Origin of the sequence: Tamlana flava (assembly GCF_041287255.1) — a bacterium.
Taxonomy (GTDB): domain Bacteria; phylum Bacteroidota; class Bacteroidia; order Flavobacteriales; family Flavobacteriaceae; genus Tamlana; species Tamlana flava.
In genome coordinates this window covers 173,014-288,356 of record NZ_JBGGTX010000002.1, presented here as the reverse complement: position 1 = coordinate 288,356, position 115,343 = coordinate 173,014, and the positions used below count along the sequence as shown (strand labels likewise).

Annotated in this window: 92 protein-coding genes, 2 tRNA genes and 1 pseudogene (2 of these 95 only partly in view); 38 read left to right on the top strand and 57 right to left on the bottom strand. The window is 36.3% G+C overall.

The features are described 5' to 3' along the window. A protein-coding gene (gene dusB / locus ACB104_RS05825; RefSeq protein WP_370477344.1) for a tRNA dihydrouridine synthase DusB crosses the window boundary here: on the top strand, positions 1 to 944 show its 3' portion. The gene continues 52 nt to the left of window position 1, outside the view; the window shows 944 of its 996 coding nt (coding positions 53-996); the start codon falls outside the window, past its left edge; its stop codon occupies positions 942 to 944. Between the two features lie 78 nt (positions 945 to 1,022). Here the strand turns inward: dusB and ACB104_RS05820 are convergent, their stop codons facing one another. Both ACB104_RS05820 and rbfA read right to left on the bottom strand, forming a co-directional pair. Next, complete coding sequence (locus ACB104_RS05820; RefSeq protein WP_370477343.1) at positions 1,023 to 2,228, bottom strand: ABC transporter permease; 1,206 nt, start codon at positions 2,226 to 2,228, stop codon at positions 1,023 to 1,025. A gap of 1 nt (position 2,229) precedes the next feature. Beyond that, complete coding sequence (rbfA, locus tag ACB104_RS05815) at positions 2,230 to 2,625, bottom strand: 30S ribosome-binding factor RbfA (protein ID WP_370477342.1); 396 nt, start codon at positions 2,623 to 2,625, stop codon at positions 2,230 to 2,232. A 255-nt stretch (positions 2,626 to 2,880) separates the two neighbouring features. On the opposite strand from rbfA, the gene mce reads away from it, so the two are divergent. Together mce and ACB104_RS05805 are read left to right on the top strand one after the other, a co-directional pair. Next, entirely contained in the window at positions 2,881 to 3,285 is a 405-nt protein-coding gene (gene mce, locus ACB104_RS05810; protein ID WP_370477341.1) for a methylmalonyl-CoA epimerase, read from the top strand. Between the two features lie 49 nt (positions 3,286 to 3,334). After that, positions 3,335 to 3,408 (top strand) — tRNA-Ile (locus tag ACB104_RS05805). A 231-nt stretch (positions 3,409 to 3,639) separates the two neighbouring features. Here ACB104_RS05805 and ACB104_RS05800 read toward each other — a convergent pair. Both ACB104_RS05800 and ACB104_RS05795 read right to left on the bottom strand, forming a co-directional pair. Then, the gene (locus tag ACB104_RS05800; protein WP_370477340.1) at positions 3,640 to 4,407 is read right to left on the bottom strand and encodes a hypothetical protein; all 768 of its coding nucleotides are present in this window, start codon (positions 4,405 to 4,407) and stop codon (positions 3,640 to 3,642) included. 358 nt (positions 4,408 to 4,765) lie between these two features. Further along, positions 4,766 to 5,092, bottom strand: coding sequence for a hypothetical protein (locus ACB104_RS05795; RefSeq protein WP_370477339.1), 327 nt, complete (start codon positions 5,090 to 5,092; stop codon positions 4,766 to 4,768). Between the two features lie 52 nt (positions 5,093 to 5,144). Between ACB104_RS05795 and ACB104_RS05790 the strand changes: the two genes are divergently transcribed. Next, complete coding sequence (locus ACB104_RS05790) at positions 5,145 to 6,347, top strand: site-specific integrase (protein ID WP_370477338.1); 1,203 nt, start codon at positions 5,145 to 5,147, stop codon at positions 6,345 to 6,347. A gap of 127 nt (positions 6,348 to 6,474) precedes the next feature. Here the strand turns inward: ACB104_RS05790 and ACB104_RS05785 are convergent, their stop codons facing one another. The 12 genes from ACB104_RS05785 to ACB104_RS05730 all read right to left on the bottom strand — a co-directional run bounded on the left by ACB104_RS05785 (position 6,475) and on the right by ACB104_RS05730 (position 22,296). Further along, positions 6,475 to 6,897, bottom strand: coding sequence for a hypothetical protein (locus tag ACB104_RS05785; protein WP_370477337.1), 423 nt, complete (start codon positions 6,895 to 6,897; stop codon positions 6,475 to 6,477). A gap of 212 nt (positions 6,898 to 7,109) precedes the next feature. After that, the gene (locus ACB104_RS05780; protein WP_370477336.1) at positions 7,110 to 7,877 is read right to left on the bottom strand and encodes a dienelactone hydrolase family protein; all 768 of its coding nucleotides are present in this window, start codon (positions 7,875 to 7,877) and stop codon (positions 7,110 to 7,112) included. A gap of 38 nt (positions 7,878 to 7,915) precedes the next feature. Further along, complete coding sequence (locus ACB104_RS05775) at positions 7,916 to 9,118, bottom strand: MFS transporter (RefSeq protein ID WP_370477335.1); 1,203 nt, start codon at positions 9,116 to 9,118, stop codon at positions 7,916 to 7,918. Between the two features lie 140 nt (positions 9,119 to 9,258). Beyond that, entirely contained in the window at positions 9,259 to 10,944 is a 1,686-nt protein-coding gene (locus ACB104_RS05770; RefSeq protein ID WP_370477334.1) for a CehA/McbA family metallohydrolase, read from the bottom strand. A gap of 158 nt (positions 10,945 to 11,102) precedes the next feature. After that, positions 11,103 to 12,173 (bottom strand): SMP-30/gluconolactonase/LRE family protein, encoded by a 1,071-nt coding sequence (locus ACB104_RS05765; protein ID WP_370477333.1) that lies wholly within the window; start codon positions 12,171 to 12,173, stop codon positions 11,103 to 11,105. Positions 12,174 to 12,302: 129 nt separating this feature from the next. After that, complete coding sequence (locus tag ACB104_RS05760) at positions 12,303 to 13,052, bottom strand: trypsin-like peptidase domain-containing protein (RefSeq protein WP_370477332.1); 750 nt, start codon at positions 13,050 to 13,052, stop codon at positions 12,303 to 12,305. Positions 13,053 to 13,322: 270 nt separating this feature from the next. Then, on the bottom strand, positions 13,323 to 13,496 hold the full coding sequence (locus ACB104_RS05755; protein ID WP_370477331.1) for a hypothetical protein: 174 nt from the start codon (positions 13,494 to 13,496) through the stop codon (positions 13,323 to 13,325). 28 nt (positions 13,497 to 13,524) lie between these two features. Further along, entirely contained in the window at positions 13,525 to 14,358 is an 834-nt protein-coding gene (locus ACB104_RS05750) for a PKD domain-containing protein (RefSeq protein ID WP_370477330.1), read from the bottom strand. Positions 14,359 to 14,397: 39 nt separating this feature from the next. Then, complete coding sequence (locus ACB104_RS05745) at positions 14,398 to 16,497, bottom strand: beta-galactosidase (protein ID WP_370477329.1); 2,100 nt, start codon at positions 16,495 to 16,497, stop codon at positions 14,398 to 14,400. A gap of 75 nt (positions 16,498 to 16,572) precedes the next feature. After that, positions 16,573 to 18,354 (bottom strand): RagB/SusD family nutrient uptake outer membrane protein, encoded by a 1,782-nt coding sequence (locus ACB104_RS05740; protein ID WP_370477328.1) that lies wholly within the window; start codon positions 18,352 to 18,354, stop codon positions 16,573 to 16,575. A gap of 10 nt (positions 18,355 to 18,364) precedes the next feature. Further along, positions 18,365 to 21,475 carry a SusC/RagA family TonB-linked outer membrane protein gene (locus ACB104_RS05735; RefSeq protein WP_370477327.1) on the bottom strand — a complete coding sequence of 1,037 codons (3,111 nt, stop codon included), beginning with the start codon at positions 21,473 to 21,475 and terminating at the stop codon, positions 18,365 to 18,367. Between the two features lie 293 nt (positions 21,476 to 21,768). Then, positions 21,769 to 22,296 (bottom strand): sugar-binding domain-containing protein, encoded by a 528-nt coding sequence (locus tag ACB104_RS05730; protein WP_370477326.1) that lies wholly within the window; start codon positions 22,294 to 22,296, stop codon positions 21,769 to 21,771. Positions 22,297 to 22,571: 275 nt separating this feature from the next. Here ACB104_RS05730 and ACB104_RS05725 point away from each other — a divergent pair, with 275 nt between their 5' ends. Next, complete coding sequence (locus ACB104_RS05725; RefSeq protein WP_370477325.1) at positions 22,572 to 26,603, top strand: hybrid sensor histidine kinase/response regulator transcription factor; 4,032 nt, start codon at positions 22,572 to 22,574, stop codon at positions 26,601 to 26,603. Positions 26,604 to 26,812: 209 nt separating this feature from the next. Continuing rightward, positions 26,813 to 28,906, top strand: coding sequence for a beta-galactosidase (locus tag ACB104_RS05720; RefSeq protein WP_370477324.1), 2,094 nt, complete (start codon positions 26,813 to 26,815; stop codon positions 28,904 to 28,906). Between the two features lie 96 nt (positions 28,907 to 29,002). Here the strand turns inward: ACB104_RS05720 and ACB104_RS05715 are convergent, their stop codons facing one another. Further along, on the bottom strand, positions 29,003 to 32,665 hold the full coding sequence (locus ACB104_RS05715; RefSeq protein WP_370477323.1) for a LamG-like jellyroll fold domain-containing protein: 3,663 nt from the start codon (positions 32,663 to 32,665) through the stop codon (positions 29,003 to 29,005). A gap of 678 nt (positions 32,666 to 33,343) precedes the next feature. On the opposite strand from ACB104_RS05715, the gene ACB104_RS05710 reads away from it, so the two are divergent. Next, entirely contained in the window at positions 33,344 to 33,703 is a 360-nt protein-coding gene (locus ACB104_RS05710; RefSeq protein WP_370477322.1) for a hypothetical protein, read from the top strand. A gap of 128 nt (positions 33,704 to 33,831) precedes the next feature. Then, positions 33,832 to 34,701 carry a T9SS type A sorting domain-containing protein gene (locus ACB104_RS05705; RefSeq protein ID WP_370477321.1) on the top strand — a complete coding sequence of 290 codons (870 nt, stop codon included), beginning with the start codon at positions 33,832 to 33,834 and terminating at the stop codon, positions 34,699 to 34,701. 635 nt (positions 34,702 to 35,336) lie between these two features. On the opposite strand, the gene ACB104_RS05700 is transcribed toward ACB104_RS05705, so the two are convergent. The 4 genes from ACB104_RS05700 to dcm form a co-directional block, all read right to left on the bottom strand. Beyond that, complete coding sequence (locus ACB104_RS05700; RefSeq protein ID WP_370477320.1) at positions 35,337 to 35,723, bottom strand: hypothetical protein; 387 nt, start codon at positions 35,721 to 35,723, stop codon at positions 35,337 to 35,339. 337 nt (positions 35,724 to 36,060) lie between these two features. Beyond that, complete coding sequence (locus tag ACB104_RS05695; RefSeq protein ID WP_370477319.1) at positions 36,061 to 36,945, bottom strand: carbohydrate kinase family protein; 885 nt, start codon at positions 36,943 to 36,945, stop codon at positions 36,061 to 36,063. A 157-nt stretch (positions 36,946 to 37,102) separates the two neighbouring features. Then, positions 37,103 to 37,651, bottom strand: a complete 549-nt coding sequence (locus ACB104_RS05690) for a hypothetical protein (protein WP_370477318.1) — start codon at positions 37,649 to 37,651, stop codon at positions 37,103 to 37,105. A gap of 2 nt (positions 37,652 to 37,653) precedes the next feature. Then, on the bottom strand, positions 37,654 to 38,883 hold the full coding sequence (gene dcm / locus ACB104_RS05685; RefSeq protein WP_370477317.1) for a DNA (cytosine-5-)-methyltransferase: 1,230 nt from the start codon (positions 38,881 to 38,883) through the stop codon (positions 37,654 to 37,656). 396 nt (positions 38,884 to 39,279) lie between these two features. Here dcm and ACB104_RS05680 point away from each other — a divergent pair, with 396 nt between their 5' ends. After that, positions 39,280 to 39,489, top strand: coding sequence for an Fjoh_0651 family PID-CTERM protein (locus tag ACB104_RS05680; protein WP_502267020.1), 210 nt, complete (start codon positions 39,280 to 39,282; stop codon positions 39,487 to 39,489). Here the strand turns inward: ACB104_RS05680 and ACB104_RS05675 are convergent. Continuing rightward, complete coding sequence (locus ACB104_RS05675) at positions 39,482 to 40,081, bottom strand: riboflavin synthase (protein WP_370477315.1); 600 nt, start codon at positions 40,079 to 40,081, stop codon at positions 39,482 to 39,484. The two genes, ACB104_RS05680 and ACB104_RS05675, sit on opposite strands and share 8 nt — an antisense overlap. A gap of 75 nt (positions 40,082 to 40,156) precedes the next feature. Here ACB104_RS05675 and pdxA point away from each other — a divergent pair, with 75 nt between their 5' ends. The 9 genes from pdxA to ACB104_RS05630 all read left to right on the top strand — a co-directional run bounded on the left by pdxA (position 40,157) and on the right by ACB104_RS05630 (position 47,669). Next, on the top strand, positions 40,157 to 41,227 hold the full coding sequence (gene pdxA / locus ACB104_RS05670) for a 4-hydroxythreonine-4-phosphate dehydrogenase PdxA (RefSeq protein WP_370477314.1): 1,071 nt from the start codon (positions 40,157 to 40,159) through the stop codon (positions 41,225 to 41,227). Positions 41,228 to 41,334: 107 nt separating this feature from the next. Continuing rightward, the gene (locus ACB104_RS05665; protein ID WP_370477313.1) at positions 41,335 to 41,874 is read left to right on the top strand and encodes a YceD family protein; all 540 of its coding nucleotides are present in this window, start codon (positions 41,335 to 41,337) and stop codon (positions 41,872 to 41,874) included. A gap of 8 nt (positions 41,875 to 41,882) precedes the next feature. Further along, positions 41,883 to 42,086, top strand: coding sequence for a 50S ribosomal protein L32 (gene rpmF / locus ACB104_RS05660; RefSeq protein ID WP_370477312.1), 204 nt, complete (start codon positions 41,883 to 41,885; stop codon positions 42,084 to 42,086). Positions 42,087 to 42,268: 182 nt separating this feature from the next. After that, positions 42,269 to 43,270 carry a beta-ketoacyl-ACP synthase III gene (locus tag ACB104_RS05655; protein ID WP_370477311.1) on the top strand — a complete coding sequence of 334 codons (1,002 nt, stop codon included), beginning with the start codon at positions 42,269 to 42,271 and terminating at the stop codon, positions 43,268 to 43,270. Between the two features lie 23 nt (positions 43,271 to 43,293). Then, the gene (gene accB / locus ACB104_RS05650; protein ID WP_370477310.1) at positions 43,294 to 43,788 is read left to right on the top strand and encodes an acetyl-CoA carboxylase biotin carboxyl carrier protein; all 495 of its coding nucleotides are present in this window, start codon (positions 43,294 to 43,296) and stop codon (positions 43,786 to 43,788) included. Positions 43,789 to 43,884: 96 nt separating this feature from the next. After that, positions 43,885 to 45,240, top strand: a complete 1,356-nt coding sequence (gene accC / locus ACB104_RS05645) for an acetyl-CoA carboxylase biotin carboxylase subunit (RefSeq protein ID WP_370477309.1) — start codon at positions 43,885 to 43,887, stop codon at positions 45,238 to 45,240. A gap of 165 nt (positions 45,241 to 45,405) precedes the next feature. Further along, positions 45,406 to 46,518, top strand: coding sequence for an NAD(P)/FAD-dependent oxidoreductase (locus ACB104_RS05640; RefSeq protein ID WP_370477308.1), 1,113 nt, complete (start codon positions 45,406 to 45,408; stop codon positions 46,516 to 46,518). 1 nt (position 46,519) lies between these two features. Beyond that, the gene (gene mtgA, locus ACB104_RS05635) at positions 46,520 to 47,215 is read left to right on the top strand and encodes a monofunctional biosynthetic peptidoglycan transglycosylase (protein ID WP_370477307.1); all 696 of its coding nucleotides are present in this window, start codon (positions 46,520 to 46,522) and stop codon (positions 47,213 to 47,215) included. Next, a complete protein-coding gene (locus ACB104_RS05630; RefSeq protein ID WP_370477306.1) occupies positions 47,208 to 47,669 on the top strand; it encodes a 3-oxoacyl-ACP synthase in 462 nt (153 codons plus the stop codon). The genes mtgA and ACB104_RS05630 overlap by 8 nt, the downstream gene beginning before the upstream one ends. Here the strand turns inward: ACB104_RS05630 and ACB104_RS05625 are convergent. The 6 genes from ACB104_RS05625 to ACB104_RS05600 all read right to left on the bottom strand — a co-directional run bounded on the left by ACB104_RS05625 (position 47,653) and on the right by ACB104_RS05600 (position 54,166). Further along, the gene (locus ACB104_RS05625; protein ID WP_370477305.1) at positions 47,653 to 48,570 is read right to left on the bottom strand and encodes an ABC transporter ATP-binding protein; all 918 of its coding nucleotides are present in this window, start codon (positions 48,568 to 48,570) and stop codon (positions 47,653 to 47,655) included. The genes ACB104_RS05630 and ACB104_RS05625 overlap by 17 nt on opposite strands. A 36-nt stretch (positions 48,571 to 48,606) precedes the next feature. Continuing rightward, positions 48,607 to 50,709, bottom strand: a complete 2,103-nt coding sequence (locus tag ACB104_RS05620) for a prolyl oligopeptidase family serine peptidase (protein ID WP_370477304.1) — start codon at positions 50,707 to 50,709, stop codon at positions 48,607 to 48,609. A gap of 121 nt (positions 50,710 to 50,830) precedes the next feature. Next, complete coding sequence (locus tag ACB104_RS05615) at positions 50,831 to 51,820, bottom strand: aspartate-semialdehyde dehydrogenase (RefSeq protein ID WP_370477303.1); 990 nt, start codon at positions 51,818 to 51,820, stop codon at positions 50,831 to 50,833. Positions 51,821 to 51,955: 135 nt separating this feature from the next. Further along, positions 51,956 to 52,357, bottom strand: a complete 402-nt coding sequence (gene mscL, locus ACB104_RS05610) for a large conductance mechanosensitive channel protein MscL (protein ID WP_370477302.1) — start codon at positions 52,355 to 52,357, stop codon at positions 51,956 to 51,958. Positions 52,358 to 52,419: 62 nt separating this feature from the next. Beyond that, positions 52,420 to 53,526, bottom strand: a complete 1,107-nt coding sequence (alr, locus tag ACB104_RS05605) for an alanine racemase (protein WP_370477301.1) — start codon at positions 53,524 to 53,526, stop codon at positions 52,420 to 52,422. Continuing rightward, complete coding sequence (locus ACB104_RS05600) at positions 53,519 to 54,166, bottom strand: thymidine kinase (protein WP_370477300.1); 648 nt, start codon at positions 54,164 to 54,166, stop codon at positions 53,519 to 53,521. The genes alr and ACB104_RS05600 overlap by 8 nt, the downstream gene beginning before the upstream one ends. Before the next feature lie 107 nt (positions 54,167 to 54,273). Between ACB104_RS05600 and ACB104_RS05595 the strand changes: the two genes are divergently transcribed. From ACB104_RS05595 to ACB104_RS05585, 3 genes are read left to right on the top strand one after another with little or no spacing between them, the layout of a single operon-like run. Then, on the top strand, positions 54,274 to 55,017 hold the full coding sequence (locus ACB104_RS05595; RefSeq protein WP_370477299.1) for a DUF8457 domain-containing protein: 744 nt from the start codon (positions 54,274 to 54,276) through the stop codon (positions 55,015 to 55,017). 3 nt (positions 55,018 to 55,020) lie between these two features. Next, positions 55,021 to 55,695, top strand: a complete 675-nt coding sequence (gene rsmI, locus ACB104_RS05590) for a 16S rRNA (cytidine(1402)-2'-O)-methyltransferase (RefSeq protein ID WP_370477298.1) — start codon at positions 55,021 to 55,023, stop codon at positions 55,693 to 55,695. Positions 55,696 to 55,698: 3 nt separating this feature from the next. Next, positions 55,699 to 56,043, top strand: a complete 345-nt coding sequence (locus tag ACB104_RS05585; RefSeq protein ID WP_370477297.1) for a HopJ type III effector protein — start codon at positions 55,699 to 55,701, stop codon at positions 56,041 to 56,043. A gap of 30 nt (positions 56,044 to 56,073) precedes the next feature. Here the strand turns inward: ACB104_RS05585 and ACB104_RS05580 are convergent, their stop codons facing one another. Next, positions 56,074 to 56,664: a carboxymuconolactone decarboxylase family protein gene (locus ACB104_RS05580; protein ID WP_370477296.1), complete on the bottom strand. Its 591-nt coding sequence runs from the start codon at positions 56,662 to 56,664 to the stop codon at positions 56,074 to 56,076. A 59-nt stretch (positions 56,665 to 56,723) separates the two neighbouring features. On the opposite strand from ACB104_RS05580, the gene ACB104_RS05575 reads away from it, so the two are divergent. The 3 genes from ACB104_RS05575 to ACB104_RS05565 are packed head-to-tail and all read left to right on the top strand — an operon-like array spanning position 56,724 to position 60,138. Continuing rightward, positions 56,724 to 57,146 (top strand): OsmC family protein, encoded by a 423-nt coding sequence (locus ACB104_RS05575; protein WP_370477295.1) that lies wholly within the window; start codon positions 56,724 to 56,726, stop codon positions 57,144 to 57,146. Positions 57,147 to 57,174: 28 nt separating this feature from the next. Next, complete coding sequence (recJ, locus tag ACB104_RS05570; protein WP_370477294.1) at positions 57,175 to 58,869, top strand: single-stranded-DNA-specific exonuclease RecJ; 1,695 nt, start codon at positions 57,175 to 57,177, stop codon at positions 58,867 to 58,869. 3 nt (positions 58,870 to 58,872) lie between these two features. Further along, positions 58,873 to 60,138 (top strand): MFS transporter, encoded by a 1,266-nt coding sequence (locus ACB104_RS05565; protein ID WP_370477293.1) that lies wholly within the window; start codon positions 58,873 to 58,875, stop codon positions 60,136 to 60,138. Here the strand turns inward: ACB104_RS05565 and ACB104_RS05560 are convergent. Together ACB104_RS05560 and ACB104_RS05555 are read right to left on the bottom strand one after the other, a co-directional pair. Beyond that, a complete protein-coding gene (locus ACB104_RS05560; RefSeq protein ID WP_370477292.1) occupies positions 60,135 to 60,887 on the bottom strand; it encodes a UDP-2,3-diacylglucosamine diphosphatase in 753 nt (250 codons plus the stop codon). The genes ACB104_RS05565 and ACB104_RS05560 overlap by 4 nt on opposite strands. A 105-nt stretch (positions 60,888 to 60,992) precedes the next feature. Beyond that, positions 60,993 to 61,448 (bottom strand): 6-pyruvoyl trahydropterin synthase family protein, encoded by a 456-nt coding sequence (locus ACB104_RS05555; protein ID WP_370477291.1) that lies wholly within the window; start codon positions 61,446 to 61,448, stop codon positions 60,993 to 60,995. A 111-nt stretch (positions 61,449 to 61,559) separates the two neighbouring features. On the opposite strand from ACB104_RS05555, the gene ACB104_RS05550 reads away from it, so the two are divergent. Beyond that, the gene (locus tag ACB104_RS05550) at positions 61,560 to 62,201 is read left to right on the top strand and encodes a 2OG-Fe(II) oxygenase (protein WP_370477290.1); all 642 of its coding nucleotides are present in this window, start codon (positions 61,560 to 61,562) and stop codon (positions 62,199 to 62,201) included. Positions 62,202 to 62,296: 95 nt separating this feature from the next. Here the strand turns inward: ACB104_RS05550 and ACB104_RS05545 are convergent, their stop codons facing one another. The 3 genes from ACB104_RS05545 to ACB104_RS05535 form a co-directional block, all read right to left on the bottom strand. After that, entirely contained in the window at positions 62,297 to 62,467 is a 171-nt protein-coding gene (locus tag ACB104_RS05545) for a hypothetical protein (RefSeq protein ID WP_370477289.1), read from the bottom strand. Positions 62,468 to 62,490: 23 nt separating this feature from the next. Continuing rightward, positions 62,491 to 63,825 carry an MATE family efflux transporter gene (locus ACB104_RS05540; RefSeq protein ID WP_370477288.1) on the bottom strand — a complete coding sequence of 445 codons (1,335 nt, stop codon included), beginning with the start codon at positions 63,823 to 63,825 and terminating at the stop codon, positions 62,491 to 62,493. An 87-nt stretch (positions 63,826 to 63,912) separates the two neighbouring features. Further along, positions 63,913 to 64,413 carry a GNAT family N-acetyltransferase gene (locus tag ACB104_RS05535; protein WP_370477287.1) on the bottom strand — a complete coding sequence of 167 codons (501 nt, stop codon included), beginning with the start codon at positions 64,411 to 64,413 and terminating at the stop codon, positions 63,913 to 63,915. Positions 64,414 to 64,465: 52 nt separating this feature from the next. Here ACB104_RS05535 and ACB104_RS05530 point away from each other — a divergent pair, with 52 nt between their 5' ends. Together ACB104_RS05530 and ACB104_RS05525 are read left to right on the top strand one after the other, a co-directional pair. Next, positions 64,466 to 65,260 (top strand): universal stress protein, encoded by a 795-nt coding sequence (locus ACB104_RS05530; protein WP_370477286.1) that lies wholly within the window; start codon positions 64,466 to 64,468, stop codon positions 65,258 to 65,260. Between the two features lie 9 nt (positions 65,261 to 65,269). After that, positions 65,270 to 65,343, top strand: a tRNA-Ala gene (locus ACB104_RS05525). 58 nt (positions 65,344 to 65,401) lie between these two features. Here ACB104_RS05525 and ACB104_RS05520 read toward each other — a convergent pair. The 13 genes from ACB104_RS05520 to ACB104_RS05460 form a co-directional block, all read right to left on the bottom strand. Next, positions 65,402 to 66,511 (bottom strand): GNAT family N-acetyltransferase, encoded by a 1,110-nt coding sequence (locus tag ACB104_RS05520; protein WP_370477285.1) that lies wholly within the window; start codon positions 66,509 to 66,511, stop codon positions 65,402 to 65,404. 9 nt (positions 66,512 to 66,520) lie between these two features. Beyond that, positions 66,521 to 67,591 (bottom strand): DUF3419 family protein, encoded by a 1,071-nt coding sequence (locus ACB104_RS05515; protein WP_370477284.1) that lies wholly within the window; start codon positions 67,589 to 67,591, stop codon positions 66,521 to 66,523. A gap of 4 nt (positions 67,592 to 67,595) precedes the next feature. Then, positions 67,596 to 71,993 carry an aminotransferase class III-fold pyridoxal phosphate-dependent enzyme gene (locus tag ACB104_RS05510; RefSeq protein WP_370477283.1) on the bottom strand — a complete coding sequence of 1,466 codons (4,398 nt, stop codon included), beginning with the start codon at positions 71,991 to 71,993 and terminating at the stop codon, positions 67,596 to 67,598. Then, on the bottom strand, positions 71,983 to 73,902 hold the full coding sequence (locus tag ACB104_RS05505; protein WP_370477282.1) for an efflux RND transporter permease subunit: 1,920 nt from the start codon (positions 73,900 to 73,902) through the stop codon (positions 71,983 to 71,985). The genes ACB104_RS05510 and ACB104_RS05505 overlap by 11 nt, the downstream gene beginning before the upstream one ends. 271 nt (positions 73,903 to 74,173) lie before the next feature. Next, on the bottom strand, positions 74,174 to 74,719 hold the full coding sequence (locus tag ACB104_RS05500; protein ID WP_370477281.1) for a dihydrofolate reductase family protein: 546 nt from the start codon (positions 74,717 to 74,719) through the stop codon (positions 74,174 to 74,176). A gap of 15 nt (positions 74,720 to 74,734) precedes the next feature. Beyond that, entirely contained in the window at positions 74,735 to 75,667 is a 933-nt protein-coding gene (locus ACB104_RS05495; RefSeq protein WP_370477280.1) for an ester cyclase, read from the bottom strand. Positions 75,668 to 75,729: 62 nt separating this feature from the next. Next, positions 75,730 to 78,399 (bottom strand): alpha-L-arabinofuranosidase family protein, encoded by a 2,670-nt coding sequence (locus tag ACB104_RS05490; protein WP_370477279.1) that lies wholly within the window; start codon positions 78,397 to 78,399, stop codon positions 75,730 to 75,732. A 103-nt stretch (positions 78,400 to 78,502) separates the two neighbouring features. Further along, entirely contained in the window at positions 78,503 to 80,182 is a 1,680-nt protein-coding gene (locus ACB104_RS05485) for a glycerol-3-phosphate dehydrogenase/oxidase (protein WP_370477278.1), read from the bottom strand. Between the two features lie 36 nt (positions 80,183 to 80,218). Beyond that, positions 80,219 to 81,058: an alpha/beta hydrolase family protein gene (locus tag ACB104_RS05480; RefSeq protein ID WP_370477277.1), complete on the bottom strand. Its 840-nt coding sequence runs from the start codon at positions 81,056 to 81,058 to the stop codon at positions 80,219 to 80,221. Between the two features lie 3 nt (positions 81,059 to 81,061). Continuing rightward, on the bottom strand, positions 81,062 to 83,818 hold the full coding sequence (locus ACB104_RS05475; protein WP_370477276.1) for a PD-(D/E)XK nuclease family protein: 2,757 nt from the start codon (positions 83,816 to 83,818) through the stop codon (positions 81,062 to 81,064). A 74-nt stretch (positions 83,819 to 83,892) separates the two neighbouring features. Beyond that, the gene (locus ACB104_RS05470; RefSeq protein WP_370477275.1) at positions 83,893 to 85,284 is read right to left on the bottom strand and encodes an OmpA family protein; all 1,392 of its coding nucleotides are present in this window, start codon (positions 85,282 to 85,284) and stop codon (positions 83,893 to 83,895) included. 123 nt (positions 85,285 to 85,407) lie between these two features. Then, positions 85,408 to 86,601 carry a glycine C-acetyltransferase gene (gene kbl, locus ACB104_RS05465; RefSeq protein ID WP_370477274.1) on the bottom strand — a complete coding sequence of 398 codons (1,194 nt, stop codon included), beginning with the start codon at positions 86,599 to 86,601 and terminating at the stop codon, positions 85,408 to 85,410. Positions 86,602 to 86,622: 21 nt separating this feature from the next. Further along, the gene (locus ACB104_RS05460; protein WP_370477273.1) at positions 86,623 to 89,754 is read right to left on the bottom strand and encodes a UvrD-helicase domain-containing protein; all 3,132 of its coding nucleotides are present in this window, start codon (positions 89,752 to 89,754) and stop codon (positions 86,623 to 86,625) included. 124 nt (positions 89,755 to 89,878) lie between these two features. On the opposite strand from ACB104_RS05460, the gene ACB104_RS05455 reads away from it, so the two are divergent. Then, complete coding sequence (locus ACB104_RS05455) at positions 89,879 to 90,487, top strand: superoxide dismutase (protein WP_370477272.1); 609 nt, start codon at positions 89,879 to 89,881, stop codon at positions 90,485 to 90,487. 497 nt (positions 90,488 to 90,984) lie between these two features. Here ACB104_RS05455 and ACB104_RS05450 read toward each other — a convergent pair whose 3' ends face one another. The 6 genes from ACB104_RS05450 to purN form a co-directional block, all read right to left on the bottom strand. Then, entirely contained in the window at positions 90,985 to 92,883 is a 1,899-nt protein-coding gene (locus tag ACB104_RS05450) for an amidophosphoribosyltransferase (RefSeq protein WP_370477271.1), read from the bottom strand. A 102-nt stretch (positions 92,884 to 92,985) separates the two neighbouring features. Continuing rightward, positions 92,986 to 93,912 (bottom strand): PfkB family carbohydrate kinase, encoded by a 927-nt coding sequence (locus ACB104_RS05445; RefSeq protein WP_370477270.1) that lies wholly within the window; start codon positions 93,910 to 93,912, stop codon positions 92,986 to 92,988. 152 nt (positions 93,913 to 94,064) lie between these two features. Then, on the bottom strand, positions 94,065 to 94,628 hold the full coding sequence (locus ACB104_RS05440) for a threonine/serine exporter family protein (RefSeq protein WP_370477269.1): 564 nt from the start codon (positions 94,626 to 94,628) through the stop codon (positions 94,065 to 94,067). 2 nt (positions 94,629 to 94,630) lie between these two features. Then, positions 94,631 to 95,395: a threonine/serine exporter family protein gene (locus ACB104_RS05435; RefSeq protein WP_370477268.1), complete on the bottom strand. Its 765-nt coding sequence runs from the start codon at positions 95,393 to 95,395 to the stop codon at positions 94,631 to 94,633. Positions 95,396 to 95,471: 76 nt separating this feature from the next. Continuing rightward, on the bottom strand, positions 95,472 to 96,113 hold the full coding sequence (locus ACB104_RS05430) for a ribonuclease H1 domain-containing protein (protein WP_370477267.1): 642 nt from the start codon (positions 96,111 to 96,113) through the stop codon (positions 95,472 to 95,474). After that, positions 96,106 to 96,672: a phosphoribosylglycinamide formyltransferase gene (purN, locus tag ACB104_RS05425; RefSeq protein WP_370477266.1), complete on the bottom strand. Its 567-nt coding sequence runs from the start codon at positions 96,670 to 96,672 to the stop codon at positions 96,106 to 96,108. The genes ACB104_RS05430 and purN overlap by 8 nt, the downstream gene beginning before the upstream one ends. Before the next feature lie 275 nt (positions 96,673 to 96,947). Here purN and ACB104_RS05420 point away from each other — a divergent pair, with 275 nt between their 5' ends. The 7 genes from ACB104_RS05420 (at position 96,948) to ACB104_RS05390 (ending at position 106,216) form a co-directional block, all read left to right on the top strand. Beyond that, the gene (locus ACB104_RS05420; RefSeq protein WP_370477265.1) at positions 96,948 to 97,181 is read left to right on the top strand and encodes an acyl carrier protein; all 234 of its coding nucleotides are present in this window, start codon (positions 96,948 to 96,950) and stop codon (positions 97,179 to 97,181) included. Between the two features lie 13 nt (positions 97,182 to 97,194). Next, complete coding sequence (gene fabF, locus ACB104_RS05415; protein WP_370477264.1) at positions 97,195 to 98,445, top strand: beta-ketoacyl-ACP synthase II; 1,251 nt, start codon at positions 97,195 to 97,197, stop codon at positions 98,443 to 98,445. 7 nt (positions 98,446 to 98,452) lie between these two features. After that, positions 98,453 to 99,193 carry a ribonuclease III gene (gene rnc, locus ACB104_RS05410; protein ID WP_370477263.1) on the top strand — a complete coding sequence of 247 codons (741 nt, stop codon included), beginning with the start codon at positions 98,453 to 98,455 and terminating at the stop codon, positions 99,191 to 99,193. A gap of 150 nt (positions 99,194 to 99,343) precedes the next feature. Beyond that, positions 99,344 to 99,829, top strand: coding sequence for an IPExxxVDY family protein (locus ACB104_RS05405; RefSeq protein ID WP_370477262.1), 486 nt, complete (start codon positions 99,344 to 99,346; stop codon positions 99,827 to 99,829). After that, positions 99,829 to 101,277 (top strand): pyruvate kinase, encoded by a 1,449-nt coding sequence (gene pyk, locus ACB104_RS05400; RefSeq protein ID WP_370477261.1) that lies wholly within the window; start codon positions 99,829 to 99,831, stop codon positions 101,275 to 101,277. The genes ACB104_RS05405 and pyk overlap by 1 nt, the downstream gene beginning before the upstream one ends. Positions 101,278 to 101,490: 213 nt before the next feature. Next, positions 101,491 to 104,844, top strand: a complete 3,354-nt coding sequence (mfd, locus tag ACB104_RS05395) for a transcription-repair coupling factor (RefSeq protein ID WP_370477260.1) — start codon at positions 101,491 to 101,493, stop codon at positions 104,842 to 104,844. A gap of 34 nt (positions 104,845 to 104,878) precedes the next feature. Then, a complete protein-coding gene (locus tag ACB104_RS05390) occupies positions 104,879 to 106,216 on the top strand; it encodes a TlpA family protein disulfide reductase (RefSeq protein WP_370477259.1) in 1,338 nt (445 codons plus the stop codon). A 25-nt stretch (positions 106,217 to 106,241) separates the two neighbouring features. Here the strand turns inward: ACB104_RS05390 and ACB104_RS05385 are convergent, their stop codons facing one another. Beyond that, complete coding sequence (locus ACB104_RS05385) at positions 106,242 to 106,601, bottom strand: YraN family protein (protein WP_370477258.1); 360 nt, start codon at positions 106,599 to 106,601, stop codon at positions 106,242 to 106,244. A 147-nt stretch (positions 106,602 to 106,748) separates the two neighbouring features. Between ACB104_RS05385 and ACB104_RS05380 the strand changes: the two genes are divergently transcribed. From ACB104_RS05380 to feoB (ACB104_RS05370), 3 genes and pseudogenes are all read left to right on the top strand, one after another. Further along, positions 106,749 to 107,402 carry a metal-dependent transcriptional regulator gene (locus tag ACB104_RS05380; protein WP_370477257.1) on the top strand — a complete coding sequence of 218 codons (654 nt, stop codon included), beginning with the start codon at positions 106,749 to 106,751 and terminating at the stop codon, positions 107,400 to 107,402. Between the two features lies 1 nt (position 107,403). After that, on the top strand, positions 107,404 to 108,426 hold the full coding sequence (locus ACB104_RS05375; protein WP_370477256.1) for a metal-dependent transcriptional regulator: 1,023 nt from the start codon (positions 107,404 to 107,406) through the stop codon (positions 108,424 to 108,426). Between the two features lie 3 nt (positions 108,427 to 108,429). Next, positions 108,430 to 110,628: pseudogene (gene feoB, locus ACB104_RS05370) on the top strand (ferrous iron transport protein B). On the opposite strand, the gene ACB104_RS05365 reads toward feoB (ACB104_RS05370), so the two are convergent. The 3 genes from ACB104_RS05365 to feoB (ACB104_RS05355) all read right to left on the bottom strand — a co-directional run. Further along, complete coding sequence (locus ACB104_RS05365) at positions 110,625 to 112,871, bottom strand: TonB-dependent receptor (RefSeq protein ID WP_370477255.1); 2,247 nt, start codon at positions 112,869 to 112,871, stop codon at positions 110,625 to 110,627. The pseudogene feoB (ACB104_RS05370) and the gene ACB104_RS05365 overlap by 4 nt on opposite strands. Before the next feature lie 244 nt (positions 112,872 to 113,115). Continuing rightward, positions 113,116 to 113,253, bottom strand: coding sequence for a FeoB-associated Cys-rich membrane protein (locus tag ACB104_RS05360; protein WP_370477254.1), 138 nt, complete (start codon positions 113,251 to 113,253; stop codon positions 113,116 to 113,118). A 28-nt stretch (positions 113,254 to 113,281) separates the two neighbouring features. Next, positions 113,282 to 115,343: the 3' portion of a ferrous iron transport protein B gene (feoB, locus tag ACB104_RS05355; RefSeq protein ID WP_370477253.1), read on the bottom strand. The gene runs 38 nt beyond the window's last position; the window shows 2,062 of its 2,100 coding nt (coding positions 39-2,100); its start codon lies beyond the right edge, outside the window; the stop codon is at positions 113,282 to 113,284.

Genomic DNA, 115,343 nt, shown 5'->3' with positions numbered 1-115,343 from the left:
CTATGGAAGATGTTAGCGACCCGCCATTTCGTGCTTTGTGCAAGGAGCAGGGTGCCGATGTGGTATATACCGAATTTGTTTCCAGCGAAGGGTTAATCCGTAACGCCGCCAAAAGCGTTATGAAGTTGGACATTTATGAAAAGGAACGACCCGTTGGCATTCAAATATTTGGAGCCAATTTAGAAAGTATGCTGCAAACTATTGATATTGTGGCCGAGTCCAAGCCAGATATCATCGATATCAATTTCGGTTGTCCTGTAAAAAAAGTAGTGAGCAAAGGTGCCGGAGCAGGCATTTTGAAGGACGTTTGCCTTATGGAGCAACTTACCGCCGAAATGGTAAAACGCACCAACATACCCATAACTGTAAAAACCCGTTTAGGTTGGGACCACAATTCCATAAAAATTGTTGAAGTGGCCGAACGGTTACAAGATGTAGGTTGTAAGGCCATTGCTATTCACGGGCGTACGCGCGCCCAAATGTACAAGGGTAATGCCGATTGGAAGCCTATTGCACAGGTAAAAAATAATCCGCACATGCACATTCCCGTGTTTGGAAATGGAGATGTAGATGCGCCCGAGCGCGCCATGGAAATGCGGGACCAATATGGGTTGGACGGCTGCATGATTGGCCGTGCAAGTATTGGTAATCCTTGGTTTTTTAAACAGGTAAAACACTTTTTTAAAACGGGCAAACATTTAGAACCAATTTCTATTCAAGAACGTGTAGAGGCTGCTCGCCGACACTTACAGATGGCCATAGATTGGAAAGGTGAAACCCTGGGTGTTTTTGAAACTCGTCGCCATTATACCAACTATTTTAAAGGGATTCCGCATTTTAAGGAGTACAGAATGAAAATGGTAACCAGCGACCATTCAAAAGATGTTTTTGATGCATTTGATGAGGTTTTGGAGCATTTTGCGGATTACCAGTTTATGGAGTAGTTTTTAAGACACGAATTATCACAAAAAGTAATTGCGAGAGAGGCGCGACTATGGAAATCTGTTTTGAATTAATGGAGATTAAACATGCTGCACCAAAGACTTTGTTATTCTTGCCGAAGCAATTTTTGACGTAACAATGCCCAAAACGGAAATGGTTAAAAACACAATAAAAAAATTTTCAATCTTGATGTTTACTGGATAGGGCAACGAAGGAGTAATCATAACCAAACTGAAGGTTTTTTGAAGCATGGTCAAAATTAGGGCAACCACCAAGCCTATTAGGCCGCCAACAACACTCATCAAACTGCCTTGATAAAAGAAAATTTTACGGATGTCTTTCACGGTAGTTCCCATTTTGAAAAGTGTACCAAGGCTTTGCTTTTTGTCCAGAATCATCATAATCAAAGAACCAATAATGTTAAAAAAGGCAATGATTAAAACCAAAGTAAAGATGAGGTAAACGGCCAAGTTTTCGGTATTCAACATTTTATAGATGGCATCGTTAAGTTGGGCTCTGTTTTTTAAAATTACTTTATCTCCCAAAATAGTTTGAATATTAGCTTTTGCTTGTGCTTCATCAACACCTTCCTTCAACTTAAACTCTAAAGAAGTAAATTGATTAGATTCATAATTCAGTAGCTCTCTTGCCAAATCTATGGGCGCATAAATGTAGCTGTCATTCAAGGTTTCGTTAATAAAGAACACACCAACATTTACAGCTTTAACCGTGTTGAATGCATTTTTCGTTGACGTTATTTGCCCTTTTCCAGGTTTTGGAACATATACATTTATTGGGTTTGCAAAATCCAACACACCAAGCGATAAACTATTTGAAATACCCCAACCTACTACAATCTGATTCGATTTTTGTTCCAGCCAATCACCATAATCAATTACAGAATCAATGGATACAACGTTTTGAAAATGTTCGTCAACGCCTTTCAAAACGGCCAACGTGTTTTTGTTTTCAGAGGTTATAAAAACGCGTTCTTCAATAATTTTGGAATATTCGGCAATGTCATCCAGCCTATCTAGCTTATTGATTTCATCCTCAGTTAAAAGGAATGATTTTCCAATAGCTGTTTCAGCCTTTAAATCGGGGTCAACAATAGTGGAAAATTGTAGTGTGAAATCCTTCAGGCCAGCAAATCCGGAAAGCACAATAAACAAAGATGCAGCCCCCAAAATAACGCCAACAATAGCAATATAGGTAATAAAATTAATAGCATTGTTCGAGCTTTTACTGCGCAGGTAACGTTTTGCTATATAAAGGGGGAAATTCAATCTAGGATTTTTTTCTTTTATCTAAAATATTGGGGTCTTTTATTGGGTTTTCTTCCCCTTTGAGTGATTTTTCAATTTTGTCTATATATTCCAAAGAATCGTCAATAAAAAACTCCAAATTGGGCATGCGCCTTAATTGGTTTTTTGTGCGCTGTGCCAATTCATGTCTAATTAAAGGCGTGTTAGAGCGAATACCTTGAAGTAGTTCTTTGCCCTTGTCGTTCGGGAAAATGCTCAAGTAAACCTTTGCAATGGACAAATCTACCGTTACCTTAACCTTTGAAACAGAAATTATAACACCGCGCATCCCGCCTTGGGTAGCAGCACCTTGCAGCACTTCAACTAAATCTTGTTGTAAAACCGAACCTATTTTTTTTTGTCTTTGACTTTCTTCCAAAACATAAATTTTTAAAACCTATACTCGATAATCGAGATTTAAATGCTCTAAAGTTCTCTTCTATATCTTAAAATATTTTCTTCTATATGACTTCTGAGCTTGCTCTGAGGCTATTCACTTTAAAGGTTTGAAGTGCAAAATTACGGATATTTAAAGATTATGCGACATTTCAATGCGATTTTCGTATTTTGATGTTGATTTAGGTTAAACTGAAAAGATTCCCTTTTTCAAGGGAATGGTAAAAAGACCATTTAAATGAATAAAATTGAGCATATTGGCATTGCGGTTAAGAATCTTAAGGATTCCAACGCCTTATTTTCCAAACTCTTTGGAAAACCGCATTATAAAATAGAGGAAGTTAAAAGCGAAGGTGTAAACACCTCTTTTTTTAAGGTAGGAGAAAATAAAATTGAGCTTTTGGAAGCCACAAACAAAGACAGCCCCATTGCCAAGTTTATTGATAAAAAAGGAGAGGGCATCCACCATATTGGCTTTGATGTTGAAGACATAAAATCTGAGATTGAGCGCCTCAAAAAAGAAGGCTTTAAGGTTTTAAATGAAGAGCCAAAAAAGGGTGCCGATAACAAGCTGGTGGCCTTTTTGCACCCGAAATCTGCTAATGGCGTTTTAATTGAATTATGCCAAGAGATAAAGGAATAATTTTTCTTGTAGGGTTTTAAAATAAGTAGTAATATTGCACTCCAATTTCGGTCCTATAACTCAGTTGGTTAGAGTATCTGACTCATAATCAGAAAGTCCCTGGTTCGAGCCCAGGTGGGACCACCTAAAAGCCTAAATTACATTTGTAGTTTGGGCTTTTTTTATGCAGTAAAATGAAATACACTTTATAAATAATTGCATTTTATGAGATTAAGTTATAGCTAAGTTCGGTAAGTGCAAATGAAGATTAGTTTGGAGATTGATATATTGAAGAGGATTATGTCCTATAAAAAATAAGGCGAGCATTATACCCGCCTTATTCTCAACTTAGATTTAAATAGATTTATGACCTAATTAATCATCTAACAAGCTGACATATTCTTTTATTTTATTTCTTATGGCTTGAGCCATTTCATTATTACCATCGGGATCATCCGGGCTGATTTCAATTGTACCATCATTATTGCCATCTTGGGCTAAAGATAGGTCGACACCATTAACGCTGTCCAAAATTTGACTTAAATCAAAATCAATAACAATACCTTCTGTGATTTGTGTAACAGTAATATCAAATTGTGGATCCTCAAAATCAACTTCTAATTCGTCATCAAAATTGTGCCAGAAAACAAATGGCGTGCCGTCAACTGTTCCCTTAATAAGAACTGATTTGCCAAACAGATCACTTAAGGGATCCGTGCTCACATCAAATTTAAACTCCAATTCATCATAATTTCCAATAGGAACATTAATATTTAAGAAATTTATTTGACCTGACATGAGATCAAGTTCAAATGGTCCCATGAGTTCAATTTCATCATCATAGTCGTAATAGCCATCATCATCCCAATGCTCATCTTCGTCATCATGGTAATTATCATCCTCGAGGTCTACTTCAAGTTCAAATTTACTCAGGTTAATCAGGAAATCGTCAATAGTAATGTTTCCAGCCATTTCTTTGGCACTCGCGGTTTTTGTAGAGAAGTTGTCAAAGGTACTTTTTGCACTTAGGTTCAGTTTTCCAACATTGGAATCAATTTTATCATTGGAACAACTCAAACCAAGAAATAAGGTTAGAACCAACAAAATTGGAAAGTGCGTTTTAGCATTTAAATTCATTTTCATAATAGATTTGGTTTTAATATTATATGTATGTAACAATTTAATGTCCGTAATTCCTACCCATTATTAACAATTTTATTTAAATTTTATTGTGAAATGTAGGTAGCTCCCATGCTTTTTGTCGGCAAAACTGAACGGTTCACTTACCTTTGGCAAGAAGATTATCTTGCAGTAAACAGGAAGCCAAAGGCGGGACCACCTAAAAGCCTGAATTACATGTGCAGTTTGGGCTTTTTTTATGGAGTAAATTGAGCTACAATTTATAAATAACTGCATTGTATGCATTGATTGCATTTTCCTTCTAAATGTCAACTTGCCAAGTTTTTTTGAGAAAAAGGAGTGTTATTAGGTGTGCAAGATATTATTTTGGGTATGCATTCATATACATGAAATTTTTATCAATAGTTCTTCTAGTTTCCTTGAAATCTTTTAAAGCTTTTACAGTTTTGGAATTTCTAATGGAAAAATCCAATAGAAAAAAATTAAATAAATAGCCATCTTTAGGGTCTTTGGGTCTTTTGTGATAGTATTTCAGATTTACATATTTCTTTATTAGCTCAGTTATGAATTTAATTGTATAAACTTTTCTGCTCAAAAATTCATTATCATAATCTTGTAATTTTTTCTTTGGAACATAAGGTCTGAATCCTTCAAAAAGGAATGCAGATTCATTAGCAACTTTACCCATAATCAACTCTTCAAATAGTTTTATAATTCATTTTAAAAAAGTAATAATAATTATGATAAAACAAGTTATTAAGATTCTATTTCTATTAACAAAAAATAGATTAAACAAAAAAGGTGAAGCTGCTATTAAATGCAGAATAACCTATTATAAAGCGAGAAAGGAGTTCTCAACAGGGCTATTTATAAACCCAATAAACTGGAACTCCAAACAACAACTGGCCAAACCACCAGAACCTGATGCAGAACTAAAGAACACACAATTGAGCCTGATTAAGACCAAACTTAGTCAGGCTTTTTTGATGCTACAGGTCAAGGAAGAAACCTTTACCGTAGAAGACATATACCTCCTATATAAGGGAGAAAAAACCCAAAAGCAACAAGAAGTTCTTGAAACCTTTAAACATTATCTAGAATCTTTAAAAAAGCTTATTGGTATTGATGTTCAAAGAGGAACTTGGGTAAAATTTGACTATGCCTTTAAACATGTAAAAGCATTTATAAAGCATAAGTACAATCGCAATGATTATCCTTTAAAAAAGCTGAAATTACAATTTCTGGCTGATTTTGAGTACTATTTAAAGACAGAGAAAGGCTTGGGCCAAGCAACTATAAACAAGATGATACAGCGCTTTAGAAAGCCTATTAGGATTGCTGTAGCACAAGGGAATTTAGATAAAGACCCGTTTATGCTCTACAAGGCTAAAAGAACCAAGAACAGTATAGTATTCCTTTCTCCAGAAGAGCTTAAAAAGCTAGAAAATCATGAGTTTTCACAACCCAGGTTGAAGTTTGTAAAGGACCTGTTTGTGTTTTGTTGCTATACAGGATTACCCTATAGGGAACTTATGGATTTGGAGCCCAAACATATTGTAATTGGTTTTGATGGCAATAGATGGATTAAAATGCAAAGGCAGAAAACGTCAAAAGCTCTTTCTATACCGTTGTTGCCTGAGGCAGAAGCAGTATTGGATTTATATTTTGGTAATAGGGTATATATTTTCCCAAGAATAACTAACCAAAAGTATAATTCTTATTTAAAGGAGATTGGAGCTATTTTAGGTATTGATAAAAAGCTAACCACCCATATGGCTAGGAGGACTTTTGCAAGTACAGTATTGTTGTATAATGATGTTCCGATGGTGATTGTTAGTGAACTGTTGGGGCACAGCAATATGAAGATAACCCAGGATAGCTATGGGAAAGTGGTAGAGAAGAGGATTAGTATGGAGATAAACAGATTAAAGGGGAGTAGTTAGCTGCCCTTTTCTTAACTTTCAAATAATTATAAGATGCCTTAAACATTAGGTTCAACATGATTTAAGTGCTAAGGTAAGGGTAGATTTGAGACAAAAGGGTGGATTTAAAGTTTACATTTTTGTTTAATTAATTTATTAATCTAGACTCATGGTGATGTGCTTCCAACCACACCCCATCTTTCCAAACCCATACTGCTGTAACTCTGTATAAACCATGTTCCTCACCATAAGAACCATCCAAATAAAAAGTAGCAACTCCAACATTATTATATATTTGGGAACTAAAATGTTTCATAGTAACATTGGGCTTAGGTAATTTCATGGTAGCTCCCATGTTTTCAAATGTTTTTTGGAATCCAGGCTCTAATAGCGCTTTACCATCGGAGGGGAAAATAGTGAATTCATCCAAATGATGGGACCAAAGTGTATCACTGCCAGAATGAATAGCTTTGTAATGTTCTTGAATTCTTGCTTTTAAACTTTCGCTAGTTTGGGCGAATGACATTGTAACACTAAAAATAAGTGCAAGAGAAAATAATAATGTTTTCATAATAATAAATTTAAAAGCAGGTATGCTCTTAACAGTAGTAAGGTAATCTCAAATATAGGTATTTTTAAAGATAAATTTGCTTGCTTTTGCAGGTTATTAAATCCTTAGAAAGGATATTTTTAAAGTTATTGTAGCTAAATAGGTTAAAGGGGAGTGGTTAGCTCTTCTTTAATTTTTAAATTGGATTATAAAAATTGTTATTCTGTATTATCTTAATTGTTTTCAAGAAAATTAAAAATCTCATTCCATGCATTATCACCAGCTTTTTGATTTCTACCTATATTTAGATTTTTGCCAACTGGTAATACTGTCGGACCTTCGGTCAAATCAAATCCATGACGAGCGTTTGGATAGCTTCTCACAAAAACATTAGTTTTGTTTGGTAGTGATTGTACCAATGTATTACAAATATCTGGTAGTGCAATATCATCTGCCTCACCAAGAATCATTAGTACAGGAAGTGAGGTTTTCCAAGGTTTAATTGAACTGCATCCTGGGTAGACGGCAATGGCTGATTTAACACCCCTTGCTTCTTGTTCTAATTTGTCAAGCCACGCCAAGACTCCTTCACCTCCATGTGACCAACCAATTACATTAATTCTGGTTAAATCACTATTCGGAATCGTTCTCACAAATGATATGGCATCACTGACGTATTCACCAACTCGTTTTGGATGAATTTCCCAACCACATGTATTTGATATACTTTCTGAAGTTAAATAGTCAACCAATAAGACCATGTAGCTAGCTTCTTGTAGCCTTATAGCCATCCGTGAATAGTGTCTGCGGAAAAGTCTATCAGCCTCGTCGCCAGGTCGTCCTGCATCAGTTTCTTGACCATTCAATGAAACTCCGCTACAACCTGGAAAAGCGATAACAACTGGAAAGGGTCCTTTGCCTTCTGGGATATAAATTTTGTGATTTGCCTTAATTCTTTCATGAAGTTCTTGTGCATGAGTATTAAAACAATCAGCGAACAAAATGAATAAGAAAAGACTTGACGTAATTATTTTTAGCTTCATAATCTATGCAGTTTAGGTTTTGTTGGGTGCAGTTTTTTTCTTTCGAGTAATGCTATCAAACCTAAGATAGGTCCTATTGCTAACACCGTATATATGTACTTCGGATTCATTAAATCTTGTAATACATTCAGAAGTTGGATACTGATAATTGTAATTGAGAAGCCAACACAATTTACAATTGTAAGTGCTGTCCCTTTTATTTCGCCTGATGCATTTTGGGCCACTAAAGTTGAAAAAAGAGGCGAATCTGCTATCACAACCATTCCCCAAAAAATAAGAAAACCAATAAACAAAGTTTCAGATTGAGTCATAAAGAACAATGATGAAACGAGGCAACATCCACATGATAAGATTAATACTATGGATGCTATTCGTTTAGTCCCAGCTCTTTGTGCAAGATACCCGCCTAATATACAGGCTAATCCACCTATCCCAATAATCATGAAAGATAATAACGGAATATTGAATGTTACTTCGGGATGTTCTAAGCTATACGTCTTTAATATAATAGGCACAAAGGCCCAAAATGCATACAACTCCCACATGTGTCCAAAATAACCGAAGGCTGCAGAACGAAATTTACGATTCCGAAATACACCAAAAAAAGCTGATATGTTTAATTTATTTCCAGATTTTCGGTATGGCCCATCTGGAACCATTATCAGCATCAAGATACCGCCAATTATGGCAATAGTTGAAGTAAATAGGAACACAAATTTCCATGGAAATGCTTCGGTCATTACTTTTACTAAATGAGGAAATGCAGTACCAACAACTAATGCACCAACTAAAAAACCAAGTGACTTACCTAGTCCTTTTTCATAATAATCAGCGGCAATTTTCATCCCCACAGGGTATATGCCTGCTAAAAAGAAGCCAGTAATAAAACGAAGTGAAAGGATACTAGCCAAATTGTTTCCCTCCCATATTACTCCAACATTGAATATGGCCCCAAGTAAAGCACAGGACAAAAATACTTTTGAAGGTGAAAAACGGTCTGAAATAGTAAAAATTGCGAAAATTAGGGTGCCTAAAATAAATCCGAATTGCACGGCTGATGTTAAATGTCCTAAAGCACTGGCTTTAAGGTTGAAATTAACAATAAGTTCGCTCATCACTCCATTCCCTGCAAACCAAAGTGATGTACAACAAAACTGTGATGTTACGACTATTGGAAGTATTAATTTAGATTGTCTCACGTTTGGTTTTTTCAATTGCTCCCAACGCTCAACTAAAATGAGTATACGTCCCAGTTGCTATAAGCACAGAAGTTTCCAGTTCGCATTGTCATATCAAATAGCTCAGCTCGCATATTCATTTTAGTGTTTGTTATAATCATTTATTCTTTACCTTCAATCAACCCTCGAAAGAATTGCTCTGCATAGTCCAAATCTTCAATAAGTGTTTCTTTGCTGCTCAGTAAAACATCCTCTGTAACCCCGTGCCAAGGATTCATGATCTTTTCAGCCAGAAACTCCAGATTCTGAGGTTCCAGCATTCTTTTTAGGTCAAGAATACGTTGCAACCAACTACTTGCAGTTGCTGAGGTTTCGGGATTTTGTTTGCTCAAAATATCCAGGTAAATGGGGGCTGAATGAAAGTTAGTGGTAGCTTTTAGAATGTCCAGATGAGCGGGAAAAGGATATAAATTTTCTTGAATCTTATCACCATATCCACGCAGGGCCAACCAACCTGAGGATTTAACAGCATGCAAGAACTCGAAACCCAATGAGTCAGTAGTACTTACCCGTGAAATCTTTTTTATTGCTCGACCATTTTCAATAATTTCAATAAAGTTCAGATTGTCAGCTGAAGTATCAAATTTAACCCATCCTGAGACAGATATGCTATCGCCAACTTTCAATTCAAGCTCGCTACCCATTTCTTGTCCATTCACTTGAAAATCCAAGACAGGCCCGGTGGTCACAAAAGTCTTACCCTTTTCAATGCCTTTTAGCCAGTTTTCGAATGTGAAGTCTCCATCCACTTTTGTATAAAAACGTTCGTGACCGGGTATTGACTGATCAGCACAAGGATAATCTGTACCCGCAGTTGGAGTCACCTTAAACCCAAGGTTGAGGACGTCATACCAACTACGGTAATCGCTTCGATTGAATTGCAGTACTTCGATAAAGTGCATCAGGTCATGCGGAAGTACGATGGCCATGCCAACCTCGGGAGAGGGCCCGGCCGCTTCATCACTCCATGCGTGAGCAAATCCATTGAGACCTCCATACTCTACGGATTCTTCCCAAATCAACCGATAGACCATATACTTCTCTAAATTGAATAGTGCCTTTTCTGCACCTAATGAGATCGAATGACCTAAAATGTGAGTTCTAGGGTTTTCCTGACCACTTGCCAAAAGGTATCCATTCTCTTCATAAATGCTTTCCGATCCAAAGGCATATTGTTCGGCCATTTTAAAATTCTTGACTTTTCCTGACTGCAATAGATTTCCGACATGTATATCCTCCGCCTGCATCATTTTGGAAATGTGAGGGTTCATTTCAGGAATGGGACGCGGTATATGCAAATGGTCATCAGCACTGTACCAGTTTCGATTACGCATATTTGTCCATCGCGACAACTGGATAGTATGGGTAGTGATTGAATCTGGAATAAGTGTCACCGTATCTATCGATACAATGAACTCCGAACCTTTGAAGGCCATGATATAAACAGTCTCCGGTAATTGGGTAATGGAGGAAGATCCATCAGAATAGAACTGAGATGAGTTGAAATAAGGATTAGCAATTTTTTTGTTGAACAACTTTAATATAGATTCAATATCAGTTAACTGGGCTCCCTCATCGCTCATGTCGCAATCACCACCTGCAATCAACGCATCTTCTGCAATGTAGAAATTATTTTCATTGTCTTTAATCTGAACCCTGGCGGCTGTTTCTTTCCCCGTATCATCCAGAATCCTTAGACTCAGTCTTGCATTTTGCGCTTGAAGGGATATGCAACATAATTGGAGCACTACACACGAAACTAGTTTTGATAATTGAATGGTATTCATATTAAATGGTGCAAGGGAAATATTGACTATAGCGGTTTGTGTATGATTTGTTGCGTGGGTTTGGCACTAAGTTAGTAAATAAAACTGGCAATAATTCAGCGCGAGGATTTTCCGAAGGAAAATCAGAAGCAATGAATTATACACGTTGTTAGGCACAGTTATTTATAGTCTAATTTCAATAGGTCATTTCCTAAGTTTGCTATGTATAGAGTTTGACCATCATTTGAGTAGAACATTCCTGTTAGTAATCCCGGAAGTGGATTAAACAAATCTGGAGAAAGTAATTCAAGCCTCTCTATTCCTAAATGACTTCTTCTGTTCCATTCATTTGTAATCTTTAAATTATCTTTTGTGGAACCATCAAAAATTATATGTTGAGAATGATTTTTAAAATCGACTGCAACTACCTGATTATATAATGGAGATGCCACGATTAATCGCCCTTCTTTATCAATTAATAAATTATCAGGCGTTCCGACATTGGCTACCACACCAATATAATTTACTTCACCAGTTTTATTATCAACTTCTAATTTATGCACTCTATCCATCATGGTTTCAGCGACAAACAGATGTTTTTCGTCCTTATCCATAGTTATCCCATTCGCAAAATAAAGACTATCCAAAATTTTAACTGGAGCACTTTTTAAATCGGCCATTCTAAAAATAGCACCAGTTGGAACAGGCAAATTGGCAGCCTGAAACATTTCTCCTAAATTATTGCTCTCGGCGGATTGAGAAAACCATAATGCTCCCGTTTTATCTCTATAAATCGTATTCACGCCAAACGGATGGTCATAAATCATTTCTACTTTTTCTGTAGCTACATTTATTCGATAAATCTTTCCATCTGCAACATCAGACATTAAGATATGTTGTCCATCATGTTCTAAAATCATTCCATTCGGACCTGCTATTCGTTCAGGAGGAAGGTGAAGGAAGCCAGCTGCGGAAAAATCACCGAATGGCCGATTATTACCGTCTTTCTCAATTAATCGAAGACCTTTCGCTTGGTCAACTACGATAATTCGTCCATCTTCCAATGATACTCCATCTTCAGCTCTGAGTAAGCTACCATCACCAGGAAATAAATTTTCTTTTTGAAATGTTAAAAAAGTGGGTTGATTTTTTGATTCTTCTTTATTGTTAATTTCATCGTATGATTTTGGGGAATTACAGTTCATTAAAGTGAAAATGAAAAATAATAAAAAGTAAATGTAATTTCTCATAATGATGTTTTTAGATTATGTTAAAGATAGAAGAATTTATAATTGATTTATTCGTTGATCTCTAATTGTGCCTAACGGTTAGTATATTGAGTGTTAGATCTTGCAGGGTGTTATGCTCAAAATACAATGTTAGCTTCTATTTACTCCTTTAATAAACTCAAGCATATTTTTTACAGGTGTGGCTATTATGATTACCTCTTTTGTTTTTTCATTTTTCCCTCCTCCAGACACTAGTCCCACTAATTTCCCTTTCCCATCTAATATCGGAGACCCACTTAAGCCACTTAAACTAGTAGGACCATTTTTTTGTATTAGTTGATGATAATTTTTTTCCGTTTTTTTGTATGTGTACTCATATATACGTTGTGATCCTACGGTATCCGCATAAGACCAGCCAATTACATATAAATTCTCACCTTTTATGAGCTGGTTACTTCTAAATTTTAGAGGTTTATGGTTTGACTTGTTTTCTTTGACTGAGAAAATTAACCAATCTTCATAACTGTCTCGGTTATTAGACATATAACTCCAAGTAAGAGAATCTTTTCTGTTAGAGTTTAATAACTTGTCCATAACAATATATTTAGTGGTATCGTTTTTTGGATGCATTTTCCATTCCTTTAGCCCTCCTTCAAAATCAATGAATTCCATTTCATCTGTTTTTGCCACTATCAAAACATGTTTTGCTGTAATACCATAAGTCTTATTTTCATAGTTGACTAAAAAACCATTGGCGGCATTTGGGTTGTTAAACGATGAATTCAAATAAGTAACACTATTAATGAGTCCTATAGGTTTTTTATGCAGTTTTTCTACTGTAGAGCAACTTACTATTAAGGTCAATAGGAATAATGACAAAACTATGTTTCTAACTTTCATTGTATTCGGATTTAAACAACTTTTTCATTTATTGATGCTAACCGTGTTAGTGTAGGGATAGTTGTGTGGTTAAACAACTAATTTAGCAAAAAAATTACCGATAGAATATGCATAAGGAATGCACCTAAAGTCTGCAGTAACCAAATTGTATAAGAATAGTGGCGGTTTTAATACCGCAAACTTTTCAGTTTAGACCATAGTCTATTTTTGTTATTATCTATTGTTTTGGCAGAATTTCCGCCATTATTTTTATACGTTGTTGGCAACAGTTTATTCTTCTTTTAGACTATTAAAAATCTCTTCTATTACTACGTCCTCATTCTTTATAGGTTCTTCATCTCTTTCAAACCTACGTTCTTCTATATAGCTTTCAACTTGATGGTCAATATAATCTTCCATTTCTCTTTCTTTATAAAAAAAGCGAGGGTATAATACCCTCGCCATCTTCAAACAACTATAGCAACTAAACTAATTATTTAGCCATTAATTCAATATTGTCAAATCCTGTCCAACCATCGCCACCATCTCCAGATGCCGTGCTTATCTCAATTCCCAGTTTAGCACCCACTGATTCTGGTGTTGCAACAGCAACAAATGACAAAGAATTCCACTCTTCCCGAACAAGATCAAATGTTTCAGTTCCAATTACATTTCTCGATCCATCACCACTATCAAAATATAGTGTTGCAGTTACTTGTGGTCCGTTCCATATATCAAATGCTTGTAATTCTAATTTAAACTGTTTATACTCGGTAATCACATAATCAGTTAAATTATAAAAAGATGGGTCACTACTTAATTTATAACCTCTATAATTATCAATCTCGGCATCCCACCAATCGTTTGATACAACCCCTGAATCTGAAGATGTTGTATCACTGTTCCATCCTTCCACCATGTCCCAATTGGTGTGTTTTCCATCTCCTGGCAATTCAAAATTTCCATTTTGAAGTGCAACCGGTTCAAATACTGGTATTACAATAGTTACTGTTTCTTGAGCTGTAGCCGGTGTAGATCCATCTTCACCATATATTGTTAATTTTACTTGATAATCGCCATCTGCAGCATATGTATGTTGCGCTTTCTTAGCGATAGAATATGATCCATCTCCAAAATCCCATGATAAAGTTATACCATTGGTTGCCATAGCCTCAAAAGTTACCTTTGTAGGGTTAAGAGGGTCTATTTCAAAAGTAAAGTCTGCAGTTGGATTAGCAGGATTATCATCACTACAACCGGCAACAAATATTGACAATAGCAATACAAGTGCCAAATATCTTAAATTATGTTTTTTTAATTTTTTCATTTTAGTTAGTTTAATCGTTAAAATTTGATTTTTAATTTTTTATTCTTCAATAATAATAACACCCCAAGGTTCTAATTGCAAAGATTGACCTTGACTAACCTTTTGCCCTGTTAGTATTTCTGTTCCCTTGCTATGTGGGTAAACAAAATCTTTAGAATCAGATGAGTAGTTGTAATAGTATCTAATTAGCTTACCATCATCATTTGTGCCTGATTTGGTAATTAAAGGCCAAATTAAATCTTGGTCTGCTGTTTTAATATTTAAACTTTCCAATTCATTTAAAATAATCTTTCTTTGAATTTCATCTGAAACCATACAGCCTTCATAAAGCAAACTTCCTTTTCCAAAATCATTTTGAGTTATGGCTGGGTATTTTCCAAAATATTTATGATCGTAATAAGCCAATGGCTTCGCTGTTTCACAAATTAAGTACTCTGCCCAAGTGTTCACTTTATTTCCGGAATCGCCAACACTAAAGGGGTCATCTTTTAATTTTAGGGTGTTGAAATTTGTAAATTCTTGATAGTAGAATCCACAAGCTTCGCGTAACGGACCTGGCGCCAACATTGGACGCACCATAGAGTTTTCATCACTAAAACCACTTTTAAACTGCATGATGACATGCCCTCCATTCTTCACATAACTATTTATTTTTCCAAGCAAATCATCGCTTGCTACATACAAGGCTGGAATGATTATTAAATCATACTTTTCAAAATCAGGGTCTTCAGGTAAAACAAAATCCACACCAACATTATTTTCATACAGCACTTTGTGAAATTGATTAACCAGAGTGCTTCTGTAAAAGTTATTGTGGTGCGGCCCCCATGGACTTCCACCTTGATCAAATGGCATGAAATTTAAAGCCGAATTTGAATCGTGGCTGAACAGGATGGCTACCTTATTTTCCTTTTTTAGATTAACCAGTTTTTTACCTATTTTTTGAAGTTCATGCGCCGTTTTGGACATCTCAACATAGGCACGGTTTGGTTTTAAGTCATGTGACAAAATACCTTTCCAATAAATTTCCTGCCCATAATGAATGGAGTGCCAATGCCAATATTCTACCATGTTGGCACCAGAGCCTAAATGAGCGTAAACATTTTGTCTTAATTGCCCAGGATATGGTGGTTGCTGAATGCGAGAGTTCCAGCCAATGGTCTGTGCATTTGTTTCCGTAATCAAGTAGTTCTTATTCTTTACTGATCGGAAATAATCCCCTCCAAATGCAATTTCTTGTCCAGTTAACCCATCCTGCTGGTCATGGTAAATGTTAACCCCCATTACATCCATTTTTTCTGAGCTGGCTACCTGATCAACTTCTTCAAGGGATAGCATAAAGCATTGTGTAACAAATTGATCTTCACGTTTGTATTCACGAACAATGGAAGATTGCCATGTCAAGAAATCGGCAACAGCTTTTCGTTTGTAGCGATCCCATTCAAGTTTGTATCCCGTATTCGTTATACCATCACGAGGAGCCAATTCTTCCCAACTATCTATTGTCATGCCCCAGTAATTCAGGCCCCAAATTTTGTTTAAGTTTTCTGGTGTTTTAAACTTTTTCTTTAGATAGTTTACAAAACCGACTTGAAAATCCCGGTTATTAACACCTCTATCAGTGGTTTCGTTATCCACTTGATACCCTATTATCCCTGGATGGTTTGCATAGTGTTCCATCAATTTTCTAATGATGCGCTCGCAATAAAAAAGATAAGTTGGGTTTGTTAAGTTCATGTTTTGCCTGATGCCATAATAGGCTTCGCCCCCTCTCTCAAAATCGAGAAGAACTTCCGGATGTTTATGCCATAACCAAGCTGGAATTGAATATGTTGGTGTACCAAAAATAATCTTGATGCCTGCTTTGTGCATCCTATCTACAATCCGATCCATCCAAGCAAATTCGTACTCCCCTTCTCTTGGCTCAAACAAACTCCAGGTAGACTCTCCCAATCGCACTACTGAAATACCGGCTTCTTTCATTAATTTGATATCTTCATCTAATCGTTCAGAAGGCATGTATTCCTGATAGTAGGCAACACCATATAAAACATTGTCAAACTTATCTGGTTGTGCGTTTGTAGCACCGGAACTAAAAACCAAGCACATAATAGTAAAGAATTGCTTTAACCTAATCATTTTTTATGTCTTATAAAGTTCCAGCAAACCCGATTAAGCTTTGTAAAAAACCTTCCCGAATTTGCTGGATTTAAATTAATTATATCCAGGATTCTGAATAAGCTGATTATTTCTGTTTAACTCATTGGATAAAATTGGAAGGAAATAGGATTTGTTTTCCCATTTTCGTGGCTGAATATCTTCTTTTACAGAATAAGTTGGTGTACTGCTTCCAAAAGGGTATATAATAGTAACACCTTCAGCTGGAGTCAATACATCTTCTGCAATCATCCATCTTCTAATATCAAAATAGCGATGCTGCTCATAAGATAATTCTATGCGACGTTCATTTCTGTAACGCTCCATCAATACATCTCCAGTCTCTCCAGCAGGAACATCAGGCATTCCTGCTCGGTTACGTATCATATTAATGTATGTTTTTGCTTCCCCTTCTTCGCCCAGCTCTAAACAAGCTTCAGCATAGTTCAAAATGACTTCTGCATATCTCATTTGCCTCCAAGGATATTTTTGCATGGTTGTAGGACCATGGTCCACTGCTGGATCTATAAACTTACGTGTATAATACCCTGTATAAGTTCCGTTCCAATCTTGCACCGGTCCTTGACGTGTGTCTAAACCTGGCTTAGAAGAACCATCAGCTTGTATATACGAGCCTGTTTGTATTCTTCCTGTTGGATCGGCACCTGCTGTAGAGGAAGGACGTGGTTTCCAATAAGCACCATCATATAAAATGTTGGCATAAAACCTTGGGTCACGATTTTCATAGGGCGCAGCAGACTGCGATGGATTGCTCCAGCTAAATTTGCTTCCGTCTGCCATCTCGTAGGCATCAACCAATTGACCAATTGGCGTATTACCTCCCCATGTCTCCCAACCATTTGGGCCATTGAATAATCCAACATTAGGACTGTCCCAATTTGTGTTTTTTGCATGGTCATAAAAGCTTAAAAAAATATCTTCCTCATTTCCATAATTAATGAAAATATTGATATAATTATCTATGGCCACTTGCGTTGAGGCAGGACTGGTTCCTCCATATAAACTATATACACCCAAATCAATAACATCCTTGGCAGCATCTTTCGCTGCTTGCCAACGATCCGCTTGGCTTCCACTGGTATAGCTAATCAATTCAGGATTTTCATAACTTCCAGCCCATGAAGCAGAAGCAAATAAATCACTAGCTGCATATAAAAGGACCTTTGACTTTAATGTTAAGGCAGCTCCTTTGGTTGCCTTTGCCTTATCTCCAGATAATGGCAGTAAAGCTGCCGCTGCATCACAATCAGCCACAATGAAGTTAACCGTTTCAGCCAAAGTATTTCTGGGGATCAGGAAGTCGTCTGTAGGTGTGTAAGCCTCATCAATCAAAGGAACACCTCCATGAAAACTCATTAGCCAAGTATAGAAACTGGCACGAAGAAAATAGACGTCCCCTTTAAGTCTGTCAATTTCATCACCTTCTAAACCTGACTTTTCTATATTCTCGAAAAACAAGTTACATGATCTGATTTTTTGATAAAGACCATCCCATGAAATGTTATAATAATCCCCTGTCCAATGATTTGGAGCCAATACTCCAAGATAACTAGGACTAATTTCACTATTTACCACAGGCTTGGCTTCCCAATCCCATACATCCATAGACTCATCGCATACAGAGGATAACATTTCAGTTTGAAATCCGTGATGCTGGCCTAAATAAATACCATTTACAAATGATGTAATTAAAGCTGGGTCTTGCCACACAGCTACATCTGAAAACTGATCTAATGGTGCCACGTCAAGAAAATCATCATTACATCCTGTAGCAAGCAGGGCGAGAAAGATGACATAAATTTTTATAATCTGTTTCATAATATTTTTTTTAAAAAGTTACATTCAATCCAAGATTAACCGCTTTATTTAGAGGATAACTATATCCCGCATAACCTGTTTGAACCATTTCAGGATCAAAATCCTTCATATCAGGGCTGTGCGTCCATAGGTTGAAACCATTTACATAGATCCTTAAACCTTGAATATGTATTTTATCCGTTAACTCTGATGGCAATGAATACCCTAGTTCCACACTTTTTAGTCGAATATAATCTGTTTTGTGTAACCAATAAGTGTTAGGCTGATTAACCCAATACTCACCTGTACGATTATAAGTTCTTGGATGCTCAGTACTTGGGTTTAACTCAGTCCATCTATTATTATAAAAACTTTTTAAGTAGTTACCAAATTCTCCGGATTCGGTTCCTTGATAAAATACACCGCCTGCAGCTCCTTGAAACAACACATTTAAATCAAAGCCTTTATAACCAAAATTTAAGTTTAGACCACCAGTAAATAATGGTGTTCTACTTTTATCATATCTCACTAGGTCATTTCCATCAATAACACCATCGTCGTTGTAATCTTCAAAAATGATATCTCCAGGTCTTGCTCCTGCTAAGTGAGGATAAGCATCAATCTCTTCTTGAGTTTGGAATATTCCTATTGCATTATAATATAAGGATGCTCCTAATGGTCTTCCAGTTGATTTCTGATATGCAGGTGCTCCAGGTGATTCATCCCAAAAAAGGACTTTATTTTTAGCATAGACTCCATTAACAGCGACACTATAAGTGAATTCGGAGTCATTGTTGCTATACTGCATGTTGAAATCAAAACCTTTGTTTTCAAATTTTCCAATATTTTCATCAGGCAGACTTAAACCAGTTGAATTAGGAACTGATGCATTTCTTCTTGCCAAGATATCTGAACGCTTGTTCACAAAATAATCAGCAGTCAACGTAAGCTTTCCTTTTAAGAAATGTAAATCAAGACCAATATTCTTTTGAATAGCAGATTCCCAGGTAACTCCTGTATTTGGAACAATACCTTCATATAAAGGCTTATTCAACTGAGTACCTGCATTGGTAACGAATGCCACACCACTGTCTAAAGAATAAGAAGACAGGAATTGGAATGGAGAAATAAGGTCATTACCTGTTTCACCCCACGATGCCCTTATTTTCGCAAAGTCTATAAAAGGGATGCTATTTTGCCAAAAGTTCTCTTTAGATATCACATAACCCAAAGACACCCCAGGGAAAAATCCATATCTACTTGACTGCTCAAAGATGTATGACGCTTGATATCTCCAAAGAAATTCGGCCAAATATTTATCTGCATAATCGTAGTTAACCCTTCCAAAATAATTTAGTCTAGAGTCTCGGAAAGCAGAGCCTCCGTTATTAATATCTTCCTCACCTCCCGCAAACAACTGATCGATAGCAGTTGAAACAAAATATCTTCTAAAAGCATTAAAATCATCGCCTTTTCCTACTATTTTTTCAACACCAGCCATAAATTTCACAGTATGATCTTCTGCAAAATCATTCTCATAATCTACCATAGCCCTAGTTAGGATATTTTGATTGCTCGAAGCCGATTGATATAATCTAGGATCTGTAAGGCCTTGCTCTGAACCAATTAATAAAGGGTCTCCATTGGTATCTAAACTCGACCCATCCCAAGAGTATACCGTCCATGGCGTAGACCAATTTTTTACGAATTGGAACGATTTATCTAAAGATGCATCTAAACTAATATTTAAACCTTCAATACCTGGAATTTCAATATCCAATTGAAAATCTGAATTCAGTACATACCATTTATCTCTTGAATAACCAGTGTCATTGGTTACCAAAACAGCTGGGTTATCACCACCTTCCAATCCTGGGCCAGGTAATCCGTTTGGCCAGTAAACAGGAATAGTTGGTTTAGATCGCATCAATTTATTGAATATTTCCGGTGCTCCTCTTTGTGGAAATTTTCTGTTTTCCATTCTACCAGAAGTATTCATTTTAAAATTGATATAATCATTGATTTTTATGTCCAAATTTGACCGTATATCATGTTGGCTGAATGATGTGGCACTTTTTCTGTAAAATGCATCTTGGTATTTACTGGATAAACTCACAAAATACCTAACATTCTCATTTCCACCAGTTATTGAAAGATTTTGATAATGTTGAGCAGACCAAGGCTTCAACACTGCATCAATATAATCACTGTCTGGATAAGCCCAGGGATCTGACCCATCTCTATATTTTTGAATTTCATCTGGTGTATATCTTGGTGCTCTACCCGCATACAGGTCTATTTCGTTTAACAAAGTTGCATATTCGGAAGAATTTGTTAATTCAGGCATAACGGTAGGGCGTGTTACTCCATAGTTGGTTGTAAAATCAACTTTTGGTTTACCTGACTTACCTCTTTTGGTAGTGATTAAGATTACACCATTTGCAGCTTGCGCTCCATAGATTGCAGCTGAAGCGTCCTTTAAAACAGACATACTTTCAATGGTACTAGGGTCTATTCTTTCTAATGATCTTCCAGGCACACCATCAACAACTATTAAAGGTGATGTATTACCAAAAGTGTTAACCCCACGGATAAGTATAGAAACCCCATCATAACCAGGTTCACCTCCATTTGATATCGCAACAACACCTGGTAACCTTCCAGATATAGATTGGCTAACGTTGGTAACGGGCATATTTTTTAACTCTTCTCCTTGGACAGAAGAGACCGCACCAGTAAGTGTTGTTTTTTTCTGTGTTCCAAATCCTACAACCACAATTTCATCAAGTTGCGCTGTATCCTCTTGAAGAGTCACATTAATGATTGTTTGATTTAAAACTGCCGTTTCTTGTGTAGCAAATCCTAAATAGGAGAACACAAGAACATCTGATTCTGAAGCCGTTAAAACATAGTTGCCATCAAAATCAGTGGCAGCTCCTTTTGCGGTGCCCTTTACAATTACACTTACCCCAGGAAGAGGCTGTCCATTCGTATCAGTTACCGTTCCTGATATAGATTTTTGGGGCTCTGATGCAAATACCCATGAAAAGGACAAAAGCATTATTGCCACTGTAAGCAATTTTGCTTTAATAAATTTAGTCCAACACGGACCTAACCCGTGAAAGCATTGTTTTTTATTCATATTAGTTTAGTTTAAGTTTTTAAAATTTTAACGAAACGAAATGAGTTTGTCGAACCTCATTTCTTAATTCTTTAATCACTATTTCTTCATTGGCATCTAAGGTTTTATTTAAAATTAAGTTGGTTTTAGTCTGTGTATGTTTTTAATTCAGCTAATGTATCCACTAACTATTTTTATTGGAATCTCAAATCCGTCAAAAAGGGTCTCAAATTCAAAAACCACATATTTTATGCAGAAAAACAAATGTTCCATCTTGCCATGATATTACCCTTATATCAAGAAATTAAATTCCTTTAATCCTTATGGTTAGACGAATCTTTAATTTCCAGCCAAACATTGCTGTAAATCCCAAAATTGGTCTTACCCATTCTATTCATTTCCTTTGGCACACTTATTTTAATGGCAATTAGATTATCACCCTTGATGTTTATAAAGGAATCTATCGCCTTTTTAAAGGTGCTGGCTTCCACTACAGATTTCCCTAATCTCTTATTGTTTATATATATCTCATAACAGTTTGAAATACCATCAAAACAGATTGATATATTTTTATCATCCCATTTTTCTGGAATTTCGAAATGCTTTCTGTACCAACCATCCACTATCGAATCTTCAAATGGATTTTTATTTAAAGAATTCCCGGAATTAAAATCCTTACTCCAATCATGAGGTAAATCGATATTGTGCCACGTTGAATCTTCCAATTTAATTTCAAGTGCATCTTTCGGATCTCCATAAGAAAATTTCCAATTGAGGTCAAATAGATGTCTTTTCGTGATTTCATTGTTTTGAATATTGCAACCAGTATAACAGAGGGTCACAACGGAGAGGATCAATAGATATAGAATATTCTTTTTCAAAATGAGGAATCGACTGCTTTTACATTTTTTTATCTTGTTGTCAATCTGTTTAGCAGCTTCAAATGTTTATATTGATGTGGTTAAAACTACTAATACCCGTCCCTTATCAGTATCTGTAATTCAGCAATCACAAGCTGAAATTCGTTTTTTATGCTTCTGCCAAAATAATTAAAGAAAGGTCTTATGGATTTTAGTTAAATTTACATGTGCCCAAAACAAAAACTCAAACATTTAAAATGAAATTCGGCCAAACATTACCAGCTATTTTCTTGCTGTTATCAACCATTTTTATATCTGCTCAAACGATTAAAGTGGAAAAAATAGGAATAGGAGAAGGCCTGTCCAATACTAATATTACAAGTATAACTCAAGATAGGGATGGCTTCATTTGGGCAGGCACAAAAGATGGGTTAAACAGGTTTGATTCAAGCACTTTTATCGTATTTAAGAAGTCTGATTCTAAAGAAAACACCATCTGCAGTAACATTATAAATTTTATATATGCCGATAAATTTGATGATGTTATTTGGATAGGCTCAGAAAAAAATGGAGTTGATGCATACAATTATAAAACGCATACTTTTAAGCATTACGAACATGATTATGACAAACCTGATGCAAATAACCTTAGTGCTAACGGAATAACCCATATAGATGGAGATGACAAAGGTAACATCTGGTTCGCAACTTACGATGGGGGTATTGATGTTCTTAATAAAGAGAACAATGAATTTAGGCACTTCAACACAGAGAGCACAAAAGGATTAGGATCCAATTACAATTGGTGCATGTTTTATGACACAGAGGAAAGTGTATATGTCGGTCATGTTAATGAGGGTTTCAGTATATTAAATCCAAAAACGAATACTGCAGTAAATTATAGACATAATCCAAAAAATCCGCTATCACTTGTTAGCAATACGGTAACTAGCATTATTAAGGATTCTCATGGACGCGTTTGGATTGGCACACGTGATGGACTTACTTTGTTTGACCCTATTAGCGAGAAGATGATTAATTTTAAGCATGACGCTAAAAATCCGAACTCATTATCGCACGACTTCATCCAGCACATTATTGAATCAGAAGACCACAAACTTTACATCGGAACAGAAGGAGGAGGCTTAAACATTTTAGATTTGAAGGAATTGTCATTTAATTTTAAACTATCTGACATAAAATTTAAACGCATTTTATATTCTGTTACTTCAAATGGGCTTTCAAGTCTATCGGTTCAAACCTTAATCCAAGATTATTTCGGGAACATTTGGCTCGGAGGCCAAGGCAGTGGTATTAATTTCATATCTAACAATGCAAGCCCTTTTAACAAGATTGATTATCTACCCTACATTTCTAACCCTAATAGCTTGAATGAAAGTTGGGTACACCAACTTTGTAGAGATGAAAACGATAATATTTGGGTTGCCAATGGTTCTGGTGGATTAGCTGTTTTTAATAAAGGTAAGAAAATTAAGCAATTAAATTCTGTTGATGCAAATTATGAGAACCAAAATATCATAAGCATCTATTGTGGCAAAAATAATATTTGGATTGGAACCTCAGAAGGAGCTATTTATTATGGCAATAACAATCAAGAAAGTTTTAAGAAACTTGATTGTTTTGATGATATTGAACATACGCCTGTTTACTCGTTCTTCGAGGATTCTGAAAATAATATATGGATAGCCACAGATAAAGGTCTACATAAGTACAACAGTAAGTTAGGTAATTGTGAAATATTTACAACAGAAAACTCAGAACTTCCAGACAATTTAATTAGGGCTATTGCCGAAGACGGAAATGGAAATATATGGGTAGGCACATTAGTTGGTAATCTTAGCCTTTATGATCAAGATTTTAAACTCATAAAACAATATGGTAGCAATTACGATTTTTATGCCATTAATTGCATTTTTAAAGATTCCAAAAACAGAATGTGGATTGGAAGCCAAAATGACCTTTTCCTAATTAAAGACACCACTACAAATTCAATTATTCGCATTGGTAAAGTTTCTGGTTTGGCTGAATCTGATATTCGCGCAATTACAGAAGGTAAATCCGAAAATGAAATTTGGCTGAGCACTATTAATGGATTGAGTAAAATTCAATTAGGTACAATGAACGTTAGCAATTTTGATGTTAGCGATGGAATTACTTCTGGTGAATATCTTTATGGATCTGTTGCCAAAACCAACGATGGAAATTTATATTTTGGAACGCAGAATGGCATAACTTGGTTTGACCAAAATATAGAGACATTGTCCATTATATCTCCTAAGCCTAGTATTACAAATATTTTAGCAACTATTGATAAAAATAACCTCAACCAATTCATTGACATTCCCTTTGATGAGGACTTAGAGTTAAATCATAATCAAAATACCATACAGATTAAATTTAACCTTCTAGATTATTCACTGTCTGATAAAGCAGAGTTTGCATATCAAATGGAGGGCCTTAATGATGGTTGGTTTCTCATTAATAATGACCGAGAGGCTACCTTCAGAAACTTAAAACCTGGGAACTATGTTTTTAATTTAAAATCAAGAATAAGAAATAATGAATGGTCCGAACAATTCAATACATTAAATATAAAAATCAACCCGCCAATTTGGCTTTCTTGGTGGATGAAATTTATTTATTTGGTTCTAGCCTCAGTTATTCTAATTTTTGTAGCTCGATTCTATGAAAGAAAATTAAAGGTTGAAAATGCATTAATTTTAGAAAAAAACAGCCGTCAACAGGAGCACGATTTGAATGAAGAAAAACTTAAGTTCTTTACCAACATTACGCATGAATTAAGAAGCCCTATGACACTAATTTTAGGGCCTTTGGAAGACTTAATTGCAGAAAATTCATTAACCAAAGAACAATCTAAAAAATTGCAAATTGTTCAAAGAATTGCAAATAGATTGCTGCAGATAGTGAACCAAATTCTCGAATTTAGAAAATCTGAAAATAAGAGCAGGAAGCTCACCGTTATTAAAGACGATTTGACTCAATACATTTATGAGATTGGGGCTAAATACAAAGACCTGAACCAAAACAAATCAATCGACATTCAGATTTTTGAGCCAAAACAAAAAACTGAAATGTTTTTTGACCCCAATGTGGTTACAATAATTATGGACAACCTTTTGTCCAATGCACTCAAATACACGCAAAAAGGTTCAATTAGGCTTGAATTCAGAAATTACCAGGAAGACAACATTGATTACACCGAAATAAAAGTTTCGGATACAGGCTATGGAATTTCAGAAGCTGATTTACCATATATCTTTGACAGATACTATCAAGCTAAAAATGTTTCGCATCCTATAAAGGGCACTGGAATTGGCTTAGCGTTGGTAAAAAACATGGTAGAGCTGCATGAAGCAGATATAGAAGCTTCCAGTGAATTAAACAAAGGAACTACATTTAAAATCAAATTTTTAACCAACAACAGTTACCCCGATGCTGTACATTATTATCCTGAAGAACCAGACATTGAAGATGATGATAAAAACGTGGTGCTGGTTGTAGACGATGACCAGGATATTATTGAATATATTAAAGAGTCGCTCAGTGATACATACAATGTTATTGCCGCACAAAATGGCAAAACAGGATTGGAAGAGGCCAGCGAACAAATTCCGGATATTATAATTAGCGATGTTATGATGCCAATAATGGATGGAATTGAAATGTGCAGATTATTAAAACAAGATATAAGAACCAGCCACATCCCAGTTGTACTTTTAACAGCGAAGGTTTCGTTACATGATCAGAAAGTTGGATACGATGTTGGGGCAGACTCCTATTTAACTAAGCCCTTCAGCAGTAACTTATTAAAAAGTAGGCTTAAAAACATTATTGACACAAGAAAGCAATATTCACTCACTAGTGTTTCAAAATTTAAACAAAAACAACAATTACTAAATGAGTCTGTTGGTGAACTAGACAAAGAGTTTTTAAATAAACTCACTGAAGTTATTGAGGAGAATCTTGAAGATGAAAAGATGAACATTTCTTATGTAGCTGCTCAACTAAACATGAGTCATTCAACCTTGTACAGAAAAATTAAAGCGCTAACCGATTTAACGGCAAACGAATTTATACGAAAGGTAAGGGTGAATTATGCTGAGCAACTTTTAATAACGGGTCAATATAATATTTCAGAAATAATGTACCAAGTTGGAATTAATAGTAGCAGTTATTTTAGGCAATGTTTTAAAGAAGAATTTGGAATGAACCCAAGTGAATACCTTCAAAAAATAAAAGACAATTAAACCTAATTCCAGTCCTTAACCAAATATAAAAGTTGCACGATCTAATTCTATGTGACTTTTTCGTATAATATAATGCGTCTTCACCCCAAATTGATTGACCGATTTTTGATTCCTTCTTGGCGAATATGGGTCGAGCTTCTGTTTAATATATTATTACTATTGATAAATATCTGATCATTCATAACAACTAACTTTATAATATTTAACAAATGAAACAGTTTAAACTAATCATTATGCCTCTTTTTGTCTTTATAGTTCAATTCAGCCAAGGACAAAGCTATCAGCAGGACCACTTATATTACGGCGTTGCCTATTACGATGAATATATGCCATATGAGCGATTGCAAAAAGACATTGAGATGATGAAGGATGCGAATATTAATTTTGTTCGTATTGCCGAATCTACGTGGAGTACGGTAGAACCTCAAGATGGTATTTACAATTTTTCAAGCATAGATAGAGTTTTAGATGCCATGCATGAAAATGGTATTGATGTAATATTCGGCACACCATCTTATGCTATACCTGCATGGTTGGCCCATAAACACCCTGAAATTTTAGCAACTACCCCAGATGGTAAAACAAATGTATATGGTCCACGTCAGAACATGGATATTTCACACGAAACTTATAGATTTTATGTTGAAAGAGTCATTCGAAAAATGATGGAACATGTAAAAGACCATCCTGCAATTATTGGCTACCAAGTTGATAATGAGACGAAACACTTTAATACAGCCGGTGAGCCTGTACAGAAGAAATTTGTTACTCACATGAAAGAGAAGTTTAAATCATTGGATAGTATTAACAGCAAATATGGTTTGGATTATTGGAGTAACCGCATTAACTCTTGGGAAGAATTTCCTTCTGTGAATGGAACAATTAATGCTAGCTTCAGATCAGAGTTCGAACACTTTCAACGCCTCTTGGTAACCGATTTTCTTTCTTGGCAAGCAGATATCATTCGAGATTATTCAAAACCCAATCAATTTATTACCCACAATCATGATCTAGAGTGGAGGGGATATTCTTTTGGTATGCAACCGGACGCAGACCATTTTGAAATAGACCAAGCACTTGACGTTGTTGGCATCGACATATATCACCCAACGCAGGACCACCTCACAGGGATTGAAATTTCATTTGGCGGTGACATGGCACGCTCATTTAAAGATGGAAAAAATTACTTTATTATTGAAACCGAAGCCCAGGGATTTGCTAAATGGACCCCGTATCCAGGTCAGTTGCGCCTACAAGCATTTAGTCATTTGGCTTCTGGGGCTTCTATGGTCGGATACTGGCATTGGCATTCACTGCATAACGCCATTGAAACCTATTGGAAAGGGTTGTTAAGTCATGATTTTGAACCAAACCCTACATATAACGAAGCCAAAACGATTGGTGAAGATTTTAAACGTTTGAACGACCACCTTCTTGGGTTGAAAAAAAATAACGATGTTGCATTTTTCGTTAGTAATGAGGCCATGACTGCTTTTGATGACTTCAGTTTTGGTTGGTTCAGTTCAGAAAAATACAATGACATTGTTAGGCCATTCTACGATGCCCTCTATAAAATGAATGTCGGGGTAGATTTTTTAGACCCGTCAACTATTGACAAACTAAGTAATTACAAATTGATTGTTGTTCCTGTTTTATATGCCGCCTCCGATGACATTTTGGAAGCCTTAAACACATATGTTGAAAATGGTGGCCGAATTATCTATACATTCAAATCTGGGTTTTCTGATGAAAACGTAAAAGTACGCCACACGAAACAACCAGGAATTATAAGAAAGGCGACAGGCAACTATTACAGCCAATTTGCAAAACCCGAAAATGTATCAATCAAAGGAGATGCTTACGGGCTTGATGTTCAGGATGAAGAAGTTAAATATTTTATGGAACTTCTTACAACTGATAAAAACACCAATGTGCTTGCCTATTACGACCATCCTTTTTGGGGCAGATACGCTGCTATAACCGAAAACAAATATGGTAAGGGAATTGCCACATATATTGGGTTTATGCCTGGTGAAAAACTGATTAACAAAATTTTTGAAGACCAACTTAAAAAGACTAAACTATGGGGAAAAGACCAAAATCTAACTTACCCAATTATTGTAAAAACAGGAACCAACAAGAAAGGCAAAACAGTTAGATATTTCTTTAATTATTCTCAAGAAAAACAAACATTAAAATATCAATACGGTAGAGGTACAGAACTTTTAAACGGAGACAAAATTCAAAACGAACAACCTTTAACGCTTGAACCTTGGGGTTTGCAAATTGTTGAGGAGAATTAGTAGTAACCCTTTAGCATTTTTAAATTATAAAATATACTATTAATAAAGGGCTGCATGATTATCCATGCAGCCCTTTTCATATTCTTTTTTCAGTTATTATTTCTTGATAATTTTCTTTGTGATTTGAGCCTCAGCTGTAATTAGCGAAAGGAAATAAATTCCAGCATTAATGTCACCCATATCAATTTCGTATTCATTATTACCGGCTTTAACCGAATTTACAAAAATCAGTCTTCCGTTCATATCAACCATATTGACACTTATTGGCTCCTCCGTTAACTTAAATCTTACAAATCTTGTTGTAGGATTAGGGTACAAACTAAATTCAATAAACTCTGAATCAGAACTACTTAAAGCCGTATTAGCATCTCTTGCTGCCCCACTGGTACATGTAATTACATTTTGGGTATCATCATAAGCTAAGCTACCGTGGGATACATTATCCACACAGAAGTTAACCGCTACTCCTCCCTTCAAAGTGCTTGAAGTTTGTAAATAGGCCACTCCGTTAGACCCGGTTACCGCATTATGGCTTTCATTCCAGCTTCCGCTAAAGGATCCAAAAACCGTTGCACCTGAAACAGGATTACCGAGATTATCTAAGATAGTCACCTCAGCCGAACCATACTTATTGCCTTTTCCCGCACCAACTGTACCTGTAACAATTGACTGAACTGCCATATAAGAATTACCCGTTGGGATTACTGTAACATTATAGGTAATGCTGCTTACACCGCCACAATCATTGGTATATGTTGGAGTAGCTGAACACGAGCTGTTTAGTGTTACAAATTGCTCTCGAGAGGATCCTGAAGTACCACATCCACTCCAACTCCAAGAGCCACCAGTAATCGGTTGGGGGCCAAAACCAACCACATCTCCTTCGTTAATAGTGATTTCCGTTCCAATTACCCAAGCACCATAGTTGATTTGGTAATATGGAGTTATAGTGGTCCCTGCACAGTTACCTGTAACACCAACACCTATTGACGAGGTTACGGCTGACTGGTCATCTGTTGCTACAGCTGTCAACCCATAAGAGCCTGAACCAATGGTCCAGTTTACACTATATGGACTAGTGGTATCAACCCCAATCGATACGCCACTGGCAAAAAATTCAACTTGGGTTACTGACCCGTCTGTATCAGAAGCGTCAGCACTAATCGTCACCACTGTTCCCTCAGTAAAAACTTCTCCTTCTGTAGGGTTGGTTATAGTTACTGTTGGAGGCGTGTTTTCGGTAGAAATTCCTGCTAAAACAGCAATTTCTTGGGCAGACAACGGATAATTATATACCCTAAAATCATCAATGCTTCCATTTAGTAATGCATCTGGCCATTGGCTTCTACCTATGTAGTTAAGTACAGGTTTGATATCCAGCGGGTTGATGGACGGTGAGGTAGACTGCGCTACAGGTTGTCCGTTCAAATATAGTACCATTTCAGAAGCCCCAAAAGTTACAGCAAGATGCACCCATGTGTTTTGGGGAATTGACGGGCCTACCAATACATTATTTCCTGAAGCAGCATTATATATGTTAAATTCTATGTTACCAGACCAGTTATTGGTTGTCAAGTAAATGCTTTCTTCCTCACCATTACCAAAATCAAAGATTCTTTGCCATGCACCACCTCCATTCCAGTTTACCCATGTAGCCACAGTAATTTCTCCATGATTGCCAACATCGTAAGGCAATTGCACAAATGCGTCAGAACCATTTAATGATAAGGCGTTGGAACCTACTTGACCTGAAGCATAAGACGTACCTCCAGCTGTTGCAGGATTATTTAAATTGATAGTGGCATCTGATGTGCTGCCTTCGAATTCATAGTGTGCAACTATACTATCATTCCCAGTAGCCGTTGCCGAAACAGGATTGGAATAAGTTGAACTATTCAAAGATTCATCCATTGACTTTATTTTGTAGAAATACTGGGTTCCTGAAATAGCAGAATTATCCACAAATGATGTTGCATTTATATTTCTGGCAATCATGTTATATTCTCCATTGGAGGCCGTTGCTCGAACAACGGAATAACCAGCTAAATCAGCTTCAGAATTGGCTGTCCAATCTAATTTTATTGAAGTTGCTTGAGCGGTTGCAACCAAATTAGCTGGAGTATTTGGCGCATTAAACTCTATTGGAGAACCTACAGGTATAAGTCTCCATTGCTGCTCGAGGCCACCATTTTTCTCCCATTGAACCACATTATTTGACCCATCCACAATAACGCATTTAGAACTTTCCCTACTTCTAATATAAAACCAACCGTCTTCAGCGTAATCTAAATACCATTGCATGTTTCCACCATTAGCCATACTCCACTGGTCTATATTAGCGCCATCATTCAAATTGTACCCATTTAAATCCAACGATTTATTGTTGTTTGATGCTGGTTTGATTCGATAATAACTGAAATCCCCTCCTATTCGAGAATCGACAGGGAAAATATTCCAATGTTGAGAAGATGCACCCGTATAGCTTCCAGCAATAACATTAGAACCATCTTTTGCCGTATTACCCGATACTTGCATCGCTTGACTATTACCTCTATTAACAAGAATATATTGTCCATTAACAACAGGCTGTATATCGTCTCCCCAGGTAACATTCACTACTCTTTCTGCATTGGTCTGGCCATTCCCATAACCAGTTCCTCCTGGCATTTCAACAACAAACTCTCTTTGAGGCCCATGGCCATCATAGTAAACAGCACGGTCCTTAGATATATAATTAAAAAAGGTCGTTACAGCCTGTCTTTCAGAAGTACCACCAAATGCCTGTACTTTTCCATCTGGAGCTCTATAAACAGCTGCTGCTGTCCAATTAGGTCTGTGTTCCGCGTAACCCAATCGCTGCCCATCAAAGGCCTTTACCATTTCTCCACTTGCCAAATCAATATCTGCCCACCAAATACCTGTTTGCATGCCATATTCGTATCCTACAAGTGCTTCAACAATATTATGTAACTCATCCGCTGTGGCATGATGACCATTAGCCCTAACATTTTGGAAAAAACTGGCATACCCATCAAAACTTCCAGCTAATTGATGTGTATTACCTTCATTAACACCAGCAGGAATTAAATAATCGTACCATCCTTGGGCGGCATCACAATTCAATGTATTGCCACCTGAAAGTCGAACACCACTAAAATATGGGTTTGCATTCAATAAGGCTGTTATATCGTACATATCTTGATTAGAACCTTGCCCCCATCCGTAATCAGGTTCATTAAAAGCTCCAACAGTTATTACATTGTGACCAGCATCGTTAAAGGCCCTTGTCGATTCCTCGATTAATTGTTCCCATCTATCGGGAAATCCAACATACCAGGCATCGACCCAAGGATGGTCACAGTTCAAGGCGAGGTCGGTATTTGGACCCACGTAAGTATCAATTAAATAGAGTCTATAATTTAAATCGTTTATTTGTTCTTGGGTCAAGTCCGTACCATTAACCAAAGGGTAGGTTGGCTGAAAGGACGCCCTCACAATATCTATTTGATCTAAACCCATAAATAAAATATTTCGTCTAAAGGCTTGTTCATTGGCCCATGCCAAATCCGCACCAAATTCAACGGTTTTGGATATTCCAGAATCAGTTACATCAAAAGGCACACTTCTATCGGCAATTGGCTGTGCCACCAAATTGTCGCTGGTGCTGGCTGTTTGGCCCTGTAAACTGGTAATGCTACCAAAAAATAAAGCGAGAGTTAATAATAGTCCAATCCCCCAAGAGGCAATTCTGTTTGTCATAATTATTTAGTTTTAGTTAATAGTTATGTAAAAATTGAATGATATTATCAACATGCATAACTACAAAATGACAATAACACAATTTTTAGATTTTCAATTTTATCAATTTAATAATTAGAATTTAGACTGTAATCGTTCAAAATTGGACGTAAATTCTTCGTTAACATAAAAAAGCTCTTTATTGATTTATCTTAACCAAATGTTTTTCAATATTTTATGGCTTGAAAAATCACATCAATAATAGTTGAGGTTATGATTCAAACCCATACCGCCAAAATCAATACAACAAGTGCTTTCCATTAAACTTGAATAATTTTTATCTAAGTATAATTTCTATAATATTCATTCAAAATTCAATTGAATAGAAAATGATAAAATTGTTAAATAATAAACTTTGAGCTGTATCAACTTCTTGATAAGTTTTCCCCATACAAATAACCCTAAATGCCAATCTTTAATTTATTGCCATAAGCGCATAATCGTAGTCATTTTTCACAAAACCAAAGCTTAATTTTTAGCAGTCCTTATTGATGACTGATTTGTATATCCTTATTGATGAATTTGAGACTACTGTTTTTCATTCATTTAGCTAAAATTGCATATGGTTGTGTTCATTATTGTTTGACTCAAAATATTGCATTTTATTGTTTTCATTTTAATAAAACTAACTTTCAGATTATGGGAATTATAAAGCTCGAATGGGACAGTGCAAAAGACAAAAAACATAATGGCAAAAATTTAATTATTGGTCAGCATTTGCCTAAACAACAAACCGCTTGCGCATCCCATGTTGAGATTTATGGTATATCTATTGACGTAGTTGATAACTCTAACAATTATAGGCTTAAAAGACTTTCATGTTGCACGCAATACATTGATGGTCACATAAAAGAAATTTCTAAAAATGAAGCAAGAGAATTGCTTATCAAAGAAATAGATAATGCTTTGAACGTATTGTATGATAAAAATGAAATTAAAATGGTTGACCAAAACCTAAATGTTTATAGGGAAGAAGAAGAGGAAGACTATGGGTTCTAAATACCAATTGGCAGAAGGAATAACATTCAATTCAATATTCAGCATAACAAGTTCACCTTGTTCCATATTTAAAAAAATCTAATTAACAACTACATAAAAATCATTACTAACTCTTTAATTATTAAATTATGGAAAAACAATTACGCAAATTAGCTCTAAGAGCTACAAATTCATTAAAGGTGGCATCAGCAGCAAGCTTGATGCTTTTTGTTGCAGCTGCAAGTGCTCAAACATCAATTACCGTTACCAATGGAGATTTTGAATTACCTGGAGCAAATGAGGGCTCTTGGGCCAATGTGGATGGATGGAGTACTGACACAGACACCGGCGGGTCTGGCGTGGAAACAGCTGGCTGGTGGGCAAGCGGTTATCCAAGCTACTATGCGTATACGAATTCCGCTGAAGCAACTATTTTTAATCTTACCGATCATATTATTGATGCAAGTGAAGAATTCTCGGTGACTTTTGATGCAGTAAATGTTTGGCAAGGTCAATATTTTACTATTACACTTTTTTACGACACTGGGGATGGCACGAGAGTACCGTTAGGTACCCAAACATACGATTTAGGTACCGATCATGCCGGTGCCGGTTTGTGGCAATCATTGGAATTGACAGCGGCTGCAGTTCCAGCATCTGCCGGTGCTAAACTCGGTGTTGAATTTGATAACAGTGGAAACTTGAGTGGTGATAACTGGAACGCAATAGACAATGTTGCCATTGTAGAAACTACACCATTAAGTTCTAGGGATTTTGAATTAAACAAAAACACATTTAAAGTTTTCCCTAATCCGTCAAATGGAAGTTCTTTCAAAATTGTCTTGAATTCAATTGAAAGTTCTGTTAATGTGAAAGTTTACAGTGTTTTGGGTAAAGTAGTGCTTAATAAAGATTTTGCGCTAAGCTCAAAAACAATTGAGGTAAACCAAAATTTAAATTCTGGTATTTATATCGTAAAAGTTAACAATAAAGACTCATCAAAATTAATTGTAAAATAAGATTCTGATTAATAGCCAATAATAAATTACCTCAGGTAATTTATAGATATTGTTTTACAAGCTAGATTCCCCGATATTTTGAAATATCGGGGAATTATTTTTTAATAAAAAATAAAATCATCGGAGTATATAATGACATTAAGGATATAATATATAAGGAGGCCTTTATATCTATGTCTTTGGGATTTTTTTTCTTGTGTTCCTTTGGCCAATAATATTTTGAAACCTATATGCCAGATTTGGTACCTATAACATAATCTATATCATTATTTCTATAGAGTAGCCTTAAAACAAGTTCGGCAGTTTCTTTTTTGGAGCGATATAGGTAGTTAACTGAAGCCATAGAATTTAGTTACAGTACAAAACTAAAAAAATTGTACGGTGTAATTGTACCGCTTTATCCAATATTATCGAAAATTACCCAAATTTAAACAATATTATAAACCTCGTAAAATGCTTGTTATATTTGGCTTTAAAAGTATTTATCTAAGTTTTATAGTAAAATGCTTTATATGTAATTTTGAGTAAAAGTGGTTCAGGCGGGACCACAAAAAGCCTAAATTATAAATGTAGTTTGGGCTTTTTTGTGCTTTCATTTCGCAGCATGCATAGATTATGAAATGGCAAAATCAAGTTTAATCAATTGGAATCACTATGGTAATCCCAATATTTTTTGGAGCGCTAAAGTTGGTATTATTAAATGTACTCTGAGATGTACCCAATAAGAGATTGGCTTTTTTCTTATGTTCATCTGCTTTCATAAAAAAAGGGATACTTGCTAAGGAGGCACAGACACCTCCTATCATAAAGCCGTTAAATTTTAAACCTGCTTCGCCTTCACCATCCACAAAGGCATCTCCCATAGCATCCCAAAGCGCATCCTCAGTCGATATTACTAGACCTGTTATTAAACTGACTCCACCGGCTGCGGCAAGAATAAACCCGATTGTTCGAGTCTCTTTATATTTCTTAATGTGAAAATCATAGGATTCTATTATTTGAATTGATAGAAGAGGGATCAAGTTTTTGAGCGTGTGTGATACTACAAAACAGCAAAAGATTAATTATTGTTAACCGAATTGCTTTGAGAGTTAGCCTAAGTGATTGCGTTCTCATGACTTTTACTATTAAAGAATTATTCAAATTTAGTATGGAATAGGAGAATCTATATCCTGAATAATCGTTTGTAGATGAATCAGGGCATTTACTTGGTATTACAATATACAATTTGTCTTTAAGTTAAGTGCATTAACTTCTGAAAACAGCAACCTGCTAAAGGCAGGAAGCCTATCCCTCTTGGATCAGGAAGCAACAGGTGGGGCCACAAAAAGCCTTTCAGAATTCTGAGAGGCTTTCGTTTTATTTCGGGTTTATAAAACGTTCTATTTCAACAGCAGAAATCTTAGGATTAGCTCCTTCACTCTCAGCAACCAAAGCACCAACCGCACAAGCAAAGTCAATGGCTTTTTGTGGTTCAGTATTACTTAATAATTGGCTAATAAGAGACCCCAAAAAGGAATCGCCTGCCCCAACCGTGTCCACTACTTTTACTAAGTAGCCGCTGTTGTAAAATAGTTTGCCATTGTATAATAAAACTGCGCCATGAGACCCTTTGGTAACACAAATATGTTTAGTGTTGGTTTTTTCGGCAATGTGTTTGAGGTTTTGCTCCAATGAGTTGAATTTAGAGCCCAATAACTTGCTGACTTCATAAAGTTCGTCATCATTAAATTTTATAAAATCAGCTTCGTTCATTAAATGAAAAAGTACCTCTTTAGTGTAGTGGGGTGGTCTTAAATTCAGGTCGAAAATTTTATATTTAGCCGATTCGACAAGGCTATAAAGCGTGTTTTTTGATGTTTCGTCCCTTGCTGCCAAGCTTCCAAAAACAAGGGCATCGGTATCTTTAATTAATTCGAGGGCTTCATCTGTTAAGAGAATTTTGTCCCACGCACGAGGTTGTTTAATATTGTAGGTTGCTGAGCCTTTTGCGTCTAGACTCACTTTAACCTTTCCGGTTTTGTATTTGTGCAATATTTGTACATGGGCAGTGCTTATTTTGTTTTCATTAAGGTAGTGCAATAGCTTTTCACCCCATTCGTCCGCGCCAATAGCGCTTATCATAGACACCTCATTTCCAAACGAACTTAACCTACTGGCAACGTTTAAGGGCGCCCCGCCTATCTTTTTTTCCTTTGGAAACACATCCCACAGCACTTCTCCAAAACATACTATTCTGCTCATAAAATCAAACTTTAGATTTAATTCGTAACCGTCCTTTTAGGAGTTTGGTCTCTCAAAAATAGTAAACGAAAAACGGTATGGGCAATCAACCATAGAATTTTTTGGCAACATGCCAATCAATCAGGTGCTTCAATCGCAACTGTAAATTGACCGGCTTTTAAGGGAGATGTTCGGTATAGTAAATTAAACCGCTTTTTTTTCCATCTAATTTTGGAATTATATTTTTCCCGAAACTATTGGAGGTTCTTATATCGAAATCGTACTCCTCAAGTTTTGTTCTTGGTAGACCATTTGTTGCAAGATGGTTTATTAGTTTTTTTCGATTAACGCTGGTTATTTTTACAGTTTCAATATCATCAATATTTTGCAATTTGGTTTTCTTGTTTTTTAGAAAAATTCCGGTTACCAAAAAGTAATATTGTGTTTGTTTGCTACTATCGAACAGCCAACCCTCCTTCAACTCATTGTTCTTGTTTAAATATGAAAGTTCAAAAGTAAACGTAGGCAAATCTTTATTGATGTAGTGCAGTTGTGCCTTTTCATCGATATTATGTTTTTCTGAATTATGATTAATGATTACGTCAATACCTCGGTGTTGTTGCTCAAGATTGGCAATATTTTCAAACTTCAGTTTTTTTGATTGGTAGATCAGGGCTAAATACCTATGAAGTATTTGCTCTTGATTCAAATCAAACTGAAAGCCCAACACTATATTTGATTTATTTGGTTGTAAAGTGCTTCACCAATTTTTTTAACAACACCAACAACAAGGGCGTTGCCCATAAAAAAGGCACGTTTGGTATCGGAAATCCCATCTAGTTTTGTATGGTTGTCCGGAAACATGTTGAGCCGTTCCAACTCAATAGGCGTTAAATGCCTTAAGCCTCTATTTGAAGTTACAACATGTTTAAATCGTGAAGGTGATTTTCCGCCTTCCCCTGTTATTATTGTACGCGACGCATTGTTCAAGGCATCTGGGTAAACCATTGCGCCCTCGCTATAGTTATATTCAAAACCCCCTTTGGTTTTCCGTTTTTCTTTTTTTGCCCCTTTAAGATATTCCCATTTTGGCTGGTCTTTTTCGTTTATAAAAAACTCAGGAGTTACTTCGCCATTTTGTAAAACATCACCCAAGAACGTACGTTTCCCATTGTATTTTGACTTTGCTTTAGTGGTGTAAACTTTACCATTGAAAAGAAGACCAGTATTTAGGAATGGTGATAGTTTTCCTTTTTTGTTGAAGGTTTTGGTTATTTCAACTAGGCTTCCCTGAAGTTCAATTTCTTCCAACAGCTCGGTAGCTTTAACAGGAAATGCCTTGGCAATCGTTCCGTCTTGTAGCAGCCAATTAAGTTTGTTTGATTTTTCTATTTTATTGTAAATCAACGATGTTCTATGATAGCCTATGAAAAATATACGGCGTCTTCGTTGGGGCATTCCGTAATCTGCTGCATTGAAAACACGCCATTCTACGGCATAACCCAACTCATTTAAACTTTGCAGCATGACTGCGAAATCCCGTCCGCGCTGTGTTGAGGGTGATTTTAAAAGACGGTCTACATTTTCCAAAAAGAGGTATTTGGGCTTGTTTTTCTTTTCCTCCAAAATCCTATGGATGGACCACCAAAGCACACCTTTTTTTCCTTTTAAACCTTTGGAGTTTTGCAATGTTGTGGCTACAGAATAATCTTGACATGGAAATCCACCAACCAGTAAATCGTGATCGGGAATATTGGTTGTTGGCACCGTTGCAATGTCTTCATTACTGTGGTTTTCATTTCCGAAGCGGGCTTCATAAACCATCGAAGCATGTTGTATTTTTGTTGAAGGTTCCCATTGGTTGCTCCAAACGATGTCGTAACTGGGCCCTTCCAAGCCCAACCTAAAACCACCTACCCCTGCAAATAATTCCGCTACTTTTAATTTTTTCTTTGGCATCTAAAAATGCTATAACCACTAAAAACAAAAATAAGTAATGATTGTTCTTCTGTATTTCAATAAAATAATCTTTTATCAAATTATTATTAACGTCGCTTTTCTTGATGAGAATGACGGGAAGCGAGAGAATGAATTTTCTGTTAACAACAAAATATAGTATCCTTAAATTCGTTTTTAAAATTAAATCAAAATATGTATATATTTGTTTTGTAGACAGAAAACAAGAGGGGTTGTTTTTAGAGGTGTTTTTTTTGAGAATAGCAACGGTTTGTGAAAAATCTTTAAAACCGAACACTGCATTTCATCGATTATTTTTGCGTTTAATAGATGGTTTTTTGTGCAATAAAATTCAAAAAATTTTACGCCCTCGCTTTTTTTCATACATTTGTGACCCAGATGACAATACAATACAAAAGAATACTTGCCTCAATCTTATTTGTATTAATAAGTTTTATATGTTCCGCTCAGGGAGGGCCAATTCTACCTCCGCCTGGAACTCCGCCACCACCACCTGGACTTCCTATAGATGGGGGTGTATTTTTGGGTATGGTATTTGCCTTATTTTATGGGGTAAAAAAATTGGTTTTAAAAAGAGAAATTAGTTAGATATTTTATCCAGCTCTACCAATTTAGCAACGTATTTTCCCAAAACATCAAATTCCAAGTTAACAACGGCTCCAATCTTAAATGTATTGAAATTAGTGTGCTCAAAAGTGTAAGGAATAATGGCCACACTAAAAGCGTCTTTTTTAGAGTTTACAACGGTTAAACTTGTTCCGTTCACGGTTATAGAACCCTTTTCAATAGTAATGTTGTTTAAAGAAGTATCATAATTAAAAGTAAAAACCCAACTACCTTTTTCTTCTTTTATTTCAGTGCAAACAGCAGTTTGGTCCACATGCCCTTGTACAATATGCCCATCAAGCCTGTCGCCGAGCTTCATGGCGCGTTCTAAATTTACGTGATCATTAATTTGCAACTTACCAAGGTTGGTTTTATCTAAAGTTTCTTTTATTGCTGTTACCGTGTATTGGTCATTGTTTATGTCAACAACAGTCAAGCAAACGCCATTGTGGGCCACACTTTGGTCTATTTTTAATTCAGAGGTTATATTGCTCTTAATGGAGATGTGAAGATTGCCAAACTCCTTTTTTAGGCTAGAAACCACTCCAATATCTTCAATAATTCCAGTAAACATATTATTGTCTGTTTATTTAGTTAAATTTGCCAATTAAAAAGATTTTCAAAATTACGAACAATAGTTGTCATTTTAATGAAGCAACAAGAAAATATAATAGTAGGAATATCAATAGGCGACTTAAATGGTATTGGGGGAGAGATTGTTTTAAAGACTTTTGAAGACACCAGAATGCTGGATTTTTGCACCCCAGTAATTTTTGCTTCCATAAAAGCAATGACTTTCTACAAAACACATTTCAACTCCGAAATAAATTTCAATAGCATTAATAACTTAAACCAGTTGGTTCATGGTAGGGTAAATGTTTTTAATTGTTGGAACGAACCCGTTGAAATTGAATTTGGGAAAGAAGATGTTAAAATAGGGGGCTATGCCATAAAGTCTTTGGTTGCTGCTACCAAGGCCCTAAAAAATGAGGAAATAGATGTTTTGGTTACGGCACCAATAAATAAGCACAATATTCAATCTGAGGGCTTTAAATTTCCAGGGCACACCGATTATTTGGCACAAGAGCTTGAAGGCGAAAGCTTAATGTTTATGATTACCGATACCTTAAGGGTTGGATTGCTTACAGACCATGTTCCGGTTAAGGATATTTCAAGCCATATAACCCCGAAGCTAATTGAACAAAAAATAAACACAGTTTATGATTCCCTTAAAAAGGATTTTAAAATAGAAAAACCCAAAATTGCTGTTTTGGGCATTAATCCGCACACTGGGGATAATGGAGTAATAGGAAGAGAGGATGACGATGTTTTAAGACCAACCTTGCACAAAATACGGGAAAACGGAAAACTTGTTTTTGGCCCCTATGCTGCTGATAGTTTTTTTGGCTCCAATAACTATAAAAACTTTGATGCCATAATCGCGGCTTATCACGACCAGGGCTTGGTGCCCTTTAAAACGCTATCCTTTGGGCAAGGTGTTAATTTTACGGCTGGACTAAACAAGGTAAGAACATCGCCAGATCATGGCACGGCTTTTGAAATTGCGGGAAAGGGTGTTGCAGACGAAAATTCATTTAAGGAAGCGGTTTTTAGTGCCATTCAAATTTTAAGAAACAGGACGAGCTACGAAGAATTGACTGCAAATCCTTTGAAAAAATCATCCAAAACCGAACGTAGAAAAGAGCGGGATAGAGGGTAAAATTGATTCAGTTTTTGCTAGCTGAAGATATAAACAAAAAAATGTTTATAAGTCATGCTGCTTAAATAAAAATTTTTATATTTGCAGGCTCAAAATAGATGTTGATAATGAAGCGATTAAAAGAGTTTAATATTCCATTTGTTGGACTAAAACTAGGGAAGCATCATTTTGAGTACAAAATTGAACAAGCGTTCTTTGAACATTTTGAGTATGACGATTTTAACGATGTAGATGTTTCGGTTGATGTTGAGCTTGAAAAGAAAACAACATTACTCGAGTTGCATTTTAAAATTTCTGGATGGGTAAACGTTAATTGCGATCTTACTAACGAGCCTTACAACCAAGACATAAACAGTACGTTTAGTTTGGTGGTAAAGTTTGGAGAAGAGTATAATGACGAGCATATAGATATATTGATTGTTCCCCATGGGACTTATGAAATCAACATTCAGCAATATATATATGAGTTGATTATTTTGGCTGTTCCTGCAAAAAGAGTCCATCCAGGTATTAAAGATGGTTCTCTAAATTCAGACATACTTAAAAAATTAGAAGAATTAAGCCCTAAGCTTAAAGAAACGAAAGAAAAGGAAGAGGATATAGACCCTCGATGGAATACATTAAAGAAATTATTAACGGATAAATAACATATAAAATGGCACATCCTAAAAGAAAAATCTCAAAAACAAGAAGAGATAAAAGAAGAACCCATTACAAAGCAACTGCGCCACAGATTGCTACATGCGCAACAACAGGTGAGGCACACTTATACCACAGAGCCCACTGGCATGAAGGAAAATTATACTACAGAGGTCAAGTTTTAATTGACAATTCAGAGGAAGTAGAAAACGTTGCGTAAATTATAATTATGCGCTCATTATAAAACGCTCATTTATGAGCGTTTTTTTTATGAAATACTTTTTCAAAATAACAAAAACACGTAATTTGCGTAATATTACGTCAAAATTTAGTAGTTTTCGTAAAGTTTTGAGCATTTTCCCCCATTTTTAAAGGTTTTTTAATCGAAAATAACTTAAAGGTATGAGTAAAATCTCAGCGGCAATTACAGCAGTAGGTGCATATGTGCCGGAATATGTATTGACCAATCAAATTCTTGAAACGATGGTTGATACCAATGATGAATGGATTACTACGAGAACAGGAATTAAGGAACGCCGTATTCTAAAGGATGACGGGAAAGGTACGTCTTATCTTGCCATTAAAGCAGCCCAAGACCTTATTAAAAAGAAGGGTATAGACCCAAAAGAAATCGAGCTTGTTATTGTAGCGACAGCTACACCGGACATGAAAGCGGCTTCAACTGCTTCTTTTACTGCTTCTGAAATTGGAGCCACCAATGCTTTTTCATTTGATATGGATGCAGCATGCTCTAGTTTTCTTTATGGCATGTCGGTTGCTGCCAGTTATATTGAATCTGGAAGATATAAAAACGTATTACTGATTGGCGCCGATAAAATGTCTTCAATCATCAATTATAAAGATCGTGCTACATGTATCATATTTGGTGATGGAGCGGGAGCCGTTTTGTTTGAACCCAATGAAGAAGGATTAGGTTTAAAAGATGAGTACCTAAGAAGTGACGGTACTGGTCGTGAATTTTTACAAGCCACTTATGGCGGATCTTCATTTCCACTTACCGAGGAGTCTATGGCTGCTGGTGGGCAATATGCTTTTCAAGAAGGACGAACAGTTTTTAAAAATGCCGTGTTCAATATGGCAGATGCTACAGTAAAAATACTTGAACGCAATAACTTGACCAAGGAAGATGTAGATTGGCTAGCGGCGCATCAAGCTAATAAGCGTATTATTGATGCTACGGCACAGCGCATAGATTTGGAGGAGGAGAAAGTGATGGTAAACATCCACAAATACGGAAATACAACATCTGCTACTTTGCCACTTCTTTTAAACGATTACGAATCACAACTTAAAAAAGGAGATAATATCATATTCGCGGCGTTTGGCGGCGGATTTAATTGGGGTTCTATTTACTTAAAATGGGCCTATAATTCAAAAGACTAACCAAATAACTAATTAGTAAAATTATGGATATAAAAGAGATTCAAAACTTAATCAAGTTTGTGGCTAAATCAGGTGCAAGTGAGGTTAAATTAGAGATGGATGACGTAAAAATCACCATTAGAACGGGGTCGGATTCATCAGGTAGTCCAGCGGTACAATACGCACCGGTTCCAGCTCAAATACCGCAACAGGTAGTTGCAGCTCCACAAGCAGAGGCAGCAGCTCCAGCTAAAGCGACAGAATCTGCGGCACCTTCAGCAGCATCAGATGATTCAAAATATATTACGATAAAGTCTCCGATAATTGGAACATTCTACAGAAAGCCAGCTCCAGACAAACCTTTATTTGTTGAGGTTGGACAAACAATTGCAGAAGGCGATGTGCTTTGTATTATTGAAGCTATGAAACTTTTCAACGAAATAGAATCAGAAGTCTCTGGAAAGATTGTTAAAATATTAGTTGATGATTCATCCCCAGTTGAATTTGATCAACCATTATTTTTAGTAGACCCATCTTAATTTTAGATTATTAGATCGCTCGGTTATTAGGTCTTTACCCATCTAATAATCCAATAGTCGAATAATCCAAATGTCTAATTATCTAATACAAGAAAGATGTTTAAAAAAATATTAATTGCCAATAGAGGGGAAATTGCACTTCGTGTTATTAGAACCTGTAAGGAAATGGGCATTAAAACCGTTGCCGTTTACTCAACTGTAGATGCAGAAAGCTTACACGTTAAGTTTGCAGATGAAGCGGTTTGTATCGGGCCTCCGCCAAGTAGTGAGTCTTATTTAAAAATGTCCAATATCATATCTGCTGCCGAAATTACTAATGCAGATGCCATCCACCCAGGATATGGGTTCTTGTCTGAAAACGCCAAATTTTCAAAAATCTGCGAAGAACACGGTATTAAATTCATAGGTGCCGACCCAGAAATGATTGATAAAATGGGTGACAAGGCCAATGCAAAAGCAACCATGAAAGCTGCTGGTGTGCCATGTGTACCGGGTAGCGACGGTGTTATAAAAGATTTTAAGGAATGTGAAAAAATCGCCAAGGAAACAGGTTACCCTGTTATGCTAAAGGCTTCAGCTGGAGGCGGTGGAAAAGGAATGCGTGGCGTTTTTAAACCCGAAGATTTAAAGGCTGCTTGGGATTCAGCAAGACAAGAAAGCAAGGCTGCATTCGGCAATGATGATATGTACATGGAAAAACTTATAGAAGAGCCAAGGCATATCGAAATCCAAGTTGTTGGTGATTCTAGAGGAAAAGCTTGTCACCTTTCAGAGCGTGATTGTTCCATTCAGCGTCGTCATCAAAAATTAACTGAGGAAGTGCCATCTCCATTTATGACGGCTGCATTGCGTAAAAAAATGGGAGAAGCTGCTGTAAAAGCTGCTGAATATATAAAATATGAAGGTGCCGGAACTATTGAGTTTTTGGTAGATAAACACCGTAATTTCTACTTCATGGAAATGAATACTCGTATTCAGGTTGAGCATCCAATTACCGAACAGGTAATTGATTTCGATTTAATTCGCGAGCAAATTTTGGTGGCAGCGGGCGTTCCTATTTCTGGAAAAAACTATGAGCCAAAACTACATTCTATTGAATGTAGAATCAATGCCGAAGACCCTTTTAACGGCTTTAGGCCATCACCAGGTGTTATTACCACCTTGCATGCGCCTGGAGGCCATGGTGTTCGATTGGATACCCATGTTTATGCCGGTTATGCCATTCCACCAAACTACGATTCTATGATTGCCAAGTTAATTACTACGGCACAAACTAGAGAAGAGGCCATTAATAAAATGAAGCGTGCTTTAGATGAGTTTGTTATTGAAGGTATAAAAACTACCATTCCATTCCATAGACAGCTTATGGATCATCCAGACTACATTGCTGGAAATTACACTACCAAGTTTATGGAAGACTTTAAAATGCAAAAACAAGTAGAAGAAGAATAAAAAATAAAACTCCGAAAGCAATTTCGGAGTTTTTTTATGGTGTTACCACACCCTAAAGCGCGGTCAGACTATTTGTTATATCTTTTTGTGAAGCATGAAAAAAAGGATGAACTTCTATCCCTAACACGGTTAAAATCATCAAAAGGAAAATAGTAAATTAGCAATATGAACTTTTCGTATTGGGAAATTAAATCGTGGTTAGCCAACATAGATTTCACTGTTGTGGGTAGCGGTATTGTTGGATTAAACTGTGCATTACAATTAAAAAGCAAATTTCCTAAGGCCAATATTTTTATTCTTGAAAAAGGCATACTGCCACAAGGAGCAAGTACGAAAAATGCTGGTTTTGCATGTTTTGGAAGCTTAAGTGAAATTTTAGAGGATTTAAAAAATCATACGGAAGAAGAAGTTTTTGGGTTGGTAAAAAAACGCGTAGAAGGCTTAAAGTTATTAAGACAAACTTTGGGTGATGGTAAATTGGATTACCAACAATTGGGCGGCTATGAGTTATTTACACAACATGATGATTTGTTAGAGTTGTGTTTGTCAAAAAAGGATGAAATAAACAACCTGTTGGCACCCATTTTCAAAAGCGAGGTCTTTACACTAAAAGAAAATATTTTCAAATTTAAAAACATCAAAAAACATTACATTTTTAATGCTTTTGAAGGTCAGTTGGATACAGGAAAGATGATGGAAGCCTTATTAAATAAAGCACAAAAAAAAGGCATCAAGGTTTTAAATAATATAAATGTTGAAGACTTTTCAGAAGACAATGGTTCAATAAAAATAAGAACCAATCAATTTGAATTTTCAACTTCTAAGCTATTTGTTGCAACCAATGGGTTTGCGTCACAACTAAATATTCCAAATGTTAAACCGGCCAGAGCCCAAGTTTTAATAACAAAACCCATTAAGAACTTGCATATAAAAGGCACATTTCATTTAGATCGAGGTTATTATTATTTCAGAAATATTGACAATCGGATTTTGTTTGGTGGTGGCCGAAACCTTGATTTTAAAACCGAAGAAACTACAAAATTCGCACAAACAGATTTAGTTCAAAATAAATTGGAAGAGCTGTTAAGAACAACCATTCTGCCAAATATAGGTTTTGAAATAGACCACCGCTGGAGTGGCATTATGGGGGTTGGTAACCAAAAAAAGGCTGTTGTAAAGCAACTGTCCGACAATGTGTTTTGTGGTGTAAGACTTGGCGGAATGGGCGTAGCCATTGGCAGTTTAGTTGGTAGGGAGTTAGCGGATTTATTACATTAACATGATAAAAAGAATTTTTAGATTTTTTTGGAAAATCCTTCGATGGTTTTTGGTTGTTTCCATTGGGTTAGTGATTGTATTTAAATGGGTGCCTATTCCCATAACTCCACTAATGGTCATTAGGGCTGTTCAGCAAAAAATGGATGGCGAAAAGGTTGTTTTAAAACACGACTGGAAATCTATGGACAATATATCAATGAATTTGCAATTGGCCGTGATATGTAGTGAAGACCAAAGTTTTTTAACTCATAATGGATTTGATTTTAAGGCCATTGAAAAAGCAATCGAACACAATAAAAAGGAAAAACGCATTAGAGGTGCTAGTACAATCAGCCAACAAACAGCCAAAAATGTATTTCTTTGGCCACATCGTAGCTGGCTGCGAAAGGGTTTAGAAGCCTATTTCACATTTTTAATTGAGTTAATATGGAGCAAGGAACGTATTTTGGAAGTGTATTTAAACAGTGTTGAAATGGGCGATGGTATTTATGGTGCTGAAGCAGCTTCTCAGTATTGGTTTAAAAAACCGGCGTCTAAATTGTCTAAGCAAGAAGCGGCTGCTATTGCAGCAATTTTACCAAATCCTTTGCGTTATAAAGCAAACCCCGCAACCAATTATATACAAGGAAGAAAAAACTGGATTATGAGGCAAATGGGATTTTTTGGACCTTTGGATTACAACAAAAAGGATGGATAATATCAAGGCGCTTAAAGAAAATCTATTTTTTCAATGTGAAGCATTTCTAAACATTCGATTAGAGGCTGTAAAACATACCATTGACCAAATTCAAGAAGCATTAAATTCAGAAACTAAAAGTAGCGCAGGCGATAAACACGAAACAGGTCGTGCCATGCTGCAGCTGGAACGAGAAAAAGCAGGTAATCAACTTGCCGAAATTGAAAGGACCAAACAAATCCTTTCCAAAATTACTATTGAAAGTATTTCAAGAACTATCGGTTTAGGCAGCGTGGTATTTACTACTCAAACTAATTATTTTATAGCCATAAGCGCGGGAGAATTAATGATTGAAAAACAAAAATTTTACGCTATTTCTGCAAGTACACCAATGGGTCAATTATTGATTGGAAAAACAGTTAATGATGAAATAGTTTTTAGAAATCAACACTTTAAAATCACCCGGACATTGTGATTGATAAGTAAACTTCAATACCATTTTTTAAAGAGTGCTCATGCTCAAAAAAAACTTTTTCACCGTTTAAATCAGCTTCAATAAGGTAATAATGACCTTGGAAATAGCTTTCAATAACTGTAGCTTTCAAGTTAGATTTTTCAACCACTTTTAGTTGATGCGCGTAAACAATTTGACCATCAATGAGATTAAACTCTCCAAAAAAAGAAGAAATTAAAGGTGATTTAGGGTTTTTGAACAACGTTTCTGTTGTATTGTGGGCTACAATTTTCTTTTGGTCAAGAACAATTATATTGTCCGCAAAACCCAGAACATCTTCCTTGTCGTGCGAGGCCACTATACAGGTGATGTTTTTTTCTTTTAAATACTTAAAAAGACTTCGTCTTAAACTTTGTTTTTTAAAATTGTCGATGTGACTAAAGGGTTCATCCAAAAGTATAATTTCGGGTTCTTTAGCCAAAGCTCTGGCCAATGCAACGCGCTGTTTTTGTCCGCCAGATAGCGTTTTTACCTTAGTGTTTGCAAAATCTTCAAGTTCTACAACTTTTAAAAGTTCTGCGGTACGTTCCTTTTTTCCTTCAGGATAAAAATTAGAAAGGAATTTGCCGATATTTTCTTCAACGGAAATAAAAGGCATCAAGTCAAACTCTTGGGCTACATACTTCATAAAATCATAGCCAACAACAAGGTTGTATTTAGGCCCAAGAATTTCGTTTTCTTTCCAAAAAATCTGACCTTCATTCAAATCATATTCACCGTATAGCACCTTTAAAAGTGTACTTTTTCCAGAGCCACTTTCGCCTATAATGGCAAGATTTTCACCAAGCTTGGCCTCAAACGAAACACCTTTTAAAATAGGTGTTTTTTGATATGAAAATGTAAGATTTTGTACGTTAAGCATAGGACACAAAAATAGAATAAAAACTTGACCTTAAGACTAATTCAATGTTCTGAATCCCATATTATAAAGCGTAAATGCAAAAACATCAGCATTATAGTCAATGACTTTACGCACTGGTGTTCCAGCGCCATGTCCGGCATTTGTTTCAATTCTTATCAGTGTGGGATTGTCCCCCCTTTGTTTGCTCTGTAATTCGGCGGCAAATTTAAAGCTATGCGCCGGAACCACCCTATCATCATGATCACCGGTAGTGACTAGCGTTGCGGGGTATTGTACCCCCTTTTTTATATTGTGCAAAGGCGAATAACCTTTTAAATACGCAAACATTTCCTTACTGTCTTCGGCAGTGCCATAATCGTATGCCCATCCTGCACCTGCAGTGAATGTATGATAGCGAAGCATGTCCAAAACACCTACAGCAGGTAACACCACTTTAGCCAAATCTGGCTTTTGGTTCATTACAGCACTAACCAATAACCCACCGTTAGAGCCACCACGCAGCGCTAAATAGGGAGATGAAGTATATCTGTTTTCAATAAGGTATTCAGCGGCAGCAATAAAATCGGCAAACACATTTTGCTTAAGCATTTTGGTTCCTGTAAGATGCCATTTTTTACCATATTCGCCACCTCCACGTAAATTTGGAACGGCCAAAACTCCGCCAAGTCCCATCCAAACGGCATTAGTAACACTAAAATTTGGCGTTAAACTGATATTAAATCCGCCGTAACCATATAAAATAGTTGGATTTTTTCCGTTTAAATCAAGCCCTTTTTTATGAGTAATTATCATGGGTACTTTGGTTCCATCCTTAGAAGTGTAAAACACTTGATTACTTTCGTAATCTGAACTGTTGAAATTGATATTAGGTTTCCAATAAAGCTTGGTTTCCGCGGCATCCAAATCCATTTCATAAATGCTATAAGGGGTATTGTAGTTGGTAAAGTAAAAGTAATTTGTTTTCCCCTCTTTTTTACAACTAAAACCAGAAGCAGTGCCCAACCCGGGGAGTTCAACGTCTTTTACTAAGGAGCCATCGTACCGGTATTGTTTTACTTTTGAAATAGCATCAACCATATAATGGGCAAACAAATATCCGCCGCCTTTTGAAACCGTTAATACGTTATTTGTTTCAGGAACAACATCAACCCAATTTTCTGGTGAAGGATTTGAAGCATCAACTGAAACAATTTTCTTGTTTGGGGCATTTAAATTGGTAACCAAAAGCAAAGTGTTCCCATCATTATCGATAACGTTCGTATCTGTTTCGGTATGGTTTAAAACCGTTTTAAATGCACTGCTTGGTTTTGAAAGGTCTTTAATAAAAAGTTTATTTCCTGAGGTTGCCACACGAGGCGTAATGATTAAAAATCGATTGTCCTCAGTAACTTTTGAATAAATGTAACGGTGTTTTTCTTCAGGTGTTCCTCCAAAAATTAGGTGGTCTTCATTTTGGGTTGTTCCCATTTTATGATAATAGACTTTATGCTGGTCTGTTTTAGCCGAAAGTTCACTACCCTTGGGTTTGTCGTAACTTGAATAGTAAAACCCTTCATTTTTGAACCATGATATTTGGGTGAATTTTATATCCGATAGCGTATCTTCAAGAATCTCTTTGCTTTCGGTATCCATGACGAGTATTTTTCTCCAATCACTTCCTCCTTCAGAGATGGAGTATGCCAATAATTTGCCGTTTTTTGAAAAACTAAGACCATCCAATGACGTTGTTCCATCTTTTGAGAATGTATTGGGGTCTAAAAATACTTCGGGCTCACCATTATCCTTATGTCTGTAAATGACGCTCTGGTTTTGCAAACCATCATTTTTGGAAAAATAGAAGTAATCACCCTCCTTATGGGGTGCACCCCGTTTTTCGTAATTCCATAAACTTGAAAGGCGGTTTTTCAATTCTTCTCTAAAAGGAATCTCATTTAAATATTTATGGGTTACTACATTTTGTGCCTTTATCCATGCTTTTGTGTCTTCACTTCTATCATCTTCAAGCCAGCGGTATGGGTCTTTTACATGTGTTCCAAAATAATTGGTTACTGTGTCAACGGTTTTGGTCTTTGGGTAATTCACGGTAATGCTGTTAGTACTTTCAGTTTCTTTTTTGCAAGCAATTATACTTATTAGCATAAGAGTGCTAATGAGAAATTTATTCACAATTGATGAATTTTGGATTTTTCAAAAGTAAATAAAAAAAGCTTCTCCAAATTTAATGAAGAAGCTTTTGCTTATTGGTTTAGTTGATAAAGTGCTATACTAATCCTTTTTCAATTAAATATTCTGCAATTTGAATTGTATTTGTTGCAGCTCCTTTGCGTAAATTATCGGCAACAATCCACATGTTTAATGTATTTGGCTGCGTTTCATCCCTTCTAATGCGCCCTACAAAAACTTCATCCTTTTCATGGGCAAAAATTGGCATAGGGTAGGTGTTGGTTGCTGTATTGTCTTGAACCACAACACCAGGAGTTTCACTCAATAATTTGCGAACTTCAGCTAAATCAAAATCGTTCTCAAACTCAACGTTTACGGATTCTGAATGTCCTCCAGAAGTTGGAATTCTAACTGCTGTAGCAGATACTGAAAAACTTCGATCACCCATAATTTTTTGCGGTTCGCGAGCCAATTTCATTTCTTCTTTAGTATATCCGTTCTCCTCAAAAACATCGCAGTGAGGCAATGCATTTCTTCCAATAGGGTAAGGATATGCCATTTCGCCTTCAACACCGGCAATTTCGTTTTCTAACTGACGTACTGCTTTAACACCTGTACCAGAAACCGATTGGTATGTTGAAACCACAACACGTTTCATTTTGTATTTTTTGTGCAATGGATTCAATGCCATTACTAATTGAATAGTTGAGCAGTTTGGATTGGCAATAATTTTATCGTCTTTTGTTAATACGCTCGCATTAATTTCTGGAACCACTAATTTTTTTGTTGGGTCCATTCTCCAAGCGGAAGAATTGTCTACTACTGTTGTGCCAACTTCTGCAAATTTTGGTGCCCACTCTAAAGAGGTTCCACCGCCTGCTGAAAATAAAGCGATATCTGGACGCATAGAAACAGCCGTTTCAAGTCCAACAACTTTATAATCGGTGCCCTTGTAGGTTATTGTTTTCCCTACAGAGCGCTCTGAAGCAACGGGAATTAATTCGGAAATAGGAAAATTACGTTCTGCAAGAACTTTTAGCATCACTTCGCCAACCATACCAGTGGCACCAACAACAGCTACTTTCATTTTTTTAATTTTTAAAATTTTGTGAGGACAAAACTAAGTATTAATTCCATTTTAGAATCTAAAAAAAGCCCCCATTTTTAAAAAACAGGGGCTTTTTAACAACAAATAACAGATTGTTATATTATTGACGTTTTGTTATTTTTTTAACAAATCTCTAATTTCAGCTAGTAACTCTTCTTGTGAAGGGCCTTTTGGTGCTGCAGGTGCTGGCTCTTCTTTCTTCTTCGTTTTGTTGATGCCTTTTATAATCATGAACATTACAAATGCTACAATAATAAAGTCAATTACATTAGTTAAAAAGTCTCCCCACAATACGGCAACTTCACCTACGGTTTCTCCGGCATCATTTAAGGTGCCTTCGGTTATAATCCATTTTTGGTCTTTGAAGTCGGATTTGAAGATTAATCCAATTAATGGCGACACAATGCCACCGGTAAACGAGCTAACAACTTTATTAAAAGCTGCACCCATTACAAATGCAACGGCTATATCAACCAAGTTGCCTTTCATTGCAAAATCCTTAAACTCTTTTAACATAATAACATAATTTATAGTTAGTGATACTCAAAAATAGTTAAAAAATTAACATTTGATAAGTTCTACCTTAAGAAAATTCTCTTAACCCTTTGGGAAATAGACGTAATAAGTTCGTAAGAAATAGTGTTTGCACTTTCCGCTAGTTTTTCGGCTGTTGGGCTTTGTCCAAAAACGATGACTTCGTCTCCTTCTTTACAGTCTATATTCGAAATATTGACCATAATCATATCCATGCAAACATTGCCAATGATGGGTGCTTTTTGGTTGTTAATAGTAACGTAGCCTTTACCCTTGCCATAAATCCTACCAATACCGTCAGCATGGCCGATGGGCAATGTTGCTGTTTTTATAACTGAGTTACTTTTAAAAGCACGATTGTAGCCTACGGATTCTCCTTTTTTAATATGGTGGATTTGAGAAACAACGGTTTTTAAAGTACCTATGGGTTTTAACTGCTTGCTTTCTTTTTCAGAATTGCCAAATCCGTACAGGCCAATGCCACTCCTTACCATGTTGAAATGGGCTTCAGGATAATTTAAAATACCCGATGTATTACACATATGCAGTATGGGCTCGTATCCAACAGCTTTTGTAAAATTGTGGGCAATAGCTTTGAAATCATCTATTTGCTGTATGGTGAATGGTTTTTCGTTTAGGTCCTCACTGGCGGCTAAATGTGAAAAAATAGATTTCACCTTTACCGTTTTGGTAGTTTCTAATCTTGAAACAATTTGGTCAACAGCGCTTCCGTCAAAACCCAATCTATTTAAACCAGTATTAAACTTAATATGAATCGGGTAGTCTTCAAGGTTTTTTGTTGAGGCGATATCGATAAATTCGTTAAGAATCTTCGCGTTATACAAACTCGGTTCTAGACAGTTTTCAATAAGCTCTTCAAAATTCACGGTTTGCGGATGCAAAACCAAAATGGGTTTGGTAATACCTGTTTTGCGCAAAGTAACCCCTTCATTGCTATAGGCAACTGCAAAATAATCAACATTCTGTTCTTGTAAATATTTGGCAATTTCACAAGAATCGCTTCCGTAAGCATAGGCTTTAACCACCGCCAAAAACTTGGTGCCTGGTTGTAATTTTGATTTAAGATGGATAAAATTATGTTGAAGTGCCTTTAAGTCAATTTCTAGCACCGTTTCTTGTGCTTTAGGCATCGGGGTCTTTAGGTTTATTGATTATTTCTTCGGCATCGGTAACCTTCATGTTCCGCACTTTATCGCGCAACATCGCTTTAAAATAAGCAGCTCGGCTTAAAGGTTCGTATTCTTCAACCTCTCCCAAAAGCACTAGATTATCGCTTTTCGCTTTTCGGTAGCTATACTGTGCCAAATTTCCGGTACGCGTACAAACCGCATGCACTTTGGTAACATATTCGGCAGTAGCCATCAAATGCGGCATTGGGCCAAAGGGATTTCCTTTAAAATCCATATCCAACCCAGCAACAATTACTCGAACGCCTTTATTGGCCAAATCGTTACAGATGCGAACAATTTCGTCATCAAAAAACTGAGCTTCATCAATGCCAACAACATCGCAGCCATCCGCCAATATTGGAATGTTTGCAGCCGCAGGAACAGGTGTTGAACGTATTTCGTTGGCATCGTGGGAAACAACCATATCCTCATCGTAACGCACATCAATGGCGGGTTTAAAAATCTCGACTTTTTGTCGGGCAAACTGTGCACGCTTTAACCTCCTAATGAGTTCTTCGGTTTTTCCAGAAAACATCGAGCCGCAGATAACTTCTATCCAGCCAAATTGTTCTTTATGATTTACCGTATTTTCGAGAAACATTTCGTAATTTTAACACTAAATCAGTGCCATTTTTCGTTTGCATAAAGGTGGCGTAAATTTATCAAAAAACAAAAGCCTATTGTGCATTAATTTTAAAATTATAAACTATGAAGAAGAAGATAGAAGCTGAACTTATAAGCATTGCACACCGAATACTAAAATTAAAGGGCAAGGAAGATGTGCTTAAAATGCATGCCGAAGTATCGGAGCTTTACGAAAAGCTGTCGGTGTTAAAATTTGCCCACGATAATTTTGAAGGCGATTTGCCAACCATTGGAAACGATTCCTCATTTTTTGGAATGTTGGATACGGCTTTCAACAACAAGATAAGCGACAATATTGAAGTTGAAGATAAAATTTACATCAATCTTGACGAAGTTGAAGATGATGCAATTATGGAACCCGTTATGAACAAGATTAAAGATATGGTCGCGCAAATGCCAGAAGATACCGAAGAAATCGAAACTGTTTTTGAAGAAGCCATACCCAAACAACAAGTGAAGCGATATAATTTAGACGATATTACTGCTGGCTTTGACGAAACGCCTATTTTTGAACCCATATCAAAAGTGCAAAATGGCACTTCCGCTGATAAAAAATCGCTGAACGATAAGTTGAAAAATCGCGGGTTAAACATTGGGCTGAACGACAAAATAGCTTTTATTAAACATTTATTTGGTGGTGAGGCTGAGGACTATAACCGTGTGGTATCTCAGTTAAACACTTTTGTTTCTTTCGAAAACGCGAAAAACTTTATTGAAGGTGTAGTGAAGCCAGATTATAACAATTGGGTTGGCAAAGAAGAGTTTGAAGAGCGTTTTATGCAAGTTTTGGAGGCCAAGTTTAATTAGCATATGAGTAGACTCTATATTGTCCCGACACCCATTGGGAATTTAAAGGACATCACATTAAGGGCCTTAGATGTTTTAAGGGAAGTTGATTTAATACTTGCCGAAGACACCCGGACCTCAGGAAAACTTTTAAAGCATTTTGAAATCTCAACCCATATGCAATCGCACCACATGCACAACGAGCATAAAACGGTTGAAACCATTATCCAAAAATTAAAAGCAGGAACAACGGTAGCACTTATTAGCGATGCTGGAACACCGGCTATTTCAGACCCTGGGTTTTTACTTTCACGAGCTTGTATTGAAAATGGCATTGAAATAGAATGTTTGCCCGGAGCAACAGCTTTTGTACCTGCTTTGGTGAATAGCGGCCTGCCCAACGATAAGTTTGTTTTTGAAGGTTTTTTGCCGGTTAAAAAAGGAAGACAAACTCGACTTTTACTTTTAGCAGAAGAAACCCGAACCATGATTTTTTATGAAAGCCCACATAAGCTGATTAAAACCCTTGGGCATTTTTGTGAGTATTTAGGTGAAGATAGACAAGTGTCGGTATCTAGAGAACTAACCAAGCTATATGAAGAAACCATTCGAGGAACAGCAAAGGAAGTTTTGGAATATTACATCAATAAACCACCGAAAGGGGAAATTGTAGTGGTTGTGGCAGGAAAAAACAATTAAAAAATGACCATAGTGGCATTTAAAAATAAACTAAAGGAATCGCCAAAAGACATTGAGTTTTCTGAAACCATAGCGATTATTGAAGCCAACTATAATTTTATACCAACGGCCTTTAAAAATGGTGAGTTATATAATGAGGCGGGACAAAATTCAGGGTCTTGCAAACTGTTTTCTTTTGCAAAACAGCAAGAATTTACAAAAGATGAAACCTTAGCATGTTTTGGCAAATTTTATTTTGATGAAGTGTTGAAAGACCCAAATGGAATAGGGCACCAAAATATTAGAAATTTTATAAAAACAGGGTTTGAAGGGTTGGTTTTTGAAGGTGAAGCATTGAGCGAAAGCTAAGCGATCAAAAAATCTAACAATTTAAAAATATTAAACATGTTTCCCTTTTCCCCAACCATGTTTTCCTAAATATTTTGTGCCACTTTCAATGGCACCGCTTTCAATGGTTGTGGCCATGCTGTCGTTCCATCTATTTAAATAACCAAACAGTGAAATCACCCCAAGCATTTCTACTATTTCACCTTCGTTCCAATATTTGTAAAGGCGTTTTTTAATGGTTTCGTCAACGGCATTTGGTGTTTTCGAAGCAGCCAGACTAAAGTCTAGTGCGGCCCGTTCGGCTTTGCTAAAAGCAGGGTGCGTTTTGTAGTCCCAAATATTATCCAATTGTTCTTGTTCGGCACCATAACGTTCCGCTGCCCTAATGGCATGTGCTTGACAGTATCTGCAGCCGGAAGCATTGCTGCTTACCCAGGCAATCATGCGCTTTAATGCTGAAGTAACCCTACCTTTATTGGCCATTACCGCTTTGTTCAAATTAATGAATGCTTTACTTATTTCAGGGCGATGTTGCATGGTCAGTACCGAATTTGGACAAAACCCCAAGGTTTCATTAAAAAACTGAGCTAATTTTTTGGTTTCCAAATCATGATCCGGAGATAATGGCGTTACTAAAGGCATAATTTTATTTTTTAGTAGTATTTTTGACAACAACAATTAACGAAAAATAGTTTAAAAAAATGGCAGTTCAAGTTACCACAACCTGGTTAGGAGAGATGAGGTTTGAGAGCACAAATCCATCGGGGCATAATTTGTTTATCGATGCAGGTGAAGACAATGGAGGAAAAGGTGAAGGCTACAGACCAAAGGCTTTAATGTTATCCGCTTTGGCTGGCTGTTCAGGTTTGGATGTATCGTCCTTAATAAAGAAAATGAAGTTGGAGGTTGACGATTTTAAAATAGAAATTGAAGCCAATTTAACTGAAGAACACCCCAAGTATTATGACAAAGTAGCCATGCATTTCCATTTTTATGGTGGCAATTTGAATGAAAAAAAACTTCAACGTACAGTTGATTTGTCCATAGAAAAGTATTGTGGAGTAATGGAAATGTTCCGCCAGTTTTCAGAGTTGGATGTTCAAACGCATTTTCACAGCAAATAAGTTTCCTTAAAGGAAGTAAAAGAGGGATATGCGCTGGACCATCAAACCACAACCGAAGCCCGAAAAAGTTAAGGCTTTACAAAAAGCACTTCAGGTAGATGCCAATATAGCAACCTTGCTATTGCAACGTGGCATTGAAACCTACGAAGAAGCCAAACAGTTTTTTAGGCCCAAACTCAAGCATTTGCACGATCCGTTCTTAATGAAGGACATGGATAAAGCTGTGGCCCGCATTGAAAAAGCCATTATCAACAAAGAAAATATATTGATTTACGGCGATTACGATGTAGACGGAACAACCTCTGTGGCACTAATGTCATCGTACTTAAAAACAAGACACAATTTAATCTATACCTATATCCCGAATCGTTACGATGAAGGTTATGGCATTTCATATAAGGGTATCAATTTTGCTTTGGAGAATGATTTTACCTTGGTTATTGCATTGGATTGCGGCATTAAATCTGTCGACAAAGTAGCGCATGCCAAATCATTGGGCATCGATTTTATTATTTGTGACCATCACCGTCCTGATGCTGAAATACCCGATGCAGCTGCTGTTTTAGATCCCAAACGTGAAGATTGTAATTACCCTTATAAAGAATTATGTGGCTGCGGTGTGGGCTTTAAATTGGTTCAGGCTTTGGCTTCAAAAGAGGGAAAAACGGCGTCCGATTTAACCGAATACCTCGATTTGGTTGCAACCGCGATAGGTGCAGACATTGTTCCCATTGATGGTGAAAATCGGGTTTTAGCTTATTTTGGATTGATGGTAATCAATACAAACCCAAGGCCAGGTATCAAGGCTATTTTAGATAAAGTCAATAAAACCGAACTCACCATACACGATGTTGTTTTTGTATTGGCGCCCAGAATTAACGCCGCGGGTAGGATGGAGCATGGTAATTATGCGGTAACATTGCTATCAGAAGAGGAAGATGAACTTGCCGAAAAATATGCTGAGGAAATCAACAATTATAATTTAGAAAGACGTGAAACCGATAAGCAAATTACTGAAGCGGCTCTGCTACAAATTGAAGAACTAGGCGAACAGAATAGATTAACAACGGTTGTCTATCATAAAGAATGGCACAAAGGGGTAATTGGCATTGTGGCGTCCAGATTAACAGAAACCTATTACAGGCCAACTTTGGTGTTTACCAAAAGTGGAAATAAATTAGCGGCTTCTGCGCGTTCGGTTAGGGACTTCGATATTTACAATGCTTTGGAAGCTTGCAAAGAACACATCGAGCAATTCGGTGGTCATAAATATGCTGCGGGTTTAACACTTGAAGAAGAAAATTATGAAGCCTTCAAAAAGGCTTTTGAAACCGTGGTTTCCAAAACTATTGATAGAAACTTGTTGACACCCGAAATAAAGATTGATGCTAAAATAGATTTAGCCGATATTACACCTAAATTTTACAGAATATTAAAACAGTTTGCTCCTTATGGCCCAAGCAATATGACACCCGTTTTTATGACAGATAGCTTGATTGACACGGGGTACGGGAAATGTGTGGGAGATGACAAAACACATTTAAGGCTCACAGCAACACAATCTAATTCTTCAAGTAGGTTTGTTGGGATAGGTTTTGGTATGGGGGACAAATTCGATATTATTTCAGAGGGGAAACCGTTCAAGGCAGTTTATTCAATTGATGAAAACGAATGGCGTGGCAATGTAAGTTTGCAGCTTAAGTTAAGAGATATTAAACCTTAATTCATGGCAAAAAACGATCCATATGCTGCTCTAAGAATAAAAGAGTTCAATATTTTTTTATTGGTTCGTTTTGTTTTGGTTTTTGGGTGGTCCATGCAATTTATTGTCATTGAATGGGAAGTTTACACTTTGACCAAAGACCCGCTTTATCTTGGTTTAATTGGTCTAATGGAAATTATTCCGGCGTTTACCATGGCGCTTTTTGCCGGCCATATTGTAGACCAAAGGGAAAAGCGAAACTTGTTGGCTATATGTATTGCTGCATTTTCTCTAATAAGCTTGGGTTTGTTTCTGTTAACTTGGGATAAAGTCATCGTCAACTGGAGCACCGATTCCATTTTATATGCGGTTTATGCCTTGGTGTTTTTTGGAGGGTTTTTGCGGTCCTTTTTTGGGCCAACTATTTTTTCATTGGTCGCATTAATTGTTCCCAAAAAAATATACCCAAATGCAGCAACTTGGAGCACGAGTACATGGAAAGCCGCTACGGTTTTAGGGGCGCTTTTGGGCGGATTTTCTATTCATTGGATCGGCGTTCCCTATACGCTGTGTGTTATATTTATCATGGTGGCCATCTCTTTTGTGCTGACTTTTTTAATCAAGAAAAAACCTATTTTAAACCCCAATATTGGCGAACCAGTAAAGGAAAGTTTAAAGGTAGGCGTTCGTTTTGTTTTTAGTGATAAGGCTATTTTAGGCGCATTGACATTAGATATGATTGCCGTGTTATTCGGCGGAACGGTTGCCCTATTATCTGTTTTTGCTCAAGATATTTTAGAGGTAGGCTCGCAGGGTTTTGGTATTTTAAATGCATCAATATCATTGGGTAGCATTTTTAGCATGTTTATGACCACTTATATGCCGATAAGCAAAAATGCTGGAAAGAAATTATTGACCACAATTTTTGGTTTTGGTCTCTGTATCATTGCTTTTGGGTTGTCCAATATATTTTGGATTAGTGTGTTGGCTTTGTTTTTGAGTGGCGCAACGGATGGAATTTCAATGGTGATTAGACAAACCATTTTACAACTTAAAACTCCTGATAATATGCGCGGACGGGTTTCGGCAGTAAACTCAATGTTTGTAGGCTCTTCTAACGAACTTGGTGCTTTTGAAAGTGGTTTGGCGGCAAAATTAATTGGTCCAGTTGCGGCAGTGGTTTTTGGCGGCATCATGACCTTAGTGACGGTGGCTACAATAGGAGTAAAAAATCCTGTGCTTCGGAATTTGGATTTAACCCATGATTTGGAGGAAAACGAAAAAAGTTAATAAGATTTGAGCTCCATGGTTTCTCCATCAAAAACGCCGTAAGTATAGTGCGTTATCCAATCGCCTAAATTAATATATTTTGAGTGTTCGTTGAGGTTGATATTTAATGGTAAGTGCCTGTGGCCAAACACAAAATAATCGCGGTGTTTGTCTTCTAGTTTTCGCTTGCAATATTGCACAAGCCACTCGTTATCTTCACCAAGAAATTTGATATCTTCCTCACCCGAAATCATTTTGTTTTTAACTGAAAGATATTGTGCCATACGCACACCCAAATCGGGGTGCAGCCAACGGAATAGCCATTTACAAAAGGGGTTTGTAAACACCTTTTTCATACGTTTATAGCCCTTATCTCCAGGGCCTAAACCGTCACCATGACCTATAAAAAATGTTTTGTCATTAAAAGTGAATTCTTTTGGTTTGTGGTAAACAGGAATGTTTAGTTCTTCTTCAAAATAACCGTTCATCCAAAGGTCGTGATTGCCCACAAAGTAATAGATTGGAATGCCCGAATCACTAATCTCGGCAAGTTTCCCTAGAGTTCGTGTAAATCCACGAGGAACCACGGTTTTAAATTCCATCCAAAAATCAAACAAATCACCAAGAAGAAAAATGGCAGCTGCATCATTTTTTATCTCGTCCAACCAAGCCACGAACTTTTTCTCGCGCGGACGGGAAGCTTCAGTCGTTGGTGCGCCCAAATGGTTATCGGAAGCAAAGTATATTTTTTTTCCTTTTGGAATTTGCATGCCGTAAATATAGCATATTCCTGTAAACGCAGGAATCTCTTTTTTGTGTTAGGGATTGTAGCAAGCTACCCTGTAGCGCGAAAGCCGGACCCAGAGGGTAATGCCCTAAATATTATCATACTCAAACCATTCGGCAAAAGAGCTATCGGTTTCCTGAAGTTTTAGGGAATGTAAATGTATGTGCTGTGGCAGCCGTTTACTTATTTTTTTGGCAAAATCAATAACCATCATTTCGCTGGTTGGCTGATAATCAACTAGCAGCACATTGTGACCTCTGCTTTCCAATTCTTTGGCCAGTTCTACATGGGGCGTGTTTTTATTGAACACGGTGGCGTGGTCAAAAACGTTAACAATTTCTTCTTTTACAATTTTCTTTAAATCGCCAAAATCTATCACCATACCATATTTTACATTGTTGGTGTCTCTTATGGGTTTTCCAATTACCGTTACGTACAGCTTATAACTGTGGCCATGGACGTTTTTACATTTTCCATCGTATCCGTAAAGGGCATGTCCCGTTTCAAAATCAAATTTTTTAGTGATGCGAATATTGTTTCCCATTTGGAAAGAAGAATTTTGATATACAAAGATATTGATTTTGTTTTATCAATTGGTTTTTAGATTACATTTGCGCGTTTTATTTAATAACAGCTAAAAGCTTTATTCGAAACAATGAGTCATCTTTTTGAAGCCATAGATTTTGAGGAAAACCCAATTTATGAGCAAATTATTGCCGACATCGGGAAACAGCAATATAGCATTGTTGAAGGCTTTTTTGCTCAAGAAGAAGTGCATTTATTAAGGCAAATGTTGCAACAAAGGCATGAAGAAGATGCGTTTAAAAAAGCCGCCATTGGCAATAGGGTTAATGAGCTTATTGTGAAGTCCATTCGGGGAGATTTGATTTTATGGATGGACGAAACCAATGCCAACAGCACCGAAAAACTATTTTTTAACAAGGTTAATGATTTGATTGCCTATTTAAATAGAACTTGTTTTTTGGGTATTTTGAGCAAGGAGTTTCACTATGCCATTTACCCTGAAGGCACATTTTATAAACGCCATATTGATACCTTTCAAAATGATGACAGACGTAAATTGTCGTTTGTTTGCTACTTAAATGAGGATGGCTGGTTGCCCGAAAATGGTGGTGAATTGGTTCTGTATTTTGATGAAAATAGGCGAGAGGTTGAAAAAGTCATTTACCCTTTCCCTGGTAGAATAGTCATTTTTGAAAGCCAAATCATAGAACATGAGGTAAGGCCTGTAAAAACAGAGCGCCTTAGCATTACGGGCTGGTTGAAAACGCGTTAGTTATCGTCTTCTATTTCGGTTTACGAAATAAATGATGATTAAAACAATAGCGAGTATTAGAAATAGTCTGCTTCCCATGATGTTAAACGGATTAATTACTGGTTCTGTTTTTTGTTATACCTATAAATTAAATAGGCTATGAGTACTAGTACCACAAAAGGCAACATACTGCCAATAAAAACGCCAATTTCGTAGCCTTTGTCAGGGGCATTTTTTATCTTCTCTTTTATATCAATGTCTTGAAGAAGGGCAATAATGAAATTCATTTTTGTGGTGCTAATATGCAAAGTTAGTTGTTTTGCGACAGAGGTATAAATATTTTCCTGAATTTTATAATTAATGGAATACCCCTGGCTATAATCCAAAAAGTCATGGCTATAAAAATGGCATGTAATTTATAGTCTAAATGGTCCAACAAAAACAGGATGGGAATGAACACCAAAAAGGTTGAAAATAGCAATACGTTTCTTAGATATTTCATTTTCCCAAGACCTTTAAAAATACCATCAAAAATAAAGGCCAATGTACAAAAGGGTTGCATGGCAAGTATAATCCAAAAGATATTATAAAATTCTTTCAGCACTTCGGTTTCTTTCGTAAACACGCGCCCAATGGGATAATAAAAAACTGCCCCAACAACACCTAAAACCACTCCAATAATAATTCCGTATTTTATAAGTTTATTGCTTAGCTCAAGAAGCGCAACATAAGTTTGTGCGCCGAAAAGTTTACCAGACAAAATATTTCCAGCACTGGCGTAACCATCAACAATAAAGGCCCCTAAAAACCAAAGGTTAATAGAAATGGTGTAAGCCGCTATATAAGATGCCCCGTAACTTGTTGCAAAGGCACTGGCATAATATAGCGTAACGTTTAATGCAATGGTGCGGACAAACAAGTTCAGAATCATTAAAATAAATCGATTGATTTCCTTGTTGAAAGGAAAACTGATTTTCAAGGGAATAACCGTTTTTTTGAGTAAAAAGTAAGCCGAAAGCAAGGCCATTAAAATTTGGGCTGCAACACTTGCATAGGCAGCGCCTTCAATATGCATTGCAGGAATATAGCCTTCAATGCCATAAACCAAAACAATGTCCAGTAAAATGTTTGAAACAGCTCCAATTATCGCAATTATCATAGGATAGTACGTGTTTTGAAGCCCTCTAAAAGCTCCAAAAACTGCTATGGTAAATAAGGTAAAAGGAAAACCAAGCACCCTAATTTTATAGTAGATAACCGTATAGTCCAAAATTAAGTTTGAGGCATTGTATAATTTAAAGATACTTTTTGCAAAGGGGTAAGTACTTAGGATAATTAAGATGCTCAGGGAGGTAATTATAAGTATGGCTTGAGCTGGAAGGTTTTTTACCTGTTCTAATTTATTGGCACCAACATATTGTGATACTATAGATGAAATGGCACTTCTGGTTTGTCCGAGTACCCAAATTAGCATAGACAAAAAAGTAGAAACAATACCCACAGCAGCCAACGATTCGGTGGCATTAATTTCAATATTTCCAATTATTGCAGCATCGGTGAGCGATAATATAGGTTCAGACACACCAGAAATCAATGCAGGAATAGCCAATTTGTTGATATGTTTTAAACTAATATCTATTTTCATTTATCTGGATTTTTGCAATGGCTTCTTTTTCTGTCCTTTACATATCGGTTGGAGATAACCATTACATGCCCAATCCCATTATGGGCTTCATAAGGGCAATTCATAGCAGTAAAAAGGATGTTCACTTTGGTTTGGAAAATAAATGGGTTCCAAGGGTTTATAGCCACGGCGCTCATAAAATTTCATGTTTCTTGGATTTTTTGAAAAGGTATCCAACCTAACAGATTTAAACCCGTTGTCCGCGGCATAAGTTTCGGCAAATGTCATGAGTTGTTGTGCATGACCCATTCCCTGATGTTTTGGGTGGATTGCCAAACGATGAATGTAAATATTTTTATTATTTGGTGTTAACCATAATACAGGTTTGTAAACATCGTCCATAAAAGTGGAAATGGTGATACACCCAATAAGCTCACTATTTTCCTCGATAACAAAGAGTTCGTCACGCTCTAAATCATTTAAAAAAGCATTTTTATTTGGATAATGTTCGTTCCATTGAAAGATGTGTTGTTCCACCATAAAAGCCAAACAAGACTTCGTTATCTCAAGAATAGCATCAATATCTAAATTTGTGGCTTTGCGAATCATTAAAATGTTATACTTTTGCGTCAAAGTTATTGTAATTTACCTTTAAATCAACATGAAGAATATTTTAGTTCCGGTAGGTTCGTCAAAAAATGCGCTCAGTCATTTGCAGTATGCTGTAGATTTTGCTGAGTCCGTTGGGGCTAAGCTTTTTGTGGTACAGGTTTATAATGTGTACACCAAAGCTGGAACAATGATTAATGTAGATGACATCATCCAAAGGGAAAGCTTGGAGTTTTTAAATAATTTGGTGTCGCAAATCAACACAAGAAATGTTGATGTTACGGTTAAGGTTTTAAAAGGTAAGTTAATTGATACTTTAGAGTTGGCTTGTAAAGCGGCCGATGTAGATTTGGTATTAGTTGAGCCTAGAACAAACTCAATAAAAGAAGAGGTTTTTTTGGGGGAAACTTCAGGTAAAATTATAAAACAAACCCAAATACCCGCACTAATAGTTCCTGAAGGGTACACATTTAAGCCGTTCAGCAATATACTTTTTGCGGTGAAGTCGGCTATAATAAAAAAGAAAAATGCGCTAGAACCTTTGGTTTCGATAAAAAACCATTTTAAGGCTACAGTAAATTTATTATTGGTAAAAACACCCTTTTATAATGATGGTGATTTTAAATTAAAGCCTGAAATTAAATCTCTTGCGGACAACACCATAAAAACTGAAAATGCTACTACATTTCAAGGTGTTTTGGAGCATCATAAGTCTGTTGGCCCAGATATGTTGTGTGTGGTGAGAAGAAAAAGAGGATTTTTTACCAAAAAATGGGAAAAGAATGTAATTTTGAAAAAAGATTTTTCAAGCTCTATTCCCGTGTTGGTTTTACGAGGATTAAAATAGAAATAAATTGGGGATGTAGCTCAGTTGGCTAGAGCGCTTGACTGGCAGTCAAGAGGTCGTCGGTTCGAGCCCGATCTTCTCCACTTAATTGCAGAAGGACTTCCAAGAAATTGGAGGTCTTTTTTTATTAATCATAAATTCTCAAATTAAAGCTAGGTCAAGATAGGGTTTAGCTTCATTTTTGGTTCTTTCTAACTCATTTAAAGCTTCAATATTTTTACTAAAAGCATAAATGTTAGAATATACCGGTACAGAATAAAACGGCTTGCATCCCTTTAGCAAGGGGTTGTTTTTATAGGTTGAAAAATGAATAAGATTATATCCTTTGTTTTTGAACTCATTATTAATTACCGAGAGAATAGTACTAAAAACCTTTGACTCGTTATCTGCCATCATTAAATCTGTTACGTAAACCTCTTTTAAATCATGTCCGGGTTTTGGCATTTTCGGATACCTTAAAATTTTACAAATCACGTTGAACACGTGGTAAACTATTTTGTATTGATTTTTATATTTCAGCACCCTCGTCCGTTTGAAATTTTTAATGTCCCATGCAGCACAAACACCAACAATTTTTTCTTCTTTATAAACTATAAGATAGTCTTGAATGCTGAGTCCGCTGGCAGGAGTTAGCTTTTTTTCAAACAGTGTTTTACTTAATTTTGGTGCAAGCGTTCTTTCTTTAAATCCATTTTTCAGAAAATCAACGATTTGCGCTTCATTGTCGGGATTACCACGAATGACTTTATACTCACAGGCAATTTTCTTTCTCTTAGTAATCAATAAAGACCTAGTTTCAAGTTCGGCAAAATGAATAGTTGAGAGGTGTCGACTAAACCTAAAAGTATTATCCTTGAAATACTTTTCAACTGCCGTGTTGCCTTTTAGCACGGCACAGAACCCAATATCGCTGTCGTTTAAAGCCTTATCAAATAAGTATTCACACAATTGTTTAAATAGCCCTTTGCCTCTAAAGTCCTTGTGAAGACAAAAGTTTCCAAAATATGAAACATTTTCAAATTTGTTGTTTATCAAACCCTTAAACTCTACATGTTTACCAAAACCAACTAACACGTCATCAACAAAAATGCCATAATATGAGAATTGATTTGACCAGAATTTGTTGGAGCGAAATAGGTCTGGGCTCATATCAAAATACAATTCTATAAGACCAGTCTTCATTGGCGTTGAAGAAAGTATTTCTAGCATGCGTTGGTTATACGATTCATCAAGTTTTTTTATACTGACCATTAACGCAAATTAACTTGTTCTAAATTGTATTGTTGAATAGAAAGGGAATCTGTCTACATTTGTTGTTTGGTCACCAAACCCTTCATTGGGAATTATGGCCTTATTAAGGTTCTCGTTAATGGGGTTTTTATGGATGTATCTTAAAAATACAGTTGGTTTAACCTTCGACTTTTTATAAATAACATCAATTAGATTGTTCATTTCTTTTTCTTCCATCCAATCACAAATATTTGAAAGGGCATAATTTTTAAAATGTAATTCCTCATGCTCCATAATTTCTTCTGAAACAGACTTTACTTTAAACGTAATATTACCTTGGTGTTTTATGAGGTTTTCATGAAGATGGTCCTGCAAGTAGGCAGGATATGCCTCTTCAAATTTTACTTCTCCTAAAAGATAGTATTGTAGATAAAAGTTTTTTCTGCATGGTGTTGCAATGAAGAAATCTTGGAACTTAGAGTAAAATTTATCTGCAATCTTTCCCTCATGGTGTATTAATGCTTGTTCATCTAATCCTCTGTTTTTATAAAACCGTGGAGAAAAGGCTATATGGAACAATTTTTTAATGAGTTTTTTTTCAAGGTGTGTTTTAAAATAATGCTTTTGTTCTTCAATGGAATCTAAATCAAAATAACCCAGAATTTTATCCTTTCCGATAAAAAACCTTAGGCAACTACAGAAGAATGAGATATATTTTTCAAATCTTGAACAGCCAATAACACCTTTGGCAATACTTTTTTTATGCTGGTTCCAAAAAGTAAGGTCCTCTTCAGACATATGCGGAACCAATTCATCGAAATATTTTATTCTGGTGTACTTGTCAGTTTTTTTAAACCCTAAAAATTCTGGGGCCTCTTTAGATTTTAGATTCAGAGCGGCAATCAATTTAAGCTTGCATAACCTAATTTGATTAATTGAAATATCTACAGCCGTAATTTTGGTATTATACTGTGCTAAAATTGATAAAGGAACTTCTCCGGCACTAGCAATACAAAGCAAATTGCTGTTTTCTAGATTCAGGGCTTTTTGTTCCACTTGAGGGTCATCTTGAGAAATTCCAAAGTCGTACAAATAGGCCATCAGTCTAATAGGTTTTAAAGCTTTTTACAATATCCGTGTCAGTGATAAAGTTGTGTTTTTTTGCCAAGTCTTCAATGATTTGAAATCCTTCGTATGAAATATTGCCCAACAAATTGATGGGAGCTTCTTCAAATGCATTTAAAATGGACTCCGCCACACAGCATAAAGAGGTGCCTTTTGGCGAACACGATGTGACCAAATAATCGGGGTCCATTTGAAGTTTTACAGATGCACTAAAATTTTGAACATAAACATTTGATTGCTCAATGAGCTCCGGTGATATAGCAGAAGGAACAGAGACATCTGAAATAATAACAGGTTTCTGAGAATCAATATGATTGGTATGTAATATGGGATCGTTGGTATTTACGGCAGTTAAAACTGCATCACACACTTTTAAGTCTTTAAGGTTTGTACTTAATACCACATCTAAATTAGGATTGATGTCATGTAAGGAAAGCTTACTCACCAATTTTTCCAGTCTGTTCAAATTTTTCCCAACCAAAATAAGTTGAGATAATTTTAAGGAAGGGTCTTGGCACAATTTAAGCGTTAGCACTTGACCAATATTTCCTGTAGAGCCAACAATACCTACGGTGATGTTGTTAGTGGAATTTAAAAATTTAAAAATACTGGTTTTAAAATTTTGATAGCCAACAACCGCTGTTAAAGTATTTCCCGTTAAAACACGTGCACCCTTTGGTTCATATATTGTTTTGCCATTGGTTGTAAGTATGGAGTTATAACCACCCAAACTTATAAAACGGGCACCTTTGCCAGCCGCTAAGTTGATGGCTTTCTGGATTTTTTTGATTACTTTTTTTCTTTGGTCGGTTCGGTGCAATTTTTCCATTGAGGAAGAATCTAAAGGCAGTATTATTGTTGTGAGGTGAACCTTTCCATCATATAAATTTTTGCCACTCATTATAAAAGGCTCCATTTCCATTACGGTCTCAAATTTGCCAAACAGTTGCAATAATCCTGTATTGGAAGCTTCGTTTAGGGATTTGTCCAACATTTTTAATTCCTCAACGGGATAGGCAAAATGACCAATAAATGCAACTTGAATAGCATTTTTTTCAGGAGGTTCATAGCTGCCATTCAGAGTTCCTAGATTTGGCTTTTTCTCTTTGTCTGAGTATAGGTCGCCGTTCATTAAATGACGCACTAATCCATAAAAATCATTGCTTTCTATTAAAACGGCCAACGCTTCCAATCCTGAGCAAATTTGTTGGATGTCTTTTTTGCCAATTTGAATAGAGGGCTCTATACGCAGCACATTAGGAGCAGAAATAGTCGGCAGGATTCTAATGTTGAATTTGTTCAGTAAATATGATGAAAACAGATAGCCGAGAACCTTTCTTTCTTGAAGGACGCGCAGAAAAACAGATTCTTGAAACTTGGCTAATTTAATACCTACCATTAATCCTTTTCCTGAAACTGAATCAAATACACTTGGGTGTTTTTCTTGAATTAACTGCAAACTTTGTAATAGTTGATTTCCTTTTTCTGCGGCCACAGAGCTAACATTATATTTTTCCAATAGTTTTAGGTTTTCCAAAGCTATGCTACACGCCATGGCTCCCCCCGAAAATGTAGAAACGTATAATTTTCCCAATTTTCCCAGATAACGTTCTTTATCTATTGAAATTGAACTGATTTTTGCCATATTGCCACCCAAAGCTTTAGAAAAAAGGTAATAGTCTCCAACAATGCCTTCACTTGCCAAAAAGCTCCCTGTTCTGCCAAGTCCAGATTGAATCTCGTCAATTATTAAAGGGAAGTTGTAACTGGATAGTGTTTTTGAAAATTCTGGATTTACTTGACGAATACCGCCTTCACCAATAACAGGCTCTATAATTGCGGCAATCACGCAAGGGTAATCGATAGTTTCAATCGTTACTTCGTCATTTTGATATTTTAAAACTTTTATGGGAATTGTAAATTTTTTAATGCCATTTTCAATGTCAATTTTGTGATTTTCATTGGTGTCATCAATAAAAATTGGGTTTAAGGCAAACAATCCCATAAACTTTTTTCTACGTTCCAACTCGCCAATCAGGGACCTTGCGCCAGATGAATTCCCATGGAAGGCATTGCAATTTGCAACTACTGCCAATGGAGCACTTGCAATGCATTTATTGTTGGCCTCCCAGATTTCTTTCACCTTTAAATTTGAATCGTGACCAAACGCCATCAGCTGTTTTTGTTCTAGTTTTTTTAATTTATCTGTCCATTCCATATAGGCATGATGCAATGCCATTTCAACAACTTCTGAGCCTGTTGAACCAAATAGGGTAAAGAAGCTTTTTTCTGTATAGCGCGATAAAATTTCATTAAGTTTTGCTGCTAATTTTGCTGGATGCTTCTGTTCACTGAGTTGGTCAGACAATGGGATTTTTTCTGATTTTAGAAAATTGATGGCATGATTGACCAATTCCTTTTGATGATGCCCAAGTAAGTTGGTGCCATATCCGCCTACTAAATCTAAGACTTTTTTACCATTGAGTTTTTTATCTGGATAAAGGTAGTCTTTCTTGCCTTTTACGTATGAAACATCCATTTTTAAGGCCTTCATCAATTTTCCTAAATATGGATTGTGATATCTCGTATAAACACTCTCTAATTCATAAACGGGTTTAGTTTCATAAATTCCAGTGCGGGAAACGTTATCGTTTGTTAGTTGCTCAATTAGCGGTTTAAGTTCTTTTTGTATTTTATTTTCTGAAATTAAGCCCTTTTTGTTCTTTAATTTTTTGGCACCAGCAAAAGCAAATCTTTTAACGGTATTGTGTTGGAATTCTAAGGGTTCTAATCGTTCAAATAATTGATGATTGATTTTATTAATGAGTTGCGCAATAGCCTTAATTTTTTCCTTTTTTTGATTGCCTTGGGACAAACCATGGTCATCATCTGTAAACAGTATTACCCCGAGTCCTGGGGTGAATTTAAGCGGATAAAACCGAATCGAGAAAAAATGGTCATTTAGGAATTTATAGTGCTTGCCTAGTTTATTTAAAGATATTTTTACGCCAAACTCGTCATTAAAATAATCTTGGATCTCCCGTTTACAATATAATATTTGGCCGTCTTCAACGGTTACGGTGTCGCCTAGATATATAAATTCGTTTTCATTTTCTTTGACTTGGCCATTGAGTGTTTTTTCGGCTCCATAATCGGATTTTATGAACAGCTGATAATCGGATTGACTTCCTATTTTTTTTAATCCAATAGATACACCCGGAAATATACCACCAAGGAATTTCGAATCAACATCGCCTATTAAAGTCGTCATAACCTGTTGTGTTTCTGTGGTGCCGAATGCATTATGAACTTCAACATCAAAAGTTTCCTCCATTTTTTTTATGATGTCCATGTCAACTGAAGAACCGCTGGATACAATTACCTTGAGATGTTTTCGCAAAGAAGATTTAAGAGCAGGAAATATCCGGGACATTTCAAGAAGAATATTAAAAACTCCTGGTCCACCCGTTATGTGCTGAGGTTTAGCTTCTCTAAAAAAATATTGTACCACCTCCGGATGCTCTGTAAACCAATCTGTATTAATCAGCAATGTTGGTTGACCCAAAAACAAGCCGTTTAAAAAAGTCCTAATGCCCATTGTGTGTGTAAACAAAGGCGTATACCCTCGTCCGCCTAATTTATTTTTATTGAATAAACCTGCAGCCCTCCAAGCTGAGATGTTTTTTAAAAATGAACTATGATTATAACAAACAATTTTGGAAGCGCCCGTTGTACCCGATGTAGTAATCATTAAAGTGGTATATGTTGGAGATACTTTGCTTATAATGTCGTTAACAAAGGTTCTTTCTTCAGCACTTAGTTTTTCTGGTATGTCTTTTACTAAATGATCTATTTGAAAATCTAAGAATGTATCAAACGTTTTAATACCTTTATTTGTGGAGAAGGTTTTTATGTAGTCAATATTCTCTTTGTATCTGTTTCGATGTTGAAGTGTAGAGATTTCTACTTCAGGTAAAATTATTGAATCAAAACCTACCTCTTTATGCCATTTCACTAAATCATCCTTATCAATATACATGGGTAAAAACACCTTAACCCCATAACTGCAAAGAGCCAAAAAAAGGATGGATGTAAATAATTCGCTATTGGTTTCAAGATTAGCCAAGAATACCGCATCTCCCGGTTTTATATTTTGTTCGTTAAACTTTATGAATAACCTGCTAACAATTTTCCGAAGCTGAGATAGTGTAACGACTTTTAGTTCCTCGTTTATATGACTGATTATAATTTCGGAGTCTTTATTTCTCTCTGGGCTTTCAGCAAACAATAATTCACTTATGGTATTAAAACCCGTGTCATTGGTTAAATGCCCGCCAGAAAAGGTAAAATCAAACTTTATGTCATTTTCAATCTTCATTGACCAATTGTTTTACACCAGTTTTCAAAATTTTTTTAATGAAAGCAGGCATGAGTATTAAATCACTTATTAGAGCTATTATTAAAGCAAAAACACTTAAAAAACCGAAGTATCTTATTGGAGGTACTTCAGAAATCATTAAAACACCAAAGCCCAAACATATTACCGTGGTGGTTAAAATAATTCCTATGCCAGATTTATGTAATGCTTCTTTTAATTCGCCTGTTTTTTTATACCAATATAGGTAATGGATGGTGTCGTCAACAACAATGCTTAAGAGCAAACACCCTATTGGAATTGTTACCATGTCTAAATTTATGCCCAAAGAGCCCATAAGCCCCAACATGGTTACTATGGGAAAAACATTAACAAGCATAACAATTAAAACTAACTTCCAATTTTTCAGATAAATCATCATAACAATGAAAATAAGAATAAATGCCCAAACTAAACTATTTTTAAATGCATTAAGTAAGTCGGCCGCTACTTGCGTGTATAAAGTAATATAACCAGTTAGTTTAGGTTTTTCGTTTGTAAAATGTTTATCGGAAATCTGATTAATTTTATTAACGAGTTCTATACCTTGATTTGTTGAAATTAAAGGGATTAAGAATGTAATGCGGTAAATGTTGTTATTGGATTTTGACTGATACCCAGCAAGTTTTTTATTGATAAAAGGAGATAACCGATGATAAGAGATTAAAGCGCCAACTTCCTCAATATCATAAACCTCATGAATCCATTTAACAATTGAAATTCTTTCAATCTTAGATGCATCAACGGTAAATTCCATAGGGAAATATGGGCCAACGGTCGACTCTATGAAAGCATGGTCTTTATAGGCACTGCTATTTTTGGATAGAACAGACAGGCTGTGTATTTCCGACTTTAGTTTGCTCATACCGGGCACTGATACCGCAAGAATAAAAATAAACAACAGCAAGGCCTTTGAAAACGGAAGCAGTTTAAAATTTTCAATTTTAAAGAAATAAGGGTTCAAGTTATAGCTATAGGCTTTTGGGTAAAAAATTAACAAGGCAAAAAGAAAAACAGCAATGAGGCCTATCAAGCCCAATATGGCAAAGTCTTGCAATAAAGGAATTGAACTAAAAATAAATGAAGTAAACCCTATGGCAGTAGTTATTATAACCCAAATACTTGGACTTATAACTTTGCGAAAGTCTCCGCCATGGGAAAGGATGTGCATGGAAATGGATGTGCTGTAAAATAAAATAATAACAGGTATTATAGTGTGCGCGATACTTATGGAGATTTTAAACAGTGCGGCTGCATAAATTATTGAAGAGACCGCAGAAAGCGCCAAAACCAAAGTTTGAATGGTTGCCAAAGAAGACCGAATGATGATTATTGTAGTTAGCATTAAAAGAGCCAAACCAATGATGAGATAGTGACCAGAATTATTACTGGTTTGGGCATTGATTTCTTTAAATATAACCCCCGTTCCGGCCAAATGATAAGGAATTTTTAATTCCTGAAAAATATTGTGGATGGTATCTATTAATTCTGGTCTATTTGGATTGAGATGCGATTTAGGTTCAAAATGGATGAGGTAAACCGTTTGATTTGAAAATCTATTTGTTTTATGCTGCACATCTTTTGAGGGCCATGAAACAACATTCAGCACGTAGTCAATTTCCCTTATTTTTTTTATATACGGTGCAATTTTTTTACGTGTGGCACTGTTATTTTCAGTTTCAAGTGACACTATGAGCATGGCATCTGAATTGAAATCTTCAAGAAAGGTTTTATAGGATTTTATGGAATTCGATTCCTCTGGTAACCATCTATTAATCGAATTATCATAGGTTACATAAGGAACAACAAAAAAGGAGCCTAAAATAAAAACTGAAGCTAAAAGAATTCTTGTATAAATATTGAATACATTCATTAAGGCCAGAAGTTTAAGATAGGGATTCGATTCAATATTTCAGGGCTCAGGTATTAACTTTGGTAGAAAAAGATATGAAATAAACCATTATAAAATAAACAGTTTGGGGTGTTTTTATCTGAATCACGTATTTTTAAATGATTCAATTTTGTTTTCAAAGTTTTGCATCAAAAAATTGTCTTTTTTTTTAATGACGGTTTACCTGCAGTAGGTTTTTTAAAGAAAGGATTTTTGTAAATATTCATTTCCGAAATTCTATTTGTCTTTAATATTACTTTGAATATTTAAGCACAACGCCACCTGTTTTTAGCGGCCGTGTTGAAACTAGGGATAAATTTTGGGAAGCAATACCTGTTTTGAAAAGTGGGCGGCCACTGCCCAAAATAACTGGTGCAACGCCAATACGGTATTCGTCAAATAGATTGTCGTTTACAAAAGTTTCAGAAAGGTTGGCACTACCAAAAACATACAGGTCTTTTCCATCTTCTTCTTTTAGTTTCTTTATTTCGGCAGAGGCGTTTTCACTAATTAGTGTTGTGTTGTTCCATTCAGCAGATTTCAACGTTTTCGAGATAACAATTTTTGGTATGCTGTTCATCAAATCGGCAATTTCCCCTTTTTCATTGATCCAATAAGCAGCCATGCCTTCATAGGTAACACGACCAAAAACAAGATAGTCTGCAGCATGTAATTGCTCAACACTCAGTTTTTCAAGTTCTTCGCCCCAAACAACATTGTGAAAAGGTAAATCCCAATTTTGGTTTCCCTCAAAATATCCGTCAAGGGTTATGATATTCCACATGACAAGTTTTCTCATTTTTGGCATCAGTTTTTATTTATTCGTTTCAAATTCAAGTTGTCGTTTATAATCCTTTTCATCAAAATAGCCTTTTGATTCTTGGATTAGCCCATCAATGTTCAAAGTCCATTCTTCAAATCCGCTAATTTTAACCTTGTTTCCAGTTCCATTGAGTCCATTATTTGTTCCAGTAAGTGTCCAATAAAATTGGGTTTTATCTGAACTAGTTGTCAGACTATCAAGTGAAACAATTATATCAGGAAAAGCGTCCATGAACCCTTTGGCTACATTAGAAATTGCTAATGTTCCTTTCGCTGGTTTTCCATTATTGACTGTTAATTCACCATCTTCTGCAAAAAAGGAAGACACAAAATTTGGTCTTTGACTACACCAAGCTTGTGCATATCCACGAGCAAAGATTTCCAAATCATAATTCTTTTTTTCTTTAGAAAGCTCCTCTTTAGTCCAAGATATATTGAGTATTTTCCAATTCCCATTTTCTTTGATGAATGTAAAATGATTTACTTCTCGTGTTTGAGGAATTCCCCATCTATATAGAATGCAATCAGCTCTTGCTAAAGCTAACTGACCCTCTGTAATTATTATGTCATAGTTATTAGGTATTTCACAGTAAGGACTACGTTCTCCCTTTTCTACACTTTCAAAGAAATCATTAATTGCTATTTCTGAATTAGACCAAGTCCCACCTTTTAAACTGCTTATTCCAAGCATTGCTTTATCAGACATCATCGAATCCAATACCAAAACATTATAATTTCCAGCATTGAACAACAATTCGTTGATAGTCGTTTTTATTTTTTCTTCATCTGGATTCTGTTCTGTTACCTTGGTTTCGGCAGGAACATTCTCAGATACCTCGGAATTGTCTTTTTCTTGTTTACAACTTAAAACTAACGCACCAATTGTCATAAATGATAATATTGCATATCTCAATTTTCTATTCATAAATAGGTTTTCTTTAATTGCTTCCAACATTTATATAAACGCAATTGCGTTTCACTATTTTATTAATAAGAAATCATTTTAATAATCGATTTCTGTTCGGGGGTAATCAACTCACAAAAATATATTCTTGTGTTTGAGTTTCCCGCCCATTCTATTTCATGTGTTCCAGCAATTAAATAACCATCGGTAAGTACTTTAATGACTCTTCCGGTTAAATCCATAACCTGAAGTTTGGCTTCTGTGCTTTTGTTTAACTGTAATACAATTTTGGTTGTCCCCGAAAATGGGTTTGGCACATTTTGAAACAAACCAACAGGTTGATTAATTTTTACATCATTTACGCTCAGTGAAGTGTTTTTTTTTACTGTAACTACACTGGCGGAATAAGCCGTAGAATTGAACGAAACACTTTGTGCGTTTATGGAGGTAACACCATCAGAAACGCCAATTTTGTTAGGTTCCGCAAAGGTATTTTGGTCATAAATGGAAGGTGAAGCAACTACTTTTACATCGGCTGTTTCGGGCACGAACGTGTTGTCTATGTTCAGCGTTACGCTGATGTTGCTTGATGAGGTATTCACAACTTTAAAATACAGCGTATTGCCATCTTCAGAAAGTGTTGAAACAGCATCCAATTCGTTATTGGAACCGTTGGTTGTTAGGTAATTTGGGGCATAATGCTCGCGCCACAACTTCATCACCACATAGTTTGGGGCAGGAAACCAATCGGAATTATTGAAATTGATAAAGGCATTGTTCCAAGCATCTGCAGATGAATGTCTGAGCCATAATGCAGGGCCGCCCAAAGTAAATTTTTCGCCTTGTCGTTCAAACATGTTTAGCATGCCACCGGCATAAAGACCAATGCGCCAATCAATGGGTCCCCATAGGTTCCATTCAGACATGTAAATCTCTATATTTGGGTTTGAGCAATTGTTTATTCGGTTTGATAAATCCACCACAAAAGCTTCATAATCGGCCACTCCAGTTTTAAAGTTGTTTTCATTTTCATAATGGTGGGTGCTTATATAATCAATTAAATGTGCACACTCATTTAGCAAAGTTTGGTTCCAGTTTTGATCGAAGCCCCCGCTTCCACAGGCAATAATTTTAATATTAGGGTATTTTGCCCGCATGGCCGGGGCAAATGTTTTAACCTTGTCTACGTATGCATTAATGCCGGCACTCCAGGTTTCATTGTCAATTTCCCAGTAGGTTACATTGTACGGCTCTGGATGTCCGTTGGTAGCCCTTTCCGCCCCCCAAGTTGTTGAAACATCGCCATTGCAATAATCCATCCAATCTAGGGCATCCTGCAAATATTGGGCAGGCGTAATCTTTTTTGTAATTGGGGCACCGCATGTTCTATCAAGCACACCGGTATTTACAACAATTAGGGGCTCTGCGCCCGTCATTTCACACATTTGCATGAATTCGTCTGTTCCGTAGGAGTTAACATCTATGTCGTTCCACAATTCAATAGGATATGCCACTCTGTCTTCTTGTGCTCCAATACAATCCTTCCAGAAATAAGCCGATACGTAACAGCCTCCAGGCCATCGGATAATTGGTGCTTGAAGTTCATCAACGGCTTGAAACAAATCTGGCCGAAACCCATGGTTGTCCATAGCATCTTGACCCATCATGCTTACTTGGTCGATTAATACTTCACCAGAATTGGGCGTGCTTATCCTCAATATGCCATTAGTGGTCGTAGCTATCGGGTTGAATTCAAAGTTGAATTCTTCCCAAACGCTTCCAGAAATTGCGTAAACAGCCTGACCCAAAATGGAAGTTCCTGCGTGGAGTGAAATTGACAATGCCGTTCCCGGATTGCCTTTTGCCCAAAACGAACCAGAATAGAGTTGCGGTGTAATATTGAAATTTTGTTGTTGTATGTAGGCTGCTGAGTTTTCGGTATTAGCCAATTGAAGCGAAAAATCACTGTTTAGGGCATCTTCACTTCTGTATATTTGGGCATTTCCTGACTTTTCCCAATTTGAAAATTCAGATTCCCCTATCACGGGCAATTGGTTGTAAAGCGTTGTATAGCTAGGTATTTCGGTTACTACAATGTTTCTAAAAGCAGTGGTTGTAACCCATGTACCAATTCCAAGTTGGCCACTTAAATGGGCGCTGTTATCTACAAAATCAAAAAGGAGATTTCCATCAAACCATATCTGAAAATGATTTCCTTCGCAGCGTATTCTTATATCGTACCAAATGTTTGATGCGATGCTTCCAGGACTAACCAATCCATTTAAAACGCCCCATCTTCCCCCACCAGCAGTTCCTTTTTCAATGGCGTGTTGGGTGTTTCCCCAACCACCAATATTCAGCCAATAAAAATTGTCTCCATTGGCTCTGAACATAATAAGAAAACCTTCATTACCGCCTGTTTTTTTAGCTTGAAGTGTGATTTCATAATCTCGCCAAGAAGTCTCTCCAAAGAGTAAACGGACATTATCACTTAATGAAGTTTGTATAATTTCATTTCCTTCAATGCTCCACTCGCCACTTGAACCTGTTCTTTCAAAGCTTCTGTTCCAAACCAAATCGCCCCACAAACCATTGTTAGCAGAGTTATAGATATGCTCCAAAAACTGGCCGTAAACGTTAATGTCTATTTGATGTTCAATTTGCTGGGTGTTGACCGAGTATATGGTTTGGGAAAATATGGTGTTATTACCCCAACAAAAAGTAAGTACAGTTAACATCAAATAATTTTTCATAATCTTAGCCTGTTTAATTTAGTTCTTTATTGTAAAGATACGGCATTAGATTAAAAAGTGGATAATACATAATTAAGTGAAGTTGTCACCAAAAATTCTAGGGCTATTGAAATTCCTCCGTGTAAAAAGTTGTGGCATCTTTTAAAAGCAGATTTAATTTTTTATTTTCACTTAATGTTCTTTCTTTATCCCAACTGAGATAGGATGCCATATCAACTGAAATAAGATTAGCATACTTTTTAACGCTTTTAACATCAAAAAACAAACGCCCAGTTCTTCTTACAAAGAAATCGGTTAAACTATTCACCATTTCGTAGTTTATGCCAAACCAAAGTTCGCCCCTAATGAGGCGTTCCATGGAATCCGTATTTTTAAAATCTTCAGACTTTTTTATGATGGTATCAGCCTGTTTCCCGTAGTTGGAACACAAATACCAAGCTTCATAAGAGTCTGAAACACCAATTTTAGAAAGCCTATCTTTCAAGGCACTTTGATATTCGCTAACTTCCTTTGATGAGTTAAGCGGTGGACTAACCAATGGAATATGACCAGTTTCTGAAGTTTCAAATTTTTCCTTATCCGATTTTTCCATAGAGTTCAGAACGGCTTCAACCGCCCGTTGGGCCATTTTTCTATAGCCTGTTAACTTTCCTCCAGCAATGGAAATTAAACCGCTTTTAGAAATGAAGATTTCATCCTTTCTTGATAATTCAGAAGGGTCTTTACCTTCTTGATGAATCAAGGACCTCAATCCAGCCCAGTTCGATTCAATATCTTCCATTGAAAGGTTAGCTTTTGGGAACATTTTATTGACTCCGTTCAACAAATATTGGGCATCATTTTTTGTGGCAACTACATGCTCTAAATTTCCAAAATAGTTGGTGTCTGTGGTACCCACATAAGTAACGCGGCCTCGGGGAATCGCAAAAATCATCCTTCCGTCAGCTACATCAAAATAAACGGCTTGTTTAATCCTTAATTTTTTAAATGGTAAAACAATATGAACGCCTTTGGTAAGGTGCAAATGTTTGTTGTTTAAGGAATGGTCTTTTGTGCGTAATAAATCTACCCAAGGCCCTGTTGCAGACACATAATGTTTGGCTTTTGTTTTAAAGGCATTTCCCGTGTTGCAGTCGGTACAATTAAGGCTTTCAATTTTGGAGTTGGCATTATAGTTAAAAGATGTCATTTCAACATAATTAACAATGGTCGCCCCAAAAGACACTGCTTTTTTCAAGTTTTCTATAACCAATCGGGCATCGTCAGTTCGGTATTCAGCATACAAACTACCACCTAAAACCAAAGATTCATCCAATAAAGGCTCCTTTTCTAAGGTTTCCTCTTTATCTAGCATGACGCGTTTATCGTCACCTTCAACATCTGCCAAAAAATCGTAGACCTTCAGCCCAATTGAGGTCATAATTTTGCCGTATGTGCCATCCTTAATCAAAGGGAGCAGCATTTTTTCAGGAACTACCAAATGCGGAGCCAGTTTGTGCAGAATGGCTCGTTCGGTACCTGTTTCTCTCACTAAACCAATCTCAAATTGTTTCAGATATCGAAGTCCGCCATGAATAAGTTTGGTCGATTTATTACTCGTACCAGAAGCGAAATCGTTTTTTTCAACCAAACATACTTTAAAACCTCTTGAAGCTGCATCAAGTGCTATGCCGGCACCTGTAATGCCACCACCTATAATGGCAATATCAAACGTTTCGGACTGTAACTTTCTAAGCTTCTTTTCCCGATTTAATACTGAAAAACTTGAGGCCTCGACTTCCATTTTTTGTGGATTTTCTTATTCATAAAGAAAAGGTTATTATTCTAAAAATGAAAGGGATAATTCTATAACTTTTTTTAAATGTTCAGGCAGTTTATTTTGTTCCCAAGGATGTGAAGCGCCAAAAACATGGTTGGCATCTTTAATGATTTCTAATTTACTGTTTGGGTTCCAGCTATGAAGATTCTTTGCCTCGTCAATCAAAACACTTGTGTCGGCATTACCATGAATTATCAAATAAGGAATTTTTAAGTTTGAAACGGCCCGTTTTATAGTAAGGCGTTCTTCGTTGGCTATAAAATCTTCATAAAACTGATAATAATGAGGCATTTGCTGCTTGGTTCTTCCATTTATACCATATTTAACACCATCCTTTTTCCATTGTTCGGTATTGCCTGCTATTGGATCTCTATTGCCGTAATCTGAAACTCCTGCAAGACTCACTACTTTATTTATTCGATTATTCTCCTCTGCCTTAATGGTAACAATACCACCACCCCTGCTATGACCAATTAAACTGATTTCACTGTTATCTGCTTCATTTTTAAATTCAGAACTATGATAAATCCAATCAATTACAATTTCTAAATCATCAAGTTCCATGGTATAGTTGTTATTGCCAAAGGCCACTAAATCTGGAAAATCTATAGGTTGCTTAATTGTACCACCGTTATGCGAGAAGTTGAATTTTATAAAAAAGAACCCAGCTTTGGCAAAGGCCTCTGCCATTAAATCCCACGTACCCCAATCCTTAAAACCTTTATAGCCATGACAAAAAATGACGATTGGTTTTTCACTATTGTTTTTGGTATAAAAAATATCAGTTAATATGGGCTTGTCGTACTTTCCGTTTAGAATTATGTTCTTTATTATGGTCATTTTTTATACTTCCTTTTCAACGAAATCAATATTCGGATTACAAATTTCAATGATGAGTTTTTTTAATTCGGTTTCAAAAGCAGTTAAGGTTTCCAGGGTTATTAAAGAGTCTTTATTTCTGCTGTGGGAGGATTCCTTTTTTGAGAACTTCAAAAATCCGGAGCTCAAATTCTTAAAGGAAATGATGCCGGCTTCAACAGGTAATTTTAAATTTTGGGATTTTTGCATCATGTAGGCATAAGCAAGCACCTGAAAACTTTTACTGTATTTTTTATAATCGGTGGTAATATCTTCCCAATCTACAATTTCAACTTGGCTGGGTTGCACGCTACCCGTTTTGTAATCAATTATTCTGGTGATGCCGTTGCAAGTGTCGACTCTGTCAACCTTCCCGGTCAATTTTACAGGAAAACCAAGTTCGGGTATGTTTATCTCAACTTCATTCTTTGCTTCGATGACGAGAATTTTTATCTTATTTCCTTCCTTGATGGATTTTATTTCTAAATCAAGAAAATTAGAAACATAGCGTTTGGCAATCTCAAAAATGATTAAATTTTTTCCAGTTGAAATATCACCTTGCTTATATTCATTTTTAAAATGTTGATGTACCGTGTCATCATTTTTTGATTTTAAATTATTGATGATTTCAACGGTTAAAACATGCCCTATCAATGGTTTGTAAAAATCTTCCAATGTATTGTGAATTACTGTACCCAAGGTGTTGGCGGCAACCGTTTCCTCCACATCGTTATGCTCCCTAATTCTTAATATTTTTTGATAGTAGAAATCAATGGGATTCCGAAAATAGCTTGTTAATGATGAAGGTGAAAAGCCCTCGTATGCCAGTTGTATCAATTGCTTTTGCAAATCAGGGGTCTTCTTTATAACATTTTCTGAAGCGTTAATAACAGGGACTTTAGGCGCAATAATTTGATGGTTGATCTGGTGTATACCTTCCAGTTCCATTTGTGTAATAAATCTGCTTTTCTCACCACCGTTTAATACATCGGCCTCAGTATTGTAGAGTATGTAAATGTTTTTGGCGCGCTGTAAAAGTCGGTAAAAATGATAAGTGTAAACGGCGTCTTTTTCTTTATAGGTTGGCAGATTGTTTTCCAACTTTACATCAAAGGGAATAAATGAATTATTGGTTTTTCCGGAAGGAAGAATTCCTTCATTAACCGAGGAAATGATAATGGTTTCAAAATCCAAAACCCTAGATTCCAACATACCCATAACTTGCAGGCCCTGAAGTGGCTCCCCTTGAAAATCCAAGGTTTCTGTGTTTAAAACTTCTCCATAAATACTGTATAATGTGTTGACATCTTTAATGTGCCCATGTTCAGCGTTTAATCTAGAGATTTCAGTAAATAAAACATTAAAACGGTATAAATATTCCAATGAAAGGAGGTTCGCTGTCTTGTTTTCATCCAAATAACTTTTAATAGCTAAAATGAGTTTGGAGCAATTCTGTAAAGCGGTTTCAATGGATTTTTGCCAGGGTGAAAACAATAAATCAATGATGTTGACGGATTTATTTGTTATTTCCTCAAGCTTATCCTTGGTTAAATACACTAGGTTATTGGTCTCAATGATTTCATTGATAAGTGAGGCATAATCGGTATTTTCTATGTTGAATAATGGTTTTATAAACTGATGCGAAATGATTTTAACAACATCTTTATAGTAAAAGGTATTTGATGACGCTTTATGCAGGTGAAACAAAGATTCAAAAAGCGATGCGAGCGGAATAGATTTTAATGGGAATCCCATGGTAATATTCAATGAGCCAACAGTTGAAGGGATGGAATTCAACACAGGAACCAAAAGGTTTTCATCGCCTAAAACAACGGCGGTATTTTCAAGCGTGTTGTTTTGTTTTTGTAGATCGCTTAAAATCGAACCTATGTATTTGGCTTGCCCTATATTTTTCGGCACGCCGAATATTGAAATATTTTTTTCTTTGGAATAATTATCTGTTGCCCAATTGAAAGGGTGGTTTTTAAAATATTTCCAGTTGGTTTTATGTTGTCGGGTAAATAAGGCAGTGCCATGATTTGTGTTTTCAAAAAACACTTTATCAATATCCCAAAATATTTTAGCTAAACCGTTTTGAAGTAGTTCTTGTATTATGGTTTCTTCGGCTGTGTTTAACGCATTAAAGCCCAAAAAAACATGTTGCTTTCCCTCATTGGTTTGCATATAGGATTCGAGGTTTTCAACGGCTTCCCTATAAATTAATCCCTGATAACCAATATTTTTATTAAAAAGATTTTCTGTAAAGTGCTGGTAGTATGTGTGGATTTTGCCCCAAAAAGCAAGGTAGTTTTTAACAAAATCAGTTTTGTTGTCTTCTAACGACCAATGTTTTAAATCTTGAATAGCACTTATGTAATTAAAAATCTTTTCCTGAGGAATAAGATAGCGGTCGATTTCATTGAAGTCTTGAAGTAAAATTTGTGCCCATTTTGAAAATGTCTCAAAAGAATCGACGTTTGATTTTTTAGTTAACGCTAAATATGAATTATAAAACTCAAAGAGCAATTCTGTATTCGAAATACTTTTTAGTTGAGATAGCTCTTCAACAAACTCTTCAATGCTTAAGATTATGGGTGCGAATGCGGTTTGACCTAGAACTTGGGGCAATTGATGTTTTAAGAATAAACCAGCACGCTTACTGGGTAAAACAAAGGTTAAATAGGAAAAATTTGGGTAGCTTTTTTTTAAATCTTTTAAAACATCAGATATGAAAGTCGTCATAATATAAAAATAAAAAACGCTTCGGATATCCGAAGCGTTTTTTAAAGTTATTTAAAAAGTTATCTTAACTAATCTTATTTAGATAAGTTAATTTCTACACGTCTGTTGTTAGCTCTACCAGCTCTAGTGTTGTTAGAATCAATTGGTTTAGACTCTCCATAACCAAGAGCAGATAATCTGAATGCATCAATACCATTTTCAACCAAGTATTCTTTAACAGCGTTTGCTCTAGCATCCGATAGTCTTTGGTTTAATGTTTCGCTACCTACGCTATCTGTGTGACCTTCAACTGTAAATTTAGAATTTGGATATTCTTTAAGAATTTTGATAATATCGCCTAATACTTCAGCTGATTGTTTTTTAATAGTTGATTTTCCTGAATCAAACAAGATTGTTTTAGCATACTCATTAAGTGTTTTTTGCACTTCTGCAGATACTTCAGGACAACCGTCGTTAGCAACAGTACCTTTAACCTCAGGACATTTATCGTCTTTGTCTAAAACGCCATCACCATCAGTATCTGGCCAAGGACAACCACTGTTTGCAGCAGGACCAGCTTCATTTGGACATTTATCGTCGGCATCAGTAACACCGTCGCCATCAGCATCTGGACAACCCGCTAGAGCAGCCAAACCAGCTACAGTAGGACAGTTATCTTTGTTATCGGCAACACCATCGCCATCAGAATCAGGACATCCATTAAGCTCAGCTAAACCAGCTTCGTTCGGACAATCATCTTTACTGTCTTCTATGCCATCACCATCAGTATCTGGACATCCGTTGAATGCTTCAAGACCAGGAACATCTGGACAAGCATCATCTTTATCATAAATACCATCACCATCAGTATCAGTGCCACCAAATTTAATTGAAACACCAATTGTGTGTTGGAAATGGGTTTGTAAATAATCTTCGAAAGCATGTTTGTAAGCAGTTTGTAATGTTAAACCAACATTTTCGCTAAACCAAACATTTAAACCTAAAGTACCATTGACAGTACCAGCGCCTATTTCGTCAATCCAAGTGTAACCACCACCTACACCTAAGTAAGGATCAAGGGTAGTGCCTTGTAAAAAGTTATATTTAATAGTACCATCTACTCCGTAGTATGATAAATCGTCAACCTCATTCACTTGTTCAGGAACAGTGTTAGCTTGATCCCCCCATTTTTCTATTTTGTTGATTGATCCAGCAATTCCAAGTGAAAAACCACTGCCCATGTATTTTGCTACAGAGATAGTTGATAAAGAAGGTAAAATGTTCCAGTGGTCAGTAACGTTGAAGAATTCATCACCGATAGAACTACCTAAATAGGCATTACCTTGCACGCCGTCTCCTGAAGGGAAAGCGTCAACTGCGTTTGCTCCTATGGTAATTTGCCATGGATTGTTTTCGTCTTGTGCATTTACGCTGCTATAACCAAGTACAAGCAACATAGCTAACAATAATCTGCTAAGATTTTTCATATTCAAAAGTTTAATTTTTAAGTGTTAATTGTAAACAAATGTAAGTTGTTAAATGTTATTAACAAAGACAAATATATAAAAAAATACTACATTTCGTTTATTCATCGATTGTTCAGAACGATTTTAGATAATATTGAGGGCTTTCCCAACCTTTATGAATGCATTAAGAGCTTTATCAAGCTGAAGTTTTGTGTGTGCTGCAGATAATTGAACACGAATTCTCGCTTTTTCTTTTGGCACAACAGGGAAAAAGAAGCCTATGACATAAATACCTTCCGCTAAAAGCATATTTGCCATAGTTTGCGATAGTTTGGCGTCATATAGCATAACAGGAACAATTGCAGAGTCGCCATCAATAATATCAAAACCAGCTTTTTTCATGCCTTCTTTAAAGTAATTCGTATTCCACTCTAGAGTGTCTCTTAATTGTGTGTTGTTAGAAAGCATTTCAAAAACTTTAATAGTCGCTCCTACTATAGCGGGAGCCAAGGAGTTGGAAAATAAATAGGGTCTGGAACGTTGACGTAGCATATCAATGATTTCTTTTTTCCCTGTAGTATAGCCACCCATAGCGCCCCCAAGCGCTTTTCCTAGAGTTCCAGTTATTATATCAATTCTGTTCAATACCCCTTTTTCTTCAAGCGTACCTCTGCCAGTTGCACCAATGAAGCCTGTGGCATGGCATTCATCAACCATTACCAAAGCATCATATTTTTCGGCTAAATCACAAATCTTATCTAATGGCGCCAATAGCCCATCCATTGAAAACACGCCATCAGTAACAATAATTATAAATCGGGCATCATTTTTATTGGCATCAATGAGTTGTTTTTCCAAATCGTCCATGTTGTTATTTTCATAACGATACCTCGAGGCTTTGCACAACCTTACACCATCGATGATGGAAGCGTGATTTAAGGAATCTGAAATGATAGCATCTTCCTTTTCCAGAAGGGGTTCAAAAACTCCGCCGTTGGCATCAAAAGCAGCTGCGTATAAAATAGTGTCTTCGGTTTGGTAAAAATCAGCTATTTTTTGTTCTAGTTCTTTGTGAATATCTTGCGTACCGCAGATAAAGCGTACCGAACTCATCCCAAAACCGTAAGTGTCCATCGTATCTTTCGCAGCCTGAATAACATTCGGATGTGATGAAAGCCCCAAGTAATTATTGGCACAAAAGTTTAAAACCGTTTCGCCAGTGCTTAAAGTTATTTCTGCGCCTTGGGCAGAAGTAATGATGCGTTCTTCTTTATAGAGTCCATTATCTTTTATGTCTTGAAGTTCTTTTTGCAAATGATTTTTCAGTTTTCCGTACATTTTATTGCGTTTTTTGCAAATTTAAGCATCTTTTATCTTTATATCCTCATTTATGTACACAAGAATTTTCTTTTTGACATTAAAACTCATTTCCTCCAAAATATCTTGATAAAGTTGCAATTGCTGAGCGTGTTTTTTGTCTTCAATCCCGGTTTTATAGTCAATTATAACAGCTTCATTATTGGGATTTATAGCAACCTTGTCCGGTCTCAAAATAGTGCCATCTTTAGAAATGATGTCGCGCTCGTTATAGCTGGTATAGGTTGAATTAAAATAGTCTTGAAGCTTAGGGTGTTCAATAATTTGCACTACAATTTGTTTTAATTGTGAGGCTTGATTACTATCTATAATGGATTTGTCAAGAAAATCTCGTATAACAAAATCAACATCATTCAAGGTTTTAATTTTAGCCATAATATCGTGCACAAGATTCCCCTTTTCAATTGCTTGTTCCTGCTCAGTATTCCACAAATAGCTGGACTTGGTAACAACTTTAATATTATGCTGTTCTTTGGCTGTTGAAATGAATTCTTGCTGAAAAAGAGTTTTCTTTTTTGGTTTTGTTTCTACTGAAGTTTTTTTAAAATTTCCGAAGCTATATGTAAATTCCGAATCTTTCCAAACGCCCAAATGCTGTAAATAACTAATCAATAAACCTGAATATTTTTTTATGTTTAGTTCGCCTTTTGAGTTAATCTCTTTTGATGAGATGACGAACAACTGTTCCACGGCACGGGTTAAAACCACATATAGTAGGTTAATGTTGTCCAATTCCAACTCAGATTGGTGCTTATTAAAAATGTTCAAACCTTCTTCACCAAAATGCTCAAAGTCTTTAGTGTAGTTTAAAAGCGCATACGAAAAACCATTGTAGTGTTCTTCGTTTATTTTAAACCATTCTTTGGGCTCCAATTCCCGATAAATATCCAAATCGGCATATGGGAAAATAACCACAGGGAATTCCAGACCTTTAGATTTATGGATAGTCATAATCTGAACTGCATTTTGCCCTGATGGGGAAACCACGCTTAAACTATCTTTCTTTTTTTCAAAATAATCTAAAAAACTAGCAATGTCTGAGCCCTTTTTCTGCGAAAAATCAAGAACGACATCCAAATAAAATTGAACGTAGGCATTCGAGTTTTCAACTAAATTGAAGCTTCTCACAACGTTTTCCGCCAAATCGTATAGAGGAAGTTGCAACAGCACATCAAGGTTAAAGTAAACGCCGAAGACTTCAAGTCTTTTAAACAATTCTGAAACCGATAAATTGATGTGATTAGTGAAAAAACCGTGCTTATCCTTAATACCAAAAAGTTCGGCCGAATAATTTAAGACCTTAATTTTTATTTCGTTGTTTTTGGGTTGGATTAAAAGGCTTAAAAAATCATTGACAAAAGCCACTTCCGTTGCATTGCTCAAAAGCAAAGTTTCGGAGGAAATAACCGAAATATTATTTTGCGTTAAATAATTGGCAACAGCCACGCCTTCTTTTTTCTTCCGTACCAAAACGCAAATATCTTCAAGCTTGTAACCGTTTTCTAAACATTTTTTTATGGTTTGCAGGATGTATTCTGGAAAAACTTCATCCCTTGCATCATCTTTTGCTATGTCTAAAAAAGATAATTCTACATAACCTTCCTGGTTTTTGGTGTTTTCTTGGTTTGCACTTTGGTACAACTGTTTGTAACTGTTATTTGTAAAAACCTGATTCGCCAAAAACTCAAAAAAACCATTGTTGAAGTTCACAATTTCATTAAAACTTCTGTAATTGGCTGGAAGGTTTTCTACTTGTTTTTCAACATGAAAAGGGTTGTTGTTGTCAAAAAGCCCAATAAATTGTTCGGCCTTGCCACCCCGCCATCTATAAATAGCTTGTTTTGCGTCGCCCACCAACATGGCGCTTCCGTTTTCTGATGAAAGAGCATTGTTAAGTAACGGAATTAAATTTTTCCATTGAAGCACCGATGTGTCCTGAAACTCATCAATAAAGTAATGTTTAAATTTTTCGCCGATGCGTTCGTAAATAAAAGGTGTTGGCTGCTCTCTTATTTCATTACTTATAATTGAATTGAACTCTGAAATAAGCATTTTGTTTTGTTCGGTTTTCAAAGTATTCAGCTCATTGTTAATCGCATTTAAAACCGATAGCGGCGTAATGTTTCTGTAGAAATTTTTTAAGAATTTTAAATGAAAAACAGCTTGTTTGGTTAGAGTAAATGATTGAGCAATTTGAGGTTGTATTTGTTCTATAATCGATGCAATATGGTCACTAACCCGTTTTGGATACAAAGTTTTAGATTCAATATCTTCTTGCCATTTGGCGTCAAAATTTAAATCAAAAAAACCATCCGCTAATTTTTGAAAATGCTTAGGAAGATAACTACCTGAAAAGTCGTCAAATTGCAAACTAGCCTGACCAATCAGCGTTAAGACAATTTGCGCGTTTTCAATAATGCTTTTTTCAACTGCTGCAATTTCTTTTTTCAATTGGATTTTAAGCACCTTAAAATCCTCTAGTGTTTTGTCTTTTAGTTTTTCTATAAACGGAATGTCATTTTCACTTACCAGCAACTTGGCAATTTTATTGAAATCGTATGAAACATCCCAGCTTTTGTCATCATCGGCTTTTTCAATGGCAAAGTCCACCAAAACATTTGTTAGGGTTTCGTTGGTACCTGCTTTGGCAATTAGGCTATCTACGGCTTCGTTCAAAAGTGCATCTTGGTCTAATTCAACTTGAAAATTTAGGGGCAATTTTAAATCGTAAGCAAAAGTCCTAATGAGTTTGTGGGTAAAACCATCAATAGTTGAAATGTCAAACGCCGCATAATTGTGCAAGATGGTATTCAGCAGAAGTTTAGATTTTTCATGAAGCGTTTTTGGTTCCATCTGCAAATCCTTGCAAATGGTTGTAAACATGCTGTTGTTTAAATCAAAAATCGAGGTGTCGGAAAATATTTTTAAAGTGTCAATTATCCGTTCCTTCATCTCGCCAACGGCCTTATTTGTAAAGGTAATGGCCAAAATGCGCTTAAATTCATCGGGGCGATTGGATTGGAATAAAATCTTTAAATATTCCTTTACAAGAGTATAGGTTTTACCGCTTCCCGCAGAGGCATTATATATTGAAAATGGAAGATTTTTAGGCATTAAGTTTTATTTGTTACAAGATAAAAACTATCAATGGTTTCATAACAATTTATTATTTTTTATTGAGCCGTTTTATGCGTAAATTTGAAGGAAATTAAATATTAATACATTAAAACAAAAAATTATGGCTTTCGAATTACCGAAATTAGGATACAATTATGATGCTTTAGAGCCGCACATTGATGCACGAACTATGGAAATACACCATACCAAACACCACCAAGGGTATACCAATAACTTAAATGCTGCTATTGAAGGTACTGCTTTGGCGGGTAAATCTATAGAAGACATTCTTGAGAATTTAGATATGAATAATGCTGCTGTTAGAAATAATGGTGGAGGTTTTTACAACCACTCTTTGTTTTGGACGGTGATGAATCCAGAAGACAGAGGCTACCTTTCAGGTGAGCTTAAAGATGCCATTGAGGCTGCTTACGGTTCAAAAGATGCTTTTATTGAAGCGTTTAGTAAAGCTGCTGCAACCAGATTTGGTTCTGGTTGGGCATGGCTGTGTGTTCATAAAGGAGGAAAAGTAGAAATTTGTTCTACTGCAAACCAAGACAACCCAATAATGCCAGGAATTGGCTGTGGCGGATTTCCAATTTTAGGATTAGATGTTTGGGAACATGCTTATTATTTAAACTACCAAAATCGTCGTCCAGATTATATTAAGGCATTTTTTAATGTGATTAACTGGAATGAAATTGAAAGACGTTATGCTGCAGCGAAGTAATTAGCATATACTTCTAAATATTGAATGGCCCTGAAATGAAAATTTCGGGGCTTTTTTATGCTCAAAGGTTAAAGAAAAATACCACGAAAAGTAGTTAAATGAAAAAGGTGAACGAGAGTTCACCTTTTTGCCCCAAATCTACCATAAACTTAACCTACTTATGTTATGGTGGTTCAAAGATATAAAGGTAAAGGAGTTTGTTAAAATATTTTAGTTAAACCGCATAAATATTGGCTTAAACGGAATTGCCGTATTATTCACGAAATAATTTTTGGGAAGAAAAATAAAAATCAAGAAAGAAATGTGCATAAAAAAAGGCGAACAGATGTTCACCTTTTTTTGCCCCAAATCTACCATGAACTTAACCTACTTATGTTATGGTAGAGACGAATTTATGTGTATTTTAGATAAACTGAATATTTTTTAGATGAAACGCATATTTATAAGTTGAAATGCGTATTTTACGTTTATCCGTAATTTAATTATTAATTTCGTAATTAATAGGCACGTTCTTTATTGCCTTCGTAAAAGTTAATGAAGGCACGGTTAACAACCCTGTTTCCTCCAACGGTTGGATAATTGCCTGTAAAATACCAATCGCCTAAGTGTTTTGGGCAAGCTTTATGCAAGTTTTCTACAGACTGGAAAATGATTTTAACTTCCGCATTTATAGATTTATCACTCAACAGTTCCGCTATCTTATCTGAGATTTGCTCGTCTGTGAATGGGTCGTATATTTCCTTCACAAAGTTTTGCACATATTTGTCTTCCAAATCTGTTTGTGTCACACACTTCTCATAAACATCTTTAACAATATCATACTTGCCTACATCTTTTAATAACGCCAATGTAGCCCTGAATGCTACCAAATCTTCTAGGCGCGCCATGTCAATTCCGTAGCAATCTGGATATCGGATTTGAGGCGCGGAAGAAACGACAACAATCTTTTTAGGATTCAAGCGATCCAACATTTTTAAGATACTTTTTTTCAAGGTGGTGCCCCTAACAATACTGTCGTCAATAATTACCAAGTTGTCGTTCGGTTTAATAACACCATAAGTAATATCATAAACGTGTGCTACTAAATCGTCGCGGCTACTATCTTCTGTAATGAACGTTCTTAATTTTACATCTTTAATGGCAATTTTTTCAACCCGTATTCTTTCTGATAAAATTTCGGTTACTTTATCTGCGGAAATATTGCGTTTCCCATTTAAAATAGTGGCGGTTTTATTCTTATTTAAAGCTGACTCGGCTGTTTCAATCATGCCAAAAAACGAAGTCTCAGCCGTATTGGGTATATATGAGAATACGGTGTTTTTCGTATCATTATCAATAGCTTCAAGCACCTTAGGCATAAGCAGTTTTCCGAGCATTTTCCGCTCTTGGTAAATTTCCGCATCACTTCCCCTTGAAAAATATATCCGTTCAAAAGAACACGCTTTTCTTTCCAAAGGTTCTAAAATTTGTTTTAGATAAACCGAGCCGTTTTTCTTTACAATAATGGCTTCGCCAGGCTGCAATTCCACAACATCTTCAAACTTTACATTAAAAACAGTTTGTATTACAGGGCGTTCTGATGCCACAACAACCACTTCGTCGTCTTGGTAGTAGTATGCCGGACGGATACCTGCAGGGTCTCTTAGTACAAACGAATCGCCATGCCCAATTAATCCTGCCATGGCGTAACCGCCATCCCAATTTTTTGCAGCTCGCTTCAAAACTTTGCCAACTTTTAATCGTTCGGCTATTAATGGTGATGCTTCTCTTTTATTGTAGCCTTCCTTTTTTAAATCTTTATAAATTTTGCTAACAGCATCATCCAAAAAATGACCAATTTTTTCCATGATGGTAATGGTATCTGTATATTCTTTTGGATGCTGACCAAGTTCAATAAGGTTAGAAAAAAGCTCTTTAACATTGGTCATGTTAAAGTTACCGGCCATAATCAGGTTTCTGTGCATCCAGTTGTTTTGCCTTAAAAAAGGATGTACACTTTCTACGCTGTTCTTTCCAAAAGTCCCGTAACGCACATGCCCCAGTAACACCTCACCTATATAGGGAATATTTCGTTTTTGTGCAGCAACATCTTCTTTGTATTCTGGGTGATCTTCAAACTCTTTGTTAACCCGTGCATTTATTTGCGCAAAAATATCTTGAATGGGCTGTTGGGCAACAGAACGGACACGGCTTATATAACGCTCGCCTGGTTTGGTGTTGAGTTTGATACTGGCAAAACCGGCACCATCTTGACCGCGATTGTGCTGTTTTTCCATCATGAGGTACATTTTGTTTACACCATAAAATGCACTGCCGTACTTTTCTTTGTAATATTCCAAAGGTTTTAAAAGTCTAATTACGGCAATTCCACATTCGTGTTTTATAGCATCACTCATAGAATAAATGTTTTTGCTTTGCTTTTAAATTTTAATGCCAAAAAGAACACATTTTGGCGCTTTATTTTAAATTAAAACGCACCCATTTTTGGGCGCGTTGGTTTATCCTAGTTCAATTTCAAATTGCGTTAATTGCTTAAATTGCAATAATCGTTTATGCACTTCATCATGCGATAAATTTTGCATGCGTTCAGTGCCAAATTTTTCAACACAAAACGAAGCTAAAGTTGAGCCATATATTACGGCATTTTTCATATTTTCGAAGGAAACATCATCTGTTTTTGCGATGTATCCGGCAAATCCTCCAGCAAATGTATCGCCCGCTCCTGTGGGGTCAAATACTTCCTCTAGCGGTAAGGCAGGTGCGTAAAACACATGGTCATTGTGAAACAACAAAGCCCCGTGTTCGCCTTTTTTAATTACCACATATTGTGGTCCCATTTCATGAATTTTTCTGGCCGCAACAACCAATGAATATTCGCCTGTTAATTGTCTGGCTTCTTCATCATTTATGGTAACAACGTTAACCCGTTTAATGATGTTCAATAAATCTTCTAAAGCGCAATCCATCCAAAAATTCATGGTATCCAAAACAACCATTTTTGGTTTTTTGGTCATTTGGTCCAAAACGCTGGATTGTACAAGTGGATGCAGATTTCCTAACATCACCACAGCCGCATCTTTGTAATCATCAGGAACAACAGGCTTAAAATCAGCTAGGGTATTTAATTCTGTTGTTAAGGTATCACGAGAGTTCATGTCGTTATGATAACGTCCGCTCCAAAAAAAAGTTTTGCCTTTCTTTACAACTTCTATGCCCGAAACATCAATTTTGTTATGTGATAATAGGTCTAAATATTTTTGAGGAAAATCGCCACCAACTACAGAAACAGCAGCGGCATCAACATTAAAATGAGAGGCAGCAAGACCGATGTATGTGGCTGCTCCGCCAAGAATTTTATCGGTTTTTCCGAAAGGTGTTTCAATGGCATCAAAAGCAACAGTACCAACAATAACTAATTTACCCATGAAAGGTTGTGTAATTTTTGTGCAAATATAGTTCTTTTAAAGACTAATGCCATATTATTTTCAGTCAATAAACTCTTAAAATTTTGGCGATTAGTAGTAAAATGTGACCATTTAAAAAATGAAGTGTCTTAAAGATAAATGCTATTATCAATTCAACAAATTGGGGGATGTGATTTTATGCCATCCTCCTTTTTTTTGGTGTAAGATTCAGCATTTTTGTCTTCTTTTTTTAGCATCGGAACTTTTATTTGTTTGGCTGATTCTCTTCGAGTTAACAGCATGGGGGCAGAGACTCCAAGCGTTATGGCCATTAAAACAAACAGGGTCATGAATCCGTTGGTTGTGGTATCGTTTAGCAATGCAACAAAATTATCTGGGTTGCTGTTGTACGAAAGCCGAATAATACCCCTCATGGTAAAATAGGCAAAGGAGCCTGGCACCATAGGAATTACTGAAGGAATAGCAAAAACAAAAGGAGGAGAGTGCTTGCTATGGGCTGCATAGATGCTGAGAAAACCAATTAAAATAGAGGCCACAAGGGTTGCTGTTATCACACCAATATTTAAACTCAAAAAAAATAATTTAACAAGGCCCCCCAACGCACTCATGAAATAAATGGGCAAAAGTGTTCTTCGAGGAACGTTAAACAAAATGGCAAAACCGATAGCCGCAAAGCCAAACCAAATCCAATTTTCAAGAAAAACATAGATGTCCATAATTAAAAGGTTTTAAAAATTAACATGGCCAAAAGTAAACCTGCAGCAATTGCAAAAGAAGTTACCGTACCATTTACGCCTCTAATCATTCCATTTAATGAATAGCCATCTAGAATATCGGTAATAGAATTAATTAATGGAATACCTGGAATTAAATACAATATGGATGTTACAAGTATGATGCTTTGCTGGTTACTTGACATAAAAAACAAAATACCGCCAGAAATCAAAGAGGTGAAAAATGAAGCCAGAAGCACACCAATGTAAGGGTTTGTTTTTTTCTTGGCCATTTCTTGTTTTAAGAACAATCCTGAAAAAGAGGAAATAAAAACGATGCCCATATCTAAAAACCCCCCACCACTTAATCTGCAAAATGAGCTACATGCAAATGCCACAACAATCAATACAATAAATCTTGGATAGTGCGGCAGAGATTTTAATCGATTTATTTCTTCCCAAATGGACTGGATTGGCAGTTTGTTTTCAACTAAATTCCAACTCAACCTGCTAATACCACTAACTATTCTGAAGTTAGGTACTAAGGTGTTAGTTTGTTTAAGTTGTGTAAACGCAGTGTTACCTTCTACATCTTTTAAGGTTAAAATTATTGTACGGTGCGTTATTAAAAAATCGGTTTTGTAATTGTAGCAGTCGGCTATTCTGTTTATTGTTACTCTTATACGATGCGTATTTGCGCCAGAACTCATGAGCAATACGCCAATCTCTAAAAGCAAGTTGCCTAATTTTGAAGGTCTGTTTTCGAGCATTTTACCTAATACATTTTAGTGATTAAAAATGTTACTTTGTTAGGTAAAGGTAATATATCGTGGGAGAAATTAAGTATTATTTTCGACCAAAATCGGCAGGGATTTCACCCCAAGCTTTGGTTTCCCATTTTACAATTACAGTATTATAGCTATTGTTTTTTAACCAGTCGATTGCGCGATCTACCAACTCGAACAAGGCTTTGTTTTTATCATTTCGTTCAAGCTTGGTGTTACAATTTTTTTTCTTTACCCAACTAATGGCTGTTTTAGAATCGGTGTAAATAATGCGGTTGCTATTGTTTTTTTTAAGTAGAGCCAGGCCATGAACAATGGCGAGGAACTCCCCTATATTGTTTGTGCCTTCTTCAAAAGGGCCTTGTATGAAAAGTTGGTTTTTGGTTTTGGTATCCACGCCTCGGTATTCCATTTCCCCTGGGTTTCCGCTCGAAGCGGCATCAACAGCAATGGAGTTGTAATTGGGTTGCCCAATTCTTTTGAGTTGATTCTCCGAAAGTTCACTTATAAACTTTGATGTCTTGCCAATATAGTCTTTGTGATTTCCTTTAAGCGCAGTTTTTGCTGCTTCAAATGTTGAAAACGATTTATAAATGGCGCCTTCAAAATTGGTTATTTGGGCTTTGCAGTCATCCCATTTTTCAAATACCCCAGTTTTATGGCCTTTCCAAACGGCATAATATTTCTTTTTCTTTTTACTCATTTAGCAACTTTTCAACTACCTTCGGAAAATGCTCCATTTCCAGTTTATGAATTTTGGCCGCTACATCTTCCGCAGAGTCTGTTGGCAACACTTCGCATTTAGCTTGAAATATTATGGCGCCCTCATCATAATGCTCATTTACATAATGTATGGTAATGCCCGTTTCTGTTTCCTTATTTTCAACCACAGCTTGGTGCACGTTCATGCCATACATGCCTTTACCTCCAAATTTTGGTAAAATCGCAGGGTGCACGTTTATAACCTTATTTGGAAATTCATTCAAAATAAACTCTGGAAATTTCCATAAAAACCCCGCCAAGATTATTAAATCGGGCTCAGAAGCCTTTAAGATATTAAGCACGTCATTGGTTTTTGATAGAGCTATTCTATTGAAAGACAAAGCACTAACATTTAATCTTTTTGCCCTTTCTAAAACTTTGGCATGAGGATTGTTGGTAAGTACTTGAATAACAGACACATTACCGCTGTTGTGAAAAAACTTAATTAAATTTTCAGCATTAGTGCCACTTCCGGATGCAAAAATTACAATACGTTTCATCTGTTTGTTTTTATTAAAGGATTAATGTCAGATGCAATTCGCAAATTGAAATTTACAACAATGTTTGTCAAAATTCGTAAGCTCATTTCATGAACAGACTATAGTGTTAATTTTATTCAAACAAAAAAAAGAATAATTATTAACAATTAGAAGGTATTATATAAATACTTACAGGTAATTTTAGTAAATTACATGCACATTTTTAAAGTAAAGGTGTGTTTTAAAATAAAGTTTTTTATTTTTGCCAACTAATTAAAACCTTAAATTAAAAGATTATGTCAGACATTGCATCAAGAGTAAAAGCGATTATCGTAGACAAATTAGGAGTTGATGAAAACGAAGTTGTTAATGAAGCTAGCTTCACAAACGATTTAGGAGCAGACTCTTTAGATACTGTAGAATTAATCATGGAATTCGAGAAAGAATTCGATATCCAAATTCCAGATGACCAAGCAGAAAACATTGCAACAGTTGGTCAAGCTATTTCGTACATAGAAGGAGCAAAATAAGCAAAAATACTTTATGGAATTAAAGCGAGTTGTAGTCACAGGATTGGGGGCTTTAACACCTATTGGCAATACCAAAGATGAATATTGGGAAGGCTTGGTAAGTGGTAAAAGTGGTGCTGCGCCTATAACATATTATGACACCGAAAAGTTTAAAACAAAATTCGCCTGCGAATTGAAAAACTTTGACGTTACCGAATTTATTGATAGAAAGGAGTCCAGAAAAATGGACAAGTTTGCGCAATATGCTATGGTTGCTGCAGATGAAGCCATTGCGGACGCCAAACTAAATTTAGATGAGGTTAACAAACTGCGTGTTGGTGTTATATGGGGAGCCGGTATTGGAGGATTAGAAACGTTTCAAAATGAGGTAATGAATTTTGCCGAAGGAGACGGTACCCCAAGATTTAACCCCTTCTTTATTCCAAAAATGATTGCTGATATTGCACCAGGTAACATTTCCATAAAATACGGTTTTATGGGTCCAAATTATACCACGGTTTCGGCTTGTGCATCTTCGGCCAATGCGATGTTTGATGCCTTAAATTCTATACGTTTAGGACATACAGATGTAGTTGTAACAGGCGGAAGTGAAGCGGCAGTTACCATTGCTGGTATGGGTGGTTTTAACGCCATGCATGCTTTATCTACAAGAAATGAAAGTCCAGAAACAGCCTCTCGCCCGTTTGACGCAACAAGAGATGGTTTTGTTCTTGGAGAGGGTGCGGGAGCACTAGTACTTGAAGAATATGAACATGCTAAAGCAAGGGGAGCAAAAATATATGCTGAGTTTATTGGGGGCGGATTATCTTCCGATGCTTACCATATGACGGCACCGCATCCAGATGGAATTGGTGTAATAGCGGTAATGAAAAACTGCTTGGAGAATGCAGGCTTAAAGCCTGAAGATGTAGACCATATAAATACGCATGGAACATCAACACCTCTAGGTGATGTAGCAGAACTAAAAGCAATTTCTGAAGTATTTGGAAGTCACGCGAAAAATATAAATATCAATTCAACAAAATCAATGACTGGCCACCTATTGGGTGCAGCCGGAGCTATAGAGGCGATTTCGGTTATATTGGCTATGGAAAAAGGCATTGTGCCCCCAACCATTAACCATGCTACGGTAGATGAAAACATTGATCCAGAATTAAATTTAACCTTAAACAAGGCTCAAAAGCGCGACGTAAAAGTAGCAATGAGCAATACATTTGGATTTGGCGGACATAACGCTTGTGTATTGTTCAAGAAAATAGATTGAATCCCGAATGAAAAACATTCGTAACATATTAAATTCCCGTTTTAAACGCAACGGGAATTTTTTTATGGAGTTAACTAAAATTTTGGGGTTCAAGCCGAAGCAAGTTAAGTTTTATAGAAAGGCATTCACACACCGTTCCATGAACATTAAGGATGATTATGGAAACCCTTTTAATTACGAACGCTTGGAGTTTTTGGGAGATGCCATGCTAAGTTCTGTCATAGCGTCGCATTTATATCTTGAAGTGCCAAGTGGAGATGAAGGTTATTTAACAAAAATGCGCTCGAAAGTTGTAAGTAGAGAGCATTTAAATGAATTGGGAAAGGAGCTTAAGCTCATTGATTTAGTAAAAAGTAAAATTCCCGCTGGACAATTTGGCGATAACATTCATGGCAATCTATTTGAAGCTTTAGTGGGGGCAATTTTCTTAGATCGGGGCTATAAGTACTGCGAAAAGTTTATTTTTAAGCGTGTTATCATACCTTATGTGGATATTGAAAAGCTTGAAGGTAAGGTGATTAGCTACAAAAGTTTACTTATTGAATGGTGCCAAAAAGAAAAGAAAACGTTTGGCTATAACGTCTATGAAGATACAGGAAATGATGATGTTCGTCACTTTTCAGTTAAACTGTCCATAGACAACAAAGTTGTTGCAAAAGCAAGGGCAACTTCCAAAAAAAAGGCTGAGGAAAAAGCTTCAAAACGCGCCTTTTTTGCGTTCCAAAGTAAAATGTCAAAAATGATCTAGAGCTTTTGCCGAGGCTAAGCTTTGTGTAAATAGTATAAATAATGCTTTTTTAACTATAACGTTTTAGTTATATTTCGTAGCAAGATTGACACAAACGTAATAAGATACAATTTTAATAATATTATATTTACGAAATTTTTGAAATAGGTTATGGCTGTTCATAAACTTGTGCTTGATGATGCTTTTGATGACGCCGTTTTCACGTTAATGGCAATTCATTGCCGACTTGAAGATTATCGGTTGGCCTATCTTTTGAATAAACATTTAGGAACAAAATTGGCAAGGAGGAAATCAGACATAGATGTTAACAGTGGAAAAACAGCATATTCAATTTTTGAATGGGAAGATGAGAAACAGATGATAATATGGAGTTTAGTTTCTAACATATGTAGAACCGAAGAACTTCAAAAATCCAATTACGGATTATTGTTCAACAATCAAGAAAAAATCACAAAAATATATTATCTATTACCAGAATATAAAACAGTAAATTACTTTTTAAAAATAGATAGCGAATTCAGTTTCACTAAAGAGAAGTATATTTTAGACAGTATTTTAAGCATACCACAAATTGCCACAACCTATAGTATTGATTCTAATCAATTGAAATCTAAAGACAATTTAATATTTAACTAATGCCAGCAGTAATTAGAAAAAAGACCAAAATAGTTGCAACACTTGGCCCTGCCACAAGCACCAGAGAAGTTTTAAAAGGTATGCTTGAAGAAGGCGTGAATGTATTTAGAATAAACTTTTCCCATGCCGATTACAATGATGTAAAGGAACGTATTGACATGATACGGTCACTAAATGATGAATTTGGTTTTACGGCTGCTATTTTAGCCGATTTACAGGGGCCAAAACTTCGTGTGGGTGTAATGAAGGAAGAAGTGGTTGTAGCATCAGGCGACGAAATAATATTTGCCACAGGCGAGCGCTTTGAAGGCACCAAGGAGCGTGTTTATATGACTTATGATAGGTTTCCACAGGACGCAAAACCAGGTGAGCGGATTCTTTTGGATGATGGAAAATTAATTTTTGAAGTTGTATCAACAGATAAAAAATCGGAAGTAAAAGCAAAAGTTATTCAAGGTGGTCCGTTAAAATCAAAAAAAGGAGTAAACCTGCCCAATACAAATATTTCGCAGCCAGCATTAACGGAAAAGGATATTGAAGATGCCATTTTTGCCATAAGCCAAGATGTAGATTGGATTGCGTTGTCTTTTGTCCGACATGCAGAGGATTTAATGCAACTGCGAGATTTAATTAAAACACACAGTGATTACAAAATACCAATCGTAGCCAAAATTGAAAAACCGGAAGCTGTTGAAAATATTGATAAAATTGTAGCACATTGTGATGGTTTAATGGTTGCTCGTGGTGACCTTGGGGTTGAGGTGCCAGCTCAAGAAGTACCACTTATCCAAAAGCAATTGGTGCTTCGCGCCAAAAAAGCAAGGATTCCGGTGATTATTGCCACCCAAATGATGGAAACCATGATTACCAGTTTAACACCTACAAGAGCTGAGGTGAACGACGTAGCAAACTCTGTTATGGACGGTGCAGATGCTGTGATGCTCTCAGGTGAAACATCCGTGGGTAAATATCCTGTTCAGGTTATCAGGCAAATGTCTGACATCTTAAAAAGCGTCGAAAATTCGGACTTAATCAAGGTGCCTCAATTGCCTCCGCACATCCGTACCAATCGTTATATAACCAAGTCTATTTGTTATCATGCTGCAAATATGGCCAATGAAATTAATGCCAAAGCCATTTCAACATTAACCAATAGTGGTTATACGGCATTTCAAATTTCAGCTTGGAGGCCTTCTTGTCATATTTTGGTGTTTACGTCCAATAAGCGAATTTTAACTCGATTGAGTTTACTATGGGGTGTTCGTACATTCTATTACGATAAATTTGTCAGTACAGATGAAACTATAGAAGATGTAAATGCCATTGCATGTAAAATGGGTTATCTTGATGTTGGCGATATGTTAATTAGCTTAGCGGCCATGCCAATTCAAGATAAAGGAATGGTGAACACGCTTCGTGTGTCAGAAATAGAAACCTGTAATTTTTAGAAAATTATTTTGGGCGTTACCACCCCCTTTGCGTGGTCGGGCTTTCCATTATATCTTTAAAGCAAAACGCACTGCCATTTGGCAGTGCGTTTTGCTTTAAAGGATGCTATTTCTATCCCTAAGCCAAAGTTGGAATGAACCAAAACATTTAAATTGTAGATTAATAAAGAAAACAATCCGAAACATTATATTTGCAACTCAAAACAGAATTAGGTGAGTCATTCTGCCTTCTCGCAAACCTATGCACAGTTTTTGCAAACGCAAAAACTGCAAACTTCTATTGCCCAACCTCAAAGCAAAACGTTTTTAAAAGGCTTAGTTGGTTCGTCATTATCGTTTGTAGTGTCAAGTGTTTTTAAAGAAACGGAAAAGCCATTTTTATTGATTTTTAATGATAAAGAAGAGGCCGCACATTATTTAAATGATTTAGAACAACTTTGTAATGATAAAGATGTACTGTTTTACCCCGGAAGCTACCGCAGGCCTTACGATATTGAGGAAACAGACAATGCTAATGTACTCCTTCGGGCCGAAGTTTTAAACCGTATCAATTCGCAAAAAAAACCTGCCATTATTGTTACTTACCCTGATGCCCTTTTTGAGCAGGTGGTAACTAGAAAAGAGCTAGAACGGAGCACCCTGAAGGTAGCATTGGGAGATAAACTGTCCATTGACTTTGTAAATGAAGTGCTTTTTGAATATCAGTTTAAGCGTGTTGATTTTGTTACCGAGCCTGGAGAGTTTTCCGTACGTGGTGGTATTGTAGACGTATTTTCATTTTCGCATGATGAACCCTACCGTATTGAATTTTTTGGCGAGGAGGTGGATAGTATCAGAACTTTTGATGTAGAAACACAGCTGTCTATTGAGCAGACCAAGAAAATCAACATCATTCCCAACGTAGCAAATAAATTGTTGCAAGAAAGCCGTCAGAGTTTTTTAAAATACGTTGCTCAAAAAACGGTGGTTTGGTTAAAAAATGCTGATTTGTTTTTCTATAGGATAGATGATTTTTATACAAAGGCAGAAGAAGCTTTCAAAAAGCTTTCAATAGATATTAAACATGCTACTCCTAGTGAATTATTTTGTAATTCAACCCTGCTAAAAAGACAATTACTGGAATTTTCAATAGTTGAGTTTGGCACGACAACAGTTATGTCAAGTACAAGTGAGTCAGCACATAAAATTGAATTTAGCACCACACCGCAACCCGCATTTAACAAACAATTCAATCTTTTAATAGAAGATTTAAATAAAAACCACAAAAGCGGTTACACCAATTATATTGCATGTGTAAGTGAACAACAGGCTAAGCGTTTTCATGATATTTTTGACGATTCGCATTTGGACGTTAGTCCGTATAACACCGTTTTATTGTCTTTGCATCAAGGGTTTATTGACCATGATGGCAAAATAGTATGCTATACTGACCATCAAATTTTTGAACGCTATCATAAATTCCACTTAAAAAATGGATATGCCAAAAAGCAAGCCATTACCTTAAAGGAACTTACAAATTTAAGTATGGGCGATTACGTAACCCATATTGATCATGGCATTGGGCGTTTTGGTGGGCTTCAAAAAATAGATGTTGAGGGCAAGAAACAAGAGGCCATTAAATTGATTTATGGTGAGCGCGATGTTTTATATTTAAGTATCCATTCGCTTCATAAAATCACAAAATTTAATGGTAAAGATGGCAAGCCGCCAAAAATCTACAAACTTGGCAGCAAAGCATGGAAAACCTTAAAGGAAAAAACAAAGTCGCGCGTAAAGCATGTAGCCTTTAATCTCATAAAACTTTATGCAAAGCGTAAAACTGAAAAGGGTTATCGATATAATCCAGACAGTTATATGCAACACGAGTTGGAGGCATCCTTTATTTATGAAGATACGCCAGACCAAAGCACGGCTACTGCTGACATTAAAATCGATATGGAAAGCGAACGCCCGATGGATAGACTGGTTTGTGGCGATGTTGGTTTTGGTAAGACCGAGGTGGCAATTCGCGCGGCATTTAAGGCCGTAGACAACGGGAAGCAGGTTGCTGTGCTCGTACCAACAACCATTTTGGCGTATCAGCATTCAAGAACGTTTAGGCAACGTTTAAAGGATTTCCCGGTAACGGTAGATTATCTAAACCGATTTAGAACGGCCAAAGAAAAACGCGAAACTTTGGACGCTTTAGAAAAAGGCCAAGTGGATATCATCATAGGTACGCATCAGCTGGTAAATAAAAATGTAAAGTTTAGAGATTTAGGGCTGCTCATTGTTGATGAAGAGCAAAAGTTCGGCGTGGCTGTGAAAGAAAAACTTAAAACTTTAAAAGATAATGTTGATGTTTTAACCTTAACCGCAACCCCAATCCCCAGAACACTTCAGTTCAGTTTAATGGCGGCGCGCGATTTATCAGTTATCACAACGCCACCGCCAAACAGATACCCCATTGAAAGCCATGTTATCCGCTTTAATGAAGAAGCCATCCGTGATGCCATCCGCTATGAAATTGAACGTGGTGGCCAAATTTTCTTTATCCATAACCGCATTGAAAATATTAAGGAAGTGGCAGGCATGATCCAGCGGTTGGTGCCCGATGCTAAAATTGGTATTGGGCATGGGCAAATGGATGGTAAAAAACTAGAACAACTCATGCTGTCTTTTATGGATGGCGGTTTTGATGTGCTTGTAAGCACCACTATTGTAGAAAGTGGATTGGATGTGCCAAACGCCAACACTATTTTCATCAACAATGCCAATAATTTTGGACTCAGCGATTTGCACCAAATGCGCGGACGAGTTGGACGAAGCAACAAAAAAGCTTTCTGCTATTTTATAACTCCCGAATATTCTGCAATGACCGAAGATGCGCGAAAACGCATTACAGCACTAGAACAATTTACAGAATTGGGCAGTGGTTTTAACATCGCGATGAAAGATTTGGAAATTCGTGGAGCTGGCGATTTATTGGGCGGTGAGCAAAGTGGGTTTATCAATGAAATAGGGTTTGATACTTATCAGAAAATATTGAACGAAGCCATAGAGGAGTTAAAAGAAAACGAATTCAAAGACCTTTATAACGAGCCTGAGGAAAATAAGATTTATGTAAAAGATGTTACTATAGATTCCGATTTTGAGTTGCTTTTCCCAGATAGTTATATCAATAACATTACAGAACGCCTAAATCTCTATACCCAACTTAACGACCTTAAAACGGAAACGGAATTGTTTACCTTTGAGAAGGAATTAATTGACCGATTTGGGGAATTGCCAAAACAAGTGACCGATTTGTTAGACAGTGTCCAAATAAAGTGGTTGGCCACAAAAATTGGATTTGAAAAGGTTGTGATGAAAAAAGGAAAACTCCTCGGTTATTTTATTAACGACCAACAAAGTAGTTTTTATCAAAGCAACAATTTTACCAAGGTACTGCAGTTTGTTCAAGCACATCCAAATGCTTGTAAAATGAAGGAAAAGCAAACTCGGAACGGTTTACGCTTAATGTTGACTTTTGATAATATTAAAACTGTAAAGCAGGCTTTGGGTGCTTTACAAACTATTGTGGCTTAATTATTGTTTCAACAAACAAAACGACTTTAAAATATTGAAACACATACTTTTTTTAACGTTTTTATTACCCAGCATCCTTTTAGGGCAACACACCATTAAAGGTGTATTTTCTCCTCCCGGGGATTATGATGTAGCACTTTTGTATAAAGCAACCCCAACGGTTTCAAAGTATATTTCCAATGCCGAAATAAAGGAGGACGGTAGTTTTGCGTTCAAACTGGACTCAACTGCAACCAATGGTATTTATCGCTTGGTTTACGCCATTCCCCAAGAGGATTATAATTTTGATATTATTTATAACGGAAAAGAGGATATCGAGGTCAATTTCAATTCTGAAACAGGAGTTAATTTTGTAAAATCGGTTGAAAATAAACTAGTGGCTTCCTACACCAACAGCATGTCAAAAGTCACGCAAAGTATAGCTAATTATTTCAGTCAGAAAAGTAAAGATACGATGGCTCTCAAGGCTATTTTTAAAACCCAGAGAGAAGCCCAATTAAATTTTGAAAAGGCTGCTAAAGGAACCATAGCTTTAGAATTTATTAAAGCCAATAAGCCCTTTATTCCCAATAAAGCATTAAATGTTGAAACCTACATTAAGCAATTGGAATATCATTATTTCGACCATGTGGATTTCACGAATAAAACACTTCAGAGTTCCAGCTTTTTGCAAGAACGAATGCTTAATTATGTTTTTGGAACAACCGATCAAACAAAAAATGATGCCGAAAATTATCGAACTAACATTGATGTTGTATGGGATAAAATGAAGGTTGCGCCACCAAAAGTAAAGCGTATACTATTGGTTGATCTTTGGCAACAAATGGCGGATTTGGGCCATGATTCGGTGGCAAACTATATTTCAGATAATTATTTAATGGACATTGCCATTGAATTAAACGACCAAGATCTTGTACATACGTTAATATTGTATAAAGACACCTCAATAGGAAGTGAAGCACCAGATTTTGACGTAAAGGTGAAAGAAAACGGCAATTTAGTAGCCAAAAAAATGAGCGATTTAAAACTGGCCAAAAACTATATTCTGGTTTTTTGGAGCAGTACCTGCTCGCATTGCATGGCTGAAATTCCGGAATTGTTTGAGTTTGTAAAGGCGCTAGAGCCTGGGCAAGTGAAAGTTATCGCCATTGGTTTGGAAGATAAAGCAGACCGCTCTAAATGGGAAAAGACCATATTAAAATTACCCAATTTTATTCATGTTTATGGCGAAGGCAAATGGGACAATGAAATTGGCGATAGCTATGGCGTAACTGCAACACCAACTTATTTTATTTTAAATAAGAAAAAGGAAATAGTTGATAAGCCTATAAACCTTGAAGCTTTAAAGGACTTTTTTGAAAGCGTGGATTAACCTAACAGTCCTGCCTTTATGGGAATTAATAATGATAAAAAGCATTTTCTAAATGCTCGATGATAAATTGCTTATCCTCTTTTACAATAGCAATAATATCAAACCGTACTTCAACATCCAATCCGTTAACGGTAACGTATTCATCTACAGCTTTTACCAACCGTTGAATTTGCTTGGTTTTTACAAAATCTTGTGGGTTTCCAAAATCAGCCCTAGAGCGTGTTTTTACTTCAATAACCGCTAAAATATCGCCTTTTTGGGCAATAATGTCCACTTCAGCTTTATCAAAACGGTAATTGCGTTCAGTAATATCATAACCGTTTTTTAACAAAAAATCCGCGGCCAATTGTTCGCCTTTTTTACCAAGTTGGTTGTGTTGCGCCATATGGCTAATGTAAGGTTTATTTTGTGATTCAATTCTTGAATTGGAAGTTATTAAAGAGCGTTTTTCATGAAATCGTTTTTAGACAAGACTAAAAATATATTTACCTTAAAGTAAATTCTTTGTATCTTTGTCTAATAAAACTCTTGTATGGTAACACGTTCAGAAGAAAATTATTTAAAAACGATCTACCATTTAGGTAAGCAAGGCACCATTGCGGTGAGCACAAATGCCATTGCTGAAAAAATGGAAACCAAGGCTTCATCAGTTACTGATATGGTTAAAAAATTGGCCGAAAAAAACTTGGCCAACTATATAAAGTACCAAGGGGTTACTTTAACAAATGAAGGTCGTTTAGCTGCAGCTTTGGTTATCAGAAAACACCGTCTTTGGGAACTGTTTTTAGTTGAAAAACTCAACTTTTCTTGGGATGAGGTTCATGAGGTAGCCGAACAGTTAGAACATATTAAGTCGTTAAAATTGGTCAACGAATTGGACGCATTTTTAGGTTATCCTACACACGACCCACATGGCGATCCTATACCTGATAAAGATGGAAACTATTCGCCAATAAATAGCGTCAATATTCTGGATTTAGATACCGGAAAAGAGGGTATTTTAGCATTTGTAAAAGATTCGTCCGATGTTTTTCTGAAGTATTTAAACAAGAACAATTTGGCTTTGGGAGATACGATTAAGGTTCTAGACTTTGAACCTTTTGATAATTCATTGACCATAGAAACGAAAACGCAAAAGATGATCATTTCAAACGAAGTGGCCCAAAATTTATATATAAGTCTGTAACATGGATAGCTATAATCCCATAACCGCTTTAATTATATTCTTTATTGGTGCATTGTTGTTATACATACTTTTTCGGCCAGTAAAAGGATGGTTTTGGATTCTCAAGAAAAATTTTAAGAGCAACAAAAAAATCATTATAGAAGATATTTTAAAGCAAATCTATCATTTTGAAAATTCAGGAAACAAGATAGATATGAAAACCTTGGTTCAGGTTTTGGATTTCAACAACCAAAGTATTGTTGAAGCCATTAAACAAATGACGGTGAATGATTTGATTTACTCAGAATCTGATGTCTTAAAACTTACCGAAGCTGGTCGTAATTATGCTTTGCGAATAGTGAGGGTGCACCGACTTTGGGAACGCTATTTAGCTGATAAAACAGGTTTTCATAAAACGGAATGGCACGACAGGGCCGAATCTATGGAGCACCGTTTAAGCCATGATGAAGCTGAAGAATTGGCTTTGCATCTGGGAAATCCAAAGTTCGACCCGCATGGTGACCCCATCCCGACAAAAACTGGTAAAATAGCACAGATAAAGGGTGTTGAGTTGCCATTGCTGCCAGTTGGCTCAGTGGGAAGGATTACCCATATTGAAGACGAACCTGAAATTATTTATAAACAGATTTTGGCGGAAAGAATCCATATTGGGTCTTTTTTGAAGGTAGTTGAAAATAATGCTACCCGAATTGTGTTTCAGTCGGAAGGCGAAGAGTTTGTTTTGGCACCTATTGTGGCTGCAAATTTAACCGTGGCACCACTTGAAAAAGAAGTTGTTGTAGAAGAAAATATAGCCAGACTGTCGAGCTTGAATGAAGACGAAACCGCTAAAATTATTGGAATATCAAGGGAAAGTAGAGGTGAAAGTAGAAGACGTCTGTTAGACTTAGGATTTGTAAAGGGTTCTGATGTTAGCATCGATTTAATAAATCCATTGGGAGAGCCGCACGCCTATTTAATTAAAGGAACATCCATTGCATTGCGCAAAGACCAAGCGGCAAAAATTTTAATTAAAAAACATTAAGCTATGGAAAATAAAGTTAAGAGTGCTTGCGAAACATGCGAACATTTTAATGCTGATGGCTTAAAGAAATTGGGCATCCATACTACTAATTTTGATTTTGTTGTGGCGTTGGCCGGTAACCCAAATACAGGAAAAAGTACTGTTTTTAATTCTTTAACGGGTTTGCGCCAACATACTGGAAACTGGCCTGGAAAAACGGTTACAAGGGCCGAAGGAGGTTTTGAGTATAATACCAAAAAATATAAATTGGTTGATTTACCAGGTACTTACTCGTTGCTTTCAACATCGGAAGACGAAGCAGCAGCTAGGGATTTCATCCTTTTCGGAAAACCAGATGTAACGGTAATTGTTGCTGATGCCAACCGTTTGGAGCGTAACCTAAATTTAGTTCTTCAGATTTTAGAAATCACCAATAAAGTGGTTTTGTGTTTAAACTTAATGGACGAAGCAAAACGCAATAACATATCTATAGATGTTCGAACCTTGTCACGCGATTTGGGCATTCCCGTTGTACCAACAAGTGCCAGATTTAATCAAGGCATTCCAGAGTTAATACAAACAATTAGTGAAGTGGCAAGTGGCGATATTGTTTGCAAGCCACATCGTATAAAAAATGTTCCCGAAAACATTGAGAAGGCAGTTAAAACTTTATCCGCTGAAATAGAAAAGGAGTTTCCCGATATTCCTAATAGCCGTTGGATTGCTTTCAGATTATTGGAAGGCGACAAGCAAATTATTAATGCATTGAGGACGGGTGAACTAGTATAATATTTGAAACAAATGAAGGAGAATAATATTGATAATATCATTGAACTTTCCAACGAATTGCGCTGGCAAATTGGCGATGAGTTTCATGATAATTTAACCGAGAGTATTTACGCCGATGCAGCTGATATCGTTAAAGATACAGTTACGACAAATGATTCGGAAAAACGCTTCCGCTTGGATGCAAAAATCGATAAAATAGTAACCAGCAAAATCTTTGGATTTCCTATCATGTTTTTAATACTAGGGGTGGTACTTTGGTTGACCATTGTTGGTGCAAACTACCCGTCCTCTATGTTGGCCAATTTATTGCTCGACACCATTCACCCAGCATTAAAAAGTGGGGCAGCCAGTGTCGGGATGCCCTGGTGGCTTGACGGGTTTCTAATAGATGGCGTTTATCTGGCAGTGGCTTGGGTTATTGCGGTCATGCTACCACCAATGGCCATATTTTTTCCTATGTTTACCTTGCTTGAAGATTTTGGTTATTTACCTCGTGTGGCGTTTAATCTCGATTCTTTGTTCAAAAAATCAGGTGCGCATGGTAAACAAGCGTTAACTATGAGTATGGGTTTTGGTTGTAATGCGGCTGGTGTTGTGGCAACCAGAATTATTGATAGCCCGAGAGAGCGTTTAATAGCCATCATTACCAATAATTTTTCATTGTGTAATGGACGCTGGCCGACACAAATACTTATAGCAACCATCTTTATTGGCGCAATAGTGCCTAAATCATTTTCAAGTTTAGTATCCTTATTGGCGGTAATAGGTATTGCGGTTTTGGGTATGGCGTTTATGTTTGGTGTGTCGTGGGCATTATCAAAAACGGTTTTAAAAGGTGAAGTGTCCACCTTTAATTTGGAATTGCCACCGTACAGACCACCTCGATTTTGGAAAACACTTTACACTTCATTGATTGACAGAACCTTAATCGTTTTATGGCGGGCTATAGTGTTTGCTGCACCTGCGGGAGCAGTTATTTGGTTGATTTCAAATATTCATTTAGGTGATGAAAGTATTGCCGCATGGGCCATACATGGAATGGACGGTTTTGGATTTCTTTTAGGGTTGAACGGAGTGATTTTATTGGCTTACATAGTGGCCATACCAGCCAACGAAATTGTAATCCCAACGGTTTTAATGCTCACCGTTTTGGTTACAGGCATTGGTGGCGGTGAAGGTGCTGGTGTTATGTTTGAGCTGGATTCTATGAATGCCACAGGGGATATTTTGCGGGCAGGAGGATGGACGCTTCTAACGGCCATTAACTTGATGCTTTTTAGTTTGCTCCATAACCCATGTAGTACAACCATTTATACCATTTATAAAGAAACCAAAAGTGCAAAATGGACTGTGGTAGCGTCAATAATGCCAGTTATTTTAGGGTTTATCGTAACCTTTTTAGTGGCTCAAATTTGGAGGCTACTTGCAGCTTAATTAACCGTATATCTCAAACCAAGAAATAGGCGTCTGCCTTGGTTTGGGGCATAAACATAAGATGGATCAAAAGTCAGTGCATAAGGGTTTTCATCGGTTGCAATAACGTTTCCTTGGTTATCTAATGCAACATTTTTATCAAAAGGGTCTTCTGAGCGCGCAATAATGAAGGGATTTCCTTTATTCGGTGTCCAGTTTAGCAAGTTTTTTACACCGCCATAAAGTTCAAAGTTTTTAATTCCGTTATAGGTAAATTGAATATTTTGAATGCTCCATGTTGGCGCATAGTTGCTTCGGGGGTCTAAATCACCCAATGTTGGTAATCGCATGGGGCCGTAAATATTTCCTGTATAATCAATTGATAACTTTGAGGGGTAATTTTTATATGAGACTGACCAAACCCCAGTAAAGCGTTCAGTTAATATTTGTCTGGTTTTAACTCCGTTTTCTTTTTGAGATACATCCTGAAAAGTTGCACCTAAAGAAGCTTTAAGGTTTGGATCAAAAATGGCGTCGATATTAAAGCTTAAGCCTTTGGATGTAGATGTTCCTTTCAAATTGTCATAAATAATTTGGTTCGGGTTGGTATCATAATCTGGAATGATGGCATTTGTAAAATGGGTATACCATAATGAGGCATCAAATGTATAATGATGACCTGATTTTGAAAGCACCTTCTTTAAATAGTTTAATGTAATGTTATAAGACTGTTCTGGTTTAAGCTCATTCTGAATTATTACATCTCTAGCACCTGTTAATGCAGCATGTTCCTCGGTAAAAAGGTTTACAACTCTAAATCCTGTTCCTGCATTTAGCCTAATAATATCATTTTTTGATGGTTTGAATCTATAGGCTATTCGCGGCGTGAAAATTGAGGCATGTCTTTTATCATAATCGTAACGTGCACCTAAAAGCAAGTGTTGTTTTTCGTCAATCCTAATTTCATCTTGTGCAAAAATTGATGGGATGGCAACCTCGTCGGCATTTTCTGTGGCAGGAGTATTATCGTCATAAAAATTGTATCGGCCGGCTAAGCCAAAAAGTAAATCGTGGGCACGCAATTGCTTGTCCCAAATGAACTGCCCAAAAGCAATTTGCTGTTTTGCCAGATAAGGCATATCTCCATAAACCGAGTTTTGGTCATGATTAGAATATGAAAATTGAAAATTCACCTTTTCAGATATGGGTAATTCATAATTGCCAATAAGTTCATAACGAGAGGTGTATATACTTTCACCATAAACTTCATTGCCACCCCTATAATTTTTGTTCCATTGCATTTCTCCACCCCATCTATCTTCATAAAAGTACCGCCCCGCCAATGAGAAAATTTTGCTATTTTTTCTTATAAAACTCCACTTTTGGAAAATTGAAATGCGGTCTTGTAGAGTTACGTCGGTAAAGTTGTCATTGTTGTTGTCAATTGGATTTGAATAATTAAAGTAGTTGACTCCAACTAAAACATTTGCTTTATTACTAATATTGCTTTTAAAGCCTAAATCCAAATTTCCCTCACCCCAACCGCTCACAAATCCGTCGGCAAAAAAAGTAGGCGCTTTAAAAAATTGTTTGGTGGTAATATTTATTAAGCCACCAACAGCTTCACTGCCATAAAGTGATGAAGCAGGGCCTTTAACTACCTCAACTTGTTCGATTAAAGAATTAGGTATGCCCGATAATCCGTAAACTGTAGAGAGCCCGCTTACAATAGGCATGCCGTCAATTAAAACCAAAGTATAGGGTCCTTCAAGCCCATTTATATGGATGTCTCCCGTATTGCAAACATTACAATTAAGTTGGGGCCTTACACCGTTTACATTTTGAAGAGCCTCAAAAATGTTGGGTGTTGGATTCTTCTTGAAAAAGGTTGGTGAATAGACCTCTACAGGAACTGGGCTTTCAAGGCGTGAGACCGACTTTAAGGTGCCTGTAATGATGACTTCGTTTAATAATTCAGAATCCTCTAAATCAAAATTGACGACTAAGGTCTTTTCATTATTTATTGTAATCTGTTTTTTTACTTTTTTATAGCCTGTAAATGAGGCTACAATTGTATGGTTTCCATAAGGCACATCAGTTATTGTGTACCCTCCCATTTCGTTTGATGATGTTCCTTTTGAAGTGTTTTCCAAATAGACATTTACGTAAGGCAACGATTCATTTGAAGATGTAACCATGCCAGTAATTTTTTGAGCATTAATGGATAATGAAAACAGGGCGAGAACAAAAACTAAATGCTTCATCAATTTATATTTTTGCAAATATAAATATAAATTTAGACAAGACTAAAAATTATTTAAGGTATATTTAAATTTAAAAAGTGTTGTTTAAGAAAACATATGGGGTTGTGATGGATTTAATCGTTTAATACCATTAAAAAAGGCGTTCATGTCTTTACTTGAAATAAGTGTTACAAAGCATATTTTTAATTTGGCCACCAGTATACTGGTGATAAAAAGGGGAAAACTTAAGAATTACTATTTTAAACTAATGACAACCACAATCATCACTTCCACCGCAGGCTTTTTTCGATTTGGACTTTTTAAAGAAGAATTTTTTCACTAAAAACGCAATAGCCAAAACGAGAGCCGAAAATACGAGTATGTATTGTACAATGGTGTTCATGTGTTTTTAAGTCGGATTCAATTCATTTTCATTTCAAAAACTGAAAAGCGATTAAAGCGGTTACGTATGCAATGCCACTCATGACAAAAAGCTGCAAAATTGGCCATTTCCAACTATTGGTTTCTCTTTTTACAATGGCAAGCGTACTCATACATTGCATGGCAAAAGCATAAAAAAGCAATAAGGATATGCCAGAGGCAAAATTAAATAATGGCCCACCTAAAATTGGGTTTACCTCTGCGGCCATTCGGTTTTTTATGGTGGCCTCATCGTCATTTCCAACACTGTAAATTGTGGCAAGGGTTCCAACAAAAACTTCTCGGGCTGCAAAACTGCTTACAATGGCAATGCCAATTTTCCAATCATAACCCAGTGGCCTAATAACAGGCTCAATGGCTCTTCCAGTAATCCCGATAAAGGAATGCTCAAGCTTGTGCGACGCAATTTTTTGGTCCAATTCGGCTTGGCTTAAATTTTCAGAAGCGTATTCAGTCCTTATAATTTTCTCTGCATTATTAAATTGTTCGCCAGGACCGTAAGATGCCAAAAACCATAGAATAATGGAGATAGCCAATATAATTTTTCCTGCCCCAAAAACAAACGATTTGGTTTTTTCAATAACCGTCAATACCACATTTTTGAATAGTGGTAATTTATAATTGGGCATTTCTACCACAAAAAACGTTTTGCTTCTTATTTTTAAAACCTTGTTCAAAATTTTTGCCGAAAGTATGGCGGCCCCAAAACCAATGAGGTACAAAAGCATAAGCGTTAACGCTTGGTAGCCTAAACCAAAAATTCTTCCTTCGGGGATGACCAAAGCAATGATGATTAAATAAACGGGCAGTCTGGCGGAACAGGTTGTAAAAGGTGTTACCAAAATAGTGATTAATCGTTCTTTCCAACTTTCAATATTTCTGGTGGCCATTATGGCCGGAATGGCGCAGGCAGTACCCGAAATTAAAGGCACAACACTTTTTCCGCTTAACCCGAAGCGACGCATAATGCGGTCCATTAAAAAAACCACACGGCTCATATACCCACTTTCTTCCAAAACGGAAATAAACAGAAATAAAAATGCAATCTGTGGAATAAAAATGACGATGCCTCCCAATCCAGGTATAATACCTTCGGCCAATAAATTACTGAATGCACCTTCAGGCAATTGTTCTTTTGCCCATTCGCTGAGTGATGCAAAGGCACTATCAATAAAGTCCATGGGCACGCTGGACCAGTCGTAAATGGCTTGAAAGATGGTCAATAAAATGATAAAGAAAATGGCATAGCCCCAAATTTTATGGGTTAGGATTCTATCGAGTTTAGTACGCAAATCTTTAGCTTGTGAAACATCAATGGTTTGGCCAACTCTAAGCACATCATTTATAAACTGATAGCGCCTAATGGTTTCTTTTTGCTGCAACCGCTTTAAGTCCGATTTACTTTTTGTTTTAAAATTGGCTACAGCGTCAATTTCATTTCTGTCCGTTTTTCCGAAGTTAACATCTTGGGTAATAACCAGCCAAAGTTTGTAGAGCAATTGGTTTGGAAAGGCCTTTTGAAGATTTTCAAAATAGTCTTTATCAACTTCAGAAGCATTCAAACAAGGAGAAACAGAAATATCCTTGTAGTTCGCAATAAGGTTTTTCAAGTCATCAATACCCTCTTTTTTTCTGGTACTTACTAAGGCGATTTTGGTTTTAAGCTGTTCTTCTAAGTATTTTATGTCCAATGAAATACCCTTGTAAGACATACGGTCTGCCATGTTGATGACAAGAATTGACGGTATTTCAAGGTCTTTAATTTGGGTGAAAAGTAATAGGTTTCGCTTTAAATTTTCAACGTCGCTAACCACAACGGCCACATCGGGGAAATCTTTATTATTTTTATTTAAAAGCAGTTCAATCACCACATTTTCATCAAGCGACGATGCGTTTAAACTATACGTGCCGGGTAGATCGATAATGTGCGCTTTAACACCCCGAGGAAGTTTACAAATCCCCTCTTTTTTTTCAACGGTTATGCCTGGATAATTACCTACTTTTTGGTTCAATCCTGTTAGGGCATTAAACACTGAGGTTTTTCCGGTATTG

What these genes read in the sequence shown, in the direction of transcription:
- ACB104_RS05420 (WP_370477265.1), top strand. Translation starts at nt 96,948, where the DNA reads ATGTCAGACATTGCATCAAGAGTAAAAGCGATTATCGTAGACAAATTA.
- ACB104_RS05760 (WP_370477332.1), bottom strand. Translation starts at nt 13,052, where the DNA reads ATGAAAGTTAGAAACATAGTTTTGTCATTATTCCTATTGACCTTAATA.
- ACB104_RS05800 (WP_370477340.1), bottom strand. Translation starts at nt 4,407, where the DNA reads ATGAAAATGAATTTAAATGCTAAAACGCACTTTCCAATTTTGTTGGTT.
- ACB104_RS05505 (WP_370477282.1), bottom strand. Translation starts at nt 73,902, where the DNA reads ATGAATGTATTCAATATTTATACAAGAATTCTTTTAGCTTCAGTTTTT.
- rsmI (WP_370477298.1), top strand. Translation starts at nt 55,021, where the DNA reads ATGAGTAGACTCTATATTGTCCCGACACCCATTGGGAATTTAAAGGAC.
- ACB104_RS05595 (WP_370477299.1), top strand. Translation starts at nt 54,274, where the DNA reads ATGAAGAAGAAGATAGAAGCTGAACTTATAAGCATTGCACACCGAATA.
- ACB104_RS05720 (WP_370477324.1), top strand. Translation starts at nt 26,813, where the DNA reads ATGAAACAGTTTAAACTAATCATTATGCCTCTTTTTGTCTTTATAGTT.
- ACB104_RS05555 (WP_370477291.1), bottom strand. Translation starts at nt 61,448, where the DNA reads ATGGGAAACAATATTCGCATCACTAAAAAATTTGATTTTGAAACGGGA.
- ACB104_RS05625 (WP_370477305.1), bottom strand. Translation starts at nt 48,570, where the DNA reads ATGCTTAACGTACAAAATCTTACATTTTCATATCAAAAAACACCTATT.
- ACB104_RS05705 (WP_370477321.1), top strand. Translation starts at nt 33,832, where the DNA reads ATGGAAAAACAATTACGCAAATTAGCTCTAAGAGCTACAAATTCATTA.
- ACB104_RS05375 (WP_370477256.1), top strand. Translation starts at nt 107,404, where the DNA reads ATGGATAGCTATAATCCCATAACCGCTTTAATTATATTCTTTATTGGT.
- ACB104_RS05585 (WP_370477297.1), top strand. Translation starts at nt 55,699, where the DNA reads ATGACCATAGTGGCATTTAAAAATAAACTAAAGGAATCGCCAAAAGAC.
- ACB104_RS05495 (WP_370477280.1), bottom strand. Translation starts at nt 75,667, where the DNA reads ATGAATAGAAAATTGAGATATGCAATATTATCATTTATGACAATTGGT.
- ACB104_RS05530 (WP_370477286.1), top strand. Translation starts at nt 64,466, where the DNA reads ATGAAGAATATTTTAGTTCCGGTAGGTTCGTCAAAAAATGCGCTCAGT.
- ACB104_RS05470 (WP_370477275.1), bottom strand. Translation starts at nt 85,284, where the DNA reads ATGAAAAATCTTAGCAGATTATTGTTAGCTATGTTGCTTGTACTTGGT.
- accC (WP_370477309.1), top strand. Translation starts at nt 43,885, where the DNA reads ATGTTTAAAAAAATATTAATTGCCAATAGAGGGGAAATTGCACTTCGT.
- ACB104_RS05540 (WP_370477288.1), bottom strand. Translation starts at nt 63,825, where the DNA reads ATGAAAATAGATATTAGTTTAAAACATATCAACAAATTGGCTATTCCT.
- rpmF (WP_370477312.1), top strand. Translation starts at nt 41,883, where the DNA reads ATGGCACATCCTAAAAGAAAAATCTCAAAAACAAGAAGAGATAAAAGA.
- ACB104_RS05490 (WP_370477279.1), bottom strand. Translation starts at nt 78,399, where the DNA reads ATGAAAAATTATTTGATGTTAACTGTACTTACTTTTTGTTGGGGTAAT.
- ACB104_RS05795 (WP_370477339.1), bottom strand. Translation starts at nt 5,092, where the DNA reads ATGGGTAAAGTTGCTAATGAATCTGCATTCCTTTTTGAAGGATTCAGA.
- fabF (WP_370477264.1), top strand. Translation starts at nt 97,195, where the DNA reads ATGGAATTAAAGCGAGTTGTAGTCACAGGATTGGGGGCTTTAACACCT.
- ACB104_RS05485 (WP_370477278.1), bottom strand. Translation starts at nt 80,182, where the DNA reads ATGGAAGTCGAGGCCTCAAGTTTTTCAGTATTAAATCGGGAAAAGAAG.
- ACB104_RS05565 (WP_370477293.1), top strand. Translation starts at nt 58,873, where the DNA reads ATGGCAAAAAACGATCCATATGCTGCTCTAAGAATAAAAGAGTTCAAT.
- kbl (WP_370477274.1), bottom strand. Translation starts at nt 86,601, where the DNA reads ATGTACGGAAAACTGAAAAATCATTTGCAAAAAGAACTTCAAGACATA.
- ACB104_RS05450 (WP_370477271.1), bottom strand. Translation starts at nt 92,883, where the DNA reads ATGAGTGATGCTATAAAACACGAATGTGGAATTGCCGTAATTAGACTT.
- ACB104_RS05790 (WP_370477338.1), top strand. Translation starts at nt 5,145, where the DNA reads ATGATAAAACAAGTTATTAAGATTCTATTTCTATTAACAAAAAATAGA.
- ACB104_RS05475 (WP_370477276.1), bottom strand. Translation starts at nt 83,818, where the DNA reads ATGACGACTTTCATATCTGATGTTTTAAAAGATTTAAAAAAAAGCTAC.
- ACB104_RS05360 (WP_370477254.1), bottom strand. Translation starts at nt 113,253, where the DNA reads ATGAACACCATTGTACAATACATACTCGTATTTTCGGCTCTCGTTTTG.
- mtgA (WP_370477307.1), top strand. Translation starts at nt 46,520, where the DNA reads ATGATAAAAAGAATTTTTAGATTTTTTTGGAAAATCCTTCGATGGTTT.
- ACB104_RS05785 (WP_370477337.1), bottom strand. Translation starts at nt 6,897, where the DNA reads ATGAAAACATTATTATTTTCTCTTGCACTTATTTTTAGTGTTACAATG.
- ACB104_RS05745 (WP_370477329.1), bottom strand. Translation starts at nt 16,497, where the DNA reads ATGATTAGGTTAAAGCAATTCTTTACTATTATGTGCTTGGTTTTTAGT.
- ACB104_RS05755 (WP_370477331.1), bottom strand. Translation starts at nt 13,496, where the DNA reads ATGGCGAGGGTATTATACCCTCGCTTTTTTTATAAAGAAAGAGAAATG.
- ACB104_RS05655 (WP_370477311.1), top strand. Translation starts at nt 42,269, where the DNA reads ATGAGTAAAATCTCAGCGGCAATTACAGCAGTAGGTGCATATGTGCCG.
- ACB104_RS05405 (WP_370477262.1), top strand. Translation starts at nt 99,344, where the DNA reads ATGGCTGTTCATAAACTTGTGCTTGATGATGCTTTTGATGACGCCGTT.
- ACB104_RS05680 (WP_502267020.1), top strand. Translation starts at nt 39,280, where the DNA reads ATGACAATACAATACAAAAGAATACTTGCCTCAATCTTATTTGTATTA.
- ACB104_RS05640 (WP_370477308.1), top strand. Translation starts at nt 45,406, where the DNA reads ATGAACTTTTCGTATTGGGAAATTAAATCGTGGTTAGCCAACATAGAT.
- purN (WP_370477266.1), bottom strand. Translation starts at nt 96,672, where the DNA reads ATGAAACGTATTGTAATTTTTGCATCCGGAAGTGGCACTAATGCTGAA.
- ACB104_RS05740 (WP_370477328.1), bottom strand. Translation starts at nt 18,354, where the DNA reads ATGAAACAGATTATAAAAATTTATGTCATCTTTCTCGCCCTGCTTGCT.
- mce (WP_370477341.1), top strand. Translation starts at nt 2,881, where the DNA reads ATGAATAAAATTGAGCATATTGGCATTGCGGTTAAGAATCTTAAGGAT.
- ACB104_RS05725 (WP_370477325.1), top strand. Translation starts at nt 22,572, where the DNA reads ATGAAATTCGGCCAAACATTACCAGCTATTTTCTTGCTGTTATCAACC.
- ACB104_RS05365 (WP_370477255.1), bottom strand. Translation starts at nt 112,871, where the DNA reads ATGAAGCATTTAGTTTTTGTTCTCGCCCTGTTTTCATTATCCATTAAT.
- ACB104_RS05675 (WP_370477315.1), bottom strand. Translation starts at nt 40,081, where the DNA reads ATGTTTACTGGAATTATTGAAGATATTGGAGTGGTTTCTAGCCTAAAA.
- alr (WP_370477301.1), bottom strand. Translation starts at nt 53,526, where the DNA reads ATGCCTAAAGCACAAGAAACGGTGCTAGAAATTGACTTAAAGGCACTT.
- ACB104_RS05695 (WP_370477319.1), bottom strand. Translation starts at nt 36,945, where the DNA reads ATGAGCAGAATAGTATGTTTTGGAGAAGTGCTGTGGGATGTGTTTCCA.
- ACB104_RS05455 (WP_370477272.1), top strand. Translation starts at nt 89,879, where the DNA reads ATGGCTTTCGAATTACCGAAATTAGGATACAATTATGATGCTTTAGAG.
- ACB104_RS05630 (WP_370477306.1), top strand. Translation starts at nt 47,208, where the DNA reads ATGGATAATATCAAGGCGCTTAAAGAAAATCTATTTTTTCAATGTGAA.
- ACB104_RS05615 (WP_370477303.1), bottom strand. Translation starts at nt 51,820, where the DNA reads ATGAAAGTAGCTGTTGTTGGTGCCACTGGTATGGTTGGCGAAGTGATG.
- ACB104_RS05480 (WP_370477277.1), bottom strand. Translation starts at nt 81,058, where the DNA reads ATGACCATAATAAAGAACATAATTCTAAACGGAAAGTACGACAAGCCC.
- ACB104_RS05665 (WP_370477313.1), top strand. Translation starts at nt 41,335, where the DNA reads ATGAAGCGATTAAAAGAGTTTAATATTCCATTTGTTGGACTAAAACTA.
- ACB104_RS05515 (WP_370477284.1), bottom strand. Translation starts at nt 67,591, where the DNA reads ATGGCCTATTTGTACGACTTTGGAATTTCTCAAGATGACCCTCAAGTG.
- ACB104_RS05550 (WP_370477290.1), top strand. Translation starts at nt 61,560, where the DNA reads ATGAGTCATCTTTTTGAAGCCATAGATTTTGAGGAAAACCCAATTTAT.
- ACB104_RS05520 (WP_370477285.1), bottom strand. Translation starts at nt 66,511, where the DNA reads ATGGTCAGTATAAAAAAACTTGATGAATCGTATAACCAACGCATGCTA.
- ACB104_RS05385 (WP_370477258.1), bottom strand. Translation starts at nt 106,601, where the DNA reads ATGGCGCAACACAACCAACTTGGTAAAAAAGGCGAACAATTGGCCGCG.
- ACB104_RS05750 (WP_370477330.1), bottom strand. Translation starts at nt 14,358, where the DNA reads ATGAAAAAATTAAAAAAACATAATTTAAGATATTTGGCACTTGTATTG.
- ACB104_RS05710 (WP_370477322.1), top strand. Translation starts at nt 33,344, where the DNA reads ATGGGAATTATAAAGCTCGAATGGGACAGTGCAAAAGACAAAAAACAT.
- mscL (WP_370477302.1), bottom strand. Translation starts at nt 52,357, where the DNA reads ATGTTAAAAGAGTTTAAGGATTTTGCAATGAAAGGCAACTTGGTTGAT.
- ACB104_RS05770 (WP_370477334.1), bottom strand. Translation starts at nt 10,944, where the DNA reads ATGAATACCATTCAATTATCAAAACTAGTTTCGTGTGTAGTGCTCCAA.
- ACB104_RS05535 (WP_370477287.1), bottom strand. Translation starts at nt 64,413, where the DNA reads ATGATTCGCAAAGCCACAAATTTAGATATTGATGCTATTCTTGAGATA.
- ACB104_RS05715 (WP_370477323.1), bottom strand. Translation starts at nt 32,665, where the DNA reads ATGACAAACAGAATTGCCTCTTGGGGGATTGGACTATTATTAACTCTC.
- ACB104_RS05735 (WP_370477327.1), bottom strand. Translation starts at nt 21,475, where the DNA reads ATGAATAAAAAACAATGCTTTCACGGGTTAGGTCCGTGTTGGACTAAA.
- ACB104_RS05580 (WP_370477296.1), bottom strand. Translation starts at nt 56,664, where the DNA reads ATGCCTTTAGTAACGCCATTATCTCCGGATCATGATTTGGAAACCAAA.
- ACB104_RS05380 (WP_370477257.1), top strand. Translation starts at nt 106,749, where the DNA reads ATGGTAACACGTTCAGAAGAAAATTATTTAAAAACGATCTACCATTTA.
- accB (WP_370477310.1), top strand. Translation starts at nt 43,294, where the DNA reads ATGGATATAAAAGAGATTCAAAACTTAATCAAGTTTGTGGCTAAATCA.
- dcm (WP_370477317.1), bottom strand. Translation starts at nt 38,883, where the DNA reads ATGCCAAAGAAAAAATTAAAAGTAGCGGAATTATTTGCAGGGGTAGGT.
- ACB104_RS05500 (WP_370477281.1), bottom strand. Translation starts at nt 74,719, where the DNA reads ATGAGAAAACTTGTCATGTGGAATATCATAACCCTTGACGGATATTTT.
- ACB104_RS05600 (WP_370477300.1), bottom strand. Translation starts at nt 54,166, where the DNA reads ATGTTTCTCGAAAATACGGTAAATCATAAAGAACAATTTGGCTGGATA.
- pyk (WP_370477261.1), top strand. Translation starts at nt 99,829, where the DNA reads ATGCCAGCAGTAATTAGAAAAAAGACCAAAATAGTTGCAACACTTGGC.
- ACB104_RS05620 (WP_370477304.1), bottom strand. Translation starts at nt 50,709, where the DNA reads ATGCTAATAAGTATAATTGCTTGCAAAAAAGAAACTGAAAGTACTAAC.
- ACB104_RS05560 (WP_370477292.1), bottom strand. Translation starts at nt 60,887, where the DNA reads ATGCAAATTCCAAAAGGAAAAAAAATATACTTTGCTTCCGATAACCAT.
- ACB104_RS05460 (WP_370477273.1), bottom strand. Translation starts at nt 89,754, where the DNA reads ATGCCTAAAAATCTTCCATTTTCAATATATAATGCCTCTGCGGGAAGC.
- ACB104_RS05545 (WP_370477289.1), bottom strand. Translation starts at nt 62,467, where the DNA reads ATGAATTTCATTATTGCCCTTCTTCAAGACATTGATATAAAAGAGAAG.
- ACB104_RS05445 (WP_370477270.1), bottom strand. Translation starts at nt 93,912, where the DNA reads ATGGGTAAATTAGTTATTGTTGGTACTGTTGCTTTTGATGCCATTGAA.
- ACB104_RS05510 (WP_370477283.1), bottom strand. Translation starts at nt 71,993, where the DNA reads ATGAAGATTGAAAATGACATAAAGTTTGATTTTACCTTTTCTGGCGGG.
- pdxA (WP_370477314.1), top strand. Translation starts at nt 40,157, where the DNA reads ATGAAGCAACAAGAAAATATAATAGTAGGAATATCAATAGGCGACTTA.
- ACB104_RS05430 (WP_370477267.1), bottom strand. Translation starts at nt 96,113, where the DNA reads ATGAGTAAAAAGAAAAAGAAATATTATGCCGTTTGGAAAGGCCATAAA.
- rnc (WP_370477263.1), top strand. Translation starts at nt 98,453, where the DNA reads ATGAAAAACATTCGTAACATATTAAATTCCCGTTTTAAACGCAACGGG.
- ACB104_RS05435 (WP_370477268.1), bottom strand. Translation starts at nt 95,395, where the DNA reads ATGCTCGAAAACAGACCTTCAAAATTAGGCAACTTGCTTTTAGAGATT.
- ACB104_RS05765 (WP_370477333.1), bottom strand. Translation starts at nt 12,173, where the DNA reads ATGAGAAATTACATTTACTTTTTATTATTTTTCATTTTCACTTTAATG.
- ACB104_RS05440 (WP_370477269.1), bottom strand. Translation starts at nt 94,628, where the DNA reads ATGGACATCTATGTTTTTCTTGAAAATTGGATTTGGTTTGGCTTTGCG.
- recJ (WP_370477294.1), top strand. Translation starts at nt 57,175, where the DNA reads ATGCGCTGGACCATCAAACCACAACCGAAGCCCGAAAAAGTTAAGGCT.
- ACB104_RS05575 (WP_370477295.1), top strand. Translation starts at nt 56,724, where the DNA reads ATGGCAGTTCAAGTTACCACAACCTGGTTAGGAGAGATGAGGTTTGAG.